Source organism: Ruegeria sp. AL3 (assembly GCF_056536065.1).
Genome location: NZ_JBQFJG010000001.1, coordinates 617,415 through 727,710, shown reverse-complemented (window position 1 = coordinate 727,710; position 110,296 = coordinate 617,415). Strand labels below are relative to the sequence as shown.

General features: G+C 59.2%; 121 protein-coding genes and 1 pseudogene (2 of these 122 only partly in view). 67 read left to right on the top strand and 55 right to left on the bottom strand.

Annotated elements, in window-relative coordinates; translation table 11 throughout:
- Positions 1–231, top strand: the end of a protein-coding gene (locus tag ACR3E6_RS03700; RefSeq protein ID WP_480485882.1) for an aspartate aminotransferase family protein. The gene continues 1,041 nt to the left of window position 1, outside the view; the window shows 231 of its 1,272 coding nt (coding positions 1,042–1,272); the start codon falls outside the window, past its left edge; its stop codon occupies positions 229–231.
- Between the two features lie 238 nt (positions 232–469).
- On the opposite strand, the gene hemC is transcribed toward ACR3E6_RS03700, so the two are convergent.
- Positions 470–1,435, bottom strand: a complete 966-nt coding sequence (gene hemC, locus ACR3E6_RS03695) for a hydroxymethylbilane synthase (protein ID WP_171233183.1) — start codon at positions 1,433–1,435, stop codon at positions 470–472.
- A gap of 106 nt (positions 1,436–1,541) precedes the next feature.
- Here hemC and hemE point away from each other — a divergent pair, with 106 nt between their 5' ends.
- Positions 1,542–2,576, top strand: a complete 1,035-nt coding sequence (gene hemE / locus ACR3E6_RS03690; RefSeq protein WP_171635110.1) for a uroporphyrinogen decarboxylase — start codon at positions 1,542–1,544, stop codon at positions 2,574–2,576.
- An 80-nt stretch (positions 2,577–2,656) separates the two neighbouring features.
- Here the strand turns inward: hemE and ACR3E6_RS03685 are convergent, their stop codons facing one another.
- Positions 2,657–3,751 (bottom strand): CaiB/BaiF CoA transferase family protein, encoded by a 1,095-nt coding sequence (locus tag ACR3E6_RS03685; protein ID WP_480485879.1) that lies wholly within the window; start codon positions 3,749–3,751, stop codon positions 2,657–2,659.
- 165 nt (positions 3,752–3,916) lie between these two features.
- On the opposite strand from ACR3E6_RS03685, the gene ACR3E6_RS03680 reads away from it, so the two are divergent.
- The 6 genes from ACR3E6_RS03680 (at position 3,917) to uvrC (ending at position 10,604) form a co-directional block, all read left to right on the top strand.
- A complete protein-coding gene (locus ACR3E6_RS03680) occupies positions 3,917–4,846 on the top strand; it encodes an ABC transporter ATP-binding protein (RefSeq protein ID WP_480485877.1) in 930 nt (309 codons plus the stop codon).
- Positions 4,843–5,604, top strand: a complete 762-nt coding sequence (locus ACR3E6_RS03675) for an ABC transporter permease (RefSeq protein ID WP_171635104.1) — start codon at positions 4,843–4,845, stop codon at positions 5,602–5,604. Before ACR3E6_RS03680 ends, ACR3E6_RS03675 begins: the two co-directional genes overlap by 4 nt.
- Positions 5,605–5,718: 114 nt before the next feature.
- Positions 5,719–6,516, top strand: coding sequence for a S49 family peptidase (locus ACR3E6_RS03670; RefSeq protein ID WP_171635101.1), 798 nt, complete (start codon positions 5,719–5,721; stop codon positions 6,514–6,516).
- 171 nt (positions 6,517–6,687) lie between these two features.
- A complete protein-coding gene (locus ACR3E6_RS03665) occupies positions 6,688–7,650 on the top strand; it encodes a calcium/sodium antiporter (protein WP_171635180.1) in 963 nt (320 codons plus the stop codon).
- A gap of 21 nt (positions 7,651–7,671) precedes the next feature.
- Positions 7,672–8,451, top strand: coding sequence for an SDR family oxidoreductase (locus tag ACR3E6_RS03660; protein ID WP_480485874.1), 780 nt, complete (start codon positions 7,672–7,674; stop codon positions 8,449–8,451).
- A 290-nt stretch (positions 8,452–8,741) separates the two neighbouring features.
- The gene (gene uvrC / locus ACR3E6_RS03655; RefSeq protein ID WP_171635096.1) at positions 8,742–10,604 is read left to right on the top strand and encodes an excinuclease ABC subunit UvrC; all 1,863 of its coding nucleotides are present in this window, start codon (positions 8,742–8,744) and stop codon (positions 10,602–10,604) included.
- On the opposite strand, the gene ACR3E6_RS03650 is transcribed toward uvrC, so the two are convergent.
- Complete coding sequence (locus tag ACR3E6_RS03650) at positions 10,601–11,485, bottom strand: DMT family transporter (RefSeq protein ID WP_480485872.1); 885 nt, start codon at positions 11,483–11,485, stop codon at positions 10,601–10,603. The genes uvrC and ACR3E6_RS03650 overlap by 4 nt on opposite strands.
- Positions 11,486–11,658: 173 nt before the next feature.
- Between ACR3E6_RS03650 and pgsA the strand changes: the two genes are divergently transcribed.
- The 3 genes from pgsA to ACR3E6_RS03635 are packed head-to-tail and all read left to right on the top strand — an operon-like array spanning position 11,659 to position 13,023.
- Complete coding sequence (gene pgsA / locus ACR3E6_RS03645) at positions 11,659–12,327, top strand: CDP-diacylglycerol--glycerol-3-phosphate 3-phosphatidyltransferase (RefSeq protein ID WP_117872882.1); 669 nt, start codon at positions 11,659–11,661, stop codon at positions 12,325–12,327.
- Between the two features lie 3 nt (positions 12,328–12,330).
- A complete protein-coding gene (moaD, locus tag ACR3E6_RS03640; protein WP_209834739.1) occupies positions 12,331–12,576 on the top strand; it encodes a molybdopterin converting factor subunit 1 in 246 nt (81 codons plus the stop codon).
- A gap of 3 nt (positions 12,577–12,579) precedes the next feature.
- The gene (locus tag ACR3E6_RS03635) at positions 12,580–13,023 is read left to right on the top strand and encodes a molybdenum cofactor biosynthesis protein MoaE (RefSeq protein ID WP_171635087.1); all 444 of its coding nucleotides are present in this window, start codon (positions 12,580–12,582) and stop codon (positions 13,021–13,023) included.
- 35 nt (positions 13,024–13,058) lie between these two features.
- Here ACR3E6_RS03635 and ACR3E6_RS03630 read toward each other — a convergent pair whose 3' ends face one another.
- Together ACR3E6_RS03630 and ACR3E6_RS03625 are read right to left on the bottom strand one after the other, a co-directional pair.
- Positions 13,059–13,517 (bottom strand): helix-turn-helix transcriptional regulator, encoded by a 459-nt coding sequence (locus ACR3E6_RS03630; protein ID WP_480485870.1) that lies wholly within the window; start codon positions 13,515–13,517, stop codon positions 13,059–13,061.
- A gap of 151 nt (positions 13,518–13,668) precedes the next feature.
- Positions 13,669–13,779, bottom strand: a pseudogene (locus ACR3E6_RS03625) (helix-turn-helix transcriptional regulator); the annotation flags it as partial.
- A gap of 84 nt (positions 13,780–13,863) precedes the next feature.
- On the opposite strand from ACR3E6_RS03625, the gene ACR3E6_RS03620 reads away from it, so the two are divergent.
- Positions 13,864–14,295, top strand: a complete 432-nt coding sequence (locus ACR3E6_RS03620; protein WP_480485868.1) for a RidA family protein — start codon at positions 13,864–13,866, stop codon at positions 14,293–14,295.
- A gap of 11 nt (positions 14,296–14,306) precedes the next feature.
- On the opposite strand, the gene ACR3E6_RS03615 is transcribed toward ACR3E6_RS03620, so the two are convergent.
- From ACR3E6_RS03615 to ubiA, 3 genes are all read right to left on the bottom strand, one after another.
- Complete coding sequence (locus ACR3E6_RS03615; RefSeq protein ID WP_117870533.1) at positions 14,307–14,627, bottom strand: hypothetical protein; 321 nt, start codon at positions 14,625–14,627, stop codon at positions 14,307–14,309.
- Position 14,628: 1 nt separating this feature from the next.
- Complete coding sequence (locus ACR3E6_RS03610; RefSeq protein WP_480485866.1) at positions 14,629–16,566, bottom strand: OmpA family protein; 1,938 nt, start codon at positions 16,564–16,566, stop codon at positions 14,629–14,631.
- A 64-nt stretch (positions 16,567–16,630) separates the two neighbouring features.
- The gene (ubiA, locus tag ACR3E6_RS03605) at positions 16,631–17,593 is read right to left on the bottom strand and encodes a 4-hydroxybenzoate octaprenyltransferase (protein WP_480485864.1); all 963 of its coding nucleotides are present in this window, start codon (positions 17,591–17,593) and stop codon (positions 16,631–16,633) included.
- Positions 17,594–17,605: 12 nt separating this feature from the next.
- On the opposite strand from ubiA, the gene ACR3E6_RS03600 reads away from it, so the two are divergent.
- From ACR3E6_RS03600 to ACR3E6_RS03565, 8 genes are all read left to right on the top strand, one after another.
- The gene (locus tag ACR3E6_RS03600; protein ID WP_171635083.1) at positions 17,606–18,331 is read left to right on the top strand and encodes a 16S rRNA (uracil(1498)-N(3))-methyltransferase; all 726 of its coding nucleotides are present in this window, start codon (positions 17,606–17,608) and stop codon (positions 18,329–18,331) included.
- Positions 18,328–19,173, top strand: a complete 846-nt coding sequence (locus tag ACR3E6_RS03595) for a GNAT family N-acetyltransferase (protein WP_480485862.1) — start codon at positions 18,328–18,330, stop codon at positions 19,171–19,173. The genes ACR3E6_RS03600 and ACR3E6_RS03595 overlap by 4 nt, the downstream gene beginning before the upstream one ends.
- Positions 19,170–19,697 carry a hypothetical protein gene (locus ACR3E6_RS03590; protein WP_480485860.1) on the top strand — a complete coding sequence of 176 codons (528 nt, stop codon included), beginning with the start codon at positions 19,170–19,172 and terminating at the stop codon, positions 19,695–19,697. The genes ACR3E6_RS03595 and ACR3E6_RS03590 overlap by 4 nt, the downstream gene beginning before the upstream one ends.
- A 66-nt stretch (positions 19,698–19,763) precedes the next feature.
- Positions 19,764–21,134, top strand: coding sequence for a glutamate--cysteine ligase (locus ACR3E6_RS03585; protein ID WP_480485859.1), 1,371 nt, complete (start codon positions 19,764–19,766; stop codon positions 21,132–21,134).
- A 70-nt stretch (positions 21,135–21,204) separates the two neighbouring features.
- Complete coding sequence (pheS, locus tag ACR3E6_RS03580) at positions 21,205–22,278, top strand: phenylalanine--tRNA ligase subunit alpha (protein ID WP_171635078.1); 1,074 nt, start codon at positions 21,205–21,207, stop codon at positions 22,276–22,278.
- Between the two features lie 529 nt (positions 22,279–22,807).
- Positions 22,808–23,602: a CE1 family esterase gene (locus tag ACR3E6_RS03575; protein ID WP_210093365.1), complete on the top strand. Its 795-nt coding sequence runs from the start codon at positions 22,808–22,810 to the stop codon at positions 23,600–23,602.
- Between the two features lie 78 nt (positions 23,603–23,680).
- Positions 23,681–26,077 (top strand): phenylalanine--tRNA ligase subunit beta, encoded by a 2,397-nt coding sequence (pheT, locus tag ACR3E6_RS03570; RefSeq protein ID WP_480485856.1) that lies wholly within the window; start codon positions 23,681–23,683, stop codon positions 26,075–26,077.
- 81 nt (positions 26,078–26,158) lie between these two features.
- Positions 26,159–26,605: a YtoQ family protein gene (locus ACR3E6_RS03565; RefSeq protein ID WP_171119768.1), complete on the top strand. Its 447-nt coding sequence runs from the start codon at positions 26,159–26,161 to the stop codon at positions 26,603–26,605.
- 50 nt (positions 26,606–26,655) lie between these two features.
- Here the strand turns inward: ACR3E6_RS03565 and ACR3E6_RS03560 are convergent, their stop codons facing one another.
- Entirely contained in the window at positions 26,656–27,354 is a 699-nt protein-coding gene (locus ACR3E6_RS03560; RefSeq protein WP_480485855.1) for a glutathione S-transferase family protein, read from the bottom strand.
- Between the two features lie 261 nt (positions 27,355–27,615).
- Here ACR3E6_RS03560 and ACR3E6_RS03555 point away from each other — a divergent pair, with 261 nt between their 5' ends.
- A complete protein-coding gene (locus tag ACR3E6_RS03555) occupies positions 27,616–28,377 on the top strand; it encodes a mechanosensitive ion channel family protein (RefSeq protein WP_245218130.1) in 762 nt (253 codons plus the stop codon).
- Between the two features lie 189 nt (positions 28,378–28,566).
- On the opposite strand, the gene ald is transcribed toward ACR3E6_RS03555, so the two are convergent.
- Entirely contained in the window at positions 28,567–29,685 is a 1,119-nt protein-coding gene (ald, locus tag ACR3E6_RS03550; RefSeq protein ID WP_152456755.1) for an alanine dehydrogenase, read from the bottom strand.
- Between the two features lie 135 nt (positions 29,686–29,820).
- Here ald and ACR3E6_RS03545 point away from each other — a divergent pair, with 135 nt between their 5' ends.
- Positions 29,821–30,279 carry an Lrp/AsnC family transcriptional regulator gene (locus ACR3E6_RS03545; RefSeq protein ID WP_152456756.1) on the top strand — a complete coding sequence of 153 codons (459 nt, stop codon included), beginning with the start codon at positions 29,821–29,823 and terminating at the stop codon, positions 30,277–30,279.
- Positions 30,280–30,282: 3 nt separating this feature from the next.
- On the opposite strand, the gene ACR3E6_RS03540 is transcribed toward ACR3E6_RS03545, so the two are convergent.
- Positions 30,283–31,122, bottom strand: coding sequence for a CPBP family intramembrane glutamic endopeptidase (locus ACR3E6_RS03540; protein ID WP_480485853.1), 840 nt, complete (start codon positions 31,120–31,122; stop codon positions 30,283–30,285).
- Positions 31,123–31,402: 280 nt separating this feature from the next.
- On the opposite strand from ACR3E6_RS03540, the gene ppk2 reads away from it, so the two are divergent.
- The gene (ppk2, locus tag ACR3E6_RS03535; RefSeq protein WP_480485851.1) at positions 31,403–32,320 is read left to right on the top strand and encodes a polyphosphate kinase 2; all 918 of its coding nucleotides are present in this window, start codon (positions 31,403–31,405) and stop codon (positions 32,318–32,320) included.
- Between the two features lie 67 nt (positions 32,321–32,387).
- Here ppk2 and ACR3E6_RS03530 read toward each other — a convergent pair whose 3' ends face one another.
- The gene (locus ACR3E6_RS03530; RefSeq protein ID WP_480485849.1) at positions 32,388–33,500 is read right to left on the bottom strand and encodes a CAP domain-containing protein; all 1,113 of its coding nucleotides are present in this window, start codon (positions 33,498–33,500) and stop codon (positions 32,388–32,390) included.
- 297 nt (positions 33,501–33,797) lie between these two features.
- Entirely contained in the window at positions 33,798–34,004 is a 207-nt protein-coding gene (gene rpsU / locus ACR3E6_RS03525) for a 30S ribosomal protein S21 (RefSeq protein WP_005614280.1), read from the bottom strand.
- 111 nt (positions 34,005–34,115) lie between these two features.
- Here rpsU and ACR3E6_RS03520 point away from each other — a divergent pair, with 111 nt between their 5' ends.
- On the top strand, positions 34,116–34,808 hold the full coding sequence (locus ACR3E6_RS03520; protein ID WP_209834727.1) for a COQ9 family protein: 693 nt from the start codon (positions 34,116–34,118) through the stop codon (positions 34,806–34,808).
- A 61-nt stretch (positions 34,809–34,869) separates the two neighbouring features.
- Positions 34,870–35,856 carry an NAD(P)H-quinone oxidoreductase gene (locus tag ACR3E6_RS03515; RefSeq protein WP_480485847.1) on the top strand — a complete coding sequence of 329 codons (987 nt, stop codon included), beginning with the start codon at positions 34,870–34,872 and terminating at the stop codon, positions 35,854–35,856.
- 30 nt (positions 35,857–35,886) lie between these two features.
- Here ACR3E6_RS03515 and ACR3E6_RS03510 read toward each other — a convergent pair whose 3' ends face one another.
- A complete protein-coding gene (locus tag ACR3E6_RS03510) occupies positions 35,887–36,744 on the bottom strand; it encodes a DUF2189 domain-containing protein (RefSeq protein ID WP_480485845.1) in 858 nt (285 codons plus the stop codon).
- 192 nt (positions 36,745–36,936) lie between these two features.
- Between ACR3E6_RS03510 and ACR3E6_RS03505 the strand changes: the two genes are divergently transcribed.
- Positions 36,937–37,920, top strand: a complete 984-nt coding sequence (locus ACR3E6_RS03505; protein ID WP_171635052.1) for a quinone oxidoreductase family protein — start codon at positions 36,937–36,939, stop codon at positions 37,918–37,920.
- Positions 37,921–37,959: 39 nt separating this feature from the next.
- Here ACR3E6_RS03505 and ACR3E6_RS03500 read toward each other — a convergent pair whose 3' ends face one another.
- The 9 genes from ACR3E6_RS03500 to ACR3E6_RS03460 form a co-directional block, all read right to left on the bottom strand.
- The gene (locus ACR3E6_RS03500; RefSeq protein WP_171635050.1) at positions 37,960–38,493 is read right to left on the bottom strand and encodes an outer membrane protein; all 534 of its coding nucleotides are present in this window, start codon (positions 38,491–38,493) and stop codon (positions 37,960–37,962) included.
- Between the two features lie 260 nt (positions 38,494–38,753).
- Complete coding sequence (locus ACR3E6_RS03495) at positions 38,754–39,230, bottom strand: YHS domain-containing (seleno)protein (RefSeq protein WP_171635047.1); 477 nt, start codon at positions 39,228–39,230, stop codon at positions 38,754–38,756.
- Between the two features lie 183 nt (positions 39,231–39,413).
- Complete coding sequence (locus tag ACR3E6_RS03490) at positions 39,414–39,683, bottom strand: hypothetical protein (RefSeq protein ID WP_171635045.1); 270 nt, start codon at positions 39,681–39,683, stop codon at positions 39,414–39,416.
- The gene (gene plsY, locus ACR3E6_RS03485) at positions 39,680–40,285 is read right to left on the bottom strand and encodes a glycerol-3-phosphate 1-O-acyltransferase PlsY (protein ID WP_171635042.1); all 606 of its coding nucleotides are present in this window, start codon (positions 40,283–40,285) and stop codon (positions 39,680–39,682) included. The genes ACR3E6_RS03490 and plsY overlap by 4 nt, the downstream gene beginning before the upstream one ends.
- Positions 40,285–41,565 carry a dihydroorotase gene (gene pyrC / locus ACR3E6_RS03480; protein WP_480485842.1) on the bottom strand — a complete coding sequence of 427 codons (1,281 nt, stop codon included), beginning with the start codon at positions 41,563–41,565 and terminating at the stop codon, positions 40,285–40,287. Before pyrC ends, plsY begins: the two co-directional genes overlap by 1 nt.
- Positions 41,562–41,948, bottom strand: coding sequence for a hypothetical protein (locus tag ACR3E6_RS03475; RefSeq protein ID WP_171635036.1), 387 nt, complete (start codon positions 41,946–41,948; stop codon positions 41,562–41,564). The genes pyrC and ACR3E6_RS03475 overlap by 4 nt, the downstream gene beginning before the upstream one ends.
- Positions 41,933–42,451, bottom strand: coding sequence for a hypothetical protein (locus tag ACR3E6_RS03470; protein WP_480485840.1), 519 nt, complete (start codon positions 42,449–42,451; stop codon positions 41,933–41,935). The genes ACR3E6_RS03475 and ACR3E6_RS03470 overlap by 16 nt, the downstream gene beginning before the upstream one ends.
- A complete protein-coding gene (locus ACR3E6_RS03465) occupies positions 42,448–43,383 on the bottom strand; it encodes an aspartate carbamoyltransferase catalytic subunit (protein ID WP_480485838.1) in 936 nt (311 codons plus the stop codon). Before ACR3E6_RS03465 ends, ACR3E6_RS03470 begins: the two co-directional genes overlap by 4 nt.
- A gap of 409 nt (positions 43,384–43,792) precedes the next feature.
- Positions 43,793–43,981 carry a hypothetical protein gene (locus ACR3E6_RS03460; RefSeq protein WP_480485836.1) on the bottom strand — a complete coding sequence of 63 codons (189 nt, stop codon included), beginning with the start codon at positions 43,979–43,981 and terminating at the stop codon, positions 43,793–43,795.
- 159 nt (positions 43,982–44,140) lie between these two features.
- On the opposite strand from ACR3E6_RS03460, the gene ACR3E6_RS03455 reads away from it, so the two are divergent.
- The 6 genes from ACR3E6_RS03455 (at position 44,141) to ACR3E6_RS03430 (ending at position 51,632) form a co-directional block, all read left to right on the top strand.
- The gene (locus ACR3E6_RS03455) at positions 44,141–44,908 is read left to right on the top strand and encodes a uracil-DNA glycosylase (RefSeq protein ID WP_209834720.1); all 768 of its coding nucleotides are present in this window, start codon (positions 44,141–44,143) and stop codon (positions 44,906–44,908) included.
- Positions 44,905–45,504 carry a metallophosphoesterase family protein gene (locus ACR3E6_RS03450; RefSeq protein ID WP_209834718.1) on the top strand — a complete coding sequence of 200 codons (600 nt, stop codon included), beginning with the start codon at positions 44,905–44,907 and terminating at the stop codon, positions 45,502–45,504. The genes ACR3E6_RS03455 and ACR3E6_RS03450 overlap by 4 nt, the downstream gene beginning before the upstream one ends.
- Positions 45,501–46,121, top strand: a complete 621-nt coding sequence (locus ACR3E6_RS03445) for a LysE family translocator (protein WP_480485834.1) — start codon at positions 45,501–45,503, stop codon at positions 46,119–46,121. Before ACR3E6_RS03450 ends, ACR3E6_RS03445 begins: the two co-directional genes overlap by 4 nt.
- A gap of 6 nt (positions 46,122–46,127) precedes the next feature.
- Positions 46,128–46,670 carry a molybdenum cofactor biosynthesis protein B gene (gene moaB, locus ACR3E6_RS03440; RefSeq protein ID WP_480485832.1) on the top strand — a complete coding sequence of 181 codons (543 nt, stop codon included), beginning with the start codon at positions 46,128–46,130 and terminating at the stop codon, positions 46,668–46,670.
- A gap of 106 nt (positions 46,671–46,776) precedes the next feature.
- Entirely contained in the window at positions 46,777–48,225 is a 1,449-nt protein-coding gene (locus ACR3E6_RS03435) for an efflux RND transporter periplasmic adaptor subunit (RefSeq protein ID WP_480485830.1), read from the top strand.
- 5 nt (positions 48,226–48,230) lie between these two features.
- Positions 48,231–51,632, top strand: a complete 3,402-nt coding sequence (locus tag ACR3E6_RS03430; RefSeq protein ID WP_480485828.1) for an efflux RND transporter permease subunit — start codon at positions 48,231–48,233, stop codon at positions 51,630–51,632.
- Here ACR3E6_RS03430 and ACR3E6_RS03425 read toward each other — a convergent pair.
- Positions 51,599–52,048 carry an NUDIX hydrolase gene (locus ACR3E6_RS03425; protein WP_480485826.1) on the bottom strand — a complete coding sequence of 150 codons (450 nt, stop codon included), beginning with the start codon at positions 52,046–52,048 and terminating at the stop codon, positions 51,599–51,601. The genes ACR3E6_RS03430 and ACR3E6_RS03425 overlap by 34 nt on opposite strands.
- 4 nt (positions 52,049–52,052) lie before the next feature.
- Entirely contained in the window at positions 52,053–52,865 is an 813-nt protein-coding gene (locus tag ACR3E6_RS03420; RefSeq protein WP_371732240.1) for a protein-disulfide reductase DsbD domain-containing protein, read from the bottom strand.
- Positions 52,866–53,010: 145 nt separating this feature from the next.
- Between ACR3E6_RS03420 and ACR3E6_RS03415 the strand changes: the two genes are divergently transcribed.
- Entirely contained in the window at positions 53,011–53,565 is a 555-nt protein-coding gene (locus tag ACR3E6_RS03415; RefSeq protein ID WP_171724292.1) for a YqgE/AlgH family protein, read from the top strand.
- Here ACR3E6_RS03415 and ACR3E6_RS03410 read toward each other — a convergent pair whose 3' ends face one another.
- Entirely contained in the window at positions 53,566–54,516 is a 951-nt protein-coding gene (locus tag ACR3E6_RS03410; RefSeq protein ID WP_171635008.1) for an L-threonylcarbamoyladenylate synthase, read from the bottom strand.
- Positions 54,517–54,654: 138 nt separating this feature from the next.
- Between ACR3E6_RS03410 and ACR3E6_RS03405 the strand changes: the two genes are divergently transcribed.
- From ACR3E6_RS03405 to ACR3E6_RS03375, 7 genes are all read left to right on the top strand, one after another.
- Positions 54,655–56,358 carry an acyl-CoA dehydrogenase gene (locus ACR3E6_RS03405; protein WP_171635005.1) on the top strand — a complete coding sequence of 568 codons (1,704 nt, stop codon included), beginning with the start codon at positions 54,655–54,657 and terminating at the stop codon, positions 56,356–56,358.
- Positions 56,358–57,404 carry an MBL fold metallo-hydrolase gene (locus ACR3E6_RS03400; protein WP_480485823.1) on the top strand — a complete coding sequence of 349 codons (1,047 nt, stop codon included), beginning with the start codon at positions 56,358–56,360 and terminating at the stop codon, positions 57,402–57,404. Before ACR3E6_RS03405 ends, ACR3E6_RS03400 begins: the two co-directional genes overlap by 1 nt.
- A 4-nt stretch (positions 57,405–57,408) precedes the next feature.
- Positions 57,409–57,861 carry a DUF6173 family protein gene (locus ACR3E6_RS03395; RefSeq protein ID WP_170346311.1) on the top strand — a complete coding sequence of 151 codons (453 nt, stop codon included), beginning with the start codon at positions 57,409–57,411 and terminating at the stop codon, positions 57,859–57,861.
- 56 nt (positions 57,862–57,917) lie between these two features.
- The gene (locus tag ACR3E6_RS03390) at positions 57,918–59,759 is read left to right on the top strand and encodes a glycerophosphodiester phosphodiesterase (RefSeq protein WP_480485821.1); all 1,842 of its coding nucleotides are present in this window, start codon (positions 57,918–57,920) and stop codon (positions 59,757–59,759) included.
- Entirely contained in the window at positions 59,746–60,285 is a 540-nt protein-coding gene (locus tag ACR3E6_RS03385; protein ID WP_171206075.1) for a hypothetical protein, read from the top strand. The genes ACR3E6_RS03390 and ACR3E6_RS03385 overlap by 14 nt, the downstream gene beginning before the upstream one ends.
- A gap of 89 nt (positions 60,286–60,374) precedes the next feature.
- Positions 60,375–60,509, top strand: a complete 135-nt coding sequence (locus ACR3E6_RS03380; RefSeq protein ID WP_050604020.1) for an aa3-type cytochrome c oxidase subunit IV — start codon at positions 60,375–60,377, stop codon at positions 60,507–60,509.
- 17 nt (positions 60,510–60,526) lie between these two features.
- Positions 60,527–61,159, top strand: coding sequence for a hypothetical protein (locus ACR3E6_RS03375; protein WP_171206074.1), 633 nt, complete (start codon positions 60,527–60,529; stop codon positions 61,157–61,159).
- Here the strand turns inward: ACR3E6_RS03375 and ACR3E6_RS03370 are convergent.
- On the bottom strand, positions 61,148–61,480 hold the full coding sequence (locus ACR3E6_RS03370; protein WP_171634997.1) for an AzlD domain-containing protein: 333 nt from the start codon (positions 61,478–61,480) through the stop codon (positions 61,148–61,150). The genes ACR3E6_RS03375 and ACR3E6_RS03370 overlap by 12 nt on opposite strands.
- Positions 61,477–62,193, bottom strand: coding sequence for an AzlC family ABC transporter permease (locus ACR3E6_RS03365; protein WP_480485819.1), 717 nt, complete (start codon positions 62,191–62,193; stop codon positions 61,477–61,479). Before ACR3E6_RS03365 ends, ACR3E6_RS03370 begins: the two co-directional genes overlap by 4 nt.
- A 49-nt stretch (positions 62,194–62,242) precedes the next feature.
- Between ACR3E6_RS03365 and ACR3E6_RS03360 the strand changes: the two genes are divergently transcribed.
- Genes ACR3E6_RS03360 through ACR3E6_RS03335 form a run of 6 tightly spaced genes read left to right on the top strand, consistent with a single transcriptional unit; the run spans position 62,243 to position 67,448 of the window.
- Positions 62,243–63,130, top strand: coding sequence for a formate dehydrogenase accessory sulfurtransferase FdhD (locus ACR3E6_RS03360; protein WP_480488084.1), 888 nt, complete (start codon positions 62,243–62,245; stop codon positions 63,128–63,130).
- Positions 63,127–63,663, top strand: coding sequence for a hypothetical protein (locus ACR3E6_RS03355; RefSeq protein ID WP_480485817.1), 537 nt, complete (start codon positions 63,127–63,129; stop codon positions 63,661–63,663). Before ACR3E6_RS03360 ends, ACR3E6_RS03355 begins: the two co-directional genes overlap by 4 nt.
- A complete protein-coding gene (mobA, locus tag ACR3E6_RS03350; protein ID WP_480485815.1) occupies positions 63,660–64,304 on the top strand; it encodes a molybdenum cofactor guanylyltransferase MobA in 645 nt (214 codons plus the stop codon). The genes ACR3E6_RS03355 and mobA overlap by 4 nt, the downstream gene beginning before the upstream one ends.
- Positions 64,301–64,792 carry a molybdopterin-guanine dinucleotide biosynthesis protein B gene (mobB, locus tag ACR3E6_RS03345; protein WP_210093349.1) on the top strand — a complete coding sequence of 164 codons (492 nt, stop codon included), beginning with the start codon at positions 64,301–64,303 and terminating at the stop codon, positions 64,790–64,792. The genes mobA and mobB overlap by 4 nt, the downstream gene beginning before the upstream one ends.
- Positions 64,793–64,812: 20 nt before the next feature.
- Complete coding sequence (locus tag ACR3E6_RS03340; RefSeq protein WP_480488082.1) at positions 64,813–66,858, top strand: molybdopterin-binding protein; 2,046 nt, start codon at positions 64,813–64,815, stop codon at positions 66,856–66,858.
- Positions 66,855–67,448 (top strand): GNAT family N-acetyltransferase, encoded by a 594-nt coding sequence (locus ACR3E6_RS03335; protein ID WP_480485813.1) that lies wholly within the window; start codon positions 66,855–66,857, stop codon positions 67,446–67,448. Before ACR3E6_RS03340 ends, ACR3E6_RS03335 begins: the two co-directional genes overlap by 4 nt.
- Here the strand turns inward: ACR3E6_RS03335 and ACR3E6_RS03330 are convergent.
- The 3 genes from ACR3E6_RS03330 to ACR3E6_RS03320 form a co-directional block, all read right to left on the bottom strand.
- Complete coding sequence (locus ACR3E6_RS03330; protein WP_171634986.1) at positions 67,445–68,440, bottom strand: hypothetical protein; 996 nt, start codon at positions 68,438–68,440, stop codon at positions 67,445–67,447. The genes ACR3E6_RS03335 and ACR3E6_RS03330 overlap by 4 nt on opposite strands.
- A gap of 14 nt (positions 68,441–68,454) precedes the next feature.
- Positions 68,455–68,925: a transcription elongation factor GreA gene (greA, locus tag ACR3E6_RS03325; protein WP_170346321.1), complete on the bottom strand. Its 471-nt coding sequence runs from the start codon at positions 68,923–68,925 to the stop codon at positions 68,455–68,457.
- 231 nt (positions 68,926–69,156) lie between these two features.
- Positions 69,157–69,537: a VOC family protein gene (locus ACR3E6_RS03320; protein ID WP_171206067.1), complete on the bottom strand. Its 381-nt coding sequence runs from the start codon at positions 69,535–69,537 to the stop codon at positions 69,157–69,159.
- Between the two features lie 86 nt (positions 69,538–69,623).
- Here ACR3E6_RS03320 and soxR point away from each other — a divergent pair, with 86 nt between their 5' ends.
- The 4 genes from soxR to ACR3E6_RS03300 all read left to right on the top strand — a co-directional run bounded on the left by soxR (position 69,624) and on the right by ACR3E6_RS03300 (position 74,489).
- On the top strand, positions 69,624–70,079 hold the full coding sequence (gene soxR, locus ACR3E6_RS03315; protein ID WP_480485810.1) for a redox-sensitive transcriptional activator SoxR: 456 nt from the start codon (positions 69,624–69,626) through the stop codon (positions 70,077–70,079).
- Between the two features lie 136 nt (positions 70,080–70,215).
- Positions 70,216–71,862 (top strand): electron transfer flavoprotein-ubiquinone oxidoreductase, encoded by a 1,647-nt coding sequence (locus ACR3E6_RS03310; protein ID WP_171634982.1) that lies wholly within the window; start codon positions 70,216–70,218, stop codon positions 71,860–71,862.
- Positions 71,863–72,007: 145 nt separating this feature from the next.
- The gene (locus tag ACR3E6_RS03305) at positions 72,008–73,678 is read left to right on the top strand and encodes a tetratricopeptide repeat protein (protein WP_480488080.1); all 1,671 of its coding nucleotides are present in this window, start codon (positions 72,008–72,010) and stop codon (positions 73,676–73,678) included.
- Positions 73,668–74,489 carry a 4-(cytidine 5'-diphospho)-2-C-methyl-D-erythritol kinase gene (locus ACR3E6_RS03300; protein ID WP_171634980.1) on the top strand — a complete coding sequence of 274 codons (822 nt, stop codon included), beginning with the start codon at positions 73,668–73,670 and terminating at the stop codon, positions 74,487–74,489. Before ACR3E6_RS03305 ends, ACR3E6_RS03300 begins: the two co-directional genes overlap by 11 nt.
- Here ACR3E6_RS03300 and ACR3E6_RS03295 read toward each other — a convergent pair.
- A complete protein-coding gene (locus ACR3E6_RS03295) occupies positions 74,482–75,480 on the bottom strand; it encodes a polyprenyl synthetase family protein (RefSeq protein WP_480485808.1) in 999 nt (332 codons plus the stop codon). The genes ACR3E6_RS03300 and ACR3E6_RS03295 overlap by 8 nt on opposite strands.
- A gap of 56 nt (positions 75,481–75,536) precedes the next feature.
- On the opposite strand from ACR3E6_RS03295, the gene ACR3E6_RS03290 reads away from it, so the two are divergent.
- From ACR3E6_RS03290 to ACR3E6_RS03280, 3 genes are all read left to right on the top strand, one after another.
- Positions 75,537–75,752 (top strand): putative signal transducing protein, encoded by a 216-nt coding sequence (locus ACR3E6_RS03290; protein WP_152456800.1) that lies wholly within the window; start codon positions 75,537–75,539, stop codon positions 75,750–75,752.
- Positions 75,749–76,528 carry a tRNA1(Val) (adenine(37)-N6)-methyltransferase gene (locus ACR3E6_RS03285; protein ID WP_171634976.1) on the top strand — a complete coding sequence of 260 codons (780 nt, stop codon included), beginning with the start codon at positions 75,749–75,751 and terminating at the stop codon, positions 76,526–76,528. Before ACR3E6_RS03290 ends, ACR3E6_RS03285 begins: the two co-directional genes overlap by 4 nt.
- Before the next feature lie 115 nt (positions 76,529–76,643).
- Entirely contained in the window at positions 76,644–76,808 is a 165-nt protein-coding gene (locus ACR3E6_RS03280) for a YdcH family protein (RefSeq protein WP_083445267.1), read from the top strand.
- On the opposite strand, the gene yddG is transcribed toward ACR3E6_RS03280, so the two are convergent.
- The 10 genes from yddG to ACR3E6_RS03230 all read right to left on the bottom strand — a co-directional run bounded on the left by yddG (position 76,805) and on the right by ACR3E6_RS03230 (position 84,810).
- A complete protein-coding gene (gene yddG / locus ACR3E6_RS03275) occupies positions 76,805–77,671 on the bottom strand; it encodes an aromatic amino acid exporter YddG (RefSeq protein WP_209834686.1) in 867 nt (288 codons plus the stop codon). The genes ACR3E6_RS03280 and yddG overlap by 4 nt on opposite strands.
- The gene (locus ACR3E6_RS03270; protein WP_171634972.1) at positions 77,668–78,615 is read right to left on the bottom strand and encodes a transcriptional regulator GcvA; all 948 of its coding nucleotides are present in this window, start codon (positions 78,613–78,615) and stop codon (positions 77,668–77,670) included. The genes yddG and ACR3E6_RS03270 overlap by 4 nt, the downstream gene beginning before the upstream one ends.
- A gap of 298 nt (positions 78,616–78,913) precedes the next feature.
- Positions 78,914–79,636, bottom strand: a complete 723-nt coding sequence (gene phbB, locus ACR3E6_RS03265; protein ID WP_171634971.1) for an acetoacetyl-CoA reductase — start codon at positions 79,634–79,636, stop codon at positions 78,914–78,916.
- 186 nt (positions 79,637–79,822) lie between these two features.
- Positions 79,823–80,998 (bottom strand): acetyl-CoA C-acetyltransferase, encoded by a 1,176-nt coding sequence (locus ACR3E6_RS03260; protein WP_170346332.1) that lies wholly within the window; start codon positions 80,996–80,998, stop codon positions 79,823–79,825.
- A 190-nt stretch (positions 80,999–81,188) separates the two neighbouring features.
- Entirely contained in the window at positions 81,189–82,022 is an 834-nt protein-coding gene (locus ACR3E6_RS03255; protein WP_480485805.1) for an EAL domain-containing protein, read from the bottom strand.
- A gap of 103 nt (positions 82,023–82,125) precedes the next feature.
- Positions 82,126–82,314, bottom strand: coding sequence for a hypothetical protein (locus tag ACR3E6_RS03250; RefSeq protein WP_480485803.1), 189 nt, complete (start codon positions 82,312–82,314; stop codon positions 82,126–82,128).
- A gap of 94 nt (positions 82,315–82,408) precedes the next feature.
- Entirely contained in the window at positions 82,409–83,380 is a 972-nt protein-coding gene (locus tag ACR3E6_RS03245; protein ID WP_257599938.1) for a sterol desaturase family protein, read from the bottom strand.
- Positions 83,377–83,763: a hypothetical protein gene (locus ACR3E6_RS03240; RefSeq protein ID WP_171724278.1), complete on the bottom strand. Its 387-nt coding sequence runs from the start codon at positions 83,761–83,763 to the stop codon at positions 83,377–83,379. The genes ACR3E6_RS03245 and ACR3E6_RS03240 overlap by 4 nt, the downstream gene beginning before the upstream one ends.
- A gap of 59 nt (positions 83,764–83,822) precedes the next feature.
- A complete protein-coding gene (locus ACR3E6_RS03235; RefSeq protein WP_152456810.1) occupies positions 83,823–84,152 on the bottom strand; it encodes a hypothetical protein in 330 nt (109 codons plus the stop codon).
- Between the two features lie 91 nt (positions 84,153–84,243).
- Positions 84,244–84,810, bottom strand: a complete 567-nt coding sequence (locus ACR3E6_RS03230) for a TlpA disulfide reductase family protein (RefSeq protein ID WP_171634966.1) — start codon at positions 84,808–84,810, stop codon at positions 84,244–84,246.
- Positions 84,811–84,831: 21 nt separating this feature from the next.
- Between ACR3E6_RS03230 and argH the strand changes: the two genes are divergently transcribed.
- The 5 genes from argH (at position 84,832) to ACR3E6_RS03205 (ending at position 90,569) form a co-directional block, all read left to right on the top strand.
- Positions 84,832–86,220 (top strand): argininosuccinate lyase, encoded by a 1,389-nt coding sequence (argH, locus tag ACR3E6_RS03225; RefSeq protein WP_209834677.1) that lies wholly within the window; start codon positions 84,832–84,834, stop codon positions 86,218–86,220.
- Entirely contained in the window at positions 86,220–86,417 is a 198-nt protein-coding gene (locus ACR3E6_RS03220) for a hypothetical protein (protein WP_152459807.1), read from the top strand. The genes argH and ACR3E6_RS03220 overlap by 1 nt, the downstream gene beginning before the upstream one ends.
- Before the next feature lie 87 nt (positions 86,418–86,504).
- On the top strand, positions 86,505–86,660 hold the full coding sequence (locus tag ACR3E6_RS03215; RefSeq protein ID WP_171229797.1) for a hypothetical protein: 156 nt from the start codon (positions 86,505–86,507) through the stop codon (positions 86,658–86,660).
- 62 nt (positions 86,661–86,722) lie between these two features.
- Positions 86,723–87,988: a diaminopimelate decarboxylase gene (gene lysA, locus ACR3E6_RS03210; RefSeq protein ID WP_171634961.1), complete on the top strand. Its 1,266-nt coding sequence runs from the start codon at positions 86,723–86,725 to the stop codon at positions 87,986–87,988.
- 37 nt (positions 87,989–88,025) lie between these two features.
- Positions 88,026–90,569, top strand: coding sequence for a TIGR02302 family protein (locus ACR3E6_RS03205; RefSeq protein WP_480485801.1), 2,544 nt, complete (start codon positions 88,026–88,028; stop codon positions 90,567–90,569).
- A gap of 3 nt (positions 90,570–90,572) precedes the next feature.
- On the opposite strand, the gene ACR3E6_RS03200 is transcribed toward ACR3E6_RS03205, so the two are convergent.
- A complete protein-coding gene (locus ACR3E6_RS03200) occupies positions 90,573–91,313 on the bottom strand; it encodes a zinc-ribbon domain-containing protein (RefSeq protein WP_480485799.1) in 741 nt (246 codons plus the stop codon).
- A 182-nt stretch (positions 91,314–91,495) separates the two neighbouring features.
- Here ACR3E6_RS03200 and ACR3E6_RS03195 point away from each other — a divergent pair, with 182 nt between their 5' ends.
- From ACR3E6_RS03195 to ACR3E6_RS03180, 4 genes are read left to right on the top strand one after another with little or no spacing between them, the layout of a single operon-like run.
- Positions 91,496–92,173, top strand: coding sequence for a cell division ATP-binding protein FtsE (locus tag ACR3E6_RS03195; protein ID WP_152456816.1), 678 nt, complete (start codon positions 91,496–91,498; stop codon positions 92,171–92,173).
- Entirely contained in the window at positions 92,170–93,069 is a 900-nt protein-coding gene (locus ACR3E6_RS03190; RefSeq protein WP_171634956.1) for a cell division protein FtsX, read from the top strand. The genes ACR3E6_RS03195 and ACR3E6_RS03190 overlap by 4 nt, the downstream gene beginning before the upstream one ends.
- Positions 93,069–93,812: a lysophospholipid acyltransferase family protein gene (locus tag ACR3E6_RS03185; protein ID WP_480485796.1), complete on the top strand. Its 744-nt coding sequence runs from the start codon at positions 93,069–93,071 to the stop codon at positions 93,810–93,812. The genes ACR3E6_RS03190 and ACR3E6_RS03185 overlap by 1 nt, the downstream gene beginning before the upstream one ends.
- The gene (locus tag ACR3E6_RS03180; protein ID WP_480485794.1) at positions 93,796–94,401 is read left to right on the top strand and encodes a pyridoxamine 5'-phosphate oxidase family protein; all 606 of its coding nucleotides are present in this window, start codon (positions 93,796–93,798) and stop codon (positions 94,399–94,401) included. Before ACR3E6_RS03185 ends, ACR3E6_RS03180 begins: the two co-directional genes overlap by 17 nt.
- 20 nt (positions 94,402–94,421) lie before the next feature.
- Here the strand turns inward: ACR3E6_RS03180 and ACR3E6_RS03175 are convergent, their stop codons facing one another.
- Complete coding sequence (locus tag ACR3E6_RS03175; protein ID WP_171171173.1) at positions 94,422–95,015, bottom strand: NAD(P)H-dependent oxidoreductase; 594 nt, start codon at positions 95,013–95,015, stop codon at positions 94,422–94,424.
- A gap of 103 nt (positions 95,016–95,118) precedes the next feature.
- Here ACR3E6_RS03175 and ACR3E6_RS03170 point away from each other — a divergent pair, with 103 nt between their 5' ends.
- Positions 95,119–95,697: a TetR/AcrR family transcriptional regulator gene (locus ACR3E6_RS03170; protein WP_480485792.1), complete on the top strand. Its 579-nt coding sequence runs from the start codon at positions 95,119–95,121 to the stop codon at positions 95,695–95,697.
- Between the two features lie 21 nt (positions 95,698–95,718).
- Here ACR3E6_RS03170 and lpdA read toward each other — a convergent pair whose 3' ends face one another.
- The 10 genes from lpdA to mdh form a co-directional block, all read right to left on the bottom strand.
- Positions 95,719–97,107: a dihydrolipoyl dehydrogenase gene (gene lpdA / locus ACR3E6_RS03165; RefSeq protein WP_210093336.1), complete on the bottom strand. Its 1,389-nt coding sequence runs from the start codon at positions 97,105–97,107 to the stop codon at positions 95,719–95,721.
- A gap of 72 nt (positions 97,108–97,179) precedes the next feature.
- Entirely contained in the window at positions 97,180–97,449 is a 270-nt protein-coding gene (locus tag ACR3E6_RS03160; RefSeq protein ID WP_152456823.1) for a hypothetical protein, read from the bottom strand.
- Positions 97,450–97,451: 2 nt separating this feature from the next.
- Entirely contained in the window at positions 97,452–98,966 is a 1,515-nt protein-coding gene (odhB, locus tag ACR3E6_RS03155) for a 2-oxoglutarate dehydrogenase complex dihydrolipoyllysine-residue succinyltransferase (RefSeq protein WP_480485790.1), read from the bottom strand.
- Positions 98,967–98,969: 3 nt separating this feature from the next.
- Positions 98,970–101,927, bottom strand: coding sequence for a 2-oxoglutarate dehydrogenase E1 component (locus tag ACR3E6_RS03150; protein WP_480485788.1), 2,958 nt, complete (start codon positions 101,925–101,927; stop codon positions 98,970–98,972).
- Positions 101,924–102,466: a DUF805 domain-containing protein gene (locus ACR3E6_RS03145; RefSeq protein ID WP_480485786.1), complete on the bottom strand. Its 543-nt coding sequence runs from the start codon at positions 102,464–102,466 to the stop codon at positions 101,924–101,926. The genes ACR3E6_RS03150 and ACR3E6_RS03145 overlap by 4 nt, the downstream gene beginning before the upstream one ends.
- A complete protein-coding gene (locus ACR3E6_RS03140) occupies positions 102,463–102,975 on the bottom strand; it encodes a DUF805 domain-containing protein (RefSeq protein ID WP_480485784.1) in 513 nt (170 codons plus the stop codon). Before ACR3E6_RS03140 ends, ACR3E6_RS03145 begins: the two co-directional genes overlap by 4 nt.
- A 122-nt stretch (positions 102,976–103,097) precedes the next feature.
- The gene (sucD, locus tag ACR3E6_RS03135; protein ID WP_152456828.1) at positions 103,098–103,979 is read right to left on the bottom strand and encodes a succinate--CoA ligase subunit alpha; all 882 of its coding nucleotides are present in this window, start codon (positions 103,977–103,979) and stop codon (positions 103,098–103,100) included.
- Between the two features lie 13 nt (positions 103,980–103,992).
- Positions 103,993–104,820 carry a glycosyltransferase family 25 protein gene (locus tag ACR3E6_RS03130; RefSeq protein ID WP_480485782.1) on the bottom strand — a complete coding sequence of 276 codons (828 nt, stop codon included), beginning with the start codon at positions 104,818–104,820 and terminating at the stop codon, positions 103,993–103,995.
- A 97-nt stretch (positions 104,821–104,917) separates the two neighbouring features.
- The gene (sucC, locus tag ACR3E6_RS03125) at positions 104,918–106,111 is read right to left on the bottom strand and encodes an ADP-forming succinate--CoA ligase subunit beta (RefSeq protein ID WP_152456830.1); all 1,194 of its coding nucleotides are present in this window, start codon (positions 106,109–106,111) and stop codon (positions 104,918–104,920) included.
- Positions 106,112–106,420: 309 nt separating this feature from the next.
- A complete protein-coding gene (gene mdh / locus ACR3E6_RS03120) occupies positions 106,421–107,383 on the bottom strand; it encodes a malate dehydrogenase (RefSeq protein WP_117870353.1) in 963 nt (320 codons plus the stop codon).
- 167 nt (positions 107,384–107,550) lie between these two features.
- Between mdh and ACR3E6_RS03115 the strand changes: the two genes are divergently transcribed.
- The gene (locus ACR3E6_RS03115; RefSeq protein WP_480485780.1) at positions 107,551–108,306 is read left to right on the top strand and encodes a sulfite exporter TauE/SafE family protein; all 756 of its coding nucleotides are present in this window, start codon (positions 107,551–107,553) and stop codon (positions 108,304–108,306) included.
- Here ACR3E6_RS03115 and ACR3E6_RS03110 read toward each other — a convergent pair whose 3' ends face one another.
- On the bottom strand, positions 108,307–108,612 hold the full coding sequence (locus ACR3E6_RS03110) for a hypothetical protein (RefSeq protein WP_480485778.1): 306 nt from the start codon (positions 108,610–108,612) through the stop codon (positions 108,307–108,309).
- Between the two features lie 170 nt (positions 108,613–108,782).
- Between ACR3E6_RS03110 and ACR3E6_RS03105 the strand changes: the two genes are divergently transcribed.
- The 3 genes in view from ACR3E6_RS03105 to ACR3E6_RS03095 are tightly spaced (at most 12 nt apart) and all read left to right on the top strand, a layout consistent with a single transcriptional unit that may run on beyond the window.
- Positions 108,783–109,640, top strand: coding sequence for an HpcH/HpaI aldolase/citrate lyase family protein (locus ACR3E6_RS03105; RefSeq protein ID WP_152456833.1), 858 nt, complete (start codon positions 108,783–108,785; stop codon positions 109,638–109,640).
- A 6-nt stretch (positions 109,641–109,646) separates the two neighbouring features.
- Positions 109,647–110,201, top strand: a complete 555-nt coding sequence (locus ACR3E6_RS03100; RefSeq protein ID WP_171634936.1) for an NnrU family protein — start codon at positions 109,647–109,649, stop codon at positions 110,199–110,201.
- Between the two features lie 12 nt (positions 110,202–110,213).
- Positions 110,214–110,296 carry the beginning of a DUF1737 domain-containing protein gene (locus tag ACR3E6_RS03095; RefSeq protein ID WP_171634933.1) on the top strand. 124 nt of this gene lie beyond the right edge of the window, so the window shows 83 of its 207 coding nt (coding positions 1–83); it begins with the start codon at positions 110,214–110,216; its stop codon lies beyond the right edge, outside the window.

The window sequence follows — 110,296 nt, the reverse complement described above, 5'->3', positions numbered from 1 at the left end:
ATCTGCGGTGACGAGACCTTGTTCGACATTTATATCACCAAGGCCGAATGTCGCGATTATCGCAGCGCAAACCATGATGATCCGCAGCGCAATGCCACGTACAATGCAACCTTGCGGGCGCATGGGGTCTTCAAGGCTCCGGGCAAACTGTACCCGTCGCTGGCGGTTACCGAAGCGGATCTGGAACAGACCAGTGAGGCCGTTCGTCACGCCGTTGACGCGATTTCCTGAAGGCGGGTCTGGCACAACGCAATCTGGCACAACGTAAACGGGTCGCTGTTGAACTCAACAGCGACCCGCTACCTTTGGAAGCCGGGGGTCAGCCTCGCCCCCTCGAATACTGATTAAAACACCGGCAATCTGAAAACTTTTCGATACTTTCGAGACTGGCCCGACTTCCTCTTCGGTATGTCACAGTAATGCCTGATCGCGCCGCCTGCTACAGTGATCAAGTTCACACTAAACAAATTTATTTTGAATTTTTCCAATCGAATAGATCAGGTCCCGCCTGTTCAAGCAGTTCAGCCGCCATCGCGCGGGCCATCTCAGGCCCATCCTCGACGGGGCCGGTCATATCCCTGCTGGCGGTTTCCGTTCCGTCCGGGCGCAGCACTTCGCCCCGCAACCTTAGGGTGTCGCCGTCAAGTTCGGCAAGGCCGGCGATCGGGGTTTCGCAGGATCCGTCCAGCGCGGCCAGCAATGTGCGTTCAGCCGCCAGACGCCATCCCGTTTCGGTGTGATGAATCGCGTCCAGCATTTCGGCCGCGCGCATGTCGTCGCTGCGCCGTTCGATGCCGATGGTGCCCTGCGCGATGGCCGGCAGCATGTCGTCAGGGGAAATGGCGCTGGCCGGAACCTCATCCATTCCCAAACGGCGAATGCCTGCCATTGCCAGAAACGTGCAATCGGCAACCCCGTCTTCAAGCTTTTTCAGCCGTGTCTGCACGTTTCCGCGAAACTCGACCACTTTCAGATCCGGCCTCCGATTCAGCAGCTGCGCCCGCCGCCGCAAAGACGAGGTGCCCACAACGGCGCCTTCGGGCAGATCGTGGATCGAGCCCAATCGCGGAGATATGAAGGCGTCGCGCACATCCTCGCGCGGCAGGAACGTATCCAGGACCAGCCCTTCGGGTTGTTCAACGGGCATGTCCTTTGTTGAATGCACGGCGATGTCGATCTCGGCGCGCAGCATCGCCTCTTCGATTTCCTTGGTGAACAGGCCCTTGTTGCCAATTTCCTTCAGCGGTCGATCCGCGTCGATCATGGCGCGATTGTCACCGGTCGTCTTGATCACTACGATTTCGAACGCATCCTGTGGCAGATCAAAGGCATCGCTCAGGCGTTGGCGCGTTTCATAGGCCTGAGCCAGAGCCAGCGGCGAGCCACGAGTGCCGATTCTGAGGGGCGATGCGGGGGTGGGCAGGGTCAAAGTCATGTGCACAGCTTTAGTCGCGTCACATTGCCCTGACAATGGGGGCTGAGCTTGACAAATTGCCGCCGAAGGACGACCCGTTGCCAAAACCTGAATGCTGGGGACAAACATGGCCGAGACAAAGAAGCTGCTGCGGGCGCTGGCGGGCGAAGTACAGGATGTGCCGCCGATCTGGATGATGCGTCAGGCGGGTCGGTATTTGCCGGAATACCGGGCCACACGTGCTCAGGCCGGGGATTTCCTGTCACTGTGCTACAATCCTGAATTGGCAGCAGAAGTTACCTTGCAGCCAATTCGGCGATATGGGTTCGATGCGGCGATCCTGTTTGCCGACATCCTTCTTGTGCCACAGGCGCTGGGGGCTGACCTTTGGTTCGTGACAGGTGAAGGGCCGCGTTTATCCACCATCACGCAGCAGGCCGAGTTTGATGCGTTGAAGCCTGTTGACGCGATTCACGAGACACTGTCACCGGTTTACGAGACGGTGCGCATTCTTTCGCGGGAATTGCCGTCGGAAACCACCTTGATCGGATTTGCAGGTGCGCCGTGGACTGTGGCCACCTACATGATTGCAGGGCGCGGCACGCCGGATCAGGGTCCCGCGCATGCGTTGCGCGAAGGTGATACCGCTTTGTTCGAGGCGCTGTTGGACCGCATAACGGCGGCAACGATTGAATATCTGTCCGCTCAGATCGACGCCGGAGCCGAGGTGGTCAAGATATTTGACAGTTGGGCGGGGTCTTTGACGGGCGAAGCTTTCCGCAAATACGCGGTGGAGCCGTGCCGGGTGATTACGCAGGCCATCAAGGAACGTCATCCTGGCATCCCCGTGATTGGATTTCCGCGGGAAGCAGGCGACGGGTATGTCAGGTTTGCAAGGTCGACCGGCGTGGATTGCGTGGCGCTGGACAATTCCGTGTCGCCCGAATGGGCGGCTAAGAACGTGCAGATTGATGGCTGTGTGCAAGGCAATCTGGCATCGTCGCACATGGTTACTGGCGGTCAGGCGCTGGTGGATGAGACTCGGCGCATCGTGCGCGCCTTTTCCAAGGGGCCGCATATTTTCAACCTCGGCCATGGGATCACTCCGGATGCCGACCCGGACAATGTTCAGCTGATGATCGACACGGTGCGCGGCGGGTAGAACGCATGGGAGGGGGCCAGCCCCCTCTTGGCCGCTGGCCAATTCACCCCCGGGATATTTCTGGCCAGATGAAGAGTGTGTCAGGTGCTTTCTGGGGCTTGGAGTTCATTCAGGATCTCGGTTGTGTGCTGGCCGCGGGCAGGGCTGGGCTTTGGTTGCCACTGGTGTGTGGAGAAGCGTGGGGCGGCGGCGGCCTGTAGGGTGCCGTCTGTCTGGCGCCAGGATTGACGGGCTGCATTCATCGGATGGGCTGTGGCCTCGTCGGGGCTGAGTACCGGGGCGACGCAGGCATCTGATCCGTCGAACAGTTTGGCCCAGTGGTCGCGCGGCCAGGATGAGAAGATCTCGGCCAGGCGCCGGGTCAGGTCGGGCCAGAGCTTGCGGGTGTACTGTTGTTGGAACGCCGGGTCCCGGGACAGGCCCAGGATTTCAAGAAATCGGGCGTAGAATTTTGGTTCGAGGCATTGGACCGAAACAAATCCGCCGTCCGCGCAGGTGTAGGTTCGGCTCCAATGCGGGCCGTCCAACAGGCTTTGGCCGCGGGTTTCAGACAGGTTTCCGGTTTGGCGCATGGTCATCAGAAGGTTCATCATATGGGCCGAGCCGTCGTAGATGGCGGCGTCGACCACGGTGCCTTTCCCGGTTCTTTGCACGTTGATCAAACCTGCCAGGATGCCCGCGACAAGGTACATGGCGCCTCCGCCGATATCGCCGATCAGGGTTGCAGGGGTTTGAGGCGGCTGATCCGGGAGAGAGGCGTACCAGAGCGCACCGGACAAGGCGATGTAATTCAGGTCATGTCCTGCCGTGTCGGCCAGCGGACCATCCTGCCCCCAGCCGGTCATGCGGCCATATATCAGTTTTGGGTTGCGGGTCAGGCAAAGATCCGGGCCAAGACCCAGCTTCTCCATCACGCCGGGGCGAAAGCCTTCGATCAGCGCATCTGCCGTGTCAATCAGGCGACGGGCGGTCGCCAGATCTTCGGGATCCTTCAGATCAAGCGCAATCGATCGTTTGCCGCGGTCCAGAAGCGAGCGGTCGGGCATGCCCGGTGTTACTGCCTGGCCTTTGCGGTGGATCGTGATGACGTCGGCGCCCAGATCAGCTAGCTGCATGGCGGCAAACGGGCCGGGGCCCAGTCCTTCTATTTCGACTATGCGTATTCCATTCAGCATCGGCGCCCTCCGTTGTGGCAGAGTTTGCGGGTGGGTTGACGGATTGCAAGTTGGAATTGAGCATTGTTCTGACAACCATTACAGAATGCGCGGCACGTTGTGCGAAATTGACCTGTTACAGGCTGGTTCGGCGCGATAGGGTCGCGGTCGGAACGGGGAACGGATATGACGACCATTTTGTCCATCAAAGAACTTCGCAAGTCTTACGCGGATGGGTTCGAGGCGCTGAAAGGTGTGTCTCTGGATATTGAAGAGGGTGAGATACTTGCGCTTCTGGGGCCAAATGGGGCCGGAAAGACGACCCTGATTTCGACGATTTGTGGAATAACGACTCCGACCTCGGGGGTGGTCACGGTTGGCGGACATGACACCCAGTCCGATTATCGCGCAGCGCGCAGGATGATAGGGCTTGTACCGCAAGAGATCGCGTTGGAACCGTTTGAAAAGGTCTGGAACACGGTTCGACTGTCACGCGGGCTGTTCGGACTTGGCAAGGACAACGCGCGGATCGAAGAGATTCTGCGCAAGCTGTCCCTGTGGGACAAGCGCAACAACGCGATCAAGGAATTGTCCGGCGGCATGAAGCGGAGGGTGCTGATCGCCAAGGCCCTGGCCCATGAACCCCGTGTGCTTTTTCTGGACGAGCCGACTGCCGGAGTGGATGTCGAGTTGCGCAAGGACATGTGGGAGCTTGTGGCGGAACTGAAACGGGACGGTGTCACCATCATTCTGACCACCCATTACATTGAAGAAGCAGAAGCGATTGCGGATCGTGTCGGCGTCATCGACAAGGGTGAGCTTTTGCTGGTGCAGGACAAAGACACACTCATGTCGCAGATGGGAAAAAAGCAGATCGAAGTCATGCTGACCGAGCCCATCGATCGGATTCCCGATAATCTGGTCAGCCACAATCTGGCCCTCAACGGCGCGGGTGATTGTCTGATCTATACCTACGATACCCATGCGGATCGTACCGGCATAACGACCTTGCTGAATGACGTGTCCGAGGCCGGGTTGGTGTTGCGCGACGTGCAGACCAGACAATCAAGCCTGGAAGAGATTTTTGTCAATCTGGTATCGGGAGAGGCCGCATGAACTGGACCGCGATCGCTGCCATCTACCGGTTCGAAATGGCCCGTTTCTTTCGCACTCTGGCACAGAGCTTTCTGTCGCCGGTTCTGTCCACGTCGCTTTACTTCGTGGTGTTTGGCACCGCCATCGGCAGCCGTATCCAAGAGGTCGAGGGCGTTTCATACGGTGCGTTCATCGTGCCGGGGCTGATCATGTTGTCGGTGGTGATGCTGTCGATTTCGAACGCGTCGTTCGGAATTTACTTCCCCAAGTTTCTGGGCACCATCTACGAGCTGTTATCCGCTCCGGTCAATTTCATCGAGATCGTGATCGGATATGTCGGTGCCGCCGCAACCAAGGCGTTGTTCGTGGGGTTGGTGATATTGTTCACCGCGACGTTTTTCGTCGATATTCGGATCGAGCATCCATTCGCCATGGCCGCGTTTCTGATCCTGTCCTGTCTCAGCTTTTCGTTGCTCGGATTCATCATCGGCATCTGGGCCAGCAATTTCGAGCAGATGTCACTGGTGCCGCAGTTGGTGGTGACGCCACTGATCTTTCTGGGGGGCACGTTTTATTCGATCTCGATGCTGCCGCCATTGTGGCAGACCATCACGCTGTTCAATCCCGTGGTCTATCTGATTTCGGGTTTCCGCTGGTCCTTTTACGGGCTGGCAGATGTGCCGATCGTTTTCAGCCTTCTTGCCATTGTCGCTTTTACAGGGCTGTGCCTGGCCGTCATAGGCTGGATATTTAAAACCGGCTGGCGCATTCGCAGTTGATCCTCGCCAAGGCGTTGCATTTTTGCCCATCGGGTGTGTGAATTTGGTTCACGTCGCGTTTTACGCCGGCAGAGTCCCTTGTTTACGGGTTGGGGGCACTCTACATCGGCACCCATGAAGCTCAGCCTGCCGTTCGTAAAAAAGCACCCTTGCGTGGCCGTTGTCCGTTTGTCCGGTTCCATTGGAATGGCCGGTCGCGGGTCCTTGAACGATACCACCCTGGCCCCGGTTCTCGACAAGGCGTTTCGAAAGGGGAAACCTGCGGCTGTCGCGCTCGAGATCAACTCTCCGGGCGGGTCGCCTGTACAAAGCTCTTTGATTGGCGCCCGAATTCGGCGCTTGTCGGAAGAGCTGGACGTGCCCGTGATCGGGTTTGTCGAAGATGTTGCGGCATCCGGAGGGTATTGGCTGGCGGCCGCTGCGGATGAGATCTGGGCCGACGACAGTTCGGTTCTTGGCTCAATCGGAGTCATTTCGGCAGGTTTTGGCGCGCATGTCTTCCTGGCGCGGCAGGGGTTCGAGCGGCGCGTTCATACAGCGGGCAAATCGAAATCGATGCTGGATCCCTTTTCGCCGGAAAAGAAAGAGGATGTGGCACGCTTGCAAGGGCTGCTGGGCGACATCCACGAAAACTTCATCGCGCATGTCAAAGCCCGCCGGGGTGACAAGCTGGATCACAGTGCCGACCTGTTCACGGGTGAAGTCTGGCTGGCGCGTCGGGCGCATGAACTGGGTTTGATCGACGGTATCGCCCATCTGAAACCCAAGATGCAGGAACGGTTTGGCGACAAGGTCAAGTTCCGCCGTTATGGCGTGCGCAAACCGATCTGGTCTCGGTTCGGGGCCAGCCTGGCACAGGATGCCATTGCCGGATTAGAGGAGCGTGCGGCCTACGCGCGTTTTGGTTTGTGACGTGATCATCAAGGCTGTCACACTTTTTCTGATCGGCATGGGTGTCTTGGCGATGTTCGGTAAACTGCGCTTTCCGGGGCAGAAGAAACTGAGTTCGGCCAAGTGTCCGCGCTGCGGACGGTTTCGCATAGGCAAAGGCCCTTGTGCCTGCGAAAAAGGAGGTCGGACTTGATCACCACTTGGCTGCTGTCTGGTCTTGGGCTGTTGATTCTGCTGCTTGCAGGCGATGCGCTTGTGCGCGGTGCTGTGAACCTGAGCTTGCGTCTGGGTGTTCCGGCGTTGATTGTCAGCCTGACGATAGTGGCCTTCGGAACGTCTGCACCCGAGTTGCTGATCGCCATCAGCGCATTGAAAGAGAACGCTCCCGGTATTGCGCTGGGCAACGTTGTCGGATCGAACACGGCCAACATCCTGTTGGTTCTTGGACTGCCCGCATTGCTGGCTACGATTCACACCAGTGAATGTGACAGCCGCAGGAATTACGTCTTCATGCTGCTGGCGACGGTTCTGTTCATCGGGCTGGCTTTTAGCGGAACATTCACATTCTTCAGCGGTCTGATCCTGCTGGCGGCGTTGAGTCTTGTCCTGATGACTGCCTTTCGTGAGGCGAAAGCACATCGCAAGGCCTGTGGTGAGGCTTGCGCGGATGATGACGAGCTTGAAGGCTTGGAGGAAGCCGACCCTGACATGCCCTACTGGAAGGTATCGATTTACCTGATCCTGGGGTTGGTGGGGCTTCCGATGGGTGCGCACTTGCTTGTCGACAACGCGACCGTCATCGCAAGAACCTATGGGGTCAGTGAAACGGTCATCGGCCTGACCCTGATCGCGGTTGGAACCTCTTTGCCCGAACTGGCGACGACGCTTATGGCCGCATTGCGCAGACAGGCCGATGTCGCGCTGGGCAACGTGATCGGTTCGAACATGTTCAACCTTCTGGCCATCATCGGGATCGCAACCTGGTTCGGGCGCATTCCGGTCGATCCGGAATTCCTTCGGTTCGATCTGTGGGTCATGCTGGGCGCATCGCTGCTGCTGGTTCCGTTTGTATTCCTCAAACGCGACATCTCGCGCGTCTGGGGGATGGTGTTGACTTTCCTTTATGTGCTTTACGTCATCGTATTGCTGGTGTGATCTGACCAAACGAGGTGAAGAATGACCCGAGCCCTAGTCACCGGCGCCGGTATTCGTCTGGGCCGGGCCATGGCACTGTATCTGGCAGATCGAGGTTTCGATGTGGCCGTGCATTACGCCTCATCCGAAGGTCCGGCGCAGGAGACGGCGGCAGAGGTACAGGCCCTGGGCCGAAAATCCATGACCCTGAAGGCCGATCTGCTGGATGAAGCTCAGGTTCAGGCGCTGCTGCCCAAAGCGGCCGAGGCGCTGGGCGGGCCGATCACGTGTCTGGTGAACAACGCTTCGATCTTCGAATACGACAACATCCGCACGGCAACCCGGCAAAGCTGGGATCGACATCTCGACAGCAACCTGCGCGCGCCCTTTGTGCTGACGCAGGCCATGGCCGGTCAGGGGCTGAGCGCCGGAACAGATGAAAATGGCGAACCGCTTGCAACCGGCCTCATCGTCAACATGGTGGACATGCGTGTGCGTAAACTGACGCCAGAGTTCATGTCATACACCATCGCAAAAATGGGTTTGTGGACGCTGACCCGAACGGCGGCGCAGGCGTTGTCTCCGACGATCCGTGTCAATGCGATCGGGCCGGGCCCAACGATGCAGGGCCACCGCCAAAGCGAAGAACATTTCCAGGCACAGCGTTCAAATACCGTTTTGGAGCGGGGATCCAACCCGTCTGACATAACCGCTGCGCTTGGGTACTTTCTGGATGCACACGCGGTCACCGGACAGCTTTTATGTGTGGACGGCGGTCAGCATCTGGGTTGGAAAACTCCGGATGTTCTGGGTGTAGAATAAGTAATTCTGCTGCAAGTTTTGCACCGCTCTCAATCGTGTTACATGTGCGTTACAAAAATGTCTTTTTTTTCATACACTTGCTAAGTAAGCAAAAAAATAATGTTTAAAAACAAACACTTGATAAGTTGCCTATTTTTTGTGCAAGTAAAGGAAAAGGCAAGGAAACAAGGGGATTTCTGATCTTCCGGAATTTTATCTTCACACTTATCCACAGAAACCGTGGATTTGTTTTCTCTTGATCTGACAAGCGTGAGATTGCAGCCATTGCCAGAGAATCATATCTCAGGATCATGACCACCGACAGCGAATCATCCCCCACCGGCTATGCCTGCATTCAGCGCTATGTAAAAACGCTGGACAGTTCTCCGGGCGTTTACCGCATGCTCGATACAGACAGCCGGGTTCTGTATGTCGGCAAAGCCCGAAATCTCAGGGCACGGGTGTCGAATTACACACGGCCGGGTCATTCGGGGCGGATCGAAAAGATGATCGCCGCGACGGCCTCGATGATGTTCCTGACCACGCGAACCGAGACCGAGGCCCTGCTGCTTGAGCAGAACCTGATCAAGCAGCTCAAACCCAAGTACAATGTATTGTTGCGGGATGACAAAAGCTTTCCGAACATACTGGTCGCCAAGGATCATGACTTTCCGCAGATCAAGAAACACCGAGGGGCGAAGAAGGAAAAAGGTGCCTATTTCGGCCCCTTCGCCAGTGCCGGTGCGGTGAACCGGACGTTGAACCAGTTGCAAAAAGCGTTCCTGCTGCGCAACTGCTCGGATTCGATGTTCGACAGCCGAACGCGGCCATGCCTTCTGTATCAGATCAAACGGTGTTCCGGGCCGTGTGTCGGCCTGATCTCAGAGCAGGATTACCGTGAAAGCGTGAAGGACGCCGAACGCTTCCTGTCGGGCCGCTCGACCAAGGTGCAAGAGGAACTGGCCGAGCAGATGATGGCCGCATCCGAGGCGATGGAGTTCGAACGCGCCGCAGGTCTGCGTGACCGCATCCGGGCTCTGACGCAGGTGCAGACCTCTCAGGGCATCAACCCGCGCGGTGTGGCCGAGGCGGACGTGATCGGCCTGTATATGGACAGCGGTCAGGCCTGCGTGCAGGTGTTTTTCATCCGTGCGAACCAGAACTGGGGCAACAAGGATTTCTATCCCCGCGTCGGCCCGGATGTTTCACCTGCCGAGGTGATGGAGGCCTTTCTGGGCCAGTTCTATGACAACAAGGAGCCGCCGCGTCAGCTGATCCTGTCGGACGGAATCGAAAATGTGGATCTGATGCAGGACGCGCTGACTGAGAAAGCCGGGCGCAAGGTCGAAATCCTTGTGCCGCAGCGTGGCGAAAAACAGGAACTTGTTGCCGGTGCCTTGCGCAACGCGCGCGAGGCTTTGGCCCGCCGCATGTCGGAAAGTGCCACGCAGGCCAAGTTGCTGCGCGGGCTGGCCGAGGCGTTCGATCTGGATGGTCCGCCTGGACGGATCGAGGTCTATGACAACTCTCATATTCAGGGCACCAATGCTGTCGGCGGCATGATCGTGGCCGGCCCCGAGGGGTTCATGAAGAACGCTTACCGCAAGTTCAACATTCGCGGTGATGACCTGACACCGGGTGACGACTTCGGCATGATGAAAGAGGTGCTGAACCGCCGCTTCACCAGACTGCAAAAGGAAGACCCGGACCGCGACAAAGGGCTGTGGCCCGATCTGTTGCTGATCGATGGCGGTGCCGGGCAGGTAAGCGCGGTGCATCAGATCATGGTCGAACATGGGGTCGAAGACATTCCCATGGTCGGCGTCGCCAAAGGGGTCGACCGCGACCACGGCAAGGAAGAGTTTCACCGGATCGGCCAGCGCCCCTTTGCGCTGAAACGCAACGACCCTGTGTTGTATTTCATTCAACGCCTCAGGGACGAAGCGCACCGGTTCGCCATCGGCACCCATCGTGCGAAACGCGCCAAGGCCGTGGGTGCAACGCCGTTGGATGAAATCCCAGGGGTAGGGGCTGCGCGCAAGCGTGCTCTGTTGACCCATTTCGGCAGCGCCAAAGCCGTCAGCCGGGCCAATCTGGCCGATCTGAAAGCGGTCGAAGGAATCTCGGCCGGGTTGGCGCAAAAGGTTTACGATTTCTTCCACGACAAGGGCTAGGCCTGCCGGCCCCGCCACAGGATATAAAGACCCGACGCGACGATCAGCGCGCTGCCGATCCACATGTTGGGATCCAGCCTCTCTCCAAACATGGCTACGCCAAGCCCGATGCCGAACAACAGCCGGGTGTATCTGAACGGGGTCACGGCGGACACTTCGCCGATGCGCATCGCCTTCATCAGCGATGCATAGGCCATTACGCCCATCAGCACCGCACCGATCAGATGCAGGCTGGTGTGAAGGCCAACCGGTGCAATCGGCGCGCCCTCCCAGAACCGATAGGCCACGCCGGCCACGATGATGCTGAGGAAGCCGTAGAACCCCAGGACTTCGGTTCCAAGCGTGGCAGGTGCTGCGCGGCTGGCCAGATCACGTCCGGCAAATCCCAGCATTCCCAGCACCGCCAGTATCGACAGCAGCGAAAAGCTGTCTCCGGTGGGTTGCAGGATGACGACAACGCCGATCATGCCGACAAAGATAGCGCTCCAACGCCGCCAACCGACTGTCTCGCCGAAGAACAACGCGGCGCCTGCTACAACGACCAGAGGCGTGGCTTGCAGAATCACCGTAGCCGAGGACAACGGCGTCAGTGCGATGGCCAGAACATAGAACAACCGACCAAAGACCTCGAACAGCACCCGAATTTTCATCGGGCGGGACAGAACGTCAGGTTGCAGCAGCCGCTGCCCGCGGGCCCGAGCCACCGCAGCGAAAATCACCGACCCGCCCGCGCCGAAAAGAACCAGGACCTGCCAGATCGGCAGCGCGGCTGAGGCTGCCTTCAGCAACGCATCCTCCAGCGCAAAACCGGCCATCGCGGCAACCATCCAGAGGCTGCCAATCATGTTTGACCGTGTGTCGGTTTGAATATGCGCTGTCATCTGGTACTTTCCGGCTGGGCTTGCGCGGCAATCTGACCGCAAAGCCGGGAAAGGCCAAGAGGTACTGTTCTGAGACGTCGGGCCTGCGGCGCTTTGACCAAGCGTCTGTGAGTGATGCAGTTTTTTGTCTGATTGGCTTTTCTGTCCCGGACCGGCGATATAGGGTCCAAGCCATGAAGTGGAATTTACCTAATCTCCTGACCGTCCTGCGCCTGCTGGCCGCGCCCGGGCTGGCAGTCATGTTTCTGTATTTCACCCGCCCCTATGCGGACTGGTTTGCACTGATCCTGTTCCTGTCAGCGGCGATTACCGATTGGTTCGATGGGTATCTGGCCCGCGCATGGAAGCAGGAGACCAAGATCGGAGCGATGCTGGATCCGATCGCCGACAAGGCTATGGTGGTGATCGCGCTTATGATCCTTGTGGGCTATTCGACCGAGCACTGGACGCCGTGGCTTGTCCTTCCTGCAACCGTGATCCTGTTTCGCGAAGTCTTTGTCTCGGGCCTGCGGGAATATCTGGGCGATGTGGCCGGGACGCTCAAAGTCACCAAACTGGCCAAATGGAAGACCACGGCCCAGATGGTCGCCATCGCGGTTCTGTTTTCGCAGGGTATCTTCGAGCACTATGCCGTGATGGCAAGTTTTGGCATGGATGCCGAGCTGGTCGAGCAGATCATTGCGGGTCAGGTCGAAGACGTGAACCACCTGCGTCTGAATGTCGATGGTATGTATTGGGCGGGTCAGGTCGGGCTGTGGCTGTTGTGGATTGCGGCAACGCTTACATTGATCACCGGCTATGACTATCTACGTAAGGCCATGCCTCATCTGAAGGAGAGCTAACCGATGGATGTTCTGTATTTCGCCTGGGTGCGCGAACGCATCGGCTTGCCAAAGGAAAAGGTCGAAACGCAAGCGGCCACGGTCGGCGATCTAGTGGCTGAACTGAGCGCTCGGGAAGAGCGCTATGCAGTGGCATTTGCCGATCTGTCCGCGCTGCGCGTTGCGTTGGATCAGGAGCTGTCGGATTTCGATGCGTCGCTGGCAGGTGTTCGGGAAGTTGCGTTTTTCCCACCGATGACGGGCGGTTGACCGATGCGGATCGCGGTTCAGGAGGAGGCATTTGATCTGGGGGCCGAGGCCAATGCCTTTGCCGCCGGGGATGATTCCAACGGCGCCATCGTCACCTTCACCGGCGTTGTGCGTGATCTGGCGAGCGGTGATCTGGATGTGATGGAGATCGAGCACTATCCCGGTATGACCGAACGCGCCCTGACCAAGATCGCCGAAGAGGCGCAGGCGCGTTGGGCATTGGGCGATGTGCTGGTGATTCACCGCCATGGACGTCTGGCCCCGGGCGACAAGATCATGATGGTGGCCACCGCTGCACGGCATCGCAAGGATGCGTTCGAGGCGGCGGAGTACCTGATGGATTACCTGAAATCCCGTGCTCCCTTCTGGAAGAAAGAAATCACCCGGTCGGGTGCGGAATGGGTTGCCGCCAAGGATGAGGATGAAGACGCGCTGACCCGGTGGTGAGGATGCGTCGAGCGGGCGGATCGGCTGACGCGGCCTTATTTCGGCAGATCATTGAACGGGCAAACATCGTCTTCGAACGGAACTCTCTTGCGGCGGAACATGGCACCCTCAACGCATTCCGGGTCGCTGATCCTGTCCATGCGGAAATGCCGAAAATCATCCCGCTGCGGATCCCAGGCAACCAGGTACCAGAGCGGTGGCAGGATCAGCATAGCTTGCGGTTCAACTTCGCGAAAACTCTGGACCCCTTTGGCGTCGCGATAACCAAAGCGCAGGTAAAGCCGGTTCAGAAACGCCTGTTCGAAGGCGGGCAGAAGGGCCGCATCCATGGGTCCGAGGTCTGACAGGTTCTGCTGAGGCGACAATTGTCCAACGTAGAGGCAATCGAGAAAGCGACGCAGATCGCGCACCCGGTCCGCTGGCAGGGATTTTTCGATCTTGGCCAGACCTGCATCCGCCAGATCCGAGAACGGCAATGCACGTGCCGCCCGCATTGACGCCACGCCGAGCAGCAGGGTAAAAAACCTCGGTTGCCGACAACCGGGCGGTTGTTTGGACGGATTGCGGATCAAGTTGCAGCCCGCCACCCCGGCCACATTCGGAATAGATTACAAATCCCTGATCACGCAGTGCAGCGATGTCGCGCAGGACGGTGCGGCGCGAGACGCCGACCTCTGCGGCCAGCGCATCTACGGTGGAACTGCTGTTGCGTCGTAGGATACGGGCGATGGCGTCTTGTCTGGTCGCGGCTTTCATTAGCCCAACCTAGCATATTCAGTGACAAAATTTGGCACTAATACCGTCTAGACCTGTCCTTGCACCTCTGCAAGGATTTCGAACATGACACTTGAAAAACAAAATCTCAAAACGACCCTGCGTCCTCAGATCGTCAATCCCGGACACCTCCACGACCCATCCCCGAACGGCTATAGCACCGCCGTTGTAACCCCGGGCGCCGGTCGGTTGGCCTTTGTCTCGGGTCAGGGTGGGCAGGATCAAACCGGAGCGTTGTCGCCGGATTTCGGCGCGCAGGTCGAACAGGCCTATACCAATCTCAAGGCGGTGATCCACGAGCTTGGGGCGCAGTGCGATCAGGTTGTGAAGTTGACGGTTTACGTGGTGGACCACGACTTGTCGAAACTCGGCCTGCTGACTGACGCCGTCAAACGCGTGTTTGGAGATACTCTGCCAGCGCAAACCCAGGTTCCGGTGCCAAAGCTGGCAATCGAACCGATGCTGTTCGAAGTTGAGGCTGTCGTTTGCCTGAACTGATACTGTAGCGTTTAGTCGGCGTTGTTGATGCGACCGCGCATTTCTTCGGCCTCTTGCCGCGCGGCGCGCAGACCGTCCATGGCCGCGGCCAGTTCTGCCTCTGTCTGGGTCAGCTGGTTGGTCAGCTCGGCTTCACGTTGCTGAAGATAGGTTATGGCCTGATCGCGGGTTTCTTCCGCTTCGTGCAGTTCCTGGCTCATGCGATCCAGATCGGCAACGTCGCTTTGGCGGACGCGGGACAGGCGGTGTGCCAGCCAGTTGGCAAACCAGCCCATGCAGAAGGCCGCAAACAGGATGACGGCTGTGGCAATGATGAATTCGGTTCTGTTCAACTTACTGGTCCTCTGCGTCCGTGTCTGGTGCGGTCGATTCGGTCTGATCCGTTTCAGGCGCGTCAGCCTCAGCCCCAGCCTCGGCCTCAGCCTCGAGCGCTTCGAGACCTGTTTCGGAGGCTTCGACCGGCTCGGGACGGATCAGCCGGAACTCGATCCGCCGGTTGGCTTCGCGGCCTTCTTCGGTGTCGTTGTCCGCGATGGGCTGTGTTTCACCATATCCAACGGCAGTGTAGCTGCTGGTGGGAATGCGCCGCCCGCGCAGCTCGTTCAGAATCGATTGCGCCCGTGCCTGGCTGAGCTGCTGGTTCATCTCTTCGCGGCCCTGGCTGTCGGTATGGCCCTGGATCTCCAGCCGGATCGGCCCGCAGTCGCGCAGGATGTCGGCGATCTGGTTCACCGTATCGCGCGAGTCGGATGCGATCGTCGCTGATCCGGGTTCGAACGCAATTTTGCTGACGGTCTGGATTTCGGCGATCTGCGCTTCGCAGACTTCAGGATCGGGCAGCGCGTCTTCGGGCTCTGGCGGAGGCTGATAGGTGATCGTCAGGGTGAATTCCTGCCCTTCGCCCAGCTTGTCCGACAACTGACCTGCGATACGGGCCTTGGCATCCTCTTCATGGCTGAGGCCGGTCAGTTCGACCGAGCCTGGTGTTACGGTCAGGGCCCCGTTGTGAAGCTGGGCCAACGCCTCGAGGCCGGTCAGAACACGCACCGGCCAATCTGCCGGAAGCCCCGGTGCGATGCGGGTCGCGGTATAGACCTGATCCGAGCCGAAGGCCGCGCGGGCATAGCTGTCGACCATGTCCCGCAACGTTTCATCCCCCAGGCGCCCTCGTAGTTGCACAAGCCCTTCGGGGCTGCGGGTCGCCGAGAACTCGACGGGTCCGGTCTGTTCGCTGGTTTCAGGTTCCGGCAGCACGGCATGCAGGGCAAAGACCTGAGGCAACGCTGTTTCAAGTTCACCTACAACCCGGTCGAACAAGGCTGGATCCGTGCCTTGCGCCGCAACCAGGGTGATGTCCGCATCCGACATCGTGACCGAGCCTTTGCCGATTCTGGCCAGTGCCTGAATGCTCTTCTCGGCGGCTTCGGGCCAGCGTGGCGAGGGCTCGCCCAGACCGATGGTGCAGGAATATGTTCCCGACAAGCCGGCATCGCGCGCAGCGGTCACGATCCGGTCGCGTGCTTTTGTATCTTGTGCCGAGCAGGCGTCAAATTGCCCACCGTCTTCGTTGATCAGAAAACGCAGCGTAAAGGGCGTTATGACGGGACGAGGTGCCGAGATCGCCAGCCCGATCCGCAGGCTGGGCGGCGCGGCGCGGGTCAGATCGCGTTCGAGACGTTGTTTTTCCTGTTGGCTGTCCGCAATGGCGGTGATTTTGACCAAATCGGCGTTTGCGGAAATTTTGGCGCGTGGCAGGCTGGCCAGCGCCTCGATGGCATATGATATCGCGGCATCCCAACCATCGGGCTTGGGGTAATCCGCGGTTTCCATCAGGTCTGAAACTGCGATGTTGCGGTCGAGGTTGCCCAGCCTTCTGATCAGGGCATCTCTGTCTTCGCTGGCCGGGATAAGGCCGATGATCGAGATGCCGTGATCGTTGCGCAGAATTTCCGCCGAAAAGCGCGGCGGCGCCAGGGCAGAGGTCGCTTCAACCTCCATTTCATCGATTACGCGGGACGCATCGACCTCGGTTCCGGCTGCGGTCAGTGCGTTGAACCGTGTCGCCTCATCGGGTGCAATCCCGGTCAGGACCACGCGCAAGCCGTCTGACTCGACCTCGGCCCAGTCGTGCCCTTTGAGGTCAAGCGCCCGGCGCACGGCGAATTCCGATGTCTCTTCGATCTTTGTGACGGCATAGCTGGCTGCCAAAAGCGACAGCCCGGCTGATACAAGAAAGATCAGGGAAACAACGATAAAATACGGCAGACGCATATTTGGGTTTGACACTCCTCAGGCGGTTGGGCCGATCTTTACAGGCCACGTTCAGCAGGTGCAATCAGAGCAACAGGGCGACGCAGAGGAAGATCAGCGGAATCAAGCCAGTGTCGCGGTTGACCCTGAACAATTGCAACAGCCTGGCATTGTCTTCGATGTCCAGCGCGCGGAGTTGCCACATCATGTGCCAGCCCATTGCCCAAGGCCCACAGAGCGCAACACCCAATGCCAGCATCGAGGTATCCGGCACCCCTGCATCGACGATGGCCAGCCCCATCAGCGACACGGTCGCCACCAAAAAGTACTTCAGCCACCGCGCTGTATCGGCTCCGAACAGACGAGCGGTTGATTTGATGCCGATCAGTTCGTCATCCTCGGCATCCTGATGCGCATAGATGGTATCGTAGAACAGGGTCCACGCGATTCCAGACAGGTAGAGCGTCACCGCAGGCCATCCCACGGAACCGCTATGCGCCGCCCAGGCCAGAAGGGCGCCCCAGTTGAAGGCCAGCCCCAGAAACACCTGAGGCCACCACGTAAACCGTTTGGCAAACGGATAGATCGTCACGGGCAGCAGGGACAGAACACCCATTGCGATTGCCGCCTGATTGAAGCTGAGAAGGATACCAAGCGCCAGAATGCACTGCAGGATCATCCAGACCACGGCCTGCCGGACACTGACCTGACCCGACGGAATCGGGCGCGAGCGTGTGCGTTCGACCTGCCCGTCGAATTCCCGGTCCGTAATGTCATTCCACGTGCAACCGGCGCCCCGCATCAGGAAGGCCCCAAATGCGCATCCCACGGCGATCCACAGATCTTCCCAACGCGGCTGACCATCGTGCAGGATCGCCAGCGCCAGCCCCCACCAACAGGGAATCAGCAGCAGCCATGTCCCGATGGGCCGGTCCGCGCGGCTGAGGCGCAGATAGGGGCGGGCAAAGGCCGGGGCGTGGGTGTCGACCCAGTTGCCGCTGACGGCATCGGCGACTTGACCATCTGGTGTTGGGGCATTGCCTTGCATATGTAGGGTCTCATGAGTGCGAAGATCAGACTGTATGTAGAGCAGCCCTTGGGTCAGGGGCAATCGGTTCCTTTGACGCGCGACCAGGCGCACTACCTTTTTGGTGTCATGCGCCTTGCGGTCAAAGGGCAGGTCGCCCTGTTCAACGGGCAGGACGGAGAGTGGTTGGCCGAAGTCTCCGAAGCGGGAAAACGCGGCGGGACGCTAACCTGCCTTGAACAGACGAAACCGTTGCAGCTGCCGCCCGATCTGTGGTTCCTGTTCGCGCCCATAAAAAAGGCCCGCACCGATTTCATCGTGGAAAAAGCCGCCGAAATGGGCGCGGCGCGTATCCTGCCGGTGCAGACCGAGTTCACCAATTCCGAACGCATTCGTCAGGACCGCCTGCAGGCCCATGCCGTCGAGGCGGCCGAGCAGTGTGGCGGAACCTTCGTGCCTGAGGTTGCCGAATTGCAGCGGTTGGATCGGCTGCTGGATGCATGGCCCGAAGATCGGCAACTGATGTTCTGCAACGAAGCCGAGGTTGGATCGGCCCTGCGATTGGCCGCCAATGAAAAAGGACGGCCCTGGGCGATTCTCATCGGCCCAGAAGGCGGGTTTTCGGACCAGGAACGCGCGCGTCTGACAGGGTTGCCATTCGCGCATGTGGTCAGCCTTGGCCCTCGTATCCTGCGGGCCGACACGGCAGCGGTGGCTGCATTGACCATGTGGCAGCAGGCGCTGGGGGATTGGGCGTGATCCAAGAAGCCTCGCCGTCTGATGCCCCGGCCATTGAGGCGTTTTTGGCCAAACATCCCGATACTTCCATGTTTCTGCGCAGCAACCTGTTGGCGCACGGGATTGGATTTGGAGACGATGACCACTCCACCCGGTTCTTCATTTGGGGGCAGGATCGCATCCAAGGCGTATTCGGCCTGACCAAAAAGGGCTACCTGATGGCGCAACTGCCCGATTGTTCGCCAGAGGCAGCTCAGGCCTTTGCGGGTCGGATCGCAGGTCAGATCGTCCTGGGCATGACAGGGGCTGCACAACAGGTTGAGATGATATTGGACGCGCTAGGGCTTGGACAGGCCGGTTATCGCCTGCATCATGATGAACCCCTGTACCGCCTGGATCTGGGCGAAATCCCAGAGGCGCCGATTCCATTTCGTGCCCTGTCCGAGGCAGACCGGCCGTTACTGACGCGTTGGTTTGCGGATTACTTCGAGGATACCGACCAGGCCAAAGGGCAAGAGGCGCGTGAAATGGCCTCAGATCGGATCACCACCGATATTCAATCAGGCAGGGCGATTGTCATGCTGGAAGACGACGCCCCCGTAGCCATGGCCGCCATCAATGCATCAGTCCGGGATCAGGTTCAGGTCGGCGGTGTATTCGTGCCGCGCGAGAACAGAAACTGTGGGCTCGGACGCAAGGTCACAACGGCTGTGCTGCAAAAGGCGAGGACCGAGGGCGCGAACAAGGCCATCCTGTTCGCCAACAATCCACCTGCCGCGCGAGCCTATGAGGCGATGGGGTTTCAGCAGATCGGCTGGTATCGGATCGCCCTGTTGCAAACACCACAAAAGGTGCTGTCATGAGTTTCATCCGACCCGAGGCAAAACTGGCCCTGTGGCGCTGGCGCGAAGTGCTGGTAGCCGGGTTTGTCCTGATCCTCGGTCTCAGCTGGATCAACGGGCCCGGTGGTCTGCTGGGGTGGATCGGCTGGCTGCTTGTCGCTGTCGCAATCGCCCTGGCGGTGATCGGGGTGCAGCGCGCGCGGTTCAGAACCGGCACTGGCGGACAGGGTGTCGTGACCGTCGATGAAGGTCAGATCACCTATTTCGGCCCATTGGATGGCGGCATCATCGCCACGCGCGAGATCGAGCGGCTGGCGCTCGATCCGACCTCGACGCCGGCGCATTGGGTGTTGGAACAACCGGGTCAGGCGGTGCTTCACATTCCTGTGAATGCGGAAGGGGCCGAGGCGCTGTTCGATGTCTTCTCGGCGCTGCCGGGCCTGAAAACCGAGCATATGCTGGCCGAACTGAACGGTGGATCGGCCCATCCGGTCGTGATTTGGGAGCGTACGTCCTCGCGCCCTCCACACCTTCGGCTGCATTGACACCGGCGCGGTTTGCCCCCACGACTGGCCAAAAGACAGACACATCAGGATCGGAGCACGGGTCTCATGTCCATCCCCCAGTCCGGCGGCGGACCAATCGAACGCCACGAGCAATTGGCCGAATATCTGGAGTCGGGCTGCAAGCCCAAGGCAGACTGGCGCATCGGCACCGAGCATGAGAAATTCGGCTACTGCAAAGACACGCTGAAACCGTTGCCGTTTGAGGGTGCGCGATCCATCGTGGCGGTGTTGGAGGGCCTGCGCGACCGGCACGGTTGGGCCGAAGTCCGTGAAGCGGGTCATCTGATCGGTCTGGAAAAGGATGGCGCCAATGTCAGCCTGGAGCCGGGCGGCGCGCTGGAGCTGTCGGGTGCTCCGCTCGAGACCATCCACGAAACCTGTGATGAGGTGAACACCCACCTGCGCGAGGTGAAGGACATCGCTGATGAGATCGGCGTGGGTTTCATCGGTCTGGGCGCGGCACCGACCTGGACACATGAGGAAATGCCGCTGATGCCCAAGGGGCGGTATCGGCTGATGAATGACTATATGGAAAAGGTCGGCACCATGGGCCGCGCCATGATGCGACGGACCTGCACGGTTCAGGTCAACATCGATTTCGGGTCCGAGGCCGACATGGTGCAGAAACTGCGCGTGGCGTTGGCCTTGCAGCCGGTGGCAACGGCGTTGTTTGCGAACTCGCCCTTTTTCGAAGGCAAGGTAAATGGCCAGAAAAGCTGGCGCAGTTACATCTGGCGGCATCTGGACGATGCGCGTACGGGCATGCTGCCTTTCGTGTTCGAAGACGGCTTCGGGTTCGAGCGCTACGTGCAATACGCGCTCGATGTTCCGATGTATTTCGTCTATCGCGATGGCCAGTACATCAATGCGCTGGGCATGTCGTTCCGCGACTTCCTGAAAGGCGAACTGCCCGCTCTGCCGGGTGAAACGCCCGCGCTCAGCGATTGGGCCGATCACCTGACCACCGCCTTCCCCGAGGCGCGGATCAAGAAATTCATGGAAATGCGCGGGGCCGATGGCGGCCCATGGCGTCGTCTGTGTGCCTTGCCCGCCTTCTGGGTTGGCCTGACTTACGATCAAACGGCCCTGGACGCGGCCTGGGATCTGGTCAAAGGCTGGGATACCGAGACCCGCGAGGCGCTGCGTGTCGCGGCTGCCAAAGACGGCCTGCAAGCGAAGGTCGGCACCTTCAACATGCACGATCTGGCGCGTGAGGTTGTGGCGATCTCCGAAGCCGGCCTGAAAGCCCGCGCCTATCCCGGTGCCGGTGGCCTGGTTCCGGACGAGACCCATTTCCTCAACGCGCTCAAGGACAGCATCCAAAGCGGGAAAGTGCCTGCGGATGAGTTGCTGGAACACTACAACGGCGACTGGAACGGTGATCTGACCCGGATTTTCCCCGAATACAGCTATTGATCCGCCCGGTCCCGCTTGCATTCGCGGGGCTGGCCCGATAGCAGGTTGGCGACCAAATTCAGAGGGCGTCATGGACGATCTTAAGGCAAAATATCTGGGCCAAATCGCCGAAGCAGGCGATGAAAACGCGCTTGAGGCGATCCGCGTCGCTGCCGTGGGCAAAAAAGGCGAGGTCGCGCTGAAGATGCGCGAGTTGGGTAAAATGACGCCCGAGGAACGCCAGGTGGCAGGCCCCGCGCTGAACGCCCTGAAGGATGAGATCAACTCGGCCCTGTCCGCCAAAAAGGCCGCTCTGGCCGATGCCGCGCTGGATGAGCGTCTGCGCACCGAATGGCTGGACGTCACCCTGCCGACCCGCGCGCGCCGTCAGGGCTCGATCCACCCGGTCAGCCAGGCGACCGAGGAACTGACCGCGATCTTTGCCGAACTGGGTTTCTCTGTGGCCGAAGGTCCGCGGATCGAAACCGACTGGCACAACTTCGACGCCCTGAACATCCCCGGCCACCACCCCGCGCGGGCCGAGATGGACACGTTCTACATGCACCGCGCCGAGGGCGACAATCGCCCGCCGCATGTGCTGCGGACCCACACATCCCCTGTGCAGATCCGGTCGATGGAGAAACAGGGCGCGCCCATCCGCGTGATTTGTCCGGGCGGCGTCTATCGCGCCGACTATGACCAGACCCACACGCCGATGTTCCATCAGGTCGAAGGGCTGGCCATCGATAAGGACATCTCGATGGCGAACCTGAAATGGGTTCTGGAAGAGTTCGTGAAGGCGTTTTTCGAGGTCGACGACGTCGAACTGCGCTTCCGCGCCTCGCACTTCCCCTTCACCGAGCCGTCGGCCGAGGTCGATATCCGCTGTTCCTGGGATAACGGTCAGCTGAAGATCGGCGAGGGCGACGACTGGATGGAGATTCTGGGCTCGGGCATGGTCCACCCCAAGGTGATCGCCGCCGGTGGCATCGACCCCGAGGTCTATCAGGGCTTTGCCTTTGGCATCGGCATCGACCGTCTGGCGATGCTGAAATACGGTATTCCCGATCTGCGGGCGTTCTTTGATTCCGACCTGCGCTGGCTGCGCCACTACGGGTTCGCAGCGCTGGATATGCCGAACCTGCATGGTGGTTTGAGCCGGTAAGTGTACCCGTTGGGTTTATTTCTGGCGCGTTATGTCGATTGGTGCAAAAGGCGCGCCAAAGGTATTCGGTTGTGGCAAATATTTGGATTGTTCACGCTCTCATTTGTCGCAATGCTCTTGGTTTTCGGGTTTGGCGGGGAGTTGTTCGGCTACTTGTTCACAGTCGTAGTTGTTCTTCCTGTAATGCACTTTTTGCAAATCGCCGGGGACGTTTGGTTAAAGGACAAAACTCGCCGCCAAGACGAGAATGAGCAGCTTCAGAAGACTAGAAAGCTCTTGAAAGATTTCCGGAAGTAGAATGCGCGGAGCAAAGGCCGATAGGCCGCCGCGCTATCGCCAGACCGCCCGTACGGGCTGGCGATTTGTCTCCGCAAGTACAACGCTCGAACAGCGCGCGGATTTGGCAATCATAAACCGCCCAACTCAAACCACGGATCGCCACCCCGCGGTCTGGCGACAGCGCGGCTTGTCACAATCTCGCACGGGGTTGTGACGTGACAGCGGGCGCAGGCTCGTTAGGGTTCGGCAGATGATTTACCGACTGCTCTGCCTTCTCCTGCTGACCGCCACCCAAGCCGTTGCCGTGGATACCTGCCACGGTGATACCGCCTGTCAGGTCGGGGACCGCTCGTATCATGTGTTGGAGCCGGATGGGTGGGACGGCGAAACGCCTCTGCCGGTGTTGCTGCATTTCCACGGTTGGGCGCGGCAGGGGACCGTGGTGGTGAACCACGAGCGCATCGCCGGAGCCACAAAGCTGCGCGGTGTGCTGCTGGTGGCTCCGAACGGGTTGGGCAAAAGCTGGGATTTCTGGACCTCGAACACGGGCGACGTGCCTTTTGCTGATCGGGTGCTTGAGGATGTAGCCCAACGCTATCCGATTGACCCGGATCGCATCTATGTCTCGGGCTATTCCTTTGGCGGCGCGATGGCGTGGCGTTATGTCTGCCAGTCGGGCAATGACACTGCCGCGCTCTTGGGCATTGCAGGCACCATTCGTCAGACTGAGCACTGCCCGCAGGCCCCGGCCGAGGTGCGCCATGTGCACGGAACCAGCGATACCGTAATGGACTTCCCCTTTGGCCCGGGAGGGGACACGACCTATCCGGTGGCGCTGTGGCGGCAGAAATTCGGCTGCGAAACAGCGACGCCGCGTGGCGATTGGAGCGTGGTGCCGATCCTGACGCTCAGCCGGGTGGAGTGGACCGATTGCACGCAGGGGCAGGTTTCACTGGACACGCATCCGGGTGGGCATTTCATCCCACACGGCTGGATCGGACGGCAGCTGGACGAGCTTTTGGGCCGCACCCCTACCTATCCGTGACGCAGGGCGCTTGCACCCCGGCCCATTCTTTGTCATTGCCTGTGCCGACTGGATGTTTGCCCAAAAAGGCCTGTAGCAATGAAATTCACTCTGTCCTGGCTGAAAGACCACCTCGACACCGATGCGTCGGTTGATGAGATCACTGAGGCGCTGACCGACCTTGGCCTTGAGGTCGAAGAGGTCATCAACCCGGCTGACAAGCTCAAGGACTTTACGCTGGGCTATGTGAAACACGCGGAAAAACACCCTGACGCCGACAAGCTGCGTGTCTGCAAGGTGGACACGGATGAAGGCGAGTTGCAGATCATCTGCGGCGCGCCAAACGCCCGCGAAGGGATCACTGTCGTCGTCTGTAAACCGGGCATGTATATCCCCGGTCTGGACCTGACGATCAGCGTCGGCAAGATCCGCGGCGTCGAAAGCTTTGGGATGATGGCTTCCGAGCGCGAGCTGGAATTGTCGGACGAACATGACGGCATCATCGAATTGCCCTCGGGCGAGGTCGGTGACAGGTTCGTTGATTGGCTTGCCGAGAATGACCCGTCGAAAGTCGATCCCGTGATCGAGATCGCAATCACTCCCAACCGGCCCGATGCGCTGGGCGTGGAAGGCATCGCGCGTGATCTGGCGGCGCGTGGGATCGGCACTTTGAAACAGCGCGACTACGTGCCGGTGCCCGGAGATTTCGAAAGCCCGATCAAGGTGACGATTGACGACGACACGCTGGACGGCGCGCCGCATTTCACCGGCCGTCTGATCCGTGGTGTGAAGAATGGCCCCAGCCCGCAATGGTTGCAGGATCAGTTGAAGGCGATCGGTCTGCGTCCGATTTCGGCGCTGGTGGATATCACCAACTATATGACCTTTGACCATAACCGCCCGCTGCATGTGTTTGACGCGGACAAGGTGCAGGGCAACCTTCGCGTTCACCGCGCCAAAGGCGGTGAAACCCTGGTGGCGCTGGACGAGAAGGAATACACGCTACAGCCCGGCATGATGGTTATTTCCGATGACAAAGGCCCGGAATCCATCGCAGGCATCATGGGCGGTCAGGAAACTGGCTGCACCGAGGATACTGTGAACGTCTTCCTGGAAAGCGCGTTCTGGGATCATGTGCAGATCGCGCTGACGGGTCGGGCGCTGAAAATCAATTCGGACGCGCGGTATCGGTTCGAACGCGGCGTGGACCCTGAATACACGCTGGAAGGGCTCGAGCACGCAACCCAGTTGATTCTGGACATCTGCGGCGGCGAAGCGTCCAAAGTGGTCGAGGCGGGCAAAGCGCCGAACCACGCGCGTGCGTACAAGCTGGATGCCGAACGGGTGCAGTCTCTGGTCGGGATGGACATTCCCGAAAGCGAGCAGCGTCAGACGCTGACCCGTCTGGGTTTCCGTCTGGAGGGCGAGATGGCCCACGTGCCCAGCTGGCGCCCCGATATCATGGGTGAGGCCGATCTGGTGGAAGAGGTCGCACGGATCGCCTCGTTGACCAAGTTGCAGGGCAAACCCTTGCCGCGTGTCACCGATGGTATTCCCAAGCCGGTGATGACACCGACGCAGCGCCGCCAGTCCATGGCGCGCCGCACCTGCGCCGCGCTGGGTTACAACGAATGTGTCACCTATACGTTCATCGATCAGGCTTCGGCTGCTTTGTTCGGTGGCGGGGATGACGCGACCATGCTTGAAAACCCGATCTCGTCCGAGATGAGTCACATGCGCCCAGATCTGCTGCCCGGATTGTTGCAGGCCGCAGCCCGCAATCAGGCACGCGGATACGCCGACGTCGCCCTGTTCGAGGTTGGCCCCGTTTTCCATGATGGCGAACCCGGCGACCAGAAAACCCAGATCGCCGGCCTGCTGGTTGGCCGCAACGGCCCCAAGGATGTGCACGGGGCCTCGCGCCCGGTGGATGTCTTTGATGCCAAGGCGGATGCCGAGGCCGTTCTTGCGGCGATCGGAGCACCGGCCAAGGTGCAGATTCTGCGCGACGGCGATGCATGGTGGCATCCGGGTCGTCACGGCAAGATCTGTCTGGGTCCCAAAAAGGTGCTGGGTGTTTTTGGTGAGCTGCACCCGCGCGTGTTGCAGGCGATGGATATCAAGGGTCCGGCAATGGCCTTTACGATCTGGCCTGACGAGGTTCCCTTGCCCCGCAAGTCCGGCGCCACACGTGCCGCATTGGAATTGCGTGACTTGCAAGCGGTTGAACGTGACTTTGCCTTTGTCGTTGATGACAACGTCGAGGCGCTGACATTGGTGAACGCGGCGGCAGGTGCCGACAAGGCGCTGATCGAAGATGTACGTGTCTTTGACGAATTCATCGGCGGCAGCCTGGGTGAAGGTAAAAAATCGTTGGCCATAACGGTACGTTTGCAGCCGACAGAGCAGACGCTGAAGGAAAAGGACATCGAAGCGGTGGCCGAAAAGATCATCGCCAAGGTCACCAAGGCAACCGGCGGTGTTCTGCGGGGCTGATGCAGGACCGCCTCCGGCGGTAGTATTTCAGAAAAGATGAAGGGGCGGTGGCGCCCTTTCCGTGTTTACGGAGGACGAAAGATGCTGAACGTGTACCTCTCTGGCGAAATCCACACCGATTGGCGCGAACAGATCATCGACGGCGCGCAGGGGTTGGACATCACATTCAACAGCCCGGTGACGGACCACGCGGCAAGCGACGATTGCGGCGTTGCCATTCTGGGGGAAGAGCCGAACAAATACTGGCATGACCACAAGGGGGCGATGGTCAACGCGATCCGGACCCGAAAGGGCATTTCGGATGCCGACGTGGTGGTTGTCCGGTTTGGCGACAAGTACAAACAGTGGAACGCGGCTTTTGATGCGGGCTATGCCGCAGCGCTGGGTAAATCCATTATCGTGCTGCACGGTCCCGAGCATCAGCACGCGTTGAAAGAAGTGGATGCAGCCGCGCTGGCCGTGGCGGAAAAGCCCGCGCAGGTTGTCGAAATCCTGCGGTATGTGCTGACGGGTGCACTGCCGGGCTGAGCTTTGCGAAGAGGGTGCCAATTTTGGCACCCTTCCAATCGTGAAACAGATTAAGCGCGTGCGGGTATGGTCTTGCCGCGCTGCACCGCCGGGCGTTGCATGAAACGGTCGACATAGGCGACGACATTGGCGTAGCCGTCCCAGCCGACAACCTTTTTCGCGCCGTAGAAGTCCAGAGCATTCAACCAGGGGGCAAGAGCGATATCGGCGATGGAGTAATCGCCGGCGATCCAGTCTTTCCCTTCCAGTTGCGTGTTGACCACGTTCAAAAGGCGTTTGGCCTCGTTGATATAGCGTTCGCGCGGTCGGGGGTCTTCGATTTCGCTGCCCGCGAATTTGTAGAAAAAGCCAAGCTGGCCAAACATTGGCCCCACGCCCCCCATTTGGAACATCAGCCATTGGGTAATGCGATGCTTGTCTGCTGCGCTTTGTCCCAGCAACTTGCCTGATTTCTCGGCCAGATACAGCAGGATTGCCCCGCTTTCGAACAGGGCCAGCGGCTCACCGTCCGGCCCGTTGGGATCGATGATGGCTGGGATTTTGTTGTTTGGGTTCAGCGACAGAAACTCGGGGCTTTTGACGTCCGCATCCGACAGCGTCACCAGATGGGGCTCATAGGGCAGGCCGGTTTCCTCCAGCATGATCGACGCCTTCACGCCGTTTGGAGTCGGATAGGAATACAGTTGAATCCTGTCCGGGGATTGCGCGGGCCAGCGCGCCATGATCGGATGCGGTTTGTTGTCCAGCATTGGGGGCTCCTGTGTGGCTGTCCCTGTAAAAGCTAGGGGCCACGCCTGATTTATTTAAGCCCTTGGCGATGTGCATTTCCGGTCAGGCCGTGTTTTCTGACGAACAAAGGGGAAATCCCACGAAACTCGCACCTAGACCGGAAGCCAAACTTGGCTCACAATCTGGTGACCCCCGCGAAAACCTCGCGGGTTTCTTGCTGTTGAAAGGAGATGGGCGTGGATGAGGTCGTAACACAGGTGGGTGCATTTGCCCCGCTGATCATGAGTGCCGTCAAGGCGCTTGTCGTTCTGATCCTGGGCTGGATCGTGGCTGGTGCAATCGGGGGCATGGTTCGCCGCCGGATCAATTCGACGCCGCATATTGATCCGACGCTTGGGAACTTTATGGCAAGCCTGGTCAAATGGGCCATTCTCGCCATGGTTCTGGTTGCGGTTCTAGGCATCTTCGGAATTGAAGCCACCAGCATCGTCGCCATTCTGGGTGCTGCGTCCCTGGCTATCGGCCTGGCGCTGCAAGGCACACTCAGCGATCTGGCGGCCGGTGTGATGCTGGTTGTCTTCCGGCCCTACAAGCTGGGTCAATTTGTTGATATCGGCGGCACGTCGGGCACCGTAAAGGACCTGAACCTGTTCACCACCGAACTGGTGACGCCGGACAACGTGCAAATCATTGTTCCGAACGGTCAGGCATGGGGCTCGATCATCACGAACTACTCTGCCCATGACACGCGTCGTGTCGATCTGGTATTCGGAATCGACTATGGTGACAGCGCTGACAAAGCCATGCAGATCATTCTGGATGTGGCCAAAGCGGACAGCCGCATTCACAGCGACCCGGAACCCTGGGTTCGGGTAACGAACCTGGGTGACAGTTCGGTGGATCTGACGGCACGGCTGTGGTGCTCGGCGCCAGACTATTGGGATGTCAAATTCGAGCTGACGAAAACGATCAAAGAAGCCTTTGACGACAAGGGTATTTCGATCCCTTACCCTCATTCTGTGGAGATCCAGAAACAGGGGTGACGGCTCCCGCCCGTCGATCGGGCATTCGAAAATGCCCTCCTCCCGTTGGGCCGGGCACCGCGCAAGGGCGCGGTGCCCTTTTCTTTGTTCAAACCATCGCTTTGAGTCCAACCGCGCCACGCCTGTGGCGTGGCGCTATGCCCAACGCTGGAAACCGCTTTTCAAAAACGATTTCAGGGGCAGGAGTGGTTACGACTTGACGATCACGTTGGGCGAGACGACGTCAATACCAAGGGCCTTGCCGACCGCATAGTAGGTCAGCTTGCCAGCGTGGACGTTCAGACCTTCCAGCAGATGCGGATCGTCCTGACACGCCTGTTTCCAGCCTTTGTCCGCCAGAGACAGCATGAACGGCATTGTTGCGTTGCCCAGGGCGATGGTCGAGGTGCGCGCCACCGCGCCCGGCATGTTGGCAACGCAGTAGTGCATGATGCCGTCGACGTCGTAGATCGGGTCGGCATGGGTGGTGGCTTTCGACGTTTCGAAGCACCCGCCCTGATCGATGGCAACATCGACAAGTACGGCACCGGGTTTCATCGTCGACAGCTGGGCGCGCGAGACAAGTTTTGGGGCCGCAGCGCCGGGGATCAGAACGGCACCGATGACCATATCGGCATCCTGGATCAGCTCGGCAGTGGCACCTGCGGTCGAATACTGGTTCTTGAAGGTGCCGCCAAAGACGTCGTCCAGATAGCGCAGCCGCGGCAAAGAGCGATCCAGAACGGTGACATCCGCGCCCATACCGGCGGCGATCTTCGCCGCATGGGTTCCTACGACGCCGCCGCCGATTACGACCACTTTGGCAGGGCCGACACCGGGTACGCCACCCATCAGCACGCCGCGCCCGCCATTGGCCTTTTGCAGGGTCCACGATCCGACCTGAGGGGCCAGACGACCGGCGACTTCGGACATCGGTGCCAGCAGGGGCAGGCCGCCGTTCGCATCGGTCACAGTTTCATAGGCGATGGCAGTACAACCCGATTCCAGCAGGTCATGCGTCTGATCCGGGTCCGGAGCCAGGTGCAGATAGGTGAACAGCAGCTGCCCTTCGCGCAGCATCTTGCGTTCCACGGCCTGGGGTTCCTTGACCTTGACGATCATGTCGGCGGTGGCAAACACCTCTTCCGCAGTGTCGATGATACGTGCGCCAGCCGCGACATAGGCGTCGTTGTCAAATCCCGCGCCGATGCCTGCGCCGGATTCGATCAGGACTTCGTGACCACGTGCAACTGCTTCCTGAGCAGCATTGGGCGTCATCCCGACGCGGAATTCCTGAGGTTTGATTTCCTTGGGGCAACCGATTTTCATTGGGCTCTCCGTTCATAAGCTGCTTAAATTATGTGCATTTTGTCGCGCAATTTCTGTGAAAGAAAACGTGTCAATGCGTTTTTCTTTGGAAGAATTTCGCGCAATGTGTATATATTTCGCAAAGGACTTGCGCAAATGAGCTTGGATACGACTGATCGAAAGATTCTGGCGGCACTGCAAAAAAACGGCAGGATGTCGAATTCGGAATTGTCTGAACAGGTCAACCTGTCTCCGTCGGCTTGCCACCGGCGTGTTCAGCGGCTGGAGGTTGAAGGCTACATTCGCAACTACGTGGCGCTGCTGGATGCGCGGAAGATGAACGTGCCGACAACGGTCTTTGTCGAGATCACGCTACAGGGTCAGGCCGAAGAGGTTCTGGATGCGTTTGAAAAGGCGGTAGCCCGGATACCGGATGTGCTGGAATGCCATCTGATGGCCGGTACGGCGGATTACATTCTGAAAGTTGTGGCGGAAAACACCGAAGATTTCGCCCGCATCCATCGGCAATACCTGTCGCGCCTGCCCGGGGTGGCGCAAATGCAAAGCTCGTTTGCCTTGCGTACCGTGTTCAAGACCACTGCCTTGCCCGTCTGATTGTCATAAAGACCCGGGATAGGTGAACAGAAAAAGGTGGGTCAGGTTGAACCCAAAATGCATCATCACAGGCACCCACAGGCGTCTGGTTGCATAGTATCCCAATCCGCAGGCCAGCCCGAGAATGGAAGCAAAAACCACCAGCGCCGTACCCCCGGCGACATGGGCCAGTCCGAACAGCAGGCTGGCTGCGATCACGCTGCAAGCGGCCCCGAAGCGCGAGGAGATGGCTGATTGCAGATAGCCACGAAAGAAGGCTTCTTCCGTCAGGCAGGTCAGAAACAGGTTGGACAGGGTAAATACCAGCCACCAGGGCGGGACCGAAAATTCCGGCTGCACCGCGCCAAAGGCAAGCCCCAACAGAAACAGCCCCGGCAAGAGCAGCAACCCTGCCAGCAAAGCCGTGCGTTTGATCTGCGTTTTTCCGCGCAGCATCCGGGGCCAGGCCAGAAGAACGGCAAAGAAGACCATCGGTTTGTCCAGGTTCAGATGCAGGGTGAAACTGGCGCTTCCCGCACCTGCCTGTACCTGATCCAGAATTTTCAAATTTTCGAATCCCGGCAGCAGATGGGCACCCATGACCAGGCACCACAGGATCAACAACAGGTGTCCGGCGACAGCAGGCCACCCTTTCAGATGGGGCAGCAACAAAGCTCCGACCAGACCAAAGGCCACCGCGGCGATCGCCATGGGTGACATCAATCCTGTCGCCGAGGCAATGCTGATGAACAAAGCCAGCAACGAAAAGCCGATGCCTGTCCGCCGGGTCAGCACCATCAATTGCGCTGATATCAGAACAAGCCAGGGCCAGATCGCGGGCATCACGGAAAGAAGGAATGTCACAATCGCCTCGTCTTTGTCATGCGCACCGTGATGCCGCACCAAAACGAGGCAATGCAAGCAGCCATGGCCAAGCGCCGTGCATTGCGTCAATTCAGACGCTTGTATCCCGCGGGCCAGATGTACAAATTCAGGGGAAAGACCGTATTCCCGCGCTGGACCTGATTTGTAGGCGTGACAACAGCCGCAGGACTCGTGACCCTCGCATCAATTCATCTGGTGACATCAGACGGCAACACGGGCCCGATATGGTCCGAACCCGAAGACCGAGAAGGAGCTGACCTTGGACAACGAAAACACTGGCGCCCCCAAAGACTGGCTGGAAGCCGAGCTGGAGGACACGCTGGACGAAGATCTCGAGATAGAATTCAGTGAGCCGATGCTGTCGATGGAAGTCCGCAAAATCTATCGGGAACAGCATCCGGACATGTTGGATCGCAAGGTTTACTTCCGCAACCTGCTGCGCCTGCAAGCCGAACTGATCAAGGTTCAGGACTGGGTACAGCATACCGGAGCCAAGGTCTGTATCCTGTTTGAAGGCCGTGACAGTGCCGGTAAAGGGGGCGTGATCAAGCGGATCACCCAGCGTCTGAACCCGCGCGTCGCGCGCGTGGTGGCATTGCCGGCACCCAGCCGCCGAGAGCAAAGCCAGTGGTATTTCCAGCGCTACGTACCGCATCTGCCGGCGGCGGGTGAAATCGTTCTGTTCGACCGCTCCTGGTACAACCGGGCCGGCGTCGAGCGGGTGATGGGTTTTGCGTCCGAGGACCAGGTTGAACAATTCTTTCAGGACGTTCCGGAATTCGAACGGATGCTGGTGCGGTCAGGGATCATTCTGCTGAAATACTGGTTCTCGATCACGGATGAGGAACAGCAGTTGCGATTCCTCATGCGTATTCACGATCCGATGAAGCAATGGAAGCTGTCACCGATGGATCTGGAATCCCGCATCCGCTGGGAATCCTACACAAAGGCCAAAGAGGATATGCTTTTCCGAACCAATATTCCCGAGGCGCCGTGGTACATCGTCGAAGGCAATGACAAAAAACGCGAAAGGCTGAACTGTATCGAGCATCTTTTGACAAAAATCCCTTACGAGGACGTGCCTCAGGAAAAGGTCAATCTGCCCGATCGCAAGTACAACCCGGAATACGAACGCCGCGTTTTGCCGGATGAACTTTATGTACCAAAGATCTACTGAAGCAAAATCAGGCTCTGAGCCGGAATATGCGAGGCCGACACGGCCGGCCTCGCACAGGGTCAACTGATCAGGCTGCATCCATCATGCAGTCAAAGTGGAAGAAGTTGACCATTGTGATGTCACAGTCATCGACGTCGGCTGTTTCGGTACCCGCAGGCTCGGATTCCGTTTCCGGCGTGACGTCGACGGTCGGCATCATGTCGATATCATCGGTGTCCGCCACGTCCGTGTCGCCGTTCATATCGTCACCCCAGTTGAACTCGTCAAACTGCGCTTGCAGGTTTTCGAGGAAACTGGCGATTTCATCCAGGAAGGCCTGAACGTCAAAGCAGAACGTCTCGGCCTCACCGCCGTCAACCACGTCCACGTCCGGCGTTTCGGGCTCCGGTTCCTCGGTCTCGGTGACGTCGGTATCGGGTGTTTCGGGCTCCGGTTCTTCGGTTTCGGTGACGTCGGTGTCAGGTGTTTCGGGTTCCGGCTCTTCGGTCTCGGTGACGTCGGTGTCGGGTGTTTCGGGCTCCGGTTCCTCGGTCTCGGTGACGTCGGTGTCGGGTGTTTCGGGCTCCGGTTCCTCGGTCTCGGTGACGTCGGTGTCAGGTGTTTCGGGTTCCGGCTCTTCTGTCTCGGTGACGTCGGTGTCAGGTGTTTCAGGTTCCGGCTCTTCCGGAACGGCAACTTCGTCCGGCGTGGTTGGCGGAACGGGCGGTGTGTTCGTATTGCCGTTGTCCAGCATGACTGCCGCGTCGGTTGCGGCAAAGTTCTGGGTGACCATCACCGCATCAAAACCCTGCATATCGCCGGTTTCGATACCGATCCCGATATATTTGAAATCCGGGTTCAGAATATTGGCGCGGTGGCCCGGGCTGTTCATCAGGTTCTGGTGCAACTGAGCCACGTCATCGCTGATGCCGGGCTGCCCGCGTTCGGACTGCCATGCGATGTTTTCGCCGGTTCGCCAGTTGCCCTCAAGATCGAACCCGGCGTTTTGCATCCGCTGGGTCGCACTGGAACCGCCCGAACCGGTGTGGCTGAACGTGTCTGTGTCCAGCATCCAGGTGCTGTGATCTTCGGATGAATCGTTCAGCTGCGTCTCAAGCTGAAGCGGGTTGAGCCCGCGGGATGTGCGTTCCTGGTTGATCAGCTCCAGCATCTCGCGTTCAAATGTACTTGCAGTCGACATTTTTGCCTCCGTTTGTGTTTGTGTCCTTCCGGACGGGCTCACTTAGAGGTCGGGATATCGACGGTGGTAGGGGGTGGTTCACTACAGGCGAGTTTTGGCGGCGCGATGCTACCGGTGCGGGATTCGCTGCGCTGCAAAATGCCGGGCAAAATGTTGCTGGTGAGGAAATGGCGGCTTGCCGCACAGCCGGTACCACGAGTCGGCGGATTGAAACCGATCCCCGAAACGACAAACCCCCGGGCGATGCCTCGGGGGTCGTCAAATAGTGTCATCCAAAGCTGGACGAGACCAAAGGTCTTAGAGCAAACCTTCGCGCTGTGCTTTCTTACGTGCCAGTTTACGGGCACGACGGATCGCTTCAGCCTTCTCGCGCGCTTTTTTCTCGGACGGTTTCTCGAAATGTTGCTTAAGCTTCATTTCACGGAACACGCCTTCGCGCTGCAGCTTTTTCTTCAGGGCACGAAGCGCCTGATCGACGTTGTTGTCGCGAACACTAACCTGCATGTGGTTGTCACCACCTTTCTAGATAGAGTTGCAAGGAAATTGCAGGAGTTGGCCGTATAGCAAAGCCGCTCTAACTTGTCTAGTACTGGGCCCGACAACCGGAGAACCGCCATGACGACCACATATGAAGATGCAAAACAGCGGCTTTTGGATGCGATGCTGATCCATGTTCCCTTCGATGGGTGGTCGGAATCCAGTTTCCGCGCCTCCATTTCCGACTGTGGTCTGGACGACGGTCTGGCACGCGCGATTTGTCCGCGCGGCGCGGTGGATCTGGCGCTGGCCTACCACGCGCGCGGGGATCAGGCGATGCTGGACGGCATCAGGTCCGAGGACCTGAGCGAACTGAAATTCCGCGACAGGATTGCCGCTGCGGTTCGGTTCCGCTTGCAGGCCGTCGAGGACAAAGAACTGGTGCGCCGGGGCATGACGCTGTTTTCCCTGCCAACCCATGCGGCCGACGGTGCCAAGGCGGTTTGGCAGACCTGCGATTTGATCTGGGATGCGCTGGGCGACAGCTCGGATGATGTGAACTGGTACACGAAGCGGGCCACTTTGTCGGGTGTCTATTCCTCGACCCTGCTGTTTTGGCTGGGTGATGACAGCCCGGATCACCAGAACACGTGGGAGTTTCTGGATCGCCGGATCGCAAATGTCATGGAGTTTGAAAAGCTCAAGGCGCAGTTGCGCGACAACCCGGTGTTGAAACCGTTTCTGGCGGTTCCGAACTGGCTGGCGGGTCAGGTGAAGGCTCCGGTAAAAATGCGGGCCGATCTTCCGGGAATGCTGAACCCCCGAAAGTAGCGCGTCTTGGTGCTGGGCCTTGGCCCTGATGCCTGCTAGGCATTGGGCAAAGGAGGTGCCTATGACCCAGATGATGCGCGCTGTTGAGATCACCGAACCGGGTGGTCCCGATGTTTTGCAACTGACCGAGCGACCGATTCCCGAACCGGGTGCGGGGCAGGTCGTTCTGAAAGTGGCCTATGCCGGTGTGAACCGTCCGGATGCGTTGCAGCGCGCGGGCGCTTACGATCCGCCGCCCGGTGCCAGCGACCTGCCGGGGCTTGAGGCTTCGGGCGAAGTGGTCTCGATCGGGGCCGGGGTCGAAGGACTGTCCGTCGGGGATCAGGTCTGCGCGTTGCTGCCGGGCGGCGGCTATGCCGAATATGTCGCCACCCCTGCGGCCCATTGCCTGCCGGTTCCTGCCGGCATGGGAATGAAAGAGGCGGCCTGCCTGCCCGAGACCTTTTTCACCGTCTGGTCCAACGTGTTTACGCGGGGCGGGCTGAAAGCAGGCGAGAGATTTCTGGTCCATGGTGGCTCGAGCGGGATTGGCACGACGGCCATCCAGTTGGCCAATGCTTTTGGTGCCCGCGTTTTTGCCACCGCAGGGTCGGATGAAAAATGCGAGGCTTGCGTCAAATTGGGTGCGGAAAGGGCGATCAACTACCGCGATGAGGACTTTGTGGCCGTCATGCGGGCCGAAGGCGGGGCAAACCTGATCCTCGACATGGTCGGTGGCGACTATATCCCGCGCAACGTCAAAGCTCTGGCCGAGGATGGGCGGCTGGTCCAGATCGCGTTTCTGCAAGGCCCGGTGGTCGAGCTGAACTTTGCCCTGATGATGGTCAAGCGCCTGACCCTGACCGGCAGCACCCTGCGCCCGCAAAGCGATCTGGCCAAGGCCCGGATTGCGCAGGACCTGCGCGAAGCTGTCTGGCCTCTGTTTGAGGCTGGCAAGGTTGCGCCTGTCATGGACAGCGAGTTTGATCTGGCCGAGGCTGCCGCCGCCCATGCACGCATGGAAAGCTCGGGCCATATTGGCAAGATCGTCCTGAACGTCGCGGGCTGAACTCTGCGCGCGCGGGTCAGACCCGCGCGTTCACGCAACCGCGCGGCGGTACAGGTGCCATGTGGCATGACCCAGAACCGGCATCACTATGATCAGGCCCAACAGCATCGGCAGGGCACCCAGAAACAGAAGGGCCGCCACGATGAACCCCCAGGTCAAGATGACGCCGGGGTTGTGACGCAACACGCGAAACGACGTCACGACCGCCACCGGCAATCCGACTTGCCGGTCCAGAAGCAACGGAAAGCTGACGACGCTGACGGCCAGAGCGCAAAGAGCGAATACGAAACCAACGGCGAGTCCGACAACCATCATGGTCCAGCCGGCAGTCGTCGTGAAAGCCTGCGTGGCAAAAGTGCCAAGTGATGCGGGGGCTTCAGGCCCCATTGTATGCGTATAGATGCTCTGCGCCACCATCAGCCAGATCAGCAGAAGCATCACCAGATAGAAGCCCAAAACCAGAATTGCGCCGAATGCCGGTGAGCGGAATACGCCGAACGCATCCAGCCAATGCACCGTGCTGCCTTGTTCACGTTTGCGGCTGATCTCGTACAAACCCACAGCTGCCACCGGACCGATCAAGGCAAAACCTGCGACCAGAGGCGCCAGAAGTGGAACCATGTTGACGTTCAGGGCAAAGCCGAACATCAAAAGCCCCGCGATCGGGTAGATCAACACAATGAATATGGCATCCGCCCGTGTTTCGACAAAGTCGTGATACCCCGCCCGCAGGCAAGCGTGCAGATCCTGCACCGTCAATGTCTGCACCATCGGCAAGTGTTTGGTATCTGCGCTTCCGAGTTGTGAAACGCTATCCGAGACATGATCACTGGCCGCCCCCAGATTCCGGGCGGCCCAACTGATCGGATTTCCGATTGTTTTAGCCATTTTCATCCCCTTTCCTGGCGAGAATTGCGCCGCGGAATGGATCCGGCATAAAGTTGTCCGTGGCCGGACCAGCCGACAACGCCTGATCGCAGTATAGCACAGTTTGGCGGAATCCTGATCAACACTCTGATATCGGACGATTGCTCCGCATCGCAGTCATGTTAGCTTGATGTCAGGCAAGAGGAGGTCAGGATGCAGACAACAGCGAAAACGGTGGTATTGCACGAATTCGGCGGGCCCGAGGTTCTGCGGATCGAAGACAGGCCATTGGGCGACCCCGGACCGGGTGAAATACGTATCCGTCATCATGCCTGCGGTCTTAATTTCATCGATGTTTATCAACGCACTGGATTGTATCCCCTGGAACTCCCCCATGCGTTGGGGATGGAAGCGGCGGGTGTCGTCGAGGCCGTTGGGGAAGGGGTAACGCACCTGCAACCCGGTCAGCGGGCCGCGTATGCGGCAGCCCCACCCGGCGCGTATTGCGAGGCCCGCGTAATGCCTGCGGCACAGGTGTGCCCTTTGCCGGATGGCATCTCTTTCGACGCTGCTGCGGCAATGATGTTGAAGGGTTTGACAGTTGAATACCTGTTTCACCGAACCACTCCGCTGAAACGCGGGGATACGGTGCTGTTCCACGCAGCGGCGGGTGGGGTCGGACTGATCGCCTGCCAATGGGCGAAGTCAGAAGGGATTACTCTGATTGGCACGGCGGGAACCGACGAGAAATGCAGCCTCGCCCGGTTCAACGGGGCCGCGCATTGCATCAACTACCGCTCTGAGAATTTCGCCGAACGGGTGGCCGAGATCACCAAAGGCAAGGGTGTGGATGTGGTTATGGATTCCGTGGGGGCGGACACGTTCGAAGGATCGTTGAACTGCCTGAAACCCTTGGGAATGATGATTTCCTTCGGCAACGCTTCGGGGCCGGTGCCGCCATTCGATATTGGTGTTCTGGGCCAGAAAGGATCGCTCAAGATCACCCGCCCCACTTTGTTCACCCATATTGCGGACCACTCCGTCTGTCAGGCAATGGCGCGCCGCTTGTTCGGCAAGGTCGAGGGCAGAGAAGTCAAGATCCACATCGATCAGCGCTTTGCACTTGACCAGATCGCCGATGCACATCGCGCGTTAGAAGCGCGGCAGACGACCGGCAGCACAATTCTGGACCTTTGAACTGAGACCCGGCTTGAAAAGCCGGGTCCAATAAGCAGGTCAGAACCGGTAAGAGACACGAACCTGCAATGTGGTTGCGTCGACATCCACATTGTTTCCGTTGAAGTTATCGAATTCGTGGTACAGCAACTCTCCACCGACGCTCACGTTCGGTGCTACGATCTGTTCATAGCCTGCGCCGATGAACCACCCGTCATCACTGCCCAAGGTGTCGGTGCTCGCTTCGGCGTAGCCTGCCGTGCCGTACAGCAGACCTTGCGGGTTTACCTTGTAGCCGGCGCGCGCTTTCAGCCGCCAGACATCTTCGACAGTTGCGGCGCCGGACAGACCCACGTCAGTCCAGTCATAGTCAAATCCGCCGCCAACGACCCAGTCGCCCAGATCATAATCATAGCCCAGGATGATACCACCGATCACGCCATCGCCATCGACACCCGACAGGCTGGTGTCTACATCGGCATAACCCAGTTGCAGACCGCCATAAAACCCGGTCCAGTTGCCCGAGGATTGTGCCATTGCCGATCCCGCGACCACGGTTGCGACAGTAGTGATGAGAGCCAATTTCAAAGTCATCTCATTTCCTTTCGATTGTCACTCTGCTCCAGTGAAATTCGGTTCACTTGTGCAGACAGTTACGATCCGCGAACGTCATCGGATCAGTGATACCTACGAACCCCTGCCCGAATTCTGCCTCTGAAACGTGAAAAGACACGCCGGGGACCTTTGAAGTCGGGCACTTCTGATACTGATGAGATAGGTAGAGATGAGAGGTCTTCAAACGATATACGGCGGCGGAACATTCCGCCGCCGACACATCTGAAGATTTAGGCGGATTATTGCTTTTGCAATTCAGCAGGGGTCTTGTCCGCGATGTTTTCCCAGTTTGCGCTTGCGCTTTCGATAAAGCCCGGGATGTCGCCTTCCCAGCGTTCCTGGATGTCTTCCGACAAGTTCAGGTACAGTTTGTTGTCGACGATTTTCCAGTGGTTCGGGTCACCGTCGAATTTGAAGCCCATGGCTGTACCAAAAGCACAATAGCCGCCATAGGCAGGCAGGTAAGCTTCCGGGTTGGCTTCGAAGGCGGCTTTGTTCTCCTCGGACGAGAAACGGTACAGCGCATCGTCGTGCAGCGTGGTGATGCGGTAGTCACCCTTGGTCGCTTCACCGACGGTGAAATAGGCAACCGGGTCATAACCCTGCATGGCCAGACCGGTCGAGCTTGCGTTGATGTCCACTCCAGCGGCCAGAGCGGATGTTGCCAGTGCAACGGACAGAGCGACGCCACCGATCAGAGATTTAAACTTGTTCATTGTTCCACCTTTCGTGAAAGGAGCCTCGTCTGTGTGCCGATCGAAGGCTCCGGATTGTTGTCCTGTGTGGCCCGTAATTGACCGTCACGACAGCGATCTGGGAAGCAGACGGATCACGTTCAAAACAATGAATCGTGATTGTGCGTCAGAGAGGAACGTCTGTTCAAAAATGCAGGCCTGACATTACGCGTCCGGTTCAAAATCCAGAACAAACGCGATGACTTTGCACGCCGCCATTTCACAAGGCCTCAGCAGCGTGCCGCTGATGCGTGTCTGATACAGGTTCATGCTGATATAGTCGGTGCCGCCCAGTTCGTGCGCAACCAGCTTGTGGGATTTCCCCTTTGCCAAATGTTGGCGCACGACGACATAGCGCCGATCCCCCGATGTACCGGTAAAACTGCCTTCGGGCAGTGCGAAAAACGCGGAAACGAAAGCGTCCGGCGGTGTCACGACTTTCCGATTTTCGGTTCAGTTCCGGCCTTGATCCGCGCGACATTGGTGCTGTGACGCCAGTAGATCATAAGGGTCAGGATAATCCCAAGGATAAAGGAGTGTCCGTTTGTCAGAACCAGTACCCAGGTCGTTGAAAGCGCGGCCGCAGCCAGCGCGCCGACCGAAGATATCCGCCAGATCGCCGCCGCCACCAGCCAGCTGAGACAGCACGCAACTCCGACGCGCCAGTCCAGCGCCAGCCAGAGGCCCAGAAAGGTGGCCACGCCTTTTCCGCCCTTGAAACCCAGCCAGATGGGAAAGCAATGACCCAGAAAGGCAAAAAGGGCTGCGATCTGCGCGGCGTCTTCTCCTGCATAAGCACGGGCAATCAGAACCGCGACCGCGCCCTTGGCCGCGTCGAACAGCAAGGTCAGCGCCGCGGCGGCTTTGTTGCCGGTGCGCAGGACGTTGGTCGCGCCGATATTTCCGGATCCGATTTCGCGCAGATTTCCCAGCCCCATGACCTTTGCAAGCAGCAGGCCGAAGGGAATGGAGCCCAAGAGATATCCAACCACCGCCCACTGGAGCAGTTCGCTAGTCGAGTTGTCGATCGGGGGCATCAGGAACTCCGGAACACTTCTTTACCTGCAACATAGGTCGAAATGACCTTACCTTGCATCCGCTGGCCGTCAAATGGCGTGTTCTGAGATTTGGATTTTAAGGCAAAGCGATCAAGCACAAAAGGCACATCCGGGTCGAACAGAACCAGATCCGCCGGGGCGCCTTCCGACAATCGGCCGCTTTCCAGACCAAGCCGTTTGGCCGGGTTCAATGCCATCGCCCGGAACAGGGTCGGCAGGTCCAACTGGTCGGCATGATACAGGCGCAATGCCGCCGGCAAGAGCGTTTCCAGCGCCACCGCGCCCGAAGCCGCCTCTTCAAACGGCAGGCGTTTGCTTTCCTCGTCCTGTGGGGTGTGCATTGAGCTGATTGTATCGATCAACCCGGTGCGAACCGCTTCGATTACAGCTTGTCGGTCATCCTCGGATCGCAGCGGCGGCTTGACCTTGAAGAAGGTGCGATAGTCGGCCACGTCCAGTTCGTTCAGCGTCAGGTGATGGATCGAGGTGCCGGCGGTTATGTCCAGCCCGTTGCGCTTGGCCCGTTCCAGCGCGGGCAGGGCGCGGGCGGTGGTGATCTGGTCGGCGTGATAGGCCGCGCCCGTCATTTCCAACAGCGCGATGTCACGGTCCAGTCCCATGCGCTCGGCCATGGGCGAGACCGCAGGCAACCCGCGCAAGGCGGCGAATTTGCCGCTGGTGGCCGCGGCGCCATGGCTCAGGCCCGGATCCTGTGGGTGGGCAATCACCAGCGCTCCGCAGGATTTTGCATAGGTCAGGGCGCGGGAAAACACCTTGGTATTGGTGATGACGTGATCGCAATCGGTGAAGGCCACGGCGCCTGCGTCCTGCAAAAACCCGATTTCCGTCATCTCTCGCCCGTCGCGCCCTTTGGTCAGCGCGGCCATCGGCAGAACATTGACCGGCGCATCCGCCTGAGCACGCCGGGTCGCGAATTCCAGCGTTTCCGGCGTATCGACCGCGGGCAGTGTATCCGGGCGGGTGACAATGGTGGTGACACCACCGGCTGCGGCAGCGAGGCCTGCGGATTTGTAGCTTTCCTTGTGCCGTTCGCCCGGCTCACACACCTTGACGCCGATATCGACGATGCCGGGGGCGAGGCACTTGCCGCCGCAGTCGATGACCTGGGCGTCAGCGACGGGCACGTCCCCGTTGCCCTTGCCCTGAATGAGGCCGTCAGTAATGTGCAGCCAGCCGGGACTGTCCGTGCCGCTATCAGGGTCGATCAGGCGGGCATTGGTGAAGATCAAGGTGGTCATGGAATGGCCCTTTCAATCGCGGCTTTGGTGGCGGCCGGGTCTGACTGGTACTTGATCAGATGCTTGTCGCCGGTTTTGGTGACAACCTGGACGAAGCTGCCCATGATATTCACGGCGGTGATCTGGTTCAGCGGCATGCTGCGTCCGCCGGGACCGGTCAGTGCGGTGTCTGACAATTGCCAATTGGCGACCATCTCTTCCGAGGCCAGATACCAAGCGCGTATGCCAATGGCGGCAAGGCCAGCAGGCGCTCCGGTCCAGACGTAAGGATTGCCGATCAGCCACAAAACGATCATCGCACCGGCCATAGCAACAGCAGCCAGCCATGCATTTGTGCGGATATAGGCCCCTTTGTCCGGGGTGAAGATCACAGGATCAGCCATAAGATGCCTCCGATGACCAAAAGCGCGACCAGTGCCAGAATGGCCGATCCTACGCGGCGGGGGGTGTCACCCGCTGTGACGGTTTGCGGGGCGGAAAAGGGTTTGGCGCTTTCGGTTTCGATGATCCCCCCGGTCCAGTTCGTGGCTTCTTCCGTGAACAGGCCGATCAGGCGCAGGCGCGGATCGGGGTTCAGCGTCGCCGGGTGTCCGTTGAAAGCCGCGCTGCGAAGGACCATGACCCAACCGTCGACAGAGGCCAGAGCGTTCCGGTCCAACTGATCCGCAGACACGCCGCAGCCCTCGGTCAGATAGCCGTAAAGCCCGAGATCTTCGAGGTCGGATACCGGGAAAATATCGATATGGCTGGAATCCAGCCCGTCGACCCCAAGCACCTGATCGGCGGCACCCGGTTCGCGCAGGAACTTCGCCTCTTCCGGGCGCATGTCCAGCGTGAACAGGCGCAAGACGCCGCGTTCGTGGGGGGCGACGGTCAGATCGCTCATGCGGCCTCGCGCAGGTTGCGGGCCAACAGATCCATCGCGGCCATGCGGACGGCGACACCCATTTCCACCTGTTCCTGAATGACGGATCGGTTGATATCATCGGCCAGCGTACCGTCGATCTCGACCCCGCGGTTCATCGGGCCGGGATGCATCACGATCGCGTCTGGCTTGGCCTGCGCCAGCTTTGCGGCGTCCAGACCGTAGCGGTGGTAATATTCGCGTTCCGAGGGGATGAACCCGCCATCCATCCGCTCTTTCTGAAGGCGCAGCATCATGACGACGTCAACGTCCTTGAGGCCCTCGTTCATGTCGTCATAGATTTCGGCCCCGAACTCGGCGAACTGGCTGGGCACCAGCGTCGGCGGGCCAATCAGGCGGATGCGGTTTTCCATCTTGCCCAGCAGAATCAGGTTCGATCGGGCGACGCGGGAATGGGCGACATCGCCGCAAATGGCAATGTTCAGTCGGTGCAGGCGACTTTTGGCCCGACGGATGGTCAGGGCGTCCAGCAGGGCTTGCGTGGGGTGTTCATGTTTGCCGTCACCGGCGTTCAGAACGGCGCAATTGACCTTCTGCGCCAGCAGATCGACCGCGCCGGAATGCGGGTGCCGCACCACCAGAAGATCCGGGTGCATCGCGTTCAGCGTCATCGCGGTGTCGATCAGGGTTTCACCCTTTTTGATCGAGCTGGCCTGCATCGCCATGTTCATCACATCCGCACCCAGACGCTTGCCCGCCAGTTCGAAACTGGCCTGTGTGCGGGTCGAGTTTTCAAAGAACATGTTGATCTGGGTCAGCCCCGACAGCACGTCGGAATGCTTGGTCGACTGGCGGTTCATGTCGACATAGGTCTCGGCCAGATTCAGAATGTCGGTGATATCGGATTGCGACAGATGCTCGATGCCAAGAAGGTGACGATGGGCGAAACGCATGGGCGGGCTCCTGTCTGACAATCGCGCCGCTTATAGGAAGCCGGGCGGCGCAAGGCAACCTAAGGTTCCGTACCCTCAGGCAGTTTTTCGCAACCGCCGTCGGGCAGGCATTGCTCACCCGGTTTGCACCACTTGCCATAACCACAGTCGATGGCCTTGATCGGTACGCAGCCTTGATGCGCCGAGCATTTGAAACCGGGGCGGCATTGTGATCCGGTTTCCTCGCACAGGAACCACCCCGGACGAGAGCAGCCCCCGCCGGGCAGGCAGGCCGAACCGCGTGCGCAGGTTCTGCCATCAGCGCATGTGGTCGGTGGCGTCGTATCCAGTTCGGGTGCGTTCCGTTCACACTCGCCACGGCCATTGCAGAAACTGTCGCCGGGACAATCCAGCCGTGATGCGCATTTGTTCAGGCCAGCGGGCGCACATCTGAGTCCACCGGCAACGCAGCGTTCGAACGGACCGCAACTGCGCCCGCCGCCGCAATAGGTGCCGCCCAGTGGAATGCAATGGCCATCAAAACTGCATCTTTGCCCGCCTGAACAACATGTGCTGCCACATTTGAACTGACCCGCACGGCATTGCCCGTGTTTGTCATGAAACGTGGCCCATGCCGGATCATCGGTGACAACCAGCACTAATCCAATGATGAGGAATCGCAGAAATCTGAGCATCGCATGCCGATGGTCGGCGCGACAGAGCGACCGATCAAGCCCTATTCGCTTTCCCTCAGCCCTCAGGCGGGTAAGTTATCCCTATGGAATCGGGCTTGGACTATTATTCTGCGCAGGCGCTGCTGGAATGGCAGATCGAACTGGGTGTGACCGAGGCAATAGGTGATGCGCCGGTTGACCGGTACGCGTTGCCCGACACCACGGCCAAACCGAGGAAACCGGAAACGTCCGCCGCCGCCCCGGCAAAGCCAAGGGATGTGGACCCGGTAGAAATCGCTGGATCCGCAGCACGGGGCGCGGGATCGCTGGATCAGCTGCGCGCAGCGATGGACGCGTTCGAACATTGCGAGCTCAAGCGCGGTGCGCGGCAATTGGTCTTTGCCGACGGGACCCCCGGCGCGCGCGTGATGATCATCGGCGAGGCGCCGGGTCGCGATGAGGACCGCGAGGGCAAACCCTTTGTCGGCCGTGCGGGTCAGTTGCTGGACCGGATGCTGGCGGCAATTGATCTGGATCGTCGCGAAAACGTCTATATCACCAATGTGCTGCCATGGCGGCCCCCGCAGAACCGCGACCCCAAACCCGAAGAGATCGGGATGATGAAGCCGTTTCTGGAACGCCACGTGGCCCTGGCCAGACCCGAGGTTCTGGTTGTGATGGGGAATATCAGCTGTCAGGCGGTGCTGGGCAAACGCGGCATCACCCGCCTGCGCGGCAAATGGGATCAGGCAATGGATCTGCCGGTGATTCCGATGTTCCACCCGGCTTATCTGCTACGACAACCGCAGATGAAACGGCAGGCCTGGGCGGATCTGCTGGAACTGAAAGCGCGGCTGCGAGGTGCAACATGAAGGTTCTGGCATTCTCTGATCTGCACATGGCGCGCAACCGGGCAGCCGATCTTGTTTCCGCCAGCGCCGAGGCTGATCTTGTCATCGGTGCCGGTGATTATTGCAATTCGCGTCAGGGGCTGGACGAGGCGATGCAGATGCTGTCCGGCATTTCGACGCCGCTGGTCCTGATCCCTGGGAACGCGGAAAGTGCAGAAGAGCTGGGCAATGCGGCCCCGAACGGTGTCCATGTCCTGCATGGGTCTGGCATGACCATAGACGGCTTGCGCTTGTTTGGTCTTGGCTATGGCGTACCACCGACCCCGTTCGGAGACTGGTCCTGTGACCTGACAGAAGGTGAGGCGACCGAGATGCTCGACCGGTGTGAAACGGCGGATGTCCTGATCGTTCATTCTCCGCCCAAAGGGTATGGGGATCAGACATCGCAAGGCCTTTCGGTCGGATCGACTGCCATACGGGATGCGGTGGAACGCCTTCAGCCGGGATTTGCGTTCTTCGGTCATGTGCATGAAAGCTGGGGCTATCGCGGGTCCCTGGGGCGAACGCATTTGGCCAATCTGGGCCCGATGCCAAGTTGGTTCGAGGTGGATACGTGATCGAATTCCAGACCTTGCTGGTCTTTGTTCCAGCGGCACTGGCACTGAACCTGACGCCAGGTGCTGATATGATGTTCTGCTTTGGCCAAGGGCTGCGATCCGGGGCGTGGCCTTCGGTATCGGCAAGCGCCGGCGTGTCCGTGGGTTCGATGATTCACGTGCTGCTGGCAGGGCTTGGACTGGGCGCTGCGGTGTCGGCGCTGCCCTGGCTTTTTGAAGTGATCCGCTGGATGGGTGCCGCTTACCTGATGTATCTGGCTTGGGGTGCGGTCCGGCATGGCGCTTTGACTGGGGATACGCCTGTGCGGTCGACGCGCACGGCCTTTCGGGATGGGTTGTTGGTCAACCTGACCAATCCCAAGGTCATTCTGTTCGTCCTGGCGTTCATACCGCAATTCGTCGACCCGACCGCGGGATCGGTTCTGGTGCAGTTCCTGATCTTCGGGCTGATCATCGCGTTTGGCGGGTTCTTGGTGAACGGGCTGGTCGGGGTTTTTGCCGGCGGGGCAGGCAAGGTGCTGATCGGCAACCCGCGCGCCGCGCGTATTGTTGGTTGGATCACGGGGGGTATTTTTTCCGCCCTTGCGATCCGGCTTGTCATGATGGAAAGGGCCTGACGCAAGATGTCGCGCATTGACGAAACCAAGGAGTTCATCCCCGTCAGAATTGCCGTTCTGACCGTTTCGGACACCCGATCGATGGACGAAGATCGCTCGGGGCAGACATTGGTGGACCGGATCGAAAAAGCGGGCCATGTGGTTGCGGACCGCCAGATCATCCGGGATGAGCGCGACCAGATCGCCGATCAGTTGCGGGCATGGGTGGCTGATGAGCAGATCGATGTCGTGATCTCGACCGGTGGAACGGGTCTGACCGGGCGGGACGTGACGGTCGAAGCGCATCGGGACGTGTACGAAAAAGAGATCGACGCATTCGGTACTGTCTTTTCCTTCATTTCGATGGAGAAAATCGGCACTTCGGCGGTGCAGTCCCGCGCAACCGGGGGGGTTGCGGGGGGAACATACCTTTTTGCATTGCCCGGCAGCCCGGGGGCCTGCAAGGATGCGTGGGATGGGATTTTGGAAAAACAGTTCGATTACCGGCATCGCCCCTGCAATTTTGTGGAAATAATGCCCAGATTGGACGAACATCTGCGACGGAAGTAGACTGGTCGTACGTTCAATTCCGTATAACCGCTTTGTGGCTTGGCATAATTCGTGATCCGGCTACATGTTGTGGACGGCAGCTTGGTGCAACCGGGGTAACTGTTTGATGCGATTTCTACGGCAGAGTCTTGTCGGTATCTTTCTGGCGTTCTTGACGCTTGCTCTGCTGTTTGTTGCCGCGCAGATCATCATGGGTGCCGTTCAGGACGTCCTGATGCGTGAGGACCAGGCGCCCGCGGCCCGCGAACGGGTCTTCGCGGTTGCCGTACGTCAGGCCGAGGCGGAAACCGTAATCCCCTATCTCGAAGCATTCGGAGAGGTCCAGAGCCGGCGCAGGCTGGAATTGCGCGCGGCACTGGGTGGCCGCGTTGTCGCCCTGGCAGAGGATTTCGTGGATGGCGGAACGGTAACTGCCCGGGAAGTTCTGGTTGAACTGGATCCGGCGGATGCCCAATCCGCGCTGGATCGGGCCAAGTCCGATCTTTTGGACGCACAATTCGAAGAACGTGATGCCGAACGGTCTTTGCTGCTGGCGCAGGACGAATTGAAATCGGCCGAGGCGCAAGCCGAACTGCGGGAACGGGCGCTGCAACGGCAACGCGATCTGGAGGCCCGAGGGGTAGGCGCCGCCGCCAGCGTGGAAGAGGCGGAACTGGCGGCTGCTTCGGCACAACAGGCCGTTCTGGCGCGCCGTATCGCGCTTGCACAGGCTGAATCCCGCGTCGATCAGGCAACGACGTTGTTGGCGCGCGCGGTGATTGCCTTGGAGGCGGCGGAACGCGATCTTGATGATATGACCATTCGGGCCGGATTCAGCGGTACGCTGACCGATGTGACGCTTGTGGAAGGGCGGTTGGTGTCGGCGAATGAAAAACTGGCTGAACTGGTTGATCCAAACGCTCTTGAAGTGGCGTTCCGGGTGTCGACGGCACAATATGTACGTCTGTTGGACGAGAATGACAGGCTGATCAACGCACCGGTCACGGTTTCGCTTGAGGTGACGGGCACCGATCTGACCGCGACTGGTCATATCAGCCGCGACAGCGGTTCTGCGGGCGAGGGTCAGACCGGACGTTTGATCTATGCGCGTCTGCAAGAGGCGTCCGGTTTCAAGCCCGAAGATTTCGTCACCGTCTCGGTTCAGGAACAACCGCTTGCCAATGTGTTCCGCTTGCCGTCTTCGGCATTGGATGCATCGGGAACGGTTCTGGTGCTGGGTGCGGATGACCGTCTGGAAAGTTTGCCGGTGCAGCTTGTCCGCAGACAGGGTGACGAGGTTTTGCTGCGGGGCGACGGGTTGGAAGGGCGCGAGGTTGTGATCGGACGCACGCCGTTGCTTGGATCTGGCGTGCGGGTGCGCCCCTTGCGGCTTGAGGCCGGGGCAGACCCGGGCATGGTCGAACTGTCAGATGCGAAACGCGCTGAACTCGTGGCCCGGGTCGAGGCCAGCGAAACCATGCCTCAGGATGAGAAAACTCAGGTTCTCGGTCAGTTGCGCGAAGCGCGCGTCCCTTCATCTCTGGTGCGGCGCATTGAAACCAAGGCCGGGGGCTGAGCGTCATGATGCGCGAGATACCTGGCGCAGCGGGTGGCCTTCTCAGCTATTTCACACGGCACCGGACGGTGGCCAATTTGCTGTTGCTGGTGATGCTGGTTCTGGGTGCGGCAGCTATCCCGAACATGCGGGCGCAGTTCTTTCCGGATGTCATTCTGGAACGCGTTGATGTGACCGTCTCGTGGGAAGGTGCAGGCCCCGAGGACATGGATGCCGGTATCGTGCAGTTGTTGGAACCTGCGCTGCTGGCCGTTGAAGGGGTAACCAGTACCGAGGCCAGTTCCCACCCAGGTTGGACCCGCGTCAGACTGGAGTTTGAGCCGAACTGGGACATGTCCCGCGCGGTCGAAGACGTCCGGACCGCGATAGACGGTGTGACGGATCTGCCCGAAGGCTCGGAAGAACCTGAAATTCGACGCGGCGCTTGGCGGGATCGGGTAACGGATGTCGTTATCAGTGGTCCCACCGACACCAATCAACTGGCGAAGCTGACGGATGAGTTCATCAACCGTTTGTTTTCGGCAGGGGTTACGCGAACCGAAATCAGGGGCATTGCCGCGCCTCAGATCATTGTCGAGATCACAACGGCGCAATTGATCGCCAATGACATCACCATGGAAGAGATCGCGTCCGCGATTGCGGCCGAGGTCAGCACCGATCCCGCTGGTGAGGTTGAGGGCGCAGGTGCGCGTATCCGGGCCGGAACCGAAAAGAGGACCCCGGAGCAGATCGAAGACATCGCGCTGCGGACCTTTGCCAACGGGTCGAAGCTGAAGGTCGGTGATATTGCAAGGATTCGGGTCGAAGGTGTCACACGGTATCGCAGTTATTTCGTCGGCGACGATCCGGCCATGTCCATCCGGGTTGATCGGTCAAATCTGGGCGATGCGATAGACATCCAGCACACGGTCGAAGATGTTGCCCGTGAAATGCAGGCCAGCTTGCCCGAAGGTGTGAAGATTGAGCTGATCCGCACCCGCGCCCAGGCCATAACCGACCGATTGAACATCCTGGTCAACAACGGGTTGATGGGTCTTGGCCTTGTCGTCTGCCTGCTGTTCTTGTTCCTCAACGCGCGCATCGCCTTCTGGGTTGCGGCGGGTATCCCCGTGGCGATGTCGGCCGCAATCGCATTGATGTATCTGGGGGGCTTGTCGCTGAACATGGTCTCGCTGTTCGGCCTGATCATCACGCTGGGCATCGTGGTTGATGACGCCATCGTGGTGGGGGAACACGCGGATTTCCGCGCCCGGCGTTTGGGTGAGCCGCCTGTTGTGGCTGCGGAACGTGCGGCGCGGCGGATGGCCATGCCGGTTCTGGCTGCGACTGTCACGACGGTAATCGCGTTTTTCGGTCTGACCCTTGTGGGCGGACGTTTCGGAGAATTGATCCGCGACATTCCCTTTACGGTGATCGCCGTTTTGATCGCTTCGCTGGTCGAATGCTTTCTGATCCTTCCCAATCACATGGCACACGCCATCGCGCATTCGGCCAAGGAACACTGGTATGATCTGCCCAACCGGGTCGTCAATCGTGGTTTCCGTTGGGTTCGGGATCACCTGTTCCGTCCCTTGATCGCCTGGGTGATATGGGCGCGCTACGTCGTCGTGGCGCTGATGATCGCGGTATTAGCCAGCCAGGTGGCGCTGTTCATTCGCGGCGACGTCAATTGGCGTTTCTTCAATGCACCAGAGCGAAGTTCCGTGACCGGCGGCTTTATCATGCGCGAAGGTTCGACGCGATCGGATACGCTGGAAATGATGCGCCTTCTGCAACAGGCGGTCAATGACCTGGGCCAGATCTATGAAGAGCGTCATGGGCGCAATCCGATCGACTATGTCCTGGCCGAGGTTGGCGGCAATGCAGGCCGACAGCTGGCTGCTGCGGATGGCAAAGATGGCAGTTTGTTGGGGGGTATCTCGATCGAACTCATCGATGCCGATCTGCGCCCTTATTCGAGTTTCGAATTCGTCGGAGAGTTGCAGGAATTCGCGCCGCGCCATCCCAAGCTCGAAGTGATCAGCTTCCGGGGGTGGCGCTCTGGACCGGGTGGCGACGCCATCGACGTGCAGTTTTTCGGTTCTGACGTGAGCGTTCTCAAGGCGGCGTCCGAAGACTTGCAGGCCGAGCTGTCGAAATTTCCCGAAGTCTCGGCGCTGGAAGACAACCTGGCTTATGACAAGGAAGAGTTCATCCTGGACCTGACTGCACAGGGAGAGGCGCTGGGATTCCGGATTGAAACGCTTGGTCGCGCCCTGCGCAATCGCCTGAACGGTATCGAAGCGGCAACTTTCCCGGACGGGCCGCGCAGTGCCGAGATCCGTGTGGAACTGCCTGAAGGCGAACTGACGGCAGATTTCCTCGAGCGTACACTCATGCGGTCTCCTGACGGGGTTTACGTACCGCTGGCCGACATCGTTTCGGTCGAGCGTGAATCCGGTTTCTCGACGGTTCGGCGCGAAAACGGCCTGAGGGTTGTTTCGGTCTATGGCGACATCTCCGAGGATGATCCGGCCCGCGCGGCTGAAATCGAACGGGCGATGCAGGAAGAAATCCTGCCGAATATCGCTGCCGAACGGCAAGTCGAGTGGCGCATGTCGGGCCTGAGTGAACAGGAAAATGAATTCCTTGCCGAAGCCCGCACCGGTTTGATCCTGTGCCTGACAGGTATCTACCTTGTTCTGGCCTGGGTGTTCGCCAGCTGGACACGGCCAGTGGTTGTCATGGCAATCATACCCTTTGGCCTCGTTGGTGCGATCTGGGGACACTACATCTGGGATGTGCCGCTCAGCATGTTCACGGTGGTCGGGTTGCTGGGCATGACGGGGATTATCATCAACGACTCGATCGTTCTGGTGACGACGATAGATGCGTATCAAAAAGACCGTGGTCTGGTTCCGTCCATTGTCGAAGGTACCGCAGACAGGTTGCGTCCCGTGATGCTGACCACTTTGACCACGGTTCTTGGACTTGCACCGTTGCTTTATGAAGGTTCGCAACAAGCGCAATTCCTCAAGCCGACCGTGATCACGCTGGTTTACGGGCTTGGGTTCGGGATGTTGCTGGTTCTGATTCTGGTGCCTGCCCTGCTGGCGATCCTCAATGACGTGGCGCGTCCGATGACAGCCATGCGCCGTGCCGCGCGGGCACCCGACCGGGTGGTTCGCGGGGCGCTGGCGGCAACCGGGGCCGCATTGGCTGTTTGGTTCGGCCTGACGATGATTTGGCCCGCGGTTACAGGCGCACCGCTTGGCGTGCTGCAAGGCCTCTATGCGGGTGGAGATGGCATTGCGGTGCTGCGAATGGGGTTGGGTGCATTCCTGGCCGGGGCAATTCTGATCGTGGTCCTGAGCGTGATCCTGTCAGGTTTGCTTTATGGGCGGCTGACAAGATCGGCCGATGCCTGATCCGCGCGGATCGCGTGTTCTAAAAGGTCGATGACCCGCGCGCTCATCGGCAGGTCGCCCCGGCGTATCTGCTCGATGGCAAACCAGCGGGCATCCAGCGCGTCATCACCAGCCTGCGGTGTGCCGGACTGATAGCGGCAGGCAACGCCGACCAACAGGTAATGGGACAAAACCTGCCCCGCCTTGTCGTGACGCAGCAGATCCAGATTTCTCAGGTAATGAGACGGTTCCGCAATCACCGAGGTTTCTTCCCGCAACTCACGCTGCGCCGCCTGCAGAACGGTTTCACCCCACTCTACGTGGCCGCCGGGGAACCCCCACAGCCCCTTGTCCGGCTGTTTGCTGCGCTGAACCAGAAGAACCTTGTCCTGATGCAGAACAACCGCCAATGCACCGATCTTGGGGGATCGGCTCATGCATTCAGCCCGCGCTACAGCCCAGAATATCCACCGCGTGGTCAGACCCCAGAACGGTGATCCGGATCTCGGACCGGTCCAGCGCAAAAGGTGCACCTGACGCGTGTATGATTTCTGCTTCGGCCACCAATGTATCCCCCTGCCTTAGAGATACGGGTTGCGAGGCCCAAAGCGAAGGATTGCCGGGTTCGATCACGGCGACTTCTCGACCGCCCGCGGATGGCATCGTCATCCGCGCCTCGATCCGCATCCCATCTTTCGTGGGCGTCAGGTTGCAGGTGGTCTTGGTGACACGGGCTTCGCGCGCGGAATAGGGCCTTTGCGCCATCGCTGCGGCAATCGCCGGGTTGCGATCAGCTTCGGCGTCCAGCGTGTGGTCGAAATCCAGGCGTTCCGGTATGCAAACGTCTTTGCAGACCCCCAGATCCATCTTGCCTTTCAGACGGACCGGTTTTGCCGGGTTGCGCGGAGTGACCTTGATGGGCAGGACCAGCTGATTTTCATAGCCAATCGATTGCAGTCCATTCTGATCAAAGATTTCGGGCGAGGGCCAGATGATTTCCACCTGGCCGACATTTCTGGATCGCTTCCAGTCGAACTCGGGCGGGATGCCGGAATCTCCTGGCGCGCGCCAGTAGGTTTTCCAGCCATCCTTGAGCGTCAGTTTCAACGCGGACATATAGGTGCCGTTGGCCGTCCGACCACCATCCAGAACATCCAGCCGAACCACGTTGTCCAAATCTTGCGCGGCAACTGGAACGGACAGGCTCAGACACGCGAGCGCGGCGACGGCGGTGGGTTTGATCGGCATCTTCATACCCCATAAATGCGCGTCGATGGCGCGGATTCCAAGTCACGATCCGGTCACCGCGCTGAAATCTGTCGAAATACGGGTTGGTCTCTTGCAAACTGGGGTGCGGCAGGGCCATTGTTGACGTGAACGGACAAAGAGATGAAGGCCCATGGACCTGACCGGAAAACTGTTGATTGCGATGCCCGGAATGGGCGATCCGCGATTCGACCATTCGGTGGTGTATATGTGCAGCCATGGCGACGATGGCGCCATGGGATTGATCGTGAACAAGCCTTCGGATCTGCGAATCAAGACGTTGCTGGGGCAACTGAACATTGCCTGCAGTATCCCGGTGATCGGAGAGCGCCTTGTGCATTTCGGTGGCCCGGTCGAGATGTCGCGCGGATTTGTCCTGCACAGCGCCGATTATGAGGCCAATCTGCATTCGATGCATATTTCCGCGGATTTCAGCATGACGGCGACGCTGGATGTGCTTGAAGATCTGGCCTCTGGCAGCGGACCACTGAATTCGATGCTGACGCTGGGCTATTCCGGCTGGGGGCCAGGTCAGCTTGAGGACGAAATCGCGATGAACGGCTGGCTGACCACCGAAGCGACGACGAAACTTGTCTTCGACGTGCCTGATGACGAAAAATGGGAAGCTGCCTTGGCGACGCTCGGGGTGGACCCTCTGACGTTGTCCGCCAGCGCAGGCCGGGCCTGATCAGCTGTCGCGTGGCGCAGCGGCGCGGCGCAGCCGGTCGTTGATTGCAGCCCCCAATCCGGTGTTCGGGATCGGAGATACGGCAATTGGTCGGCCGGTCTCGTTCAATCTGTGAAGGGCTGCAAAGAGGTTCGCGGCCGCCTCGGTCAGACGTCCTTCGACAGACAGGTTCAGGTCGCAATCCACCGCTCCAAAGCCCAGCAGAACCTCATCCCCGTGACGCGCAGTGGCGTTCAGGCGGACCGGGGCGTCGGGCGCATAATGCGACTGCAATTGCCCCGGAGCGGTCAGCAGATCGCCGGATTGGTGCAGGTGCAGGTGCAGGTTCAGCACGCTTTCGATCCGGTCCAACGCAACGCCGCCCGGACGCAGCAATGTGAGCTCTCCGGCCAGACCGACAATGGTGGATTCCAGCCCCACCGCACAGGGGCCGTCGTCCAGAACTGCCGCGATCCGTCCGCCAAGACCGGACCACACATGAGCCGCCGTCGTGGGGCTGATCTGACCCGAGGGATTAGCCGAAGGGGCCGCGACCGGTCCGTCAAAGTCGGCCAGCAGCGCACGCGCCGTCGGATGCGCAGGCACCCGCACGGCCAGAGTGTCCAGCCCGGCGGTCACCAGCGAGGAAACCCCGTGCCCTTCGCGCAACGGCAGAACCAGGGTCAGAGGACCGGGCCAGAAGGCCTGTGCCAGCTGCTCGGCCAGATCCGACCATTGCACAAAGCGCTGGGCCGCTTCGACCGAGGCGACATGGGCGATCAGCGGGTTGAAGCTGGGCCGTCCCTTGGCCTCGTAAATCGATGCGACGGCCTGTCCGTTGCGGGCATCGCCGCCAAGGCCATAGACCGTTTCGGTCGGAAAAGCGACCAGAAGACCCTGGCGCAAAAAATCGGCAGCCTGCGCGATGCCGCCGGGATCTGCCGTCAATTCCTGTGTGCCGGATGAGATCATATCTGATGACGCCGCGTTTTGGTTGCCTGGAACTTGAGGTAAGGTACGTAATCGGTTCAGACCCACACGCTTACCGGCGCTTGCATTTGATTCCAAGCCCGCCGATGTATTCTGATCCGTTAGACCCCGAGAGAAATCATGCCATATCGCGCCCCAATCTCAGATTATCAATTTCTGCTGGACCATGTCGTCGGGTTCGACCAGGTCGCCGCCACCGAGATTTTCGAAGATGCCAGCGCCGATGTCGTCACGGCCATCCTGACCGAAGCGGCCAAGATGAGCGAAGAGGTTCTGGCCCCGTTGCAGCGTGCCGGTGATCTGGAACCGGCTCGGCTTGAGAATGGCGTGCTGCGCAGCTCTCCGGGTTATGCCGATGGCTGGAAGGCGATTGCCGAAGGCGGGTGGATCGGGATCAGCGCTGATCCCCAATTCGGCGGAATGGGCCTGCCGATGGCTGTCACCACTGCCGTGAACGAGATGATGAGCGCCGCTTGCCTTTCGCTGCAACTTGCTCCGCTGATGGCGCAGGGCCAGATCGAGGCGTTGGAACACCACGCCAGCGACGAATTGAAGTCGCTGTATCTGCCCAAAATGATTTCGGGTGAGTGGTCTGCGACCATGAACCTGACCGAAGCTCAGGCCGGATCGGATGTGGGTGCGCTGACCTCGAAGGCCGAGCCAAATGGTGATGGCACATACTCGGTGACCGGGCAGAAGATCTTCATCTCTTGGGGCGACAACGACTTTGCTGAAAATGTCTGCCATCTGGTTCTGGCCCGTCTGCCGGATGGTGTGCCCGGCACCAAGGGCATTTCCTTGTTTCTGGTGCCGAAATACATCCCCGATGCGGATGGCAATCCCGGCCTGGCCAACGACCTTAAGGTTGTTTCCGTCGAACACAAGATGGGCCTGCATGGCTCACCCACCTGCGTGATGCAATATGACGGCGCCAAAGGATGGCTTGTCGGTAAGGAACATGGCGGTATGGCGGCCATGTTCACCATGATGAACAACGCCCGCCTGGGCGTGGGTGGCCAGGGTGTGGGCGTTGCGGAAGGCGCCTATCAGCACGCTTTGGCCTATGCGCTGGAACGCAAGCAGGGCAGGACGCCTTCTGGTACGATCATCGATCATGCGGATGTGCGTCGCATGATCATGGATATGCGCGCCGATATCTTTGCCGCTCGGGCTATTCTTCTGGCCAATGCGACCGCGATTGACATGGCGAAAGCCACCGGCGACGCCGATTGGGCCGCGCGGGCCGCGTTGTTGACGCCAATCGGCAAGAACTTTGGGGCCCGGACCGGGATACGCGTGGCCGAAACCGGCGTACAGGTGCATGGCGGAATGGGCTTTGTCGAAGAAACAGGCGCGGCGCAATATTCCCGCGATGTTCGCGTGACCGCGATTTACGAGGGAACCGACGGCATTCAGGCCATGGACCTTGTTGCACGCAAAATGATGGACGGGGGCGAGGCGGCGTCGAACCTTCTGGACGAGATCGAAGAACAGGCCGAGCGCGCGCGCGCGACGATGCCCGATCTGGCCGGTCCAGTGTGGGAGGCAACAGAAACCCTGCGCGAGGCAACCGAATGGTTGGTGGCACAAGACGACATGAACGACCGATTTGCAGGCGCAACGTCCTATCTTCAGGCGTTTGCCCGGGTTCTTGGCGGGCATTATCACCTGTCCGCGGCTCTGGCCGATCCGGAAGGACCACGGGCCAAACTGGCGCGCTACTACATCAACGCCTTGTTGCCCGAGCATTCCGGGCTTTTGACGCGGGTGCAAAGCGGTGCGGGTGACCTCTTTTCGCTCAGCCCGGATGAGTTGGCGGCGTGATGGACGGGGATCGCGTATCGGGGATCAGATATCCGTGGGCTGAACCGCCCGCGCCGGGTGAAGCCGTCGAAGTTGCCGAGGGTGTACTGTGGTTGCGCCTGCCTCTTCCGATGGCGCTGGATCACGTCAATATCTACGCGCTGGACGATGGCGAAGGTTGGACGGTGATTGACACCGGGCTGTCGTCAAACAAGACGCGGCGTATCTGGGAAACCCTGATGGGCGGGCCTTTGAAAGGCAAACCGATCACCCGTGTTGTGGTGACGCATCATCATCCAGACCATGTCGGCAATGCCGGGTGGTTTCAGTCGGAACACGGGGCTGAGCTGGTCACAAGCCGCACCTCATGGCTGTTCGCGCGGATGCTGACGCTGGATGTGCAAGAGACATGGCCGCAGGAAACGCTTGATTTCTATCGCAGCGCCGGCATGGCACCCGAGGTTCTGAATGCGCGGATGAAGGATCGTCCGTTCAACTTTGCCGACACGGTTTACCCCATGCCGCTGGGCTTTGCCCGGATCAAGCAGGGCGACGTGATCCGAATGGGAGGGCGCGACTGGGATGTGCATATGGGCAATGGCCACGCGCCGGAACACGCCACCTTCTGGAGCCGTGACGACAATCTGGTGTTGAGCGGCGATCAGATTCTCAGCTCGATCAGTCCCAATCTGGGCGTCTATGCCACGGAACCGATGGCCGATCCGGTTTCAGCGTGGCTGGAAGCCTGCGAGCGGTTGCAGACGCTTGCCCGGCCCGATCATCTGGTTCTGGGCGGGCACAAGCTGCCGTTTTCGGGCCTGCCGCTGAGGATGAAACAGCTGATCGACAACCACCACGGCGCGTTGGGCCGCCTGTTGAAACATCTGGATCAACCCAGAGCGGCCGCAGATTGTTTTCTGCCCCTGTTCAAACGCACGATCCGCGAAGGCGAATATGGGCTTGCGCTGGTTGAGGCGGTTGCGCATGTGAATCATCTCTACCACATTGGTGCGGTAACCCGGACGCAACGCGCTGACGGGGCATGGCTGTACCAGCGCAAAGGGTAGAAGAATGCAGGACCAGATCGAAACCTCGGCCGAGGCCGCCGAAGCCGCCGCTTTGCCGCGGTGTCACGAGGTGCACGCGGATCCCAATGCCGAATCCGGAGCCAAGGACCTGCCCGAGGGGTTGAAAAAGCCTGTTGCCAACAAAAGCCCGGCGCAATGGGCTTACGAGCGTTTGATCATGTATATCCAGAACTTTGAAAAGACGCTGGACGGCGATCACGAAGTCGCCATGGGCTTTACCGGCGGCGATGCCGGCGTCATGCGGATCGAAGGGATGGGGTATTTCGACCCCGACATGATCACCTTTTACGGATCCGACGGAACCGGGGCCCGCACGCAATTGGTGCAGCATGTCAGCCAGTTGAACGTGATGCTGCGCGCCCTGCCCAAATCGGTCGAGGACAAACCCGCCAACCGCATCGGTTTCCGTCTGGCGGCGGATCTGGAAGACAGCTGACTTGCAATTCACGCTTGCGCGCCTTTGAATGACTGCATCAGTCCGGAGGCGCCCACGTGACAAGATTTTTTCAAGCAGTAACACATGCCTATGCAGGTGCCTGGGAACGGCGCCGGGTCTTTGTGCCAATTTATGTCGCTGTGCGCTTGCTGCTGGTGGCGCTGATCGCGCCGGGTGTGGCTGTGGCGGTCAATCTGGCGGTCTCACTGTCAAATCAGACCGCTCTGACCGATCAGGACATTGCGATGTTCCTGCTGTCTCCGGCAGGGTTCATTGCGGGTGTTGCGGTACTCAGTCTGTTTTTGCTGGCTGAGGTTATTGTGTTCGCGGTCATGGCCGGGTCCTTGCGAATGGGAGAAAATGACCCTTGGCGCGCAGGCAGTGCGGCACTGGCACTGAACCTGTCCCGCTTTCCGGCGCTGTTCGGATTTGCCGTTCGGTTCATCCTGCGCGTCCTGCTGCTTGCCCTGCCGTTTGTGGCCGTCGCGGGGTTGATCGCATGGTGGACGCTGACGGAATATGACATCAACTATTACCTGACATTCCACCCTCCGGCCTTTCAGGTGGCTGTGGTACTGATCGGGCTTGTCGTTCTTGCGTTGGCATGGGTGTTGATCCGCCGTCTGTCGGGATGGGCGCTGGCGTTGCATCTGGTCCTGTTCGAGGGGGCCTCACCACGCGGAGCATTTGCGAAAAGCGAACAAAAGATGGAAGGCAAGCGCGGGCGTTTGAAGATCGAGCTTGCCCTTTGGCTTGGACTGCGGCTTGTGATTGCAGCTTTGATTGCGGCGGTGGCCAGTCTGTTGTTTGCAGTTGTGCCCTTGCAGGAAGGCGGCAGCCTCAGACTGGCGTTGATCCTCAGCCTGATCATTGCGGGGCTTTGGTCCCTGGCGGGGTTGGTTCTGGCGGCGACGGCGCTGGGCGCATTGGCGGTCTTGCTGGACAGCTTCTTTGAAGCTGAGACCAAGGACGTTCCCCATCCCGAACCCCGAAGGATTCGCGTGCCGGTTCTTGTCACTGTCGCGACGGCCTTGGCCGCATTGGGCGTGGGCTTCTGGCTTGGGCAAAGCTTGCTGGAACGCGTGCAGGCGCCGGATCAAGCCGAGGTCATCGGCCATCGGGGCGCTGCGGCTTTGCGACCTGAAAACACAATGGCCTCGGTCCTGAAAGCGATCGAGGATGGTGCGGACTGGGTTGAGATTGACGTTCAGGAAACGGCGGATGATGTAGTTGTCGTGGCCCATGACAGCGATTTCATGAAGTTGGCCGGCGTCAACCTGAAGGTCTGGGATGCGACGATGCAGGATGTTGCTGATATCGACATCGGAAGCTGGTTCGGACCGGAATACGCCGCAGAGCGGACCCCGACCCTGCGAGAGGTTCTGGAAGCGGCCAAGGGCAAGTCGAAGGTTCTTATCGAGCTGAAATATTATGGTCACGACGTCGATCTGGAAAATCGGGTGATCGGCCTTGTCGAAGAGCTTGGGATGCAGAACGACGTTGCCACCATGTCGCTGAAATACCCGGCCGTGCAAAAGATGGAAAAGTTGCGGCCCGACTGGCGCTCTGGTGTGCTGGCGGCCACGGCCATTGGGGATCTGTCGGGGCTGGAAGGTGAATTTGTCGCCGTCAATGCAGGCATGGTTACACCTGGGCTGATCCGCAAAGTGCAGGACGCTGGTAAGGATATCTATGTCTGGACGGTGAATGATCCGTTGCAGATGTCCAGGATGGCCTCGATGGGTGTGGATGGTTTGATTACCGACCGCCCGGCCATGGCCAATGAGGTTTTGCGCGTCCGCGCTGAAATGGGGCCGGGCGAGCGGCTGTTGCTGTGGCTGGCAACCACCTTTGGATTGCAGGTCGATACAGAGGCAATGCGCGATGAAAGTCCTTAACATGGCGCTGTTTCTGTCTCTGCTGCCACTGTCGGCATGGGCACAGGATCTGATGCGCGGATTTGAGATGCCGGGCCACCGCGCCCTGATCGAGCAAAGCAAGGACGCCGAACTGACGCCGTTTGAAACCGATGGCTGTTCAGGCGGGTTGTCAGCCAGTTGGCGCTGGGTGGCAAAGCAATTCCCACAGGTTGGCGCGCTATATCAAGAGCACCCGCCGTGGGAGTACTGCTGCGTCATCCACGACCGGGCATATCACAATGCTGGCGGTGCAGAGACAGCCAGCGAAAGCTATGAGGCACGTCTGGCAGCGGATGACGCCTTGCACGCCTGTGTGGTGCAGCACGGAGACAACCATGCCGAGGACTATGCCGACCAGTACGACATGTCGCCTGAACAGATTCGCAGCGTGCACGCGATCACTGCGGATGCAATGTACGGGGCGGTGCGATTCGGTGGCGGGCCGTGCAGCGGCCTGCCCTGGCGGTGGGGGTTCGGGTATCCCGGTTGTTCGGTTCTCAAGTAACAGCGTCCTGCGCGCGAATGACGTGGTGACAGGCGTTCTGTTTTCTATTATCCAACAGATCAAACACGCGAATTGGGAATCTGAGACTCATGGCTGAACACAAGCACGGCGAAATGGACATCACGGTCCAAACCAAGACATTCAACGGTTTCATCAAAGCCACCACGTGGTGTGTGGTCGCCATTGCCTTCCTTTGCCTGTTCCTGGCGGTTTTCGCCTCCTAATTGTTTCGGGGGCTGACTTGCTCAGGATATTGATTGCCTGCTTGCTGGCAGCGACAGTGGCGGGCTGCGCCAATTCGAACCGACCACAGGCGGATCGGAACGAAATCGTGTCCCGGTCCTACCGTGATCCGGGGCCAGCGACCCTGACGCTGTACACAATGATCAACACACGCACCGGATCGGGCGCGCATACGTCGCTGATGATCTCGGGCAGCGAGCGGGTGATCTTTGACCCTGCCGGTTCGTTCCGGGCGGATGTGGTTCCGGTGAAGGATGATGTGCTTTACGGCATTACCCCGGCGGTCGAACGAGCTTATCGCAGCTCGCACGCGCGCGAGACGCATTATGCCCGCATACAGACCATTCAGGTGAGCCCGCAACAGGCTGAAATCGCCTTGCAACTGGCAAAGCAATCCGGTCCGGTCGCTGGCGCGTTCTGCACCAACTCGACTTCCCAACTGTTGAAGCAGGTACCGGGGTTCGAGCAGATTGATGTGACGTTCTATCCGGTGAACCTGTCGGAACAGTTCGCGCAGATTCCGGGCGTCGTGACCGAAGAATATCGGGAAAATGACGATGCGGATCTGCAAAAGGGGCTGGCGGCAAACAATGCGCGTCTCAACCAGCTCGACGCTGTCTCAACTCAGTAGATAAAGCAGACCATAGAGCGTGGCGGCCCCGGAAAAGATGGCCGCTATCACGTTTTTGCTGATCACTCCCACCGCCAGGGCAACGGCTGCCGCCGACATACGTGGCAGATCAGGCTGCCCTTCGGTGGCAGAGGGCCAAACGACCAGCGGTGCGATCAATGCAGGAAGGATGGCCACTGCTGTATATCGCAGGTGACGCAGCAGCCAAGGCGGCATCGGGCGATCACCCACAAAACCGATAAAGACAAAGCGCAGCGCATAGCTGCCTATGGCAAGCCCGATGATAATGGCCCAGATGGTGACGGAATCGGGCTGAGTCATAACTGCGCCTTTCTACGTTCGAGGATCAGTTCCGCCTGTGCTCCGGCAATCATTCCAGCGCATCCGGCGATCAGCAGGCCCAGATTGAACGGGATTACGACGGTCAGCAAAGATACCGCAATGGCCACAAGGGCCGCGACCACATGTGCAAAGGTCCGCATCATCGGCCCTATCATGGCCAGAAAGGTGATCGGCAGGGCAAAATCCAGTGCCCAGCTTTCCGGTATTTGCGCACCCAGCACTGCGCCCAGATAAGTGCCCAGAATCCAGAGCGGTGTGATCGGCGTGACAGAGCCCACGAAATAAGCCATCCGTTGCGGCACTGACAGGTCGGGCTCTTTCTCGAACCGCACGATCGAGCAGGCATAAGATTGATCCACGGTCAGGTATGCCGCAAAGGCACGCTGCCACATGGGCGCGGAACCCAGGTAAGGTGTCAGTGATGCGGAATACATCGCCATACGCAGATTCACGGCCAGCGCCGAGATTATGATGATCACGGTCGGGGTGTTGTCCTGCAACAATTGCAACGCCGCGAATTGCGCGGCACCTGCAAAAACGGTCGATGTAAAAGCCATCGTCTGGACAAGGGTCAACCCGGCTTCGGTCGCAAAAACACCGAACAGAAGGCCAAAGGGCACGGCGACGAAGACAAACGGCGTCCCATCCCGAAAACCTTTCCAGAAGTATGACTTGGATGTGGCAGAGGCCATGGCTAAATCCTATGGTGATTCATGCAGCAGTAACTGTCTTGGGAAGGGGTTGCAATTGGCCACGGAATTCGATCTGTCGGACTATCTTATCGCCCCTGATCCGGCTGCGATGCGCCTGACCCGAGCGGTCGAGGGTGTGGATCAGAACGGTGAAATCAGCCAGATATCTGTGGTCGAGGAACGCCCGCTTACGATCTTTCTCAATTCGCAGGAAATCGTGACGGCGATGACGATTGGCGATTATCCCGAATATCTTGCGCTGGGCTTTCTGCGCAATCAGGGGATGCTGCTGTCGGATGATGAAATCACGCGCGTGGAATATGACGACGACCTTGAAACCGTGATCGTCCGAACCGCGCGCGAAACATCTTATGAAGACAAACTGAAGAAAAAGACCCGCACCAGTGGGTGTGCCGTGGGTACTGTGTTTGGCGACATGATGGAGGGCCTGGAAGACGTACAACTGCCACAGGTTCAGGTGCGAACTTCCTGGCTGTATGATCTGGCCTCGAAGATCAACCGCACTCCGTCGCTGTACCTCGAAGCCGGAGCGATTCACGGCACGGTCCTGTGCCGTGAAAACCGCCCGCTGGTCTATATGGAGGACGTGGGCCGCCACAACGCCGTCGACAAGATCGCAGGCTGGATGCTGTCAGAAGGAGAAAGTGCCGAGGACAAGATCCTCTATACCACTGGTCGCCTGACATCCGAGATGGTGATCAAATCTGCGATGATGGAGATTCCGGTACTGGCGTCCCGCTCGGGCTTCACCGCCTGGGGCGTCGAGATCGCGCGCGAGGTCGGGCTGACGCTGATCGGGCGGATGCGCGGCCAGCGCTTTGTGTGCCTGTCGGGTGAGGATCGCCTGCTGCGCGACGTGGACCCGTCAACCGTTGCTGTCGAAGACAGGAAACACCGCCGGAAAAGTGCAGGATGATTTTGGAAACCCTTAGACTTTTTTTCTTGTTTGTTGTTGCAGTCAGTATCTTGTCGCTGAGCATTCTTGCTGCACGAAACTACGCACGCAGCAAACGGACAATCGTAGATGGGATGGCGCGGTTGGACGAAGAAACTTTGGATCGATTGGGGTGGGAGGCAAGAGAATACATCGGCACATTCGACCTGTTTGCCCCATTCCGGATGGGATGGGCAGCTTGGGGATTGGCGGTGCAAAAACAACGCGCCGTATTGCAACGTATCCTTCTTCAAGGTTTGCCAGACTCAGTCGTTTTGCCAGGCGAAATCAGTCGATCACTTCGCAGGTATCAGTGCTTTTTCTGGTTGTTTTTCGCGCCTGTGGCGGTTTTGGTGCTCTTTTTCGCTTTCATTCGCTTGAGCCATGTTTTGGCCGACTTTTCCGGACTTCCTTTGAGCCTGTGTTTCATTTTGCTGGGTGCGGGCAACGGGGTTTGGATTTTCACACCGCTGGAGAAATTCCGAAAATGGCCGGAGATCGAGGACCCATCATGACGAAACCGCTTGGCGTCATTCTTGCAGGCGGGCAGGCCACACGTATGGGTGGTGGCGACAAAGGTTTGCTGCAGATCGGGGGGCAGAGCCTGCTATCCCATGTGATTGACCGTCTGTCCGCACAGGTAAGTGGGTTGGCGTTGAACGCGAATGGCGACCCTGAGCGCTTCGCTGATCTGGGCCTGCCCGTCCTGCCTGACACGATCGAAGGGTTCGCCGGGCCTTTGGCCGGTGTGCTGGCCGGGCTCGACTGGGCGGCAGAGCAGGGGGCGGACAGCATCGTGACAGCTGCTGCGGATACGCCGTTTTTCCCGCGCGATCTGGTGGCGCGACTGACGCAGGCTGCGGAAGGGCAGGTACACCCGTTGGTCTTGGCCACCACGCCGCGTTCGGGCGACGAGGCGCTCAAATCCGGTGGCGGCAAGCGAGTCAACCGACACCCGACATTCGGGCTTTGGCCCGTGGCGCTGCGCGATGATCTGCGGGCGGCGCTGATGGACGGGTTGCGCAAGGTGGTGTTGTGGACTGACAAACATGACGGGCGCGAGGCTTTGTTTTGCGCCGACCCGTTTGATCCGTTTTTCAACGTCAACACGCCTGAAGATCTGGATCGTGCCCGAACACTGTTGGAGCAGGCATGAGGGTCTATGGCGTCACGGGCTGGAAGAATGCCGGCAAAACCGGGCTGATGGAACGGCTGGTGGCCGAGATCACAGGCCGGGGCTTTACGGTCTCTACGGTCAAGCACGCGCATCACAGTGTCGATGTGGATCAGCCGGGCACCGACAGTCACCGGCACCGCGTTGCGGGGGCCAGCGAGGTGCTGCTTGCCTCGGGGCAACGCATTGCTTTGATGCAGGAACTGCGGGGCGCGCCTGAACCGCCGCTGGCCGAGCTGTTGGCGCGGCTCTCGCCGATCGATCTGGTGTTGGTCGAAGGGTTCAAGCGCGAGGTCCACCCCAAGATCGAAGCGTATCGCGCCGCGGCGGGCCATGTGCTGATGGCACCTGAAAATGGCACCATCCGCGCCGTGGCCAGCGACACTCCGCTGGATTTGGACCGCCCGGTCTATGATCTGGACGATACTGCCGGGATTGCTGACTTCATCCTGAAAGAGGTTGGTTTGTGAGCCTGTTCCAGACCTTTGCAATGGTGGATTGGTCTGGCGGAAACGACACCGGGCCGACCCCGCGCAAGGATGCGATCTGGGCCTGCATTTCACGAAACGGAAAAGCGTTTGACCCCGAATACCTGCGCAACAGGCGGATAGCCGAGCAGAGGTTGGATGCTCTGATCCGGGCCGAGCTTAAGGCCGGTCGCCGTCTGCTTCTTGGGTTCGATTTTCCTTTTGGATATCCTTGCGGCTTCGCACGGGCGATGACCGGAACGGACGATCCGCTGGTGTTGTGGGATTGGTTCGACCAACAAGTCGAGGATTCTCCGAAGGCCAACAACCGCTTTGATCTGGCGGGTCGGATCAACCTTCAGTTTGGCGGCCGTGGTCCGTTCTGGATGAATGGATTGCGCCGAGATATTAACGGCCTGCCGCGTACCAAATCGGACTATTCCAACCCGTTCCCGAACCGTCGTGTCGTTGAGACTTTGGCAAAAGGAAGCTTCACCTGCTGGCAGATGGCAGGGGCAGGCGCGGTTGGTGGCCAAGTCATGATGGGGCTGCCGATTCTGAACCGGCTTCGCCACCGGTTTGCCGGGCAAATCTCGGTCTGGCCATTCGAGCCGCTGGATAAACCTGTTGCCTTTGTGGAAATCTGGCCGTCTTTGACCCTTGGCGCTGCACCGGATGGGCGGATCAAGGATGCCTGGCAGGTTGAACAGGTCGCCTTGACTCTGTCGCGTTTGACAGAGCAGGAGTTGGATGCGCAATTGAACGTCTCAGCGGCAGAGGAAGGTTGGATATTGGGTGTACCTCAGGACAAGCCGAACATAGCCCCGCCCCCGTTGCGGAACGATTGCTTCGCGTTGCCCGCCGGGGTCAACTGGACACCGGTGGATGAGGCGCTGGCCTGTTTGCGTGACAGGCTGCACCCGATTACCGCGTCTGAGACGATGGCGCTGACCCTGGCATGCGGGCGCGTTCTGACCGGGGATGTGGTCGCCCGACGCTCGAATCCGCCGCAACCGAATTCGGCCGTGGATGGGTACGGGTTTGCCGGTCCCGCCCCTGATGGCCCACAGATCATGCCATTGGTTGACGGGCGCGCGGCGGCAGGGATCCCGTTCGACGGTGACGTGCCTGAAGGCCGGGCCTTGCGCGTGCTGACGGGGGCGGCGCTGCCCGCCGGTGTCGACACGGTCATTCTGGAAGAGGATGTCACGGTCAAGGACGGCCACATAGCCTTCTACGGCCCGCTGAAAAAAGGCGCCAACACACGGCGCGCGGGAGAAGATGTGGCCGCAGGCGATATCGCCCTTCCTGCCGGGCGCAGGCTGACCCCTGCCGATCTTGCGCTGCTGTCTGCCGTGGGGATTGCCGAAGTCAACGTGCGCAAACCGCTTCGCGTGGCCGTGGTCTCTACGGGCGATGAATTGGTCGAAGCCGGAGAGAACGCTGGTCCGGGTCAGATTTTCGACGCCAATCGCCCGATGCTGCTGTCCTTGATCGATCGTATGGGGTTCGTACCCGTGGATATGGGGCGTGTTTCGGATGATCGGGACGCCTTGCGGGATCGATTGGATCAGGCCGCAGAGCAGGCGGATGTGATTTTGACCAGTGGCGGCGCGTCAGCGGGTGACGAAGACCATGTTTCGGCCCTTTTGCGTCAGGCCGGAGCGATGCAGCACTGGCGCATTGCGTTGAAACCCGGGCGGCCGCTGGCTTTGGGTTTGTGGTCTGGCGTGCCGGTGTTTGGCCTGCCCGGAAATCCGGTTGCCGCCATGGTCTGTACGTTGATCTTCGCGCGTCCGGCCTTGGGGCTGATGTCCGGCGAAGGCTGGGCTGAACCGCAAGGTTTCGAAGTGCCTGCCGCCTTTGAAAAGCGCAAGAAGCCCGGTCGCCGGGAATATCTGCGCGCCCGAATGCGGGACGGGCGGGCCGAGGTCTTCCACTCGGAAGGATCAGGCCGGATCAGTGGCCTCAGCTGGGCTGAGGGGTTGGTCGAAATCGAGGACGGTGCGCGCCATGTCAAACCGGGCGATATGGTCCGTTTCCTCCCGTATGGAAGTTTCGGGCTGTGACGGTCACGATTTCCACAGGGTTCGCCGATCAGGAACGCGCGCAAGCGGCGGCACTGTTCTGGCAGGCATTTGCGGCCAAGCTGGGCAAAGTCATGGGGCCGGACGAAAAAGGACTGGCTTTCTTTGAAATCGCATTGAACCCGGATTTTGCGCTGGTTGCACGGGATGAAGCGGGCCGGATGCTGGGTCTGGCAGGTTTCAAGACACGTGACGGCTCTTTTGCGGGGGGCAATATGTCCGATCTGGCGCGGGTCTATGGCTGGTTCGGGGCTATCTGGCGTGCCTTGGTTCTAAGCGTTCTGGAGCGCGATCTGAAACCGGGCGTGTTCCAGATGGATGGCATTCTTGTCGCTGCCGAGGCGCGCGGCAAAGGAGTAGGCACGGCATTGCTGAATGCCATCAAGTCCGAGGCCCGCAATCACAACATGTCAGAGGTTCAGCTTGATGTCATCGACACGAACCCCCGCGCCCGCAGCCTTTACGAGCGCGAGGGGTTCCAGCCTGTGGGTCAAGAAAAAACCGGACCGCTGAAGTATCTGTTCAATTTCAGCAGCGCGACCAAAATGTCGTGGATTGTCGGGCCGGATTAATCAAACGTGCCCGCCACGCGACCCAGCAACATGAATGCGCGGGCCGTTCGGGTTTCACCCAGTTCACTCAGTTCCGCATCGCTTGCCGTGGGTTCGAACTCGGCCATCATCTTGTCAAACCGACGCAGGAAATGATGCGCGGCGTCGCGGAAAATCGGATCCTGTTTCATCCGGGCTGCCGTCAGCGCAAGTGAGGATCTGTCGCGCACGCCCCCCAGCGCCGCCACGGCGCGCCCGCGTGTGCCCTGGGCGAACTGGCGCCAGATTTCTGGTCGGGCCTTGTCGGGCCGCAGGTCATCCATGTAGATGCCTTCCTGGCTGAGCAGCGTCAGAACATCCTGCGACGCTTGCACAAGCTGTGCCGTCTTGCGGTCCTTCAATGCAACACGCAGCGCATTGAACCCCTCGGTGTCATCCTGCGTTTCGGGGAAGTTCAGGGCGCGGATGAAAACCTCGGTACTCAGCGGCGGTGTGATCTCTTCCGCAGGTGTGCCCAGCTCCAACGAGGTCTGGTCGCCCTGAGCGGAACTCTGCGCGGCCGTTGCAGAGCGCGCTGTGCGTTTGGTCGAGAACGTTGCCAAGGCGTCTTCGGTTTTCCGTGTGGCCGCAGCGATTTCATCCAGCTTTTTTGTCACCGCAGGTTCATAGGTGCTGGAGGCGCGCTGCTGCTGCGCCACATAGGCTTGCCGGATCGCGTCGATTGCCGTTTGCAACCGCGCACTTTCCTCTCGCATCACCCGGCTGGCGCGCATCGCGGTGGCCGCAACCCAGATCATCGCCACGGGCATGAACACGGCCAGAAAGGCGACGACAAAGCCGCCGTTCTGCCCCTGACCGGGCAGCACGAGAAAGACGACCGACACCACCAGCCAGATCAGGCTGAGTACCAGTGCGGCAATCTCGATTTCGGTGACAGCCGGAGTCTTCGGGCGATCATAGATGCCCAGCGACGTCGGCTTTTCGGTTTCCGGGTCAGGTTTTGGCCCCGACATTACATGCGCTCCGGTCAGGCGTACTCGATACTCAGGATTTCGTAAGAGCGCACGCCTCCGGGGGTGCGCACTTCGACACTGTCCCCTTCATCTTTGCCGATCAGGGCGCGGGCGATGGGGGATTTGATGTTCAGCAGGCCGTTTTCGATATTGGCCTCGTATTCACCAACGATCTGCCAGGTCTTTTCTTCATCGGTATCTTCGTCGACCAATGTGACTTTTGCGCCAAACTTGACCGCACCCGACAATTTTGCCGGATCGATGACATCGGCCAGCGACAGAATACCTTCCAGTTCCTTGATGCGACCTTCGATGAAGCCCTGTTTTTCGCGGGCTGAATGATATTCGGCGTTTTCCTTCAGGTCGCCCAGCTCGCGCGCCGAGGCGATGGCTTCGATGATCGCCGGGCGTTCAACGGATTTGAGGTTCTTCAGCTCAGCCTCGAGCGCGGCATTGCCCGCAGGCGTCATCGGGATCTTTTCCATACTCTCTACGTCCACGCATAAATTGAGTCGCCCCGCCGCACAGGAGCGTCGGGGCGAATGTTAGATTGGCAGTTACCTGACCCAAATGCCACGTGAATTGCAAGAGGTGACAGCGTCAGCAGCGGTCAATTCGCGACTTCGCGCCGTTTTGATTTGGGGTGGGGCCTGTGCCGATGATCCGGATGCCGCGACCTGCGCCAACGCTGCGATGGGGTGCAAAGCCAAATCATCTCAATCATATTGCACCACTTCGAACTCGATCCCGTTGTCATCGCGAAAATAGAACCGGCGCCCTGGTTCGTAATCGGCATGGTTGTGGGGCTCGAATCCTGCCTTGCGAACCTTGTCTTCGGTGGCATCGATGTCTTCGACCAGAACACCCACGTGGTTCAGCCCGCCGATCACATCATAGCTGCTTTCATCCGACTGTTTCGGATCATCAGGTTTGTAAAGCGCCAGATACGTGTGGGCCGAGCCGACATGCACAGTGTATCCGCCGGCAATTGCGGGGCCTTCCCAACGGGTCTTCCAGCCAAAGACCTTTTGCATCCAATCGGCCGAGGCTTTCGGGTCGCGGACAGTGAAGTTGGTGTGTTCAAGCGTCGCCATCATGGGATCTCCTGTGTTTTTTGGCTTGTCCCGACTCAGAGTAATTTCTAAACTTAACTTTAGGTCAAGGAATTTTTCATGAGGGTTTGATGGCGGTATCAGAGGGGCTGGCGATTGGCGCATTGGCCCGGCGCACAGGTCTGGCCGTGTCGGCCATCCGGTATTACGAAGCGCAGGGTCTGATTTCGCCCTGGCGCAACGCGGGCGGACAGCGGCGCTATCAGCGGGCCGATATTCGGCGACTGAGCTTTGTCATGATTGCGCAGCAGTTCGGCCTGACCCTGCCTGAAATCCGTCAGGTGCTGTCGGACCTGCCAGGAAACCGCACGCCGACGCCCCAGGACTGGAAGGCAATCAGCGTACAGCTGAGGGCCCATCTGGATCAGCGAATCGACACCCTGATGCGGTTGCGCGACAATCTGGATGGCTGCATCGGATGCGGGTGTCTGAGCCTGCCGAAATGTGCGCTCTACAACCCCGATGACCGGGCAAAATCGCATGGTAGCGGTCCCAGGTACCTGATGGGTGATGCACCAGAGGGGTGATGTGTCGAATAGCGCCCTTGTTACGCCGTGTTTCGATTGACCAATGTCTTTCCGACCATGTAATCAGCCGTGAAACAAAATTGCGCAGATCATGCGGTGACAGCGCCAATTCGGAAAGTTAGCTAGGGAGCCCGCGATGGCCGAGATTGAACGCGAAGCGATGGAATACGATGTGGTGATCGTGGGTGCAGGACCTGCGGGCCTGTCGGCGGCCATCCGTCTGAAACAGCTGGATGCCGACCTGAACGTTGTCGTTCTGGAAAAGGGTTCCGAGGTTGGCGCGCATATCCTGTCGGGCGCGGTTCTTGATCCCTGTGGTCTGGACGCGCTGATCCCGGATTGGAAGGAAAAAGGCGCGCCGCTGAATGTGCCCGTGAAGGACGACAAGTTCTACATGCTGGGTGAAGCAGGCCAGGTCCGCATCCCGAACTTCCCGATGCCGCCGCTGATGCACAACCACGGCAACTACATCGTTTCGATGGGCAATGTGTGCCGCTGGATGGCGGAACAGGCCGAAGAACTGGGTGTCGAGATCTTTCCGGGCATGGCGTGCTCGGAAATGGTCTATGGCGACAATGGCGAAGTCAAAGGCGTGGTAGCAGGCGTTTTTGGTCTGGAGGCAGACGGTTCCTACGGCCCCAACACCGAACCGGGGATGGAGCTGCACGGCAAATATGTCTTCCTGTCAGAAGGTGTGCGCGGGTCGCTGTCCAAGGAAGTGATCGCCAAATACGACCTGTCTGCGGGCAAAGAGCCGCAGAAATACGGTGTCGGCATGAAAGAGATCTGGGAGATCGACCCTGCCAAGCACAAGGAAGGCAGCGTGACGCACACGATGGGCTGGCCTTTGGGCAGCAACGCAGGCGGCGGATCCTTCATCTATCATCTTGAAAATAATCAGGTCTATGTCGGCTTCGTGGTGCACCTTAATTACAAGAACCCGCATCTGTACCCCTATATGGAGTTCCAGCGTTTCAAGCACCATCCGATGGTGGCCGATCTGCTGAAAGGCGGCAAGCGGGTCGCTTACGGCGCCCGTGCGATTACGGAAGGCGGCTATCAGTCGATGCCGAAACTGGTCGCGCCGGGCGTGGCGCTGTTGGGCTGTTCGGCGGGCATGGTCAACGTGCCGCGCATCAAAGGCAACCACAACGCGATGCTGTCGGGCAAAGCTGCGGCCGAGGCTGCTTTCGAAGCGATCAAGGCCGAACGTTCGGGCGATGAGCTGACGGCTTACGAGACCGAAGTTCGCAATGGTGCGATTGGTTCCGACCTGAAAAAGGTTCGCAATGTCAAGCCGATGTGGTCGAAATGGGGTCTGACCGCCAGCCTGATGTTGGGTGGTCTGGACATGTGGACCAACACGTTTGGCTTTTCGCTGTTCGGCACGTTGGGCCATGGCAAGAACGACGCGGAATCGACCGAGGATGCCAGCAAGCACCAGCCAATCGATTATCCAAAGCCGGATGGAACGCTGTCCTTCGATCGTCTGACGAATGTCTCGTTCGCAGCGACAAACCACGAGGAAAGCCAGCCCTGCCACCTGCGTCTGGCCGATCCCGAGATCCCCGTGAAGGTCAACCTGCCTAAATACGATGAGCCGGCACAGCGGTATTGCCCGGCAGGTGTGTATGAAGTGGTCGAGGATGAGAACGGCCCGCGATTCGTCATCAACTTCCAGAACTGCGTTCACTGCAAAACCTGCGACATCAAGGATCCCAGCCAGAACATCACCTGGACCACACCGCAGGGCGGCGACGGTCCAAACTATCCGAACATGTAAGCAAAAAACGGGCAATGGCTGCGCTGTGAAGGCTCTGCCATTGCCTCTTGCCTGCCGAAGCCCTAGCTTACCCCTCAGTCAACGATAGCAAGGCAGGATTTCGGTGTTTTCCCTGGTTCGTCGCGCGGCTTTGTCCGTGCTGTTCATGTCGTCGGTCGCAGTTCCGGCCTATTCGGAAACGGGCGCCGGGTCTTATCTGGCCGGGCGGCAGGCGATTTACGAAAACGACTACTCTGCCGCTGAAAGATACTACGCTCAGGCTCTCAGGTTTGATCCCCAAAATGCGCTGTTGCAGGAAAGCGTTGTCGTTGCACGCATCGCCTTGGGGGAAGTGGCGCGCGCGCTGCCGATCGCCCAGCAGATCGAGGAAGCAAACCTGCCCAGCCAGGCTGCGCGTATGGTAATTTCGGCCAATCTGATCACCGATGGGAAATTTGACGACCTGCTGGCCCGTGACCCTGAAACACAGGGTGTTGGTCCCCTTGTTGACGGCCTGATGATCGCCTGGGCCCATCTGGGGCAGGGTGAGATGACCAAGGCGATGGAACAGTTCGATTCTGTCGCGACACAGGATGGTCTCAGGGAGTTCGCGCTTTACCACAAGGCGATGGCATTGGCGTCTATCGGTGATTTCGAAGGCGCCGAGGCGATACTTGCCGACAATGATGGAACGGTTGCCCGGTTCTCTCGTCGTGCTGCTTTGGCCCGCACCGAGATTCTGTCGCAGCTGGATCGCAACGAAGACGCCGTTCAGTTTCTGGACGATGTGTTTGTGGCGGGCAGTGACCCGACCATCGAGTCGTATTTGAGCCAGTTGGCGGCGGGTGAAACATTGCCGTTCACCCATGTCCGATCCGCTCAGGACGGCATGGCCGAGATTTTTTTCACCGTCGGTGCCGCATTGAACAGCGAAGCATCAGCCGATTACGTTCTGCTGTACGCACGCCTGGCCAGTTTCCTGCGCCCCGATCATGTGGATGCCATTTTGCTGAGCGCGGATCTGCTGGACAACTTGCAGCAATATGATCTGGCGGTTGAGGCATACCGCCAAGTCCCGGCGCACAGCAACGATCACCATGCGGCCGAATTGGGCCGCGCCGAAGTTCTGGACCGTTCGGGAAAAACCGATGCGGCCGTCGAGGTGTTGCAGAACCTGGCTGCGCAGGATCCTGATTTTCCGGGTGTGCATGTCGCTTTGGCAGATTTGCAGCGTCGACAGGAAAACTATGCCGCTGCCGTGGCCTCTTATGACACTGCGATCGCGCTGACGGATAGCGCGGCGGGTGGGAATTGGTTCCTGCATTACGCACGTGGCATCAGTCATGAAAGGCTGAAGCACTGGGATCAGGCCGAAGCTGATTTCCGCCGGGCGCTGGAACTAAACCCGGATCAACCTCAGGTTCTGAATTACCTTGGGTATTCTCTGGTTGAGCGCAAAGAAAAGCTGGATGAAGCATTGGATATGATCGAGCGCGCAGTAGCTGCGCGTCCGGACAGTGGCTATATCGTGGACAGTCTGGGCTGGGTACTGTTCCGTCTGGGGCGTTACGACGAGGCCGTCGAACACATGGAACGTGCGGTTGAGCTGATGCCGGTGGATCCGGTGGTCAACGATCATCTGGGTGACGTCTATTGGGCTGTCGGGCGCGCGCGCGAGGCCGAGTTCCAGTGGAGTCGCGCCTTGTCCTTCATCGACCCGGAAGACACCGACGGCGAAGCCGATCCGGATCGAATCCGGCGCAAGATCGAAGTCGGGCTGGATGCCGTTCTGGCCGAAGAAGGTTCGGAGCCATTGAAAGTCGCCAATGGAAATTAAGGCGTTTGCGCCCGCCAAGATCAACCTGACCCTTCATGTGACTGGCCGTCGAGACGACGGCTATCACCTGTTGGATTCGCTGGTTGTATTCGCCGATCTGGGTGATCGGCTGACATTCACCCCCGGCCCCGAATTGTCCATGGACGTGCGCGGCGAGTTTGCCGGCGGAGTCCCCACGGACAGCCGAAATCTGGTCTGGAAGGCGGCAGAAGCTGTCGGTTGGACCGGTCATATTCAACTGACCAAGTCCTTGCCCCATGGGGCGGGCATTGGCGGAGGGTCGTCTGATGCCGCGGCCACGCTTGGGGCCCTGGCAGATCAGGGCCACGACCTTCCGCGGGGCCTGCCGTTGTCATTGGGGGCGGATGTCCCCGTCTGCCTGGAAGGTCGGGCGATCAGAATGCAGGGCATTGGCGATCGTTTGACGGCGGTGAACCTTCCGCACCTGCCCGCCCTTTTGGTCAACCCAAATGTCCAGGTGCCCACCGGTGCCGTTTTCAACGCGCTGGCGTCCAGAGACAACCCGCTAATGCCTGAAAGCATGCCTGAGTTTGACAATGCTGATGAGTGCGCCCAGTGGCTGCGCAATCAACGCAACGATCTGCAGGTGCCCGCCATGAACATCGCACCTGAGATCGAGCAGGTGTTGGACGAGTTGCAGATGACCAATCGCGCGCTCATGGTGCGCATGTCAGGGTCAGGATCAACCTGTTTTGCGTTGTATCCGACGATGAAAGACGCGCATTTTGCGGCCTATGAGATCGGCGCAGCCCATCCTGATTGGTGGTGCCGCGCCACGCAGCTCAGTTGAGACGTGAAACCACGTAATCGGCCAATTCGCGCAGCAGACTGCGAATATCGTGGTCAGGCAATACATCCAAAGCGGCTTTGGCCTTGTTTGCCCAACCCAAAGCGTCTTGCCGGGTTTCTTCCAGCGTGGCGTATTTGTTCATCAGACCCAGCGCCTGATCCAGATCCCCGTCCTGTTGGCGGCCCTTTTCGATCGTACGTTCCCAGAAGGCGCGTTCTTCCGGCGTGGATTGCGCCACGGCTTTGATGACGGGCAGGGTCAGTTTCCGTTCACGGAAGTCATCGCCAACATTCTTCCCGGTCGCCTTGCTGTCGCCCTGATAATCCAGCAGGTCATCGGCAATCTGGAACGCGATGCCCAGTGAATCACCATAGTCGAAAAGCGCTTTGACCTGCTCTTCCGAGGCACCTGCGATCACGCCGCCCACTTCGGTCGCGGCTGAAAACAATGCCGCCGTCTTGCCGCGCACGACCTGAAGGTAAACGCTTTCATCCGTACGCAGATCGGTTGCAGCCGTCATTTGCAGCACTTCGCCTTCGGCAATGGTTGCAGAGGCATTGGCCAGAATATCCAGAACGCGCAGCGAGCCCGTTTCCACCATCAGCTGGAAACTGCGTGAAAACAGGTAATCGCCAACCAGAACACTAGATTTGTTGTCCCAAAGCAGATTGGCGGTCGGGCGGCCCCGTCGCTGTGCGCTTTCATCCACGACGTCGTCATGCAGCAGGGTGGCGGTGTGAATGAACTCGACCGTCGCGGCAAGGCGCACGTGATGGTCGCCGGAATAGCCAAACAGGCGTGCTGCGGCCAGTGTCAGCATCGGGCGCAGGCGTTTTCCACCTGCTTCGACCAGATGCCGCGTCACTTCCGGGATGCGTGGCGCATGGTCCGATGCCATCCGCGTGCGGATCAGCCCGTTCACGGCCTCCATCTCGCCCGCCAGAATTTCAGCGAGACGCTCATGCGGTTTTGAGATCATGTCGACGGTCATCACACTCCTGATACAAGGCTCGACTTTCGCCTCGCCTTGCCCTTACATCCATCCCCATGAAAGAACTGTTGCGCAGTACCGATCCGACAATCCTGGCCTTTGCATCCGCTCTCCTTGAGGGCGAGGATATAGACTGCTTTCAGATGGACGTAAATATGAGCATCCTCGAAGGTGGTATCGGGATTTTCCCTCGTCGGCTGATGGTTCGGTCCGAAGACCTGACCCGGGCCGAGCGTGTGATGCGCGACAACGAGATCCCGCTGGGCCGATGATGCGCTTCGACGACAATGAATTGACGTGCAACGATTTCCTTGGTGGCCGGGTGCGATTGCTGCAACCTGCGTCAGGTTACCGCGCCGGGGTAGACCCTGTTCTGCTTGCCGCATCGGTCCCTGCAAAGGCCGGGCAATCCGTGCTTGAACTGGGATGTGGCGCGGGGGCTGCCATTTTATGCCTGTCCGCGCGGGTGGCGGGGCTGCAAATGGTTGGGATCGAATTGCAACCGGCCTATGCGGATTTGGCCCGCCGCAATTCGGAAATCAACGGCTGTGATCTGGACGTGATCGAGGCTGACCTGAACGCTTTGCCTGATGACCTCCGACAGCGGCACTTTGATCACGTAATCGCGAACCCGCCCTATTACCGTTCTGGGGCGCATAGCCCCGCCAGCGACACAGGGCGAAGCATTGCACTGGGCGAAAATACGCCTCTGATCGACTGGATCACCGTTGCGGCCAAACGCCTTGCCCCTCGGGGGTTCCTGCACGTGATCCAGAAAGCCGACCGTCTTCCCGATATGCTGACGGCTTGTGAGGGGAAACTGGGTTCAATCGAGGTGCTGCCGCTCAGCGCGCGGGTGGGCCGCGAGACCGAACTGGTCATCCTGAGCGCCCGCAAAGGGGGACGCGCGGCATTTCGCCTCCATGCGCCGTTGATTCTGCACGCCGGTGAGCGCCACGAAAAAGACGGTGAAAGCTATACCGAGGCGGTCTCAGCCGTGCTTCGACAGGCCGCTCCGTTGCCTCGGAACTTGTGCCATCGGCAATGACCAGCCGAATTTGTCGGATTTGTTACAGATTCTGTGCGTCTGCAGCGTGACAGGGTGGAAACGATGTGGTCAAGTTCTTACGTGACATACAGACACATAAACAAGGAGGATCGCAATGAGCGTGAGCGCACATCTGACGGAACTGAAGAAAAAGCACGAATCTCTCGGTCTAGAAGTGGAACAAGCCCAACGCTCGCCAGGTATCGATGATCTCCATATTGCTCAGTTGAAAAAGCAGAAGCTCAAGCTGAAAGAAGAGATCGAACGCCTGTCCGCTTAAGTTTTCAGGCTGGCGCGGGCCGCTATCAAGGCCCCGCCGGTGATCAGAAAGGCCGCGATCGCAAGCCCCCAGGACGGGGTCGCGATCCCGGCCACCACCAAAGCAAGGGTCGACAGTAACGGGGCCGCATAGGATGAGGTTCCGAGGATTTGGATGTCGCCTTGCTTGACGCCTATGTCCCAGACGTAGAACGCCAGCCCGACGGGCCCAAGGCCGAGTGCCAGCACCGACGCCCAGCCCAGTGCCGTATCGGGCAGTACAGTGTCTTCCACCGCCAGATGAAGCAGTCCCGAAGCCGATGCAGCCGCAAGGCAGAAAATTGCGACGGAACTGGTCGGCGTGCCCTCCAGTTTGCGTGATAGAACGGAATAGCCCGACCATGTCAGTGCGCACAGCAAGGCCAATGCGTATCCGGGCAGGTATTGGGCCTGAAAGCCCGCGCCGCCACCCCCGGCAATGATTACAGCGGCCCCTGCGAATCCAAGGCATGCCCCGATCAGGTGGCCGATACGCAGATGCTCACCCGGAAGCAGGCCCGACAGAAGCACAATGAGCAGAGGCCAGAGATAAGCGATCAGCCCGGCCTCGGCAGCCGGCGCCATGCGCAGGGCCGAAAAATACAGCGCGTGATAGCCAAATAGGCCCAATGCGCCAAACAGGTAGGTCGTCCAGGGAACTTGCTTTAGATCGCTCAAACCACCTGTCGCCGTTGCCCAGACAAGCCCAAGCGCACCACCAATCGAAAAGCAGATCGTGTTCAGCAGCAGGGGCGGCGTGGGCACCGACCCGACAGTGAACAACGCCAGCAAGGCCCATAGCAAGACAGCCACGAAGCCGATGGCCGTTGCGCGCATTTTGGTCATGGGCGGGAAACCTCTTCAATCGGTACAATTTTGAACTCATCCGATATATGCGCGGTTTTTTCAATCTCGGTCAGGAACCAATCGCGAAACGCCGCGATCTGAGGTTTCTTTTCAGCCCCCGGCAGGCACAGAAACCGGAACCGGCCTTGTGTTTCCAGGGCCACCTTGAACGGTGCAACCAGGCGGCCTTCGGTCAGGTCCTTGAGAATCATGGCGCGTCGCCCCAGCGCCACGCCGACACCGGCAACAGCGGCATCAATCGCGTGATCGGCATTGGAAAAATGCGCGCCATGGGTCGGAGTAAAATCCACCCCCACGGCACGGAACCAAGCGGGCCAATCGCAAGGCGGGGTCAGAAAGCTGATCGAATCGTCATGGATCAGCGGGGCGTCGCGCAGGCTGTCTGGCGTGGTGAATTGTTCTGCAAGTTCCGGTGTCATGACCGGGGTCAGCCATTCCTTTCTGACGGGAACGGAATACAGCCCGTCATCGGCCGAATTCCCGAACCGGATGGCGACGTCCACGTCGTCCCGCTCCAGATCCATGTTGCGCAGCGTGGCCGAGAATTTCAGATCGATCTCGGGATGCGCCCGAGCAAATTCGTAAAGCCGCGGCGCTAACCACTTGGCGGTCAAAGCTGGGCCCGCGGTGACGGTCAGGCTTGTGTCATCTTCCTGTCTGCGCACCGCACGCCATGCGGCTTGCAAGGTGGCAAACCCTTCTGCCGCACCAGGCGCAAGGGCACGGCCCGCCTCGGTCAGTTCTACGGCGCGGTTCAGACGACGAAACAGCGGCCGCCCAAGGTGTTCTTCAAGCGACTTGATCTGAAAGGACAGGGCGGCTGGCGTCACATGCAGCTCTTCCGCCGCCTTCGAAAAAGACATGTGCCGGGCTGCGGCGTCAAAAGCACGCAACGCGGTCAGCGGAGGCAGATAGTCACTCATAGTGAAGGAAAACTTAACTGAAGTCTCAAGAAAGCTCGTTTGTCGTTTTTGTTTTTAGCCTCCATATTCACATCAGGTCAAATAAAACTGATTTGAAAAGGAGGCTGTCATGATCGAGATGACAACAAATCCCGCCGCCCAGATGGCGATCCTGCGTGCCCACCAAGAGCGCAGCAGGGTGATCTGGCAGTTTTGGGGATGGATATTCGGTTCCCGCTGATCGCAGCGCGCGCGTTCTTACGGGATCAGAAAGGGCCGGCCCAAAGGGACCGGCCCGTTTTTAGTTCACAACTCTGGATCAGACGAAGAACTGCGCACCGTTGGCCGAGATCGTCGAACCGTTGATGAACTGCGAATCGTCCGATGCCAGGAAGACCACGCAGCGCGCGATTTCCTCTGGCTCACCCAGGCGGCCGGCCGGGATTTGGCCAATGATGGACTCGCGCACCTTCTCGGGCACAGCCATGACCATTTCGGTTGCGATATAGCCGGGGCAGATCGCGTTGGCAGTGATCCCCGCCCGCGCGCCTTCCTGCGCCAGGGATTTTACGATGCCCAGGTCACCTGCCTTGGTCGCTGCATAGTTCACCTGAGCGAACTGGCCTTTCTGACCGTTGATCGAGCTGATGACGATGACACGACCGAACTTGCGCTCTCGCATGCCGGGCCAGACAGGGTGCACCGTGTTGAACACGCCGGTCAGGTTGGTGTCGATCACGTCTTTCCACTGATCAGGTGTCATTTTGTGGAATGGTGCATCGCGGGTGATGCCGGCGTTGGCGACGACCACATCGATGGGGCCAACCTCGGCCTCAACCTTTTCAATACCTGCTTTGGATTCGTCATAATCGGCGACGTTCCACTTGTAGGTCTTGATCCCGGTTTCTTCAGTGAAATTTGCGGCGGCTTCGTCATTTCCCGCATAGGTTGCCGCAACGTTGTATCCTTCGGCTTTGAGCGCCTTGGAAATTGCTGCGCCAATGCCGCGGGAACCGCCGGTAACGAGTGCTGTTCGTGCCATTTATGACTCCTTCAATTTTAGTCGTCTTAGTAATGCTGTTACTCTGAGAGATGGTTGTGCGCAATATTGTTTCGTCTTGAATCTTGGTTTCCGGGCGGCAATATCGTCGCATCCAACGGTTGGAACCTCAATGTAACAAAAAAAGGCGCCCACCGGGCGCCTAATTCTATTTGATTGCCAACGCGCTTAGTCGCGCTCCACACAAAGGGCAACGCCCATGCCGCCGCCGATGCACAAGGTCGCCAGACCCTTTTTCGCATCGCGACGCTTCATTTCGAATAGCAGGGTGTTCAAAACACGGCACCCCGAAGCACCGATCGGATGGCCGATGGCAATGGCGCCGCCGTTTACGTTCACGATCGACGGATCCCAGCCCATATCCTTGTTAACGGCGCAGGCCTGTGCGGCAAAGGCTTCGTTGGCTTCGACCAGGTCCAGATCGTCTACCGACCAGCCTGCTTTTTCCAGTGCTTTGCGCGATGCATAGATCGGGCCGACGCCCATGATTGACGGGTCCAGACCGGCGGTCGCATAGGACGCGATGCGCGCCAGAGGTTCGATTCCCCGCTTTTCGGCGTTTTCGGCTGACATCAACAGTGTCGCGGCCGCGCCGTCGTTCAATCCCGAGGCGTTGGCAGCGGTGACCGAACCGTCCTTGGTGAAGGCCGGACGCAGTTTGGCCATGGCTTCCATGGTTGCGCCATGACGGATGTATTCGTCCTTGTCCATCACGATGTCGCCCTTGCGGGTCTTGATGGTGAAGGGCACGATTTCGTCTGCGAACTTGCCGGCCTTTTGTGCTGCTTCGGCCTTGTTCTGCGAAGCAACGGCGAATTCATCCTGCATCTCGCGGCTGATCTGCCATTTCTCTGCAACATTCTCGGCAGTCTGACCCATGTGATAGCCGTTGAAAGCATCCCACAAGCCATCGCGGATCATTGTGTCGATATACTTCATGTCGCCCATCTTGTGACCGGCGCGCAGCGCGGCGGCGTGGGGCGACAGCGTCATGTTTTCCTGACCACCAGCAGCGACGATTTCCGCGTCTCCCAGCTGAATATGCTGGGCGCCCAAAGCAACGGCGCGCAGGCCCGAGCCACAAACCTGGTTGATTCCCCAGGCCGCGCTTTCCTGCGGCAGACCGGCGTTGATGTGGGCCTGACGTGCGGGGTTCTGCCCCTGGGCGGCTGTCAGAACCTGCCCCATGATGGTTTCGCTGACTTCGCCTTTTTCCACTCCGGCGCGCTCGACAACTGCTTCCAGAACGGCAGCGCCCAGATCATGGGCAGGTGTGTTCGCAAACGAACCACTGAAGCTGCCAACACCTGTTCGTGCGGCGGATGCGATTACTACGTTGGTCATATGATCAGTCCTTTACCGTCATGGGACAGCGGAATTTCTGACGGCGCAGGTCGAAAGATGTCCTCTCGAAACAAGAGCGCCCCGTGATCCCCCGCTCAAGTACTCTTGCAATAGCGTAACGCTGCACATGCAGCAACGGGCAGCTTGTCTCAGTGTCGGAAATGGTAGGAAAATGTCGATGAACAGGCAATCAACTGCCTGTTTTTGATCTGTTTTCCTGCTTCCAGGGTTCCGCAACACTGGGTGCGCCATACAAGAATCCTTGCAGGCAATCCACGCCACTTGCCACCAAGAAAGCGGCATCCTCCTGCGTTTCAACCGATTCGGCCGTGACCAGAATTTCGAATTCACGGGCCACCGCGATCAGGGCCCGCACCAAAGTCTGGTTGTCGGGATCGTTGCTGATGCCCCGCACGAACTGGCCATCGATTTTGGCTGCGTCGAACAGAAACTCGCGAAAATGGCGAAAGCTGAAATTGCTGGCGCCAAAGTCATCCAGCGCAAAAGCGATGCCGCGATCCTGCAAGCGGTCCATGAAGTCGACAACCAGCTCAGGCACCTGCATGGCCGAGCTTTCGGAGATTTCGAGGATCAAGCGTTCGCCCAATCCGGCATCTCGTTTCAGGAATCTGTCCAGTATTCTGGACCAGTTGGAATAACCGATCGAGCGCGCAGACATGTTGATCGACAGGCGTATTTCCGGGTTCCTCGCCAATGTGCGCAACCCAAGCTCCAACGCGACGCAGTCCAGATCGCGGCCGATAGGAGTGTTTTCGACCTGAGGCATGAATTCTCGCGCCGGGATGACGCGGCCGGTTTCGTCCAGAACCCGAATGAACCCTTCGTAAAACGCGACTCTGTACGGGGCGTGCGCCTGTATCACCGGCTGAAAGGCCAGTTTGCACTGCTTATGCTTCACTGCATCGGTTGCCATCTGCACAACCGAACGATCACGCGTCGAAACTGCCGCGTTCAACGGGCTGTCCGACCCCTCAGGCAGATGTGCCAGTTTTTTATTTCCCATAAGCGCGGATTCCCATGTGTCCGGGACAGGTGTCCGGTCACAGTCTCGGGGCAAAGAGATGAATCTGCGGTTAAGGGTTCGGAAAAATTTCCGTCTCGCGGGCTCAGCGGGTGGATTGCCACGCGCGTGTCAAAGAAGCTGCCGCGCCAAGTATCGCGCCCATCGCACCTAGCGCCATCATTGCAAAACCCAATGCGATCAGGGCTGCAACGGCGCCCCCAAGGGCTGCGAGCATGGCCATCAACAGGCCGAACAGGCCGACAAAGGTTGAAATGGTTGCCAAACGATTCATACCGACCCTCGCTCACTCAATACACGGCGCCTGTCGACCGATATGGCGTTGAATGGCCGAGTTTCAAGGCACAAGCATGGTTCAGCCGGTCGTTTCAGGCCTGTTCTGCTTGTCCGCTGGGCAGTTTTTTGTCCAGATGCTCAAAACCTGGCGTTCCGCGATCTTCCGGGTGGCGCGCCAGATGCTTGGCTTTGATCTGTTCCGAATTATCCCGGCTGCCATCGTGGCTGTACCCCGGTGGGGCAAAGCAGTAGGCCAGCCGCTGTTTCAGGGTCAGGCCCGGCTGGGTCGCGTCGCGCCAGATGGCCACCCATTCGTGAAAGGCCACCCGCAGGGGATTGAAGGTGCCGATATTGTGCACCAGACCATAGTCTACCCGGTCGTCCTCCTGCTCGGGGACGAAGGTGCCGAACAGCTTGTCCCAGATGATGAACACCCCGGCATAGTTGCAATCCAGATAGCGTGCGTTGCGGCCGTGATGGGCGCGGTGGTGACTGGGGGTGTTCATTACCGCCTCGAACCAGCGGGGCATCTTGCCGATGGCCTCGGTGTGAATCCAGAACTGATAGATAAGATTGAGGCCACCGACGAACAAAACCATCGCAGGATGGAACCCAAGCAGGATCAGTGGGGCGCGTACGACCATCATGAAAGTAAACGTATAAGTCCAGGTCTGCCGCAGCGCGGTCGTCAGGTTGTAGTGCTGCGAGCTGTGATGGTTTACGTGGCTGGCCCAGACCCAGCGGATGCGATGGCCAAAGCGGTGGACCCAGTAGTAACGCAGATCGTCCAGGACAAAGCACAGGATGATAACCGGAATTGACGTACCCAGGTTCATCGGCGTGATCTGCCAAAGCCACATGAAAAACGCATAGGCGATAAAGCCCAGCAAAAAGCCCGATGCGATGTTTCCGGCCCCCATGATCAAAGAAGTCACCGCGTCGCGTGTTTCATAACGCCCGCCTTTGCCTTTGACTGCGATCCACAGAAACTCGGCCAGAATTGCTGCGATGAAAAAGGGAACGGCCCATTGCACCGCATCGGGAAAACTAATTTGGTCTGTCATGCGGGCTCCATCAGGTCACGCCAGTGATGGCGTTCGAATTCGTCCAGTCGGATGAGTGTTTTGGGCACCGAGAATTCGTGAAACAGAATCTCAAATCCTTCCGGATGATCCAGAAGATCATAGTCCAGCAGATGCCGGGCCACGGTGTCGGCCCCGAAGGACCAAAGCAACCCATTGCCTGAACTGGTGCGCACCATCGCGGCGTGGCCATCATGGGAAACCGTGACGTCGACCACATCATCGTCCGGAAAGTGACGTGCCCATTGTGATCGTGCAATGTCGGGCGTCAGCATCACTTGCTGCGATTTGCCGGTGAGATGCAATAACAGGGTGACACCAGCTATGCCGCCGACGACCAGCGTCAGTAGAATTTCAAGTGGCATTCCATCCTCCTGAGCGCAGAGTGCAAAGGAGTTGAAACTCTGTCAAAGGTGGCGTTGCGTCAGCTGTTTTCCAGCCGTTCCAGTATCTCGTGTTGCACCACACGTTCGACGAAGGGCACCAGCCCCTCGGGGCCGGATGTACGATCCTTCAGATGGATGCAGATATCCGGGCGCCGGGCGGCAATTATGCCCACCATTTCACCACGGATCGTGTCGTCAAGCCCCGCGCCCAAGATGGCGCAGGCAATTCGGGGCTCGGCATCCAGCTGTTTCCGGACCTCGTCCGTGTCATGTGCGCCCAGCCACTGAATCGGCAGATGATCCAGTTGCCGTGCCACATCACCGATCACATTTGGCAACCGTCCGATCAAAAGAACCACCGGCTTCATCGTCGCCTCCTTTCTATAAGGTCACAAACGAAAACCGGCCCAATTGGGCCGGTTCGAGTGTATCACAAACAGGCGGACGCTGCGCCATTCGTCAGCTATTGGATTCCACAAGCGTCGAGATAATCGCCTTCGCACTGTCCGAGTTCCACTCGGCGTCGCCGATCAGCCGGGCGATTTCCTGCCCTTCGGGGTTCAGGATGACCGTGATCGGCAAGGCGATGACGCCGAACTCACGGGCAGCGGCTGAACTGGGGTCCTGGTGACGGGGCAGGTTGGCGATGCCGTTCTCTTCAAAGAACTTTTTGATGCCGGCAGGCGAGTTGCGGCCCGTGGCCAGTGTCAGAACCTGAAACTTGTCGCCGCCGAACTCTTCCTGAAGTTCAGCGATCTGAGGCATCTCTTTGCGGCAGGGCGCACACCAGGTGGCCCAGAAATTCAGCAGCACATACTTGCCCTCATAATCGGCAAGCGTGCCGACACCGCCGTCATCTTCCAGCTGGAATTCGATTGATTTGGCGGGTTTCGGTTCCTTGTGCAGGATCAGACGTTTCAGGCTCTCTTCCCGCAGAGGGGCCAGCGTCTCGGCATCGGTCGCCAAGGCGGCATTTGCACCCAGCGCAAGGGCCATATAAAGGGGGATCAGACGAAATAGGCGCATATCAACTCCGGGTTTTCTTACATGACCGATCAATCCTCGAACCAGATGTGGGGCGGCCGCTTTGCCGCCGGTCCAGACGCGATCATGGAGGCAATCAACGCCTCGATCGGGTTCGATCAGCGGATGGCAGCCCAGGACATCGCAGGCTCGCGCGCCCATGCGGCCATGCTGGCAGCCACAGGCGTCATAAGTGATAGTGACGCCGAAGCCATTCGGGAAGGGCTGCTCACCGTTTTGTCAGAAATCCAGAACGGAGAGTTCCAGTTCTCGACCGCGCTGGAAGACATTCACATGAATGTCGAGGCACGTCTGAAAGAGATCATCGGAGAGCCCGCAGGCCGTTTGCACACAGGCCGGTCACGCAATGACCAGGTCGCAACCGATTTCAAGCTCTGGGTTCGTGATCAGCTGGACGCTGCTGAGAGCGGCTTGCTGGCCCTGATCCGCGCGCTTTTGGCGCAGGCCGAGGCTGGCGCCGATTGGGTCATGCCGGGCTTTACCCACCTGCAAACGGCGCAGCCGGTGACATGGGGCCATCACATGATGGCCTATGTCGAGATGTTTGGCCGTGATCTGTCCCGCGTTCGTGACGCCCGTGCCCGGATGAACGAATCGCCACTGGGGGCTGCGGCGCTGGCCGGAACGTCCTTTCCCATCGACCGCCATATGACGGCCGAGGCGCTGGGCTTTGACCGGCCTGCCGCCAACTCGCTGGACGCCGTCAGCGATCGTGACTTCGCGCTGGAGTTCCTGTCCGTGGCCTCGATCTGCGCCGTGCATCTGTCGCGGTTTGCCGAGGAACTGGTGATCTGGTCTTCGGCGCAGTTCCGTTTCGTTACCCTGTCGGATCGGTTCTCAACCGGATCGTCGATCATGCCGCAGAAGAAAAACCCCGATGCGGCAGAGCTGATCCGCGCCAAGGTGGGTCGGATCTTTGGCGCCAACACGGCGCTGATGATGGTGATGAAGGGCCTGCCGCTGGCCTATTCCAAGGACATGCAGGAAGACAAGGAACAGGTCTTTGACGCCGCCGACAACTGGATGCTGGCGCTGGCCGCGATGGAAGGCATGGTCAAGGACATGACCGCCAACCGCGACAGCCTGGCCGCCGCCGCCGGCTCGGGCTTTTCCACCGCGACCGATCTGGCCGACTGGCTGGTTCGGGTGCTGGGCCTGCCCTTCCGCGACGCGCATCATGTTACCGGATCGCTGGTGGCCATGGCCGAGAAGAAGGGCTGCGACCTGCCCGATCTGACGCTGGACGACATGCAATCGGTCCATGCCGAGATCACAAATGACGTCTACTCTGTCCTTGGAGTCGAAAATTCTGTAAACTCACGCCAGTCCTATGGTGGCACAGCTCCTGATCAGGTGCGTGCTCAGGTTGAACGATGGAAGGCAATGGTGTGATGACCGTGCTGCGCGCGATTCTGATTGCAGGGTCCGGCCTGATGCTGGCCGGATGCGGAGCCGATGGTGAGCCCGTTCAGCCAGCGCCCGCTCAGCCAACTGTCAGTGCAACCGTCGGTGTCGGCTCTGGCGGAGCGTATGTAGGCGGTGGCGTAGGTCTGAGCCGTGGCCCGCTGGGGATCTACCTGGGATTCTAAACCACTTTCATATTGCGCATCGGTTTTATATCCACCAACGTGAGTTGGCATGTCGGTGCGCATGTCATCCAAAGAAAAGATACTGAAATGAGAACACTAGGACTGTTTCTGGTATTTGCGGCTTTGACGGCTTGCGAACCTACATCGGCAAGACGCCCGGAACCTGCTGCAGAGCCCAAACAATCGGGCACCGGAGTTTCGATCTCGGGCTATGGCCGGGTTGGAGTTTCGACCCGAAATTAAACTTGGTCGATGGGTTCGGAATCCATTGATCCGAAGCTATCTTCTGGTCTAAGCGCGCAGACATGGATCATTTTCTCTACCGCGACGGCGCGCTATTCGCCGAGGATGTCCCTGTCTCCGAAATCGCTGCCGCGGTCGGAACGCCGTTCTATGTCTACTCCACAGCAACCTTGCTGCGGCATTTTCAGCTGTTTGACGATGCGCTTGACGGCACGGACCACCTTGTCTGCTATGCGATGAAAGCGGCCAGCAATCAGGCGATCCTGAAAACTCTGGCAAAGGCGGGCGCAGGGATGGACGTGGTTTCGGGCGGGGAATACCTGCGCGCCAAGGCGGCGGGCGTTCCGGGCGACAAAATCGTGTTCTCTGGCGTGGGTAAAACGGCGGATGAGATTCGTACCGCACTGACCGGCGGCATCCGTCAGTTCAACGTCGAATCCGAGCCCGAGATGGAAGTGATCAACGCCGTTGCACTGGAATTGGGTGTGGTTGCGCCGATTACTGTAAGGGTGAACCCGGATGTCGATGCCAAGACCCATGCCAAGATTGCCACAGGCAAGTCCGAGAACAAGTTTGGCATTCCGATTGCCCGTGCCTCGGAAGTTTACGCCCACGCTGCCAGCTTGCCGGGGTTGGAGGTGATCGGCATCGACGTCCATATCGGCTCGCAACTGACCGAACTTGAGCCTTATGAGCTGGCCTACACAAAAGTAGCCGAGCTGACCGAACGCCTCCGTTCTGAAGGTCACAACATTCGGCGTCTCGATCTGGGTGGCGGTCTGGGCATTCCTTACACCCGGTCGAACAACGCACCCCCCTTGCCGATTGAATATGGTGCGCTGGTCAAGAAAACATTGGGCCATCTTGGCTGTGAGATCGAGATCGAGCCGGGCCGCCTGATCGCGGGCAACGCCGGGATCATGGTTAGCAAGGTCATCTACGTGAAATCAGGCGAAGGTCGCGATTTTTTGATCCTTGATGGGGCGATGAATGACCTGATCCGCCCGGCAATGTACGAAGCTTACCACGATATCGTCGCGGTGCAGGAACCTGTCGCCGGTGTGGAACAGCGCCCTTATGACATCGTGGGCCCGGTCTGCGAATCCGGTGACACTTTTGCCAAACAACGCAACATGCCGCCGCTCAAATCGGGTGACCTGATCGCCTTCCGCAGCGCGGGTGCCTATGGCGCGGTGATGGCCAGCGAGTACAATACCCGCCCGCTGATCCCCGAGGTTCTGGTCAATGGTGATCAATTTGCAGTCATTCGTGAACGACCAAGCTTTGACGAAATCATAAACCGCGATACCATACCTTCATGGCTTTGACGCGATGACCGCGCGGGCCTAACCCCGGAGGCCCGTCTTGTCTGACCGTTCAAACCTGCCCATTCCGCGCCTGTCCGTGTGGCTGACTCATGTCGGCATGGTGGCAGAACAGGTGTTGCGCGCGTTCTGGCCGGCGTTCTCGATTGTACTTGTTCTGCTTGCGGCTTTGATGCTGGGGCTTCAAGATGTTGTTTCCGTGGAAATTGTCTGGGCGGTCGGCGCGCTGTCCTTGGGGTCGTTTTTGACAGCTGCGGTGCTTGGCCTGAGGGGTCTCAAGTTGCCTTTGCGCGCCGAGGTTTTGATGCGGCTGGATGAGACCTTGCCGGGACGCCCAATTCAGGCCTTGATGGATGATCAGGCTATCGGTGCGGCCGATCGGGATTCTGTGGCGCTGTGGCAAGCCCACAAAGCCCGGATGGCGCAACGGGTCGCGACGGCCGAGGCCGTGAAACCAGACCTTCGGCTGGCATCGCGAGATCCTTATGCACTGCGCTACGCGGCGTTGCTGGCTTTTGTCGTAGCGCTTGTTTTCGGCTCTTTGTGGCGCGTGGGGTCTGTGGCGGACATGGCCCCGGGCACTGCTGCCGCCGGGCAGGGGCCGACTTGGGAAGGATGGGTCGAACCCCCGCGCTATACGGGCCTTCCAACGCTGTATCTTGCGGACCAAACGGATGCAGAGCTTGCCGTTCCCAAGGGCAGTCGCGTTACCTTGCGGCTTTATGGTGAGGTTGGCGCACATAGCCTGACGGAAAACAGCTCGGCCCTGGGGGCCGAGGCGGCGACCGACCCCGAGCAGGAGTTCGTGGCAGAACGCTCTGGCCAATTGCGCATCGACGGGCCAGCGAGGCGGGAATGGGCCGTTGAGATCATTGACGACACGGCACCACAGATAGCCGTGGCTGGATCGGCTGAGGCCGAGGCGGGCGGGCAGATGAAGCTGCCATTCGTCGCAGGAGATGACTATGGTGTGGTTGCAGGCTCTGCCCTGATCGAACTGGATCTGGCTGCCGTTGATCGCCGCTATGGTCTGGCGGCAGAGCCCGAACCACGCGAAGCGATCGCAGTTGAACTGCCTATGCCGATCACCGGCGACCGGGTGGATTTTGCAGAAGATCTGATCGAGGATTTCTCGCAACACCCATGGGCGCATTTGCCGGTTCGGATCACCTTGATGGCCACGGACGCGGCGGATCAGCAATCGTCTTCCGAACCTTATGTGACCGATCTTCCGGCCCGTCGGTTCTTTGATCCGCTGGCCGCTGCGGTGATCGAACAACGGCGCGATCTGCTGTGGTCGCGGTCCAATGCGCCTCGGATCGCGCAACTGCTGCGGGCTGTATCTCATCTGCCAGAGGACTTGTTTCGCTCGGAAACTGCCTATTTGCGTCTGAGGGTCGTGCTGCGGCGGCTTGAGACCTTTGATCAATACGGGCTGAAACCCGAACAGCAGGCAGAGATCGCCCAGGCGCTCTGGGATCTTGCCGTGTTGATCGAGGACGGCACGCTTGCGGATGCGCTGGAACGGATGCGGCGCGCGCAGGAACGTCTGACCGAAGCAATGAAGAACGGCGCCAGCGACGAGGAAATCGCGGAACTGATGCAGGAATTGCGCGAAGCGACGCAGGATTACCTCCAACAACTGCAACGGTTGGCCCAGCCGAACGGCGAAGATGGCGAGCGTCAGCAGGGCCAGAACGGCGAGTCCCTGCAAATGACGCAGGATGATCTGCAACGCATGATGGACCGCATTCAGGAGCTCATGGAACAGGGCCGGATGGCCGAAGCCCAGCAGGCACTGGAAGAGTTCCAGCAGATGATGGAAAACATGCGTGTGACTCAGGGCCAGGGCGGAGGGCAGCAGTCCGAAGGTCAGCAGGCCATGGAAGGTCTTGCGGAAACCCTGCGCGAGCAACAAGGTCTGAGCGATCAGGCCTTCCGTGATTTGCAGGAACAGTTTAATCCAGGTGCTCAATCCGGTGAAAGCCAGGGCAATGAGGGACGCAATGGCGGGCAAGGCCGGGGGCAAAGCCACGAAGGTCAGGGCGGTCAGGGGGAAGGCTCGGATCAGGCTGGCGAAGGCCAGCAGGGTCAAGGCTCACTTGCGGATCGGCAGCAAGCGCTAAGAGATGAGCTGAGCCGCCAGCAACAGGGTTTGCCCGGCGCCGGCACGCCCGAAGGTGACGCCGCGCGCGAGGCGCTGGACCGGGCCGGGCGCGCCATGGACGAGGCGGAACAGGCCCTGCGTGGGGATGATCTGGCCGAAGCCATCGACCGGCAATCCGAGGCGATGGAAGCCCTGCGCGAAGGGATGCGTTCGTTGGGTGAGGCGATGGCGCAGAACCAGCAGAATCAGCCGGGTCAGGGAACGCAGGATGGCGACATGCAAGCCAACAATCGCGATCCGCTGGGCCGAAATCCGGGTGCCGCCGGTTCGATTTCAACAGATGAGAATTTGCTGCAAGGCGAAGACGTGTATCGCCGGGCGCGGGAACTGCTGGATGAAATCCGGCGCAGAACCGGGGAATCGGACCGCCCCCAGATCGAATTGGAATACCTGAAACGTTTGTTGGAGAGGTTCTAGACCTCAGTTCTGGGCACCGGATCCAGCCTGTGCTTCCAGCCAGATACGCGCCTGATCCACAAGCGACACGTATGAGCTGAGCAACGGGTCGGCCTGAGGGACCGCTTCGCTGATCTGTTGGGCATTTCCATAGATCAGATACAGAACCACGCCGATGATCAGCATCAACGCAAAACCGCGCAGGAAACCGCCCGATTTGCGGGGTGGCTGCGGGACCTCTTCCGACTCGTCAGATCGCATTGTCGAATTGATGGCTTCAACATCCGGCAGCGCGTCTTTCTGTCCGGCATCGACAGCGGTTTCCGAAGCCGAAGGCCGCTTGGGGCGCACCTTGGGTTCTGGTGGCGTATCCAGCCCGAGATCGGGCTGGCTCTCAAGGCTGCTGCCTTCCTGCGCCCGCAATTCCGCTTCGCGGGCAGCTTCCTCTTTCAGAATGCTGGCGACGGACGGATCGACATTCCCTGTAGGCGCAGCGGGTTTTTCAACTTCTGGCTTGCCTTCGGATACCGCTTCTTCAACAGGACCCGGTTCGGCGTCCTGCGGAGCGTCGACCACGTCGGGCGATGTGTCATCCTGTTCGGGGGTTTCCGCTTTTTTGTCCGGTGCGCCTGCGGCTTCGGCAGGGTGCTTCGCTTGAAACCAGGTCTGATCACAGTTGGAACACTGTACGTCGCGGCCTTCCTCGGGGATGACCTCGTCAGGAACCTCGTACTGCGCGCTGCAATTCGGACATGTAAGACGCATGCTGCCTCCTCGGCCGGGCGAAGGGCCGATAATAGTTTTTTCAGGAATGATATTCGGTTAAGACCCAACAGCAAAGAGCGTTTTCGGTTTCGCGGGTCAAGTGTCACCAATTGGACCCGGTAGAGCCATTGAAACCATCACCATGCTCGGGCAAGAAGAGCGGCAAAATAACGGGGGCACGTGTGATCGAGCTGGAAAATGTCAGCTACACCTACGGTGGCGGCGAGTTGCTGAGTGATGTCTCGGTACAATTGCAGCCGGGTTCGTTTCACTTTCTGACCGGGCCTTCCGGGGCGGGCAAGACCACGTTGCTCAAGCTGTGCTATGGTGCCCTGCTGCCGAGCTCGGGGCGGTTGAGTGTGTTTGACCAGGATATTTCAACCCTTGATCGCGACCAGCTGGCCGTATTGCGTCGCCGCGTTGGTGTCGTGCATCAGGATTGTCAGTTCCTTGACCACATGACGCTTGCCGAAAACGTCGCGTTGCCGCTGATGGTGTCCGGGCGTTCGGAAACATCCGAGCAGGAAAACCTGACCGAGCTGCTCAGCTGGGTGGGACTTGGCGCCAGGCTCGAAGCGCTCCCGCCTGAACTGTCCGGCGGCGAGCGGCAAAGGGCCGCTCTGGCGCGTGCCGTCATATTGTCGCCTGACGTGGTTTTGGCGGATGAGCCGACGGGCAATGTTGATTGGGAAATGTCGCAACGGCTGCTGCGTCTTCTGATCGAACTGAACCGGATGGGCAAAACCGTCCTGATCGCCACCCATGATCTGAGCCTGATCCGCGCGGCCAAAAGCCAGGTACAGGCCCGTGTCCTGCGTATTTCGCAGCGCAAGCTGCAACTGGCGGGGGCGGATCTATGATCAGTCCTGATCTCAAAAATCTGTTGCGCGGTGACAAACGGGCAGACCGGGTTGTTCCCCCAACGGGATATACGGCACACCTGACCCTGTTTGTCGCGGGTGCGATGGCGTTTCTTGCAGTATTCGCACTGGCCCTGTCTCTGGCTTCGGGGCGCATTGCGGATCGCTGGGCCTCGGAACTGGCCGGAGCGGCAACCCTGCGCATCAACGCGCCAGCGGAACAGCGTGCGGCCCAGACCGAGGCCGCGCTGACCGTTCTGAGCCAGACGCCTGGCGTGGCCTCGGCCCGTGCTTTGACGCAGGAAGAGCAGGCGGCGTTGCTTGCCCCTTGGTTCGGGCCGGATCTACCGCTGGATACGCTGCCCGTGCCGCAGCTTATCGAGATCATTGAAACCGAACCGGGCATCGACGTGGCTGGGTTGCGTTTGCGACTGGGGGCCGAGGTGCCGGGCGCCGTGCTGGATGATCATACGCGGTGGCGGGAGCCTTTGGTTGATGCGGCGATGTCCCTGCGTCGTCTGGGGTGGATTTCGATCCTGCTGATCGGTGGTGCGACCGCGGCCATGATTACTCTTGCCGCCAATGCGTCGCTTGCCGCAAATGCCCAGATTATCGAAGTGCTGCGCCTGGTCGGTGCACGCGATGGGTTCATAGCGGGCGCATTCGTAAGGCGGTTTACATATCGCGCATTCTTTGGGGCATCAGTCGGTACATTGCTGGGCATGACCGGTGTTCTGATGCTGCCCGAAGCCTCGGAATCGGGTGGTTTTCTGGCTGGCGTCGGCTTTCAGGGCAAAGACTGGGCGTTGCCGGTTCTTATCCCGATCCTTGGTGCCATGGTCGCGTTTTTTGCCACCTGGGCTGCGGCCCGACGCAAATTGAAGGAGCTTTCCTGATGTTGATGGCTGTTCAATGGGTTCGGTCATTGATCTTCATGATCATGATCTACGCCTGGATGCTGATCCTTGGCATTGTCTTTCTGCCCTATGCACTGTTTTCCAAGGCTGGCGCCCTGAGGGCGTGCAAGACCTACGCGCGCAGCACCATGTGGCTGGCCCGGTGGATGGTTGGCATTCGGTGTGAAGTGCGGGGTAGGGTCCCAACGAATGAAGTGGTCATAGCCGCAAAACACCAGTCGTTTCTTGATATCATCATAATTTTTGATGCCATTCCGCACGGCAAGTTCATCATGAAGCGCGAGCTTTTGTTTACACCCGTCATTGGAATGTATGCGCGGCGACTTGGCTGTATTCCGGTCAATCGCGGCAAGCGCGGTGCTGCCGTGACCAAGATGGTCAAGGATGTATCGAAAGAGTTTTCGGAACCCGGGCAGCTTGTGATTTACCCGCAAGGGACACGTGTGGCGCCCGGTGCGAAGAAACCTTACAAGGTTGGAACAGCCGTTCTTTACGAAGGGCTCGGCTTTCCCTGCGTTCCGGTCGCGACGAATGCCGGCGTCTTCTGGCCCCGAACGGGTGTCATGCGCAAACCGGGCCTTGCGATCGTCGATTTCCTCGACCCAATCGAGCCGGGTGTTGGTCGGGACGAATTCCTTGCCCGGCTGGAAGATGTGATAGAAACGCGTTCCAACGAGTTGATGCGGGAAGTGGGGTTTGATCCGGATGGAGCACATTCGTGACATCGAAACGCTTGAATCTTTGTATGGTCGGCCCGGTGCTCCGTCCTTGCGAAAGGTCGTTCATCAACTGACGCCCCTCTATCGCAAGTGGATCCTTGCATCGCGCCTCTGTTTGCTCAGCACGGTTGGTCCTGAAGGTGTGGATGGCAGCCCTCGGGGCGATGATGGCCCGGTGGTGAAAGAGCTGGATGCGAATACGCTGGCTCTGCCGGACTGGCGCGGCAACAACCGTCTGGACAGTTTGCGCAATATCGTGCGCGATCCACGTGTTTCGCTGATGTTCCTTGTTCCGGGGTCCAACAACGTCGTTCGGGTGAACGGGTTGGCGCGGGTAACGGCGGATGAGACCCTGCGGCATCAATTCGAGAAGGTCGGCAAACGCCCGGCGACCGTTATCGTCGTTGAAATCGCCGAGATATACAGCCAATGTGCCCGTGCTTTGATCCGGGCGCGCATCTGGTCAAGTGGTGATGACAGCGGCGATCTTCCCACGATAGGTCAGCTTCTGTCCGAGGCATCAGACGGCGCGGAAGGCGGCGCGCAATATGACGAGGAATGGCCTGCACGCGCCGCAAAAACGATGTGGTAGATGTGGGTGTCGGCTGTGGTTCAAACCGCAGCGGCCCCGATCCTTGATACTTTTTCCACCCAGCGATCTACGCTGCCGGGCTTGGGATAGCTTGCGCCGGAAAAATAGGTGAAACGGGTTGGTTTGAAGCCGACGAACCCAAGAATCTGGTCCCGTACCTGACGGATTAGCGCCTGCCGGTATATCAGGCGCATGAACCATCCCGGCGTGTCTGACGTCAGGATGACGCGTGCAGTACGCCCAGTCAGCATGGGCGCCGGAAATCCGATCTTGGTGGTGTTCCGTGTGTCAAAGGTTCGTCCCGGAATGAACATTCGGTCGATCAGTCCTTTGAGTTTGGCTGGAAGGCCGCCCCACCACATCGGGGTAGTCAGGACCAGGTGGTCGCTCCACTCAAAGTCCTGAAGCACTTGTTCCAGAACCGGCTCAAGTGGTTTGAAGTCGTGATAATTGCCCTGACCGAAGTCAAAATCGAATTGCAGATCGCTCAGATGAACCAACCGTACATCGTGCCCGTTTTTGCGGGCCGCGTCTCTGTATGTTTCGGCAAATGTGCGTGACAGGCTGCTTTCTGCGGGGTGTCCGTCAAGGATGAGAATCTTTTTCGGTTGCATCGGGTATCTCCTGAAAAAATGACCGTGGTCAATTTATAGAATCAATAAATGACTACGGTCAATAAAAATTTGACCACGGTCAGAAATTATGCGATTGAGCCATATGCAAAAGACAATTCAGAAACGTACGATCAAGACCCGCGCCAAGCTTCTCTCGGCCGCTGAAGAGGTCATCCGCAATGGCGGATATGAAGCGTTACGGGTGGAAGAGGTCGTGAAGGCCGCTGGGGTCGCGAAGGGCACCTTTTTCGCGCATTTTCACGACAAGGATGCGCTGATGGAAATTCTGATCGCAGACAAGCTGAACGCCTGTCTGGATCAGGCCGAGGCCGGAACACCGCCCAAAACTGTTGCAGAAATCGTCACTGCGCTGGAACCGGTTCACAGTTTCATGACGTCCGAGCGATATGTATTCGATTTGTTGATCAGGTATTCCGGTGCTACGGCTGTCGCCGAAATAGGACCGGTGGCCTATTGTTTTGAGCGATATTTCCGCATCGTGATGCTGTGGCTCGAAGATGCAGAGGTGCGCAAGGATGTGCCACCCGAGTTGTTGGCCGAAGGTGTGCAGGCCTTTGCCATTCAGGCCATGTCACTAAGATTCTGCGCATTGCATTCCGCGACGACATTCACCGACAGGTTGAAGACCTATCTGGATGCCTGGTTGACCCCGACAGGCTGATCGCTGCCGGGGGCAAGGTTGTCAGCTGTGGATCGGACCGTCGCCGCAGGCCAGTGCGGCCTCGCGCACGGCCTCGGAATAGGTCGGGTGCGCGTGGCAGGTCAGGGCCAGATCTTCGGCGGATGCGCCGAATTCCATCGCCACGCAGACCTCATGGATCAGGTCGCCTGCGCCGGGGCCGATGATGTGGCAGCCCAGGATACGGTCGGTTTCCTTGTCGGCCAGGATCTTGACGAACCCGTCAGAGGCAAAGTTGGCTTTGGCGCGGCCGTTGCCCATGAACATGAACTTGCCAACCTTGTAGGCACGGCCTTGTTCTTTGAGCGTCGCCTCGGTTTCACCAACATTGGCGACCTCGGGCCACGTATAGATCACACCCGGAATGACACCATAGTTCACATGCCCATGCTTGCCCGCAACCTGTTCCGCCGCGGCCATACCTTCATCTTCGGCCTTGTGCGCCAGCATCGGGCCTTCGATCACGTCGCCGATGGCGTAGATGCCCGGTACGTTGGTCTGCCAGTCCGCACCCACCTTGATTTGGCCGCGCGGGGTCATCTCGACGCCCAGAGCGTCCAGCCCCAGACCATCGGAATAAGGCTTGCGCCCGGTGGCCACCAGCACGGTATCGGCGTCGATCACATGCTCGCTGTCGTCCTTGAGCAGCTTGTATGTCACTTTGGCCTTGGTCTTGGTTGCTTCGGTTTTCTGCACCGCTGCACCCATGATGAAGTTCAACCCCTGTTTCTTGAGGATACGCTGGAACGTCTTCTGCACCTCAGGGTCCATGCCCGGCGTAATTTCCTTGAGGAATTCGATCACCGTTACATCTGCGCCCAGGCGGCTGTACACCGAACCCAGTTCAAGCCCGATCACACCCGCGCCGATCACCACCATTTTCTTCGGGATCTTGCCCAGAGACAGCGCTCCGGTTGAGGTCACAACCACCTTCTCATCGACTTCGACACCGGGCAGCGAGGACGGTTCGGAGCCTGACGCAATGATAATGTTCTTGGTTTCATGGATTTCATCGCCAACCTGAACCTTGCCGGCCGCAGGGATCGAGCCCCAGCCTTTCAGCCAGTCGATCTTGTTCTTCTTGAACAGAAACTCGATACCCTTGGTGTTGCCCTCGATCACCTCATCCTTGTAGGCCTGCATCTGTTTCCAGTCGACCGAAGGCGATTTGCCCTTCAGGCCCATCTTGGCAAAGTTGTGTTCGGCTTCATGAAGCTGATGGCTGGCATGCAGCAGAGCTTTTGACGGGATGCAGCCCACGTTCAGGCAAGTGCCACCCAGCGTTTCGCGCCCTTCAACCACAGCGGTTTTCAAGCCCAGTTGAGCGCAGCGGATCGCGCAGACATAGCCGCCGGGTCCGGCGCCGATTACGATGACGTCATAGTTTGCCATTACATTCTCCTAAACCGACCGGACGATCCGGCGCTTTCCCGACCCGATCTGGCAGGTCGGGAATATCTATTGTCAAACAGGTTCCAGCAGCTTGATCGAGATGTGCGCAATGCCGCCTCGTTCATGGTGCATTGCCAATTCTTCGGATCCGAAAAATGCCTTCGCCTTGTCCAGGTTGATCACCTCGAACATCGCGATCGCATGGTCCTTCTGATCGGGGTCGCGCCAGACATGCAGGTCGCGGATACCCGCGGCCTTGCGCATCGGCTTGTCCTCGCGGAACACTTTCAGCCAGGCGTCGAAATCGGCCACATCGGCCTGCCAGAGTACATGTGTCGCCATGGTCACAGATCCATCAGCAGGCGGCGCGGATCTTCAAGCGCCTCTTTCACGCGAACCAGGAAGGTTACCGCGCCCTTGCCGTCAACAATGCGGTGGTCATAGGACAGGGCCAGATACATCATCGGACGGATCTTGATCTCGCCATTGATGACCATCGGTCGTTCCTGAATCTTGTGCATGCCCAGAATGCCCGACTGCGGGGGGTTCAGGATCGGCGAGGACATCAGCGAGCCGTAGACGCCACCGTTCGAGATTGTGAAGGTACCGCCCTGCATCTCGGCCATCGAAAGCTTGCCATCGCGGGCGCGCTTGCCCTTTTCGGCGATGGCTTTTTCAATGGCTGCAAACGACATGCTGTCCGCGTCGCGAATGACCGGAACCACCAGACCCTGCGGCGTGCCGGCCGCAACGCCCATGTGAACGAAGTTCTTGTAGACGATGTCGGTGCCATCGATCTCGGCATTGACCTCGGGCACTTCTTTCAGGGCATGGCAGCAGGCCTTGGTGAAGAAGGACATGAAGCCCAGGCGCACACCGTGCTTCTTCTCGAACTGGTCTTTGTACTGATTGCGCAGGGCCATGACTTCGGTCATGTCCACCTCGTTATAGGTGGTCAGGATCGCGGCGGTGTTCTGCGCATCCTTCAGGCGCTTGGCGATGGTCTGACGCAGACGGGTCATCCGTACACGCTCTTCGCGAGCCTCATCTTCGGCAGCAACCGGTGCGCGCGGAACCTGAGCAACGGGCGCCGGCGCAGCCGCCGCAGGTGCGGGGGCCGAAGCAGCCGCGACTGCCTTGGCGACATCTTCCTTCATGATGCGACCATCGCGACCGGTGCCGATGACCTGATCGGCTGACAACCCGGCTTCGGCCATCGCCTTTTCGGCAGACGGCGCATTTGCAACATCCTTGCCGGTGCTTGCCGCAGCAGGAGCCGCAGCAGCAGCTGCCGGTGCAGGGGCTGCGCCTGCGGCCGCGCCCGAGATGACTGCCAGCTTGGCGGTTGCATCAACGGTTGCACCTTCCGGCGCGACGATTTCCGCCAGAACACCCGCAGCCGGGGCGGGTACCTCGACCGAGACTTTGTCGGTTTCCAACTCACACAGCATCTCGTCCTGCGCGACGCTGTCGCCGACTTGCTTGAACCAGGTCGAAACAGTCGCCTCAGTCACAGATTCGCCAAGCGTGGGCACCATCACGTCAACCGACCCGTCCGATGCAGAGGGTGCGGCCTCGGGGGGTGCTGCGGCTGTTGCCGGGGCAGGCGCGGCTGCACCTTCACCGGCAGCAATCGTCGCCAGCAGAGCATCGACACCAACCGTGTCGCCTTCAGCAGCCACAATCTCACCCATCACGCCAGCTGAGGGAGAGGGCACTTCGACCGTCACCTTGTCAGTCTCCAGCTCACACAGCATCTCATCCATGGCGACCGCATCACCGGGCTTTTTGAACCATGTTGCAACAGTGGCTTCGGTGACCGACTCGCCAAGCGTGGGAACACGAACTTCAATCGTCATCGCTTATTTTCCTTCGAGGCTCAGCGCTTCGTTAACCAGCGCTTCTTGTTGGGCTTTGTGTTGGCTGGCCAGGCCCGTCGCGGGCGAGGCCGAGGTTGCGCGACCGACATAAGCCGGACGGGTATGTTTCGCGCCGATCCGGGACAGAACCCATTCGATATTGGGTTCGATAAAGGTCCACGCACCTTGGTTTTTGGGCTCTTCCTGACACCAGACCATTTCGGCATTCTTGAACCGTTCAAGCTCGTTGATCAGAGAATGCGCCGGGAAAGGATAGAACTGTTCGATCCGCATCAGATAAATGTCGTCGATGCCGCGAGCATCGCGTTCCTCCAGCAGGTCGAAATAGACTTTTCCGGAACACATCACCACACGTTTGATCTTGTCATCCGCCACCAGTTTGGTGTCGGAATTGCCCTTCTGTGCATCATCCCACAGTACCCGGTGGAAGCTGGATCCGGTGGTGAAATCATCGGCGGTGCTGACGGCCAGTTTGTGACGCAGCAGTGATTTCGGTGTCACCAGGATCAACGGCTTGCGGAATGTCCGGTGCAGTTGGCGGCGCAGGATGTGGAAATAGTTCGCAGGCGTCGTGCAGTTCGCCACAATCCAGTTGTCCTGACCGCACATTTGCAGGAACCGCTCCAGCCTTGCCGACGAGTGTTCGGGGCCTTGCCCCTCGAACCCGTGCGGCAGCAGACAGACCAGGCCGGACATCCGCAGCCATTTCGATTCACCCGAACTGATGAATTGGTCGAACATGATCTGCGCGCCGTTGGCGAAGTCCCCGAACTGGGCTTCCCACAGGACCAGCGCATTTGGTTCGGCCAACGAGTATCCGTATTCGAAGCCGAGCACTGCATATTCGGACAGCATCGAGTCGATCACTTCGTAATGCGACTGACCTGCGCGAATGTTGTTCAGCGGATAATACCGTTCTTCGGTTTCCTGATGAACGAATCCGGAATGGCGTTGGCTGAAGGTGCCGCGCGTGGCGTCCTGCCCTGCAAGGCGTACCGGGTAGCCCTCGGTCAGCAAGGATCCGAAAGCCAACGCCTCACCAGTGGCCCAGTCAAAGCCTTTACCGGTTTCAAACATCTGTTTCTTGTGCTCAAGCAGACGACCAACCGTCTTGTGCATGGCAAATCCGCTTGGTGCGCGGGTAAGGGCATCCCCGATTTCGGCCATGGTTTCCGGCGTGATCGCCGTCTCGCCGCGCATGTATTCGTCTTTGTTCTTGTCAAGATGCGACCAGCGCCCATCCAGCCAATCGGCCTTGTTGGGTTTATAGTCCTTACCGGCCTCGAATTCGTCGTTCAGATGAGCCTGGAAGGCCGCTTTCATATCTTCGATCTCACCCTCGGGGATCAGGCCATCCTTGACGAGGCGCTCAGTGTACAAAGACAGCGTGGTCTTATGCGTCTTGATCTTCTTGTACATGATCGGGTTGGTGAACATGGGCTCGTCGCCCTCGTTGTGACCAAACCGGCGATAACAGAAGATATCCAGAACCACGTCCTTGTGGAATTTCTGGCGGAATTCGGTCGCCACCTTGGCTGCATGAACAACTGCCTCGGGGTCATCCCCGTTCACGTGGAAGATCGGCGCCTCGACCATCAGCGCGATATCCGTCGGATATGGGCTGGAGCGTGAAAAATGCGGCGCGGTGGTAAAGCCGATCTGGTTGTTCACCACGATATGCATTGTCCCGCCGGTGCGATGCCCGCGCAGACCGCTCAGGCCAAAGCCTTCGGCCACGACGCCCTGACCGGCAAAGGCTGCATCGCCGTGCAGCAGAATGGCCATGACCTTGGTGCGGTCCGTGTCGCCCAACTGATCCTGCTTGGCGCGGACCTTGCCCAGAACCACAGGGTTCACCGCCTCAAGGTGCGACGGGTTCGCCGTCAGCGACAGGTGCACGCTGTTGCCGTCGAACTCGCGATCGCTTGAAGCACCGAGGTGGTATTTCACGTCGCCCGAACCATCCACGTCTTCGGGTTTGAAACTGCCGCCCTGGAATTCGTTGAAAATGGCGCGGTACGGTTTGCCCATCACATTGGCCAGAATGTTCAAACGGCCCCGGTGCGGCATCCCGATCACGATATCACTGAGCCCGAGCGCGCCACCACGTTTGATGATCTGCTCCATCGCCGGAATAAGCGCCTCACCGCCATCGAGACCAAAGCGCTTGGTGCCCATGTACTTGACGTGCAGGAATTTCTCAAAGCCTTCGGCCTCGACCATCTTGTTCAGGATAGCTTTGCGGCCTTCCTTGGTGAACTGGATTTCCTTGCCATAGCCCTCAATGCGCTCTTTCAGCCAGGCGGCCTCTTCCGGGTTCGAGATATGCATGTATTGCAGCGCAAAAGTACCGCAATAGGTCCGTTTCACGATCTCGACGATCTGCCGCATCGAGGCGACCTGAAGTCCCAGAACGTTGTCGATAAAGATCGGGCGATCCATATCGGCATCGGTGAAGCCGTAGGTTTTGGGATCCAGTTCCGGATGATTGCTGGCCGCGCGCATGCCAAGTGGGTCAAGGTTGGCGGCCAGATGGCCCCGGATCCGGTAGGCCCGGATCAGCATCAGCGCCCGCAGACTGTCCAGCACCGCGCGCTTGATCTGGTCATCGCTGACTTCGACACCTTTGTCGGCGGCCTTTTCCTTGATCTTCTTGCCTGCGGCCTTGGCGTCAATCTCGGCCCACTCGCCGGTCAACGCACCGGTCAGATCATCCGCTGGCATGGGCGGCCAGTCGGTTCGCGCCCACGAAGGCCCCTCGGCCTCGCGCTGAACATCAGGCGCGGCGTCACCCATGGCCTTGAAGAACTCGACCCAGGCAGCGTCTACCGCACCGGGGTTCTTGGTGTACTGCGCATAAAGCTGTTCCAGATATTCGGCATTGTGCCCCTGCATGAAGCTGGAGGCGTGAAAGGCAGTATTGGGCGAGTGTTCGGTCATTGGGCTACCTCATGTGGGTTGGGACCGTATTGATTGGTGCCTGGCTGGCTGGGGCGGGTCAGCCACCACAGCACCAGGAGGGGCGACACCACCAGAACGATAAGTGTCGGGATGACGATCAGCAATGTTGCGCGGGTAAACAAAATGTCGAGCGTTCCGCCATGCTGGAAACTCGAGGCGATCCCGATACCAAAGATCAGGACGGCAAAGGCCCCGAGGATCAGCAGGATCGGCAGCAGAGCATACAGCCCGCTGCGCCCGGTATCGTGCATCCGCCGCCACGCAACGGCCAGATGCGGGAAGAAGACGATCAGGCCGACGATGCTCTGCACCGGAGCCGAGGACGTTGCGGCGACGGATTTCACCTCATCGCTTTCGGTGATCGCGACCTGAGTGAAGAACTGCCAGTCGATGATGCCGGCAATGATGTTCCAGATCACGATGAACAGGAAAAAGAACCAGTACTCGGGCCGCGAGGCACGACCTGAGAAGGTGAAGACATTGGCAAAACAGGTGCGGATGGCGTCGGAGAAGGTCATGGTGTCACTCCTCCCTCGGGCGCTCCGAAGCGATTGCTTTGCGGATCTGATGCTACAAGCATCATGCCAAGAACGTTGGCTGCAACCAGTGCGCTTGTGATAAATCCAATAAGGAGCGCTGCGGCGATAAGCACGATGACGAACAACCCGAGAAAGAGGATGCCGAAACCGCTACCGGCTAGCAGGACTAACCCAAGCCAGTATGTCACCTGATAACCTAACCAGAGAATAATTAAAGGCATGAATGGATAGAATGCCTGACGACCCTCCTCACCAGTATCTTGCAACCGGCGGCTCATGGCCGATAGCAGAGGGACACAGGCTACCATAACGACAAACAGTTGCCAGATGCCCCAAATCCCGGCTTTCTGCCATTTAAGCTGTGTTGCTGTTACGATCGGCAAGACAAGCGCGACCGGTGCAAACCACCAGAATTCTGAGCGTGTGGCTCTGCCGGAGCAAACAAAGGTTTTCCGAAATCCGGTCGATATGGCCTGCATTGGTCCCATCAATACCCACCTGCCCGGCGACACCGCCGGGCAGCGCCCGACCGCCCCCATGGGCGGGCGCTTTGCACCCACCCGCGGTCGGGCGCTGCCCTCAGCACATATGCGCTATGGGCAATCACAGCTTACCCAATTGCTTCCAGCACAGCCTCGCCCAGCTGAGCCGGGCTTTCGGCCACGACGATCCCAGCACTGCGCATGGCTTCGATCTTGTCCTCGGCACCGCCCTTGCCGCCAGCGACAATCGCGCCCGCGTGGCCCATGCGGCGGCCCGGAGGGGCTGTGCGGCCCGCGATGAAACCGGCGGTCGGCTTCTTGCGGCCCTTCTTGGCCTCATCCGCCAGGAACTGCGCGGCTTCTTCCTCGGCCGAACCACCGATCTCACCGATCATGATGATCGACTCGGTCTCGTCATCGGCCAGGAACCATTCCAGCACGTCGATATGCTCAGTCCCTTTGATCGGGTCGCCGCCGATGCCCACACAGGTGGACTGGCCCAGACCCACATCGGTGGTTTGCTTGACGGCCTCATAGGTCAGGGTGCCGGAACGCGACACAACACCGACCGAGCCGCGCTTGTGGATATGGCCGGGCATGATGCCGATCTTGCAGGCGTCGGGCGTGATGACACCGGGGCAGTTCGGGCCGATCAGGCGGGATTTGCTGCCTTCCAGCGCGCGCTTCACCTTCATCATGTCCAGCACCGGGATGCCTTCGGTGATGCAGACGATCACCTCCATCTCGGCATCAATCGCTTCGAGGATCGAATCCGCAGCAAACGGCGGCGGCACATAGATCACGCTGGCATTGGCTTCGGTCACATGCTTGGCCTCGTGGACCGAGTTGAACACGGGCAGGCCCAGATGCTCCATCCCGCCTTTGCCGGGGGTGACGCCGCCGACCATCTTGGTGCCATAGGCAATGGCCTGTTCGCTGTGGAATGTACCCTGCGAGCCGGTAAAGCCCTGACAGATCACTTTGGTGTTTTCGTCGATGAGGACTGCCATTTTGTCCCTTTCTCTAGGCGGTGTTGGATTGATTGGGTTCAGTCGCCGGCAGAACCTGCGGCGCATAGGTAATTTTCTCGAGCGTGGCACGTCCCAGGGCCAGGTTGGCCGTGGTACGCAGGCCGCTGCTGATTTCAGCGATGCCACGCCTTACTTTTTGCCGGATCAGAGGCCAGCCTGTTGGCCGCGCGCGCGGTGCACCCATATTGTATTCGCCGGGCGCTTCGTTGCCCTGTTCGACCATGGCCGGGATCACCTGATAGATGTTGATCTGACGCGCCGCCGGCGAGGCGGAAGGGTTGAACAACAAACCATCCAGCGTAATGTCAAAGGGTTTCTGGGCCAGGAAGTGCCGGGCCGCTTCGCGTGTCAGCGCATAAGCTGCACCACCGGGATGGCGCGAGCGCATCAGACGCAATTCCCGCTCCAGATGGGGCAGCCGCTTGCGCCCAATGGCCACGTAAAGCTTCGTGCTGCGCCAGCGTTCGAACCGCACGATGTCGGCATCCTCTGGCCACCATGATGCATCATTCAACCAGTCTGCCAATTCCGGTGTCAGAAACACATCATCCTCAAGGATCAAGGCCTGTTCCGCCCCCGAAGCGATCAGCGCCTCCCATGCTTTGGCATGGCTGAGGGTGCAAGCCATGTCCTTGGTATGGAAATAGCCCCACGGCCCCTCGGCCTTGCATTCGCGCAGGAAATCCTCACGGGTGGCGGCATCGCAGTCAACAGCGTTGACGCGCGTCGCCGACAGGCCTGCCTTTTGCAGCTCCTGCTCCATCAAACGCGCCCGCCCTGTGGCGCGTTCCAAGCCTATGAGGAAGATTGGGATGGTCATCAGATCGATTGCTTCTTTCAGCCTTGCGCGGCAATGTTTTTCAGCTTGGTTTTAACCGCGATGGGGCGGGCCCGAGGCCAGCCCCACTTGAACAAGCTTAACCCTTAACCGCCTTCACGATCTTTTCGGCGCCGTCCTTCAGGTTGTCCGCCGCGATCACGTCCAGGCCAGAGGTGTTGATGATCTCTTTGCCCTTCTCGACATTCGTGCCTTCCAAACGGACGACCAGCGGTACTTTCAGGCCAACTTCTTTCACAGCGGCCACAACGCCCTCGGCGATGACGTCACAGCGCATGATGCCGCCGAAGATGTTGACCAGAATGCCTTTGACCTGCGGGTCCGAGGTGATGATCTTGAACGCTTCGGTCACTTTCTCTTTGGTCGCGCCGCCACCCACGTCGAGGAAGTTGGCAGGCTCAGCCCCGTACAGCTTGATGATGTCCATCGTCGCCATCGCCAGACCGGCACCGTTGACCATGCAGCCGATCTCACCATCCAGTGCGATGTAGTTCAGGTCGTACTTGGAGGCTTCCAGTTCCTTGGGGTCTTCCTCGGTCGTGTCGCGCAGTTCGGCGATGTCCGGGTGGCGGTAGACCGCGTTGCCGTCAAAGCCGACCTTGGCGTCCAGCACCTTGAGATCGCCGCTGTCCGAGACGATCAGCGGGTTGATTTCCAGCATCTCCATGTCCTTCTCGACGAAGGCTTGATAGAGCTGACCCATCAGTTTGACGCATTGCTTGACTTGCGGGCCTTCCAGACCCAGCGAGAAGGCGATGCGGCGACCGTGATACGGCATGTAACCGGTGGCCGGATCGACCGAGAAGGACAGGATTTTCTCGGGCGTCGCTGCGGCCACTTCTTCGATGTCCATGCCGCCCTCGGTCGAACAGACGAAGGAAATGCGGCTGGTCTGGCGGTCCACCAGCAGGGCCAGGTACAGTTCACGCTCGATGCCCGAGCCTGCTTCGATATAGATGCGGTTGACCTGCTTGCCTGCCGGACCGGTCTGATGCGTGACCAGTGTACGGCCCAGCATCTTTTTGGCTTCTTCAGCGGCTTCTTCAACCGATTTGGTCAGACGAACACCGCCTTTTTCACCGGCGTCGGCCTCTTTGAACGAACCCTTGCCGCGACCACCTGCGTGGATCTGTGCTTTGACAACCCAAAGCGGGCCGTCCAGCTCACCTGCTGCGGTTTTGGCTTCTTCGGCGCGCAACACGGCGCGACCATCGGACACCGGTGCGCCATAGCTGCGAAGGAGGGCTTTGGCCTGATATTCGTGAATGTTCATCGAAACTGTCCCGTCTGACTGCGTTTAATCGTTATAGGGGTGTCTAGCGGGCAAGTTTAAAGGGTTTTTTGATGCTCGATGGGTTTTTAGCGAAGATTTTCAACATTTGTGATCACGGGTTTTTAGCGTGTGATCACAAAATTTCTGATGTGGCAAAACGATTCGAAAAAACTGCGCCGCGTCAGAAAATCACATTCGAAAAAAGGGATTTGCGGCGTTTGCGCCAACATTTGCGACCGGGACATGCGCGGACCAAAAGAAAACCGGCCCTGAAACGGGCCGGTCTGTTGTTCGGACTTCAGAGCTGTTTTACGCCAGCGAGCTGTCGATGCCCTTGCATGCGTCGATCAGACCCTTCACGGCGTTCACCGAGTTGTCGAACCCTGCCTGCTCGTCTTCGTTCAGCTTGATGTCAACGATACGCTCGACGCCGCCTGCGCCGATCACGGTCGGAACACCGACATAGAGCCCGTCTACACCCAGTTCGCCGTTGCAGTAGGCCGCGCATGGCAGAACGCGCTTCTGGTCTTTCAGATAGGCTTCGGCCATTTCGATCGCCGACGTTGCAGGCGCGTAGTAGGCCGAACCGGTTTTCAGCAGGCCAACGATTTCGGCGCCGCCGTCACGGGTGCGCTGCACGATGGCGTCCAGTTTCTCTTGCGTGGTCCAGCCCATCTCGACCAGATCAGGCAGCGGAATACCGGCAACGGTCGAGTAACGGACCGACGGCACCATGGTATCGCCGTGGCCGCCCAAAACGAAGGCGGTGACGTCGCGCATCGAGACGTTGAACTCTTCCGACAGGAAATGTGCAAAGCGCGCCGAGTCAAGCACCCCTGCCATGCCGCAGACCTTGTTGTGCGGCAAGCCCGAGAATTCGCGCAAAGCCCAGACCATCGCGTCCAGCGGGTTGGTGATGCAGATCACGAACGCATCGGGTGCGTGGGCTGCGATGCCTTCACCGACCGACTTCATGACTTTCAGGTTGATGCCCAGCAGATCATCGCGGCTCATGCCCGGTTTGCGGGCCACGCCTGCGGTCACGATGCACACATCCGCGCCAGCGATATCGGCATAGTCGCTGGTGCCTTTCATCGAGGCGTCGAACCCTTCCGAAGGGCCGGATTCAGCGATGTCGAGCGCCTTGCCCTGAGGCAGCCCGTCTGCGATGTCAAACAGGACAACGTCACCCAGTTCTTTGACAGCTGCGAGATGTGCGAGCGTGCCACCGATGTTCCCCGCGCCGATCAGCGCAATCTTGGGTCTGGCCATTTGGAATTTCTCCATATCCGGTCGGTATTGAAATCGCGGTCGTGCTAGTCGTTAAAACGTCAATAGGCAAGAGTTCTGCGACGTGGCATACAACCGCATACTGTTTGCAGGCCCCGCTTTGATTGCGCTAAACGGCCTTTGAGACAAGCCAAAACCGGGACTGTCACATGTTCGAATTGAACTTGATGTTTTTTGCCGTGGCGATCCCTGCCGTGATCTTTGCCGGTATTTCAAAGGGCGGTTTCGGTTCCGGCGTGGCATTTGCCTCGTCGTCGATTCTGGCCTTGATCCTGACGCCCGGGCAGGCTTTGGCCTTGATGCTGCCAATCTTGATGGTGATCGACGTGGCCACGTTGGGTCCCTATTGGAGGCGGTGGAGCTGGCCGGATTCCCGTCTGCTGATCCTTGGCGCGCTGCCCGGTGTGGCGGTGGGTGCGGGGCTTTACCGTGCAACGGATGATGATCTGTTGCGTCTGCTGATCGGTGGCATCTCGGTCGGGTTCGTAATCTGGCACATCGCGCAGTCGAAAGGGTGGGTGCGCGGGTTTGCCAGGCGATTGCCGCCGTCTTCCGGTTTGTTTGCCGGGCTGGTCGCGGGTTTCACAAGTTTCGTCAGCCATGCCGGCGGTCCTCCGGCAGCGGTCTATCTTTTGTCGCAACGCCTGACGAAAACCGAATTTCAAGCCAGTACGGTACTGGTTTTCTGGGTGATCAATATCGCGAAATTCATACCCTATGCGTATCTGGGTATGTTCACATGGCAGACGTTATGGGCGGATTTGCTGCTGACACCCTTTGCGATCCTGGGGGCATGGCTGGGCGTCCGGGCACATTTCATGTTGTCCGAACGCCTGTTCTTCGGGCTTGCCTATGTGCTGTTGACGCTCACCGGCAGCAAGCTGATCTGGGACGCGCTTACCTGATCAGGCATTGGGTGGCAGCGCCTCGACCACCTCTTCAAAAGCCTGACCCGAAGCCACAAGGCAGGTGATCCCGTTTGGCAAAGTCACCGTGATCGTCCAACTGCCGGTTTCGTCCGAGGCAAAAAGCTCCATGACGGCGCCTTTTCGGGCCAGTCCCAAACCCCTGCGCGTTTCACCATAGGCCTCGTGCAACCGTTCCAGCACAGCCTCTCTGGGCGCACAGTTTTGACCCTGAGCGTGCGCATGTTGCGCGGCCAGGACCATGATCCCAAGCCCCATCGTCATCTTGAACACCGTCTTTTGCATGCCGCACCCTTTTTGATTCCAACTGCCGATCAGGGTGCGTGGCAAGGGACGAAATCCGGTTAAGGGAACGCACGTTGCGTCGGGTTTGCTGCGGTGCGGCGATTTTGTGCTTGAACTTTCCTGCAAAAAATGTCCCATTCCGCGCAACTTTATTTCAATGGGAGTGGTCCATGGATCCTCGTCTGCGCCCCTATCGTTCGGTTCTCTACATTCCTGGTTCGAGGGACCGGGCCCTGGACAAGGCCCGATCTTTGCCTGTGGATGCGATCATCTTCGACCTGGAAGATGCAGTTGCAGCGGACGAAAAAGAAAACGCTCGCGAAACGCTGAAAGGGGCCTTGGCCGCTGGGGGCTATGGTGCGCGGGTCAAGATCGTCCGGATCAATGGGCTGGACACCGAATGGGGGCGTGCCGATGCCGAGGCGGTGCGCGACATGGATGCCGATGTTGTCCTGTTGCCCAAGGTGAATTCGGCGGCTGACGTGGATGCTCTGGCGGCGATCACCGGAGAATTGCCGATTTGGGCCATGATGGAAACGCCGCGCGGAATGCTGAACGCTGCCGAGATCGCCGCGCATCCGCTGATGGCCGGATTCGTGATGGGCACAAACGATCTGGCCAAAGAGTTGCAAACCCGCTTTCGCCCCGATCGCCTGCCGATGATGACTTCGCTGGGTCTGTGCCTGTTGGCCGCCAAGGCCGAAGGGCTGATCATCATTGATGGCGTTTACAACGCTTTCAAGGATGCCGAGGGTCTGGCCGCCGAGTGTGCGCAGGGCCGCGACATGGGCTTTGATGGCAAAACACTGATCCATCCGGCCCAGGTCGATGTGGCCAACACGGCCTTCGCACCATCGGATGACGAGATCGATCTGGCCCGCCGCCAAATTTCGGCATTCGAAGAGACCGAAGCGCAAGGGCAGGGTGTTGCCGTCGTGGATGGCAAGATCGTTGAAAACCTGCACGTTGCAACGGCCCGTGAAATTCTGGCAAAAGCAGAGGCGATTTCAGCTTTGCAAGCGGGGTAAGCCAGCATGGGCTTTGTTCTTCTGATCTTGGGCGTGGCACTGTGGTGGGCCGCGCATCTGTTCAAACGTGTGGCGCCTGAACGCCGTGCCGCGATGGGCGACGGGGGCAAGGGTGCAGTAGCCCTGGCGCTGGTAGCGTCGATCCTGCTGATGGTGTTCGGCTATCGCATGACCGACTTCATCTATGTCTGGGCTCCGCCGACCTTCCTGATTCACGTCAATAATCTGTTGGTTCTGATCGCGATCTTCATGATGAGCCCCGCGGGCACCAAAGGCCGGGTGCTGAACAAGTTTCGCCATCCGATGCTGGGTGGTTTCAAGCTGTGGGCCTTTGCGCATTTGCTGGTGAACGGAGATCTGGCCTCGATCATCCTGTTCGGCGGTCTTCTGGCGTGGGCCGTGGTCGAAGTTGTTGTGATCAACAAGACCGAACCCGACTGGACGCCCAGTGAGCCGGGAACCTATGGCAAGGATGCCATGTTCTTTGTGGCGTCGATCGTGCTGCTGGGGATTATCGGATATATCCACGGCCTGGTCGGTCCGTCTCCGTTTGGCTCATGAGGACCTGACCCCATGGCGAAACTCTATCGTTTATTGACCGAAGAAGACACGTCAGCCTTCTGCCACAAAGTGTCAGATGCGCTGGCGAAGGGATG

Coding starts and splice junctions, on each gene's coding strand:
- ACR3E6_RS03470 (WP_480485840.1), bottom strand. CDS start 42,451: ATGAGCGATCTGACCGTCGCCCCCCACGAACGCGGCGTCTTGCGCCTG.
- ACR3E6_RS03330 (WP_171634986.1), bottom strand. CDS start 68,440: ATGTCGGGGCCAAAACCTGACCCGGAAACCGAAAAGCCGACGTCGCTG.
- mobA (WP_480485815.1), top strand. CDS start 63,660: ATGACGAAACCGCTTGGCGTCATTCTTGCAGGCGGGCAGGCCACACGT.
- pheS (WP_171635078.1), top strand. CDS start 21,205: ATGGACGATCTTAAGGCAAAATATCTGGGCCAAATCGCCGAAGCAGGC.
- ACR3E6_RS03680 (WP_480485877.1), top strand. CDS start 3,917: ATGACGACCATTTTGTCCATCAAAGAACTTCGCAAGTCTTACGCGGAT.
- ACR3E6_RS03610 (WP_480485866.1), bottom strand. CDS start 16,566: ATGCGTCTGCCGTATTTTATCGTTGTTTCCCTGATCTTTCTTGTATCA.
- ACR3E6_RS03175 (WP_171171173.1), bottom strand. CDS start 95,015: ATGCAACCGAAAAAGATTCTCATCCTTGACGGACACCCCGCAGAAAGC.
- ubiA (WP_480485864.1), bottom strand. CDS start 17,593: ATGCAAGGCAATGCCCCAACACCAGATGGTCAAGTCGCCGATGCCGTC.
- ACR3E6_RS03650 (WP_480485872.1), bottom strand. CDS start 11,485: ATGACAGCGCATATTCAAACCGACACACGGTCAAACATGATTGGCAGC.
- ACR3E6_RS03575 (WP_210093365.1), top strand. CDS start 22,808: ATGATTTACCGACTGCTCTGCCTTCTCCTGCTGACCGCCACCCAAGCC.
- yddG (WP_209834686.1), bottom strand. CDS start 77,671: ATGACCAAAATGCGCGCAACGGCCATCGGCTTCGTGGCTGTCTTGCTA.
- ACR3E6_RS03150 (WP_480485788.1), bottom strand. CDS start 101,927: ATGACCGAACACTCGCCCAATACTGCCTTTCACGCCTCCAGCTTCATG.
- moaB (WP_480485832.1), top strand. CDS start 46,128: ATGTCGCGCATTGACGAAACCAAGGAGTTCATCCCCGTCAGAATTGCC.
- ACR3E6_RS03160 (WP_152456823.1), bottom strand. CDS start 97,449: ATGGCGACACATGTACTCTGGCAGGCCGATGTGGCCGATTTCGACGCC.
- ACR3E6_RS03495 (WP_171635047.1), bottom strand. CDS start 39,230: ATGAACAAGTTTAAATCTCTGATCGGTGGCGTCGCTCTGTCCGTTGCA.
- ACR3E6_RS03515 (WP_480485847.1), top strand. CDS start 34,870: ATGACCCAGATGATGCGCGCTGTTGAGATCACCGAACCGGGTGGTCCC.
- ACR3E6_RS03280 (WP_083445267.1), top strand. CDS start 76,644: ATGAGCGTGAGCGCACATCTGACGGAACTGAAGAAAAAGCACGAATCT.
- ACR3E6_RS03355 (WP_480485817.1), top strand. CDS start 63,127: ATGATTTTGGAAACCCTTAGACTTTTTTTCTTGTTTGTTGTTGCAGTC.
- ACR3E6_RS03530 (WP_480485849.1), bottom strand. CDS start 33,500: ATGTCGACTGCAAGTACATTTGAACGCGAGATGCTGGAGCTGATCAAC.
- ACR3E6_RS03685 (WP_480485879.1), bottom strand. CDS start 3,751: ATGCTGAATGGAATACGCATAGTCGAAATAGAAGGACTGGGCCCCGGC.
- ACR3E6_RS03250 (WP_480485803.1), bottom strand. CDS start 82,314: ATGAATCGTTTGGCAACCATTTCAACCTTTGTCGGCCTGTTCGGCCTG.
- soxR (WP_480485810.1), top strand. CDS start 69,624: ATGGCGGTATCAGAGGGGCTGGCGATTGGCGCATTGGCCCGGCGCACA.
- ACR3E6_RS03255 (WP_480485805.1), bottom strand. CDS start 82,022: ATGGGAAATAAAAAACTGGCACATCTGCCTGAGGGGTCGGACAGCCCG.
- ACR3E6_RS03145 (WP_480485786.1), bottom strand. CDS start 102,466: ATGACCTTCTCCGACGCCATCCGCACCTGTTTTGCCAATGTCTTCACC.
- ACR3E6_RS03420 (WP_371732240.1), bottom strand. CDS start 52,865: ATGAAGATGCCGATCAAACCCACCGCCGTCGCCGCGCTCGCGTGTCTG.
- ACR3E6_RS03500 (WP_171635050.1), bottom strand. CDS start 38,493: ATGACTTTGAAATTGGCTCTCATCACTACTGTCGCAACCGTGGTCGCG.
- ACR3E6_RS03405 (WP_171635005.1), top strand. CDS start 54,655: ATGCCATATCGCGCCCCAATCTCAGATTATCAATTTCTGCTGGACCAT.
- ACR3E6_RS03290 (WP_152456800.1), top strand. CDS start 75,537: ATGAAAGAACTGTTGCGCAGTACCGATCCGACAATCCTGGCCTTTGCA.
- phbB (WP_171634971.1), bottom strand. CDS start 79,636: ATGGCACGAACAGCACTCGTTACCGGCGGTTCCCGCGGCATTGGCGCA.
- ACR3E6_RS03475 (WP_171635036.1), bottom strand. CDS start 41,948: ATGGCTGATCCTGTGATCTTCACCCCGGACAAAGGGGCCTATATCCGC.
- ACR3E6_RS03510 (WP_480485845.1), bottom strand. CDS start 36,744: ATGGCTAAAACAATCGGAAATCCGATCAGTTGGGCCGCCCGGAATCTG.
- ACR3E6_RS03245 (WP_257599938.1), bottom strand. CDS start 83,380: ATGACAGACCAAATTAGTTTTCCCGATGCGGTGCAATGGGCCGTTCCC.
- ACR3E6_RS03370 (WP_171634997.1), bottom strand. CDS start 61,480: ATGACTCAGCCCGATTCCGTCACCATCTGGGCCATTATCATCGGGCTT.
- ACR3E6_RS03670 (WP_171635101.1), top strand. CDS start 5,719: ATGAAGCTCAGCCTGCCGTTCGTAAAAAAGCACCCTTGCGTGGCCGTT.
- ald (WP_152456755.1), bottom strand. CDS start 29,685: ATGAAAATCGGTTGCCCCAAGGAAATCAAACCTCAGGAATTCCGCGTC.
- ACR3E6_RS03130 (WP_480485782.1), bottom strand. CDS start 104,820: ATGACCATCCCAATCTTCCTCATAGGCTTGGAACGCGCCACAGGGCGG.
- ACR3E6_RS03380 (WP_050604020.1), top strand. CDS start 60,375: ATGGCTGAACACAAGCACGGCGAAATGGACATCACGGTCCAAACCAAG.
- ACR3E6_RS03215 (WP_171229797.1), top strand. CDS start 86,505: ATGAGAACACTAGGACTGTTTCTGGTATTTGCGGCTTTGACGGCTTGC.
- ACR3E6_RS03260 (WP_170346332.1), bottom strand. CDS start 80,998: ATGACCAACGTAGTAATCGCATCCGCCGCACGAACAGGTGTTGGCAGC.
- ACR3E6_RS03415 (WP_171724292.1), top strand. CDS start 53,011: ATGGACCTGACCGGAAAACTGTTGATTGCGATGCCCGGAATGGGCGAT.
- ACR3E6_RS03340 (WP_480488082.1), top strand. CDS start 64,813: ATGGTGGATTGGTCTGGCGGAAACGACACCGGGCCGACCCCGCGCAAG.
- ACR3E6_RS03460 (WP_480485836.1), bottom strand. CDS start 43,981: ATGACAAACACGGGCAATGCCGTGCGGGTCAGTTCAAATGTGGCAGCA.
- pheT (WP_480485856.1), top strand. CDS start 23,681: ATGAAATTCACTCTGTCCTGGCTGAAAGACCACCTCGACACCGATGCG.
- ACR3E6_RS03240 (WP_171724278.1), bottom strand. CDS start 83,763: ATGCCACTTGAAATTCTACTGACGCTGGTCGTCGGCGGCATAGCTGGT.
- ACR3E6_RS03395 (WP_170346311.1), top strand. CDS start 57,409: ATGCAGGACCAGATCGAAACCTCGGCCGAGGCCGCCGAAGCCGCCGCT.
- ACR3E6_RS03305 (WP_480488080.1), top strand. CDS start 72,008: ATGTCGTCGGTCGCAGTTCCGGCCTATTCGGAAACGGGCGCCGGGTCT.
- ACR3E6_RS03450 (WP_209834718.1), top strand. CDS start 44,905: ATGAAGGTTCTGGCATTCTCTGATCTGCACATGGCGCGCAACCGGGCA.
- ACR3E6_RS03435 (WP_480485830.1), top strand. CDS start 46,777: ATGCGATTTCTACGGCAGAGTCTTGTCGGTATCTTTCTGGCGTTCTTG.
- ACR3E6_RS03100 (WP_171634936.1), top strand. CDS start 109,647: ATGGGCTTTGTTCTTCTGATCTTGGGCGTGGCACTGTGGTGGGCCGCG.
- ACR3E6_RS03320 (WP_171206067.1), bottom strand. CDS start 69,537: ATGATGGCGACGCTTGAACACACCAACTTCACTGTCCGCGACCCGAAA.
- ACR3E6_RS03140 (WP_480485784.1), bottom strand. CDS start 102,975: ATGGGACCAATGCAGGCCATATCGACCGGATTTCGGAAAACCTTTGTT.
- ACR3E6_RS03520 (WP_209834727.1), top strand. CDS start 34,116: ATGACGACCACATATGAAGATGCAAAACAGCGGCTTTTGGATGCGATG.
- ACR3E6_RS03220 (WP_152459807.1), top strand. CDS start 86,220: ATGACCGTGCTGCGCGCGATTCTGATTGCAGGGTCCGGCCTGATGCTG.
- ACR3E6_RS03110 (WP_480485778.1), bottom strand. CDS start 108,612: ATGCAAAAGACGGTGTTCAAGATGACGATGGGGCTTGGGATCATGGTC.
- lysA (WP_171634961.1), top strand. CDS start 86,723: ATGGATCATTTTCTCTACCGCGACGGCGCGCTATTCGCCGAGGATGTC.
- ACR3E6_RS03190 (WP_171634956.1), top strand. CDS start 92,170: ATGATCAGTCCTGATCTCAAAAATCTGTTGCGCGGTGACAAACGGGCA.
- ACR3E6_RS03300 (WP_171634980.1), top strand. CDS start 73,668: ATGGAAATTAAGGCGTTTGCGCCCGCCAAGATCAACCTGACCCTTCAT.
- ACR3E6_RS03185 (WP_480485796.1), top strand. CDS start 93,069: ATGTTGATGGCTGTTCAATGGGTTCGGTCATTGATCTTCATGATCATG.
- ACR3E6_RS03270 (WP_171634972.1), bottom strand. CDS start 78,615: ATGAGTGACTATCTGCCTCCGCTGACCGCGTTGCGTGCTTTTGACGCC.
- ACR3E6_RS03365 (WP_480485819.1), bottom strand. CDS start 62,193: ATGGCCTCTGCCACATCCAAGTCATACTTCTGGAAAGGTTTTCGGGAT.
- mdh (WP_117870353.1), bottom strand. CDS start 107,383: ATGGCCAGACCCAAGATTGCGCTGATCGGCGCGGGGAACATCGGTGGC.
- ACR3E6_RS03660 (WP_480485874.1), top strand. CDS start 7,672: ATGACCCGAGCCCTAGTCACCGGCGCCGGTATTCGTCTGGGCCGGGCC.
- ACR3E6_RS03635 (WP_171635087.1), top strand. CDS start 12,580: ATGCGGATCGCGGTTCAGGAGGAGGCATTTGATCTGGGGGCCGAGGCC.
- ACR3E6_RS03430 (WP_480485828.1), top strand. CDS start 48,231: ATGATGCGCGAGATACCTGGCGCAGCGGGTGGCCTTCTCAGCTATTTC.
- ACR3E6_RS03230 (WP_171634966.1), bottom strand. CDS start 84,810: ATGCGCCTATTTCGTCTGATCCCCCTTTATATGGCCCTTGCGCTGGGT.
- ACR3E6_RS03115 (WP_480485780.1), top strand. CDS start 107,551: ATGTTCGAATTGAACTTGATGTTTTTTGCCGTGGCGATCCCTGCCGTG.
- ACR3E6_RS03675 (WP_171635104.1), top strand. CDS start 4,843: ATGAACTGGACCGCGATCGCTGCCATCTACCGGTTCGAAATGGCCCGT.
- argH (WP_209834677.1), top strand. CDS start 84,832: ATGACCGATCAATCCTCGAACCAGATGTGGGGCGGCCGCTTTGCCGCC.
- uvrC (WP_171635096.1), top strand. CDS start 8,742: ATGACCACCGACAGCGAATCATCCCCCACCGGCTATGCCTGCATTCAG.
- ACR3E6_RS03560 (WP_480485855.1), bottom strand. CDS start 27,354: ATGCTGGACAACAAACCGCATCCGATCATGGCGCGCTGGCCCGCGCAA.
- ACR3E6_RS03200 (WP_480485799.1), bottom strand. CDS start 91,313: ATGCGTCTTACATGTCCGAATTGCAGCGCGCAGTACGAGGTTCCTGAC.
- ACR3E6_RS03455 (WP_209834720.1), top strand. CDS start 44,141: ATGGAATCGGGCTTGGACTATTATTCTGCGCAGGCGCTGCTGGAATGG.
- ACR3E6_RS03600 (WP_171635083.1), top strand. CDS start 17,606: ATGAGTGCGAAGATCAGACTGTATGTAGAGCAGCCCTTGGGTCAGGGG.
- ACR3E6_RS03310 (WP_171634982.1), top strand. CDS start 70,216: ATGGCCGAGATTGAACGCGAAGCGATGGAATACGATGTGGTGATCGTG.
- ACR3E6_RS03585 (WP_480485859.1), top strand. CDS start 19,764: ATGTCCATCCCCCAGTCCGGCGGCGGACCAATCGAACGCCACGAGCAA.
- hemE (WP_171635110.1), top strand. CDS start 1,542: ATGGCCGAGACAAAGAAGCTGCTGCGGGCGCTGGCGGGCGAAGTACAG.
- ACR3E6_RS03385 (WP_171206075.1), top strand. CDS start 59,746: ATGAAAGTCCTTAACATGGCGCTGTTTCTGTCTCTGCTGCCACTGTCG.
- ACR3E6_RS03555 (WP_245218130.1), top strand. CDS start 27,616: ATGAGTGCCGTCAAGGCGCTTGTCGTTCTGATCCTGGGCTGGATCGTG.
- ACR3E6_RS03285 (WP_171634976.1), top strand. CDS start 75,749: ATGATGCGCTTCGACGACAATGAATTGACGTGCAACGATTTCCTTGGT.
- lpdA (WP_210093336.1), bottom strand. CDS start 97,107: ATGGCAAACTATGACGTCATCGTAATCGGCGCCGGACCCGGCGGCTAT.
- ACR3E6_RS03630 (WP_480485870.1), bottom strand. CDS start 13,517: ATGCGGGCGGCACGTGCATTGCCGTTCTCGGATCTGGCGGATGCAGGT.
- ACR3E6_RS03105 (WP_152456833.1), top strand. CDS start 108,783: ATGGATCCTCGTCTGCGCCCCTATCGTTCGGTTCTCTACATTCCTGGT.
- ACR3E6_RS03465 (WP_480485838.1), bottom strand. CDS start 43,383: ATGCGTTTCGCCCATCGTCACCTTCTTGGCATCGAGCATCTGTCGCAA.
- moaD (WP_209834739.1), top strand. CDS start 12,331: ATGGATGTTCTGTATTTCGCCTGGGTGCGCGAACGCATCGGCTTGCCA.
- mobB (WP_210093349.1), top strand. CDS start 64,301: ATGAGGGTCTATGGCGTCACGGGCTGGAAGAATGCCGGCAAAACCGGG.
- odhB (WP_480485790.1), bottom strand. CDS start 98,966: ATGACGATTGAAGTTCGTGTTCCCACGCTTGGCGAGTCGGTCACCGAA.
- ACR3E6_RS03235 (WP_152456810.1), bottom strand. CDS start 84,152: ATGAAGCCGGTGGTTCTTTTGATCGGACGGTTGCCAAATGTGATCGGT.
- ACR3E6_RS03170 (WP_480485792.1), top strand. CDS start 95,119: ATGCAAAAGACAATTCAGAAACGTACGATCAAGACCCGCGCCAAGCTT.
- ACR3E6_RS03545 (WP_152456756.1), top strand. CDS start 29,821: ATGAGCTTGGATACGACTGATCGAAAGATTCTGGCGGCACTGCAAAAA.
- ACR3E6_RS03565 (WP_171119768.1), top strand. CDS start 26,159: ATGCTGAACGTGTACCTCTCTGGCGAAATCCACACCGATTGGCGCGAA.
- ACR3E6_RS03620 (WP_480485868.1), top strand. CDS start 13,864: ATGACACTTGAAAAACAAAATCTCAAAACGACCCTGCGTCCTCAGATC.
- ACR3E6_RS03400 (WP_480485823.1), top strand. CDS start 56,358: ATGGACGGGGATCGCGTATCGGGGATCAGATATCCGTGGGCTGAACCG.
- ACR3E6_RS03180 (WP_480485794.1), top strand. CDS start 93,796: ATGGAGCACATTCGTGACATCGAAACGCTTGAATCTTTGTATGGTCGG.
- sucC (WP_152456830.1), bottom strand. CDS start 106,111: ATGAACATTCACGAATATCAGGCCAAAGCCCTCCTTCGCAGCTATGGC.
- sucD (WP_152456828.1), bottom strand. CDS start 103,979: ATGGCAGTCCTCATCGACGAAAACACCAAAGTGATCTGTCAGGGCTTT.
- rpsU (WP_005614280.1), bottom strand. CDS start 34,004: ATGCAGGTTAGTGTTCGCGACAACAACGTCGATCAGGCGCTTCGTGCC.
- ACR3E6_RS03410 (WP_171635008.1), bottom strand. CDS start 54,516: ATGATCTCATCCGGCACACAGGAATTGACGGCAGATCCCGGCGGCATC.
- pgsA (WP_117872882.1), top strand. CDS start 11,659: ATGAAGTGGAATTTACCTAATCTCCTGACCGTCCTGCGCCTGCTGGCC.
- ACR3E6_RS03425 (WP_480485826.1), bottom strand. CDS start 52,048: ATGAGCCGATCCCCCAAGATCGGTGCATTGGCGGTTGTTCTGCATCAG.
- ACR3E6_RS03505 (WP_171635052.1), top strand. CDS start 36,937: ATGCAGACAACAGCGAAAACGGTGGTATTGCACGAATTCGGCGGGCCC.
- greA (WP_170346321.1), bottom strand. CDS start 68,925: ATGGAAAAGATCCCGATGACGCCTGCGGGCAATGCCGCGCTCGAGGCT.
- plsY (WP_171635042.1), bottom strand. CDS start 40,285: ATGCCCCCGATCGACAACTCGACTAGCGAACTGCTCCAGTGGGCGGTG.
- ACR3E6_RS03590 (WP_480485860.1), top strand. CDS start 19,170: ATGAGTTTCATCCGACCCGAGGCAAAACTGGCCCTGTGGCGCTGGCGC.
- pyrC (WP_480485842.1), bottom strand. CDS start 41,565: ATGACCACCTTGATCTTCACCAATGCCCGCCTGATCGACCCTGATAGC.
- ACR3E6_RS03295 (WP_480485808.1), bottom strand. CDS start 75,480: ATGACCGTCGACATGATCTCAAAACCGCATGAGCGTCTCGCTGAAATT.
- hemC (WP_171233183.1), bottom strand. CDS start 1,435: ATGACTTTGACCCTGCCCACCCCCGCATCGCCCCTCAGAATCGGCACT.